Below are 115343 nucleotides of genomic sequence, written 5' to 3' on the forward strand. Positions count from 1 at the left end.
TCGTGTAATCGCGCTGCGTTCTCTTCACCCTCGTATCCATCAATCTCGCCCTTTTAGCGAGTCCGAGGTGTCAACGTGGGGCAGGACGGGTCACGCCCACAAAAAAAGCCGACACAGCGTCGGCTTTTTTTGTTCGGAGCGCGCGAAACGCCAGCGGGGACTGAAGTCCTCAGGCTGCGCGGAAGAGTTCGGGCGAAAACGCGTCGAGATCGTCCAGCACGGGGGCCTGACGATCGGGATGTCGAGACAGCGGATGGCGGGACAGCGACCGCACATTGGCCGCCGCAGGGGCGGACGGGGCCGGGCCCTGCTTGCGCTGGGCGGCCAGAATGCGGTCGCTCAGCTCGGGTTTCTTCAGCACCTCTCGTGCGAAGTCGGCGGCCTGGCGAAGATCTGCATTCGTCAGCTTGTGCGACTGCAGCTGCAGCAAACCGCCCGTGGTACGAACAAATGCCATAAAGCGCTCCGAAAGTGTTCAAAGTTTAGCAGTCAGGGCGCATTCGGCCAATCGCGGGCGGCGGTGGACGTTGAGGTTTCCGGACTTTCGGGCAGATAGTCCACCAGCAGGTGGGCGCACACCCACAGGACCTTGCCGAGGTCCCGCCGGCGGGGGGTGGGGGCATCGCTGCCGTCGGCGAATTCCCCGTTCTCGAGATCGCTTCCAGACTCGAGCGGCTGTCCGGCCTCCTGAACGGCGTCATCGGTCAGGAACCCTTCCGCCAGGGCGCCATCGGCCAGCCACGACATCGGCCCCACCAGCTCCACCAGGCCGCTGTCCAGACGCTCGGACGACAGGGTCAGCACGCCCACCGTGGTGTGGGGGCCCCAGTCCGGTGTCACCCCGGCGGAATAGGACGACAGGGGGAAGGCCAGCACATATTTCCAGCGGGTGGCCGGCAGTGCGGCGCCGAAGTGGCCGGGCGAATCTTCGGAGTAGAGGTAGGCCGCCTCATGCGGGCTGCCGCTGAGCTGCGGATCGACATACATCACCGGCAGGGACCGCTTGAAGGCGGCGCCGATCACCCCCTCGCCCAGCGGCACGACCAGCGGATGCTGCGGAACGACCTCGTCCTTGCCCGGGGCCAGCACGAGGGTCTGAACCAGATCGTGGCGGGACTCGTCGTAGGTGAACATGGCGATCTCGACGTCGTCGAGCTCACGGCCGGCTGAACCGATGCTGTTGAGCACGTCCCGGAACTCGCTTTCCCAGGCGCGCAGCGGGCCCTCGTAGGCGGCCATGGTCTCGCGGCTGAGCAGCGTGCTGCGCATGGCCAGGGTCCGGCCGCGGATGCGGGTGGTGTCCTGCAGCGGCACGGCGGGCCGGAACGGCTCCACCCGCCAGCGCACGTCGTAGCGGTGGCCGACCATGGGATAGCTGACCCGCAGTTCCCACACATCCTCGCCGATCTGCGAGAGATGGCCCGACTCATGGGCGGTCAGTTCGGCGTCGTTGACCCATTCGCCTTCGGTGCCGTGTTCATGGAACTGCAGATGCTCATCCAGCGGCGTGGCGGGATAGGTGCTCCAGCGCATCACCTGCACGAAGGGCTTGAGCGGATATTGGCCCCCGGGCAGTTGCACCCGGAACACGAGTTGGCGCAGGGGCGCACGCACCACATAGGAGGTCACCTCCAGCTCGGCCAGCCGCACCCGAGGCCGACGGGCCTGACCGGCGGGTACCCGGGCCCGCTGCAGGGACTCGCGCTCGCAGGCGGCGATCGTCTCCCAGCGGGTGATGGCGTAGGTGTTGAAGCACTTGTAGCGGTAGCCGTAGTCCAGCGCGGGGCCGGTCAGCCGACGCCCGACATGGATGCCGGCCCGCACCCGCTGCACCGGTCCTTGCGGCCGGTTCACCCACTGATAACCGGCGCTCTTGGAGATCTCGCTGAGTTCAATCGTGTTGTGGGAAATGCGCCCCAGGGACACCGAGCACACCACCGGCACCACCTGCGTGGGCAGCGGCCGCTCGAACCAGTGCTGGCTGACGTCCTGCTGCACCACGGCCACGCCGGTGGCATCGACGCCCACGGCATGGCGGACGGTATCGATCCACTGCCCCTGCCGCTCGGCCGCGCGTCGATGGACACGGGCCTTGTGCATCTCGATGCCGTGGATCTCCTTCTTGCCGCGCGCGATCTCATGAACCGGCGCGCCGCCACCGGCGCCGAAATGGATGGAGCGGAACGACATACGACCGGTTTCCAGGATGTCGATCAGGTTGACTGAATTGCGCCCGGACTCCGAGTGGGTCACGCCGCCACTGCCGGCGGCCAGCACGGCGATCTCGCCTTCGGTGTGGTGGTCGATGGAATAGCCCAGTCGGCCGAAGGCGGCGTAGTGCTTGTGGCCGTGCAGGATCAGGTCCACATCGCATTTGTTCAGTTCCTTCAGCACCAGCCCTGCATTGCGCAGCACCAGGAAGGGTTCGAAGGAGGTCAGCCCTTCGGCGATGGAGGCTTCCGGGATGGGGAGCGGATGGTGATGCAACAGGGCGATGCGCGGCACGAAGGGCCGGGCGCCCTGGGCCTCACGCAGGTTCAGCATCAGGGCCTTGAGCTTGGTCACCTCGCGCGCATTCACATTGCCAGTGGCCAGGCGCATGGAGTCATTGCTGTCCAGATAGACCAGCACCACCTCCTGCGGATCGTCGCTGCGCAGCAGCTCGATGCGATAGCCGCTCTCCTGCCGGGCGAGGAAGCGTTTGGCGGAGGTCCACCACTTGCGGGCGTAGAGCGCAGGCGTCATGCGCAGGCGCGTCAGACAGCGCACCGGCCAGGAGCTGCGCCGATAGGCCATGTACGACGGCATGCCGGCGGGCAGCTCGAACGCGCCGGGCCCGAACACCGCGCCAAAGTTGGTTGAAAACGGACGGAACTTCAGATTGCCCCAGGGGCCGCAATCGTGATTGCCGGGCACGCAGCGCAACTGCACCTGCCGGCTCGACCCCTCGCTGACGTTCAGGGCGGTCAGATGACCAATGAAGGCCTCGAACTCCTGCCGTGCAGCGGCCAGCATGAACAGGCCGCCATGGTCGACCAGGTCTCCGGTGCAGACCACCAGATCCGGCCGCTCCCGACGCGCCAGTTCCCCCACGTAGTTCCACACCGACTCATCGAAGTGGTTGCCGAAGTGGACATCGGACAAATGAAAGATCCGGAACGGACGCGCCGCCGACGAGGACCGGGGCGCCTCGGCATCCGCCGAGTCGTCACCGGGGCCTTGGGCGTCGCCCGGGCGCGGCGCCGCCCAACCGGGGTCAGCCGCGGGCCCGCCTGTAAGCCCGGCGACCCACCGCAGTCCGTCGCTGCCGCCGGCGGTGACCTCCGACGGCCGCGTCCGGGCCTGGACGGGTGCTTGTCCGTCCTGCCGCTCCGTCACGCCTTGATCCTGCGCCATGATGTCTCTTCCCTGATGTTCTTGACGGTGTCCAACCGGTCCACCGGCCTCGCGGTTTTCACTTGACCACTGGACCCCTACGGACCGGTAGTCCCGGTTCTTCTGGGGTGGTTCCCGTGGCAGCGCTAAAAACTGCGGGGTTGAGTCATTGTGCGCGACTGGTGGCTCACTTCGTGATCCAGGTCCCGAACATCGTCCTCTCGAGCACCGCGCCCACGCAGAAAGCAACAAAGGCGCCCGAGGGCGCCTTTGCAGGGGGTCAGACGGATGCTGACCGGGGGAACGCTCAGCCTTGCTGGGCCTTGGCGTAATTGGCAATGCCGTTGGTGATTTCGGCCTTGGCTTCTTCGGGGCCCTTCCAGCCCTTGACCTTGACCCACTTGCCGGCTTCCAGGTCCTTGTAGTGCTCGAAGAAATGCTGGATGGCCTTCAGGCGCATCTGGTTGATGTCTTCGGGCTTGGTCCAGTGCTCGTAGATCGGGAGGATCTTGGTGGTGGGCACGGCCAGGAGCTTGGCGTCGCCGCCGGCTTCGTCGTCCATGTCCAGCATGCCGATGGCGCGGCAGGTCACCACGACGCCGGGGGTCAGCGGGAAGGGCGTGATCACCAGCACGTCGACCGGGTCGCCGTCGTCGGCGAGGGTCTGGGGCACGTAGCCGTAGTTGCACGGGTAGTGCATGGCCGTGGTCATGAAGCGGTCGACGAACAGGGCGCCGCTTTCCTTATCGACCTCGTACTTGATCGGATCGGCGTTCATCGGGATTTCGATGACGACGTTGAACTGTTCGGGGGCCTTGGGGCCCGGGGTGACTTTGTGCAGGCTCATGATGGTTGGACAGCTGACGAATGGGGTAACCCCTGATTCTAGAGGCACTCTCTGACGCCTCCCTGGCTCCTCTCGCCACTGCCCGCGCTCGCCACAGCCACAGCCATGGCCACGGCCTTCCTTCGCACCCAGCGAGCGTGGGAGGCAACGCTGCGGTGGCGGCCTGCCCCGGCCCCTGTCCCCGTAAGTCAAGGAAGGAATGGCCGGCGGAGCCGGACAGGAGGGACTGAGCTGGGACTTAAACAGTCCAGTGGACTGTTTATGCCTAGCGAAGGACAGGGCCACTGGCTCTGGCATGGAGGGGACAGGGGCCGGGGCAGGCCGGCACTGCAGCGTTGCCTGGCTCGGTCCAGGCAAGAACTGGACCGCCCGAGAGCCCCCAATCGCGAGGGGCGCCATGGCAGATGGACAGCGAGCGGTGCCTCGCCTGCGGCAGGCATTGCCGTGCTCGGCCTTCTCAGGGAAGAAGGAGAGAACCGCATTGCCACACACTGCCCCCTGCAAGCCCTGACACCCCCTTGTCCCCTCCACTGGTAAACGCCTACCCCGAACCGCCCCGCCGGATTTAGCATCGATTCACGGCCTGTATGTGTGCTTGCGCGCAGGACCGGCGCTGTGGGCATCAGGGCGTCTCACAACAAGGAGACAACACATGTCGATCAGTATGGCGCTGTACTTTGCGCTGGCCTGCGGCTTGGCCGCGGTGCTTTACGGCTTCATCCAGCGGAGCTGGATCCTGTCCCAGGATGCGGGCAATGCCCGCATGCAGGAGATCGCGCAGGCCATCCAGCAGGGGGCTGCGGCCTACCTGGCCCGGCAATACCGGACCATTGCCATCGCGGGTGTTGTGCTGGCGGTGCTCATCGCCGTTGCGCTCGACCTCATGACCGCGGTCGGCTTTGTCGTCGGCGCGGTCCTCTCCGGCGCCTGTGGATTCATCGGCATGAACGTCTCTGTCCGTGCCAACGTCCGCACGGCGCAGGCGGCCACCCAGGGCATGGCCCCGGCCCTCAATGTTGCCTTCAAAGGGGGCGCCATCACCGGCATGCTGGTGGTCGGCCTGGGCCTGCTGGGCGTTGGCATTTTCTTCCTGTGGGTCAGCCACGACCTCCAGCAGATCGACAGCCAGTCCCTCAAGCCCCTGCTCGGCCTGGCCTTCGGCTCCTCGCTCATCTCCATTTTTGCCCGCCTGGGCGGTGGCATTTTCACCAAGGGCGCAGACGTCGGCGCCGACCTCGTCGGCAAGGTCGAAGCCGGCATCCCCGAGGATGACCCACGCAACCCGGCCGTCATCGCCGACAACGTCGGTGACAACGTCGGCGACTGCGCCGGCATGGCTGCCGACCTCTTCGAAACCTACGCCGTCACCCTCATCGCCACCATCGCCCTGGGCGCCCTCACCTTCGGCGGCATGTCCCCGGCCGCCCTGGTCTACCCCCTGGTGCTCGGCGGCGTCTCCATCGTCGCCTCCATCATCGGCTGCGGCTTCGTCAAGGCCACCCCGGGCATGAAAAACGTCATGCCGGCCCTCTACAAGGGGCTCATCGTCGCCGGCGTCCTCTCTGCCGTGGCCTTCTACTTCATCACCCGCGCCCTCTTCCCGCAGGACATCACCCTGCCCGGCGGCCAGACCATCGGCGCCAACGCCCTGTTCTTCTCCTGCCTCGTCGGCCTGATCCTGACCGCCGCCATGGTCTGGATCACCGAGTACTACACCGGCACCGACTACAAACCGGTCCAGCACGTTGCCCAGGCGTCCACCACCGGCCACGGCACCAACATCATTGCCGGCCTGGGCGTCAGCATGCGCTCCACCGCCTGGCCGGTGCTGTTTGTCTGCGCCGCCATCCTGGCCGCCTTCAAGCTGGCCGGCCTCTACGGCATTGCCATCGCGGCCACCGCCATGCTGAGCATGGCCGGCATCGTCGTGGCGCTGGATGCGTACGGCCCCATCACCGACAACGCCGGTGGCATCGCCGAAATGGCCGACCTGCCCGACAGCGTGCGGGACATCACCGACCCGCTCGATGCCGTCGGCAACACCACCAAGGCGGTCACCAAGGGCTATGCCATCGGCTCGGCGGGCCTCGCGGCTTTGGTCCTCTTTGCGGACTACACCCACGCCCTGGAAAGCCGCGGCCTGTCCGTCAGCTTCGATCTCAGCAACCACATGGTCATCGTCGGCCTCTTCATCGGCGGCCTCATCCCCTACCTCTTCGCGGCCATGGCGATGGAAGCGGTGGGCCGGGCGGCCGGCTCCGTCGTCGAGGAAGTGCGCCGCCAGTTCCGCGACATCAAAGGCATCATGGACGGCTCCGGCAAGCCGGAATACGGGAAGGCCGTGGACATGCTCACGGCCGCGGCCATCAAGGAAATGATCGTGCCGTCGCTGCTGCCGGTCATCGTGCCCATCATCGTGGGGCTGGTGCTGGGACCGGCTGCGCTGGGCGGTCTGCTCATGGGCACCATCGTCACCGGGCTCTTTGTGGCCATCTCCATGTGCACCGGCGGCGGTGCGTGGGACAACGCGAAGAAATACATCGAGGACGGCCACTATGGCGGCAAGGGCAGTGACGCCCACAAGGCCGCGGTCACGGGCGACACCGTGGGCGACCCGTACAAGGACACCGCCGGGCCCGCAGTCAATCCGCTGATCAAGATCATCAACATCGTGGCCCTGCTGATCGTGCCGCTGCTGCCGGCGGTGGGCAGCACCGGACCGGCCGGAGGCAATCCGGCTCACGGCGGCCCCGCCATGACCCCTGCACCGATCAGTGCCCCGGCACCGGAGGCCTCGATGCCAAGCATGCCGGAGGTCGTGGCGAGCGGTCCGATGATGGCGGCCAGCGAGGCGGGCACGGCAGCATCGCAGCCCTGAAAAGTGTCGGCGGTGGGTGGCCCGGTGGTGGCCCATCCGCCACGTCCGCCGCCGCCGGCCCGCGCCACCCGTCTACCGCCACGTTCCGCCGCTGCCTCCCTCGCTTGCACATCCCGGCCAGCGGCCCCATGAACCGCCCATGCGCGACAGAACGCCAAGAAATACCGCCCCCGGACGGCCACTTCGGGCTTTGACCCGAGGGCCTGGCACGGCAGAATCAGGCACACTCCACCAAAGAATCTTCAGGGACGCTTGCCACCATGACCAGCCAGGCCATCACGCCTCGCGAACTCGACGCTCGTCGCGAGGCGCTGGCGGAGCTTCAGCGCCAACTGGCTGACGAGGAACAGGCCTATGCAACCACCCGCCGGTGGCTGCAGGCCTTCATCGACCGGTACGTGGCCGCCCTGGGTCCGCTCTACATGGAGCTGGACTCCCTCGAATCCCAGCTCTACTGCGCCATGCGCTACCTGCATGACGCGCTGAGCCGCAATGGCGTGGACACCCGCCCCCCCGAACCTCCCCGCGCCACCGGCACACCGCTGCTGCCGCAACTGCCCCCGGGCGCTCCGCTGCCGCCGCAGCCGGAGGGCGGGCTGGTGCAGGTGGGCCCTCCGCCGCTCAAGACGCTCTACCGCCGCGCCGCCATGCGCCTGCATCCGGACCTGGCGCCGGATGACCAGGAGCGACGCATCCGCGAGCAGAAGATGGTGGAAGTGAACGAAGCCTATGCCGCGTCCGACCGGCCCCGGCTGGAACAGTTGCTGCTGGCGGCCGGCGAGAGTGCGTTCAAGGTCAAGGGCGGTGATGCGGATGCGGTGCTGTCCTGGCTGCGTCATGCCGAGCGCAGCGTCCAGGGTCGCCTGCGGGTGGTGCAGGCGCATACCGCGCTGCTGGTCAATCACCAGATGCATCAGCTCGGCCAGGCGATCGAGCGCGCCGAGCGAAAAGGCCTGCAGCCGCTGACCATCATGGCCAACCGACTGCGGGCACAGATCACCGAGCGCCGTCAGGAGCTCTACATCGGCCAGCGCCTGCAGCCCGAGTCGGGCATGGCCGAGGCCTTCCTGCGGCAGCGTCAGCAGCGCATGGGGGGCGGGATCGCGGCTTCGTTCTGAAGCCTGCAGTCTCCATTGGACGTCAGGCGCCTGCTCAGGCTTTGCCTGTCGACGGGCTCAGGGACGCCGCCCAAGCCAGCATTTCCACACCCAATCGATCCAGCACCTGCGCCATTGCACGGGCACCGCCCTCTGCATCGCCGCCGGCCGGCGCACTGGCTTCGAACAGTCGCCGCTGGCGGCCCGTCGAGGCGCCCACGCGCAGCGTCACCTCGCTCTGGGTGGGGCTGGAGAACCGCTGCAGGCAGTCCTCCACCTCCACCAGAATCGCAACCGCAGGCAAGGGTTCCGCGCCGGTTGCGAGCACCGCGCGGGCATTGAGCTGCTTGAGCCGGTCGCCCAGCAGGGTGGACAGGGGCGCCGCCCAGCGGCTGTCGCGGTAGCTGCGTCGGGTGAAGGGGTCGGTATCGTCCATGCGGTATGCGATGGCGGTGCCGCGGGCGAGCTCCGACGTCGACACGGCCTGGATGTCCACCCGGCGCGGCAGGATCGTGCCGGCAGGCCAGACGGGTGCCGGCCCCAGGTCCAGTTGACGGACCGGCGCCGGGCGACTGCCACAGGCCGCCAGCAGCGGCGCGGCTGCCCCCAGCACCAGGCCACCGAGGATCACGCGGCGCCGCGGTAAACCCGCGAAGTGAGCGTCGGCCTCCGACCGGGTGGTCTGCGGCCCGGACACTGAATGGAGCATGGAAGCAAGGCGGGATTCAGCCATGGCAGGATGCGTAGCGTTGCGCGGCAGGCGCCGCGGCGTTGGACAAGCGGTTGACCCGACCTCCAGCAGGAGCTCGTGCGGGATACCGTGCATGGATGAGCAAGCTGACGATCGACAAGGCACGCATCGACTCATTTCTCCTTGCGCTCAGGCTGGAAGCCCGCTTCTCCAGGCCCGGCCGGTCCCGGCTGCGGACCGAGCAACAGACTCTGCGGCTGATCCGCCAGCCCTTGCGCGGCACGCTCCAGCGTCCGCGCCGCCCGGGAGAGCTCTTCCAGCAGCGCATGCTCACGCGGCCGCTCACCACTGCCGACCAGCGACAGCTCGATGCGCTTGATCGACGCCTGCAACTGCGCCGCTGCATCGCCGATCTTCTCGATCTCCGCCGCACGTGCCTTGTAGGCGTCCACCATGTCGCCGCCCTTGACGGCCAGTTGGTCCACCTGCCCCAGCGTCTTCTGCCCGGCGACCACCAGGCCATCGGCATTCTTCACCAGCGAAGGCAGCGCCTGCGCCGTCGGATGCATTTCATTCACCAGCTGGTTCAGCCCCGCCGACGCTTCCTTGAGCTGCGCCAGGGTCTGGCTGAACTGCTGCTGATTGGCATCGCTCAGCACCAAGTTGATGCGTTTCATCGTGTCCAGCGCATTGGCCGCCAGCTTGGGGCCGATGTCGGTGAGCTGGTCCAGGATGGACGGCGCCAGCGGAATGCGCCGGGTCTGGATGACGTTCTGCTCCGGTGGCACCGACGGTTCCCCGTCATTGAGGTCAATGAAGGACAGCCCGGTGATGCCCTGGTAGCCCAGCTTCGCGACCGTGCCGGGGGCGATCGGTGCCGTGGCGTCCACCTCGATGTCCACCAGGATCTGCCGCGCCTCGGCCGGGTCGAAGCGGATGCCGCCCACCTTGCCGATCACCACGCCGCGCAGTTTCACCGGTGCCTTCACATTCAGACCCGGCACACCGGAGCGGGACACCACGGTGAAGGCCTGGGTCTCGCCCCGGTCGTCGCGGAACCACAGCACCACCACGATCAGTGCCGCGCTGAGCAGGAGCACGAACAGGCCGGTGGCCAGGGCGTGGGCTTTGTTTTCCATGAGATCGGTCGGGTCCTCTGGGCGTTCGGTGGGAAGGTGGGAAGGGGGTGGTGACGACCCTCCCCTCAGGCGGGTTGCGGGTCGTCCTGATGAGACAGCGCATCGCGGTAGCTGCGCAGGCTTTCCTCCGCGCAGCGCTGCACATGCCCCAGGAAGAAATTGCGAATGAACGGATGCTGCATCTGGACGACCTGCTCCAGCGGCCCATGCGCGATCAGGTGCTGGTCCGCCAGCACGGCGATGCGGTCGACCAGCGCGAACAGCGTGTCCACATCATGGGTGACCATCACCACCGTCAGGTCCATCTCGCGCTTGAGGCTTTCGATCAGCTGCACAAAACGCTTGGAGCTGGCGGGGTCCAGGCCGGCGGTGGGTTCATCGAGAAACAGCAGTTGCGGATCCATGATCAGGGCCCGCGCCAGCGACACCCGCTTGATCATGCCGCCGGACAATTCGGCCGGCATCTTGGCGCCGTCTTCCGGCTTGAGCCCCACCTGCACCAGCTTTTGCATCACCAGCTCGGCAATCAGGTCCTTGGGCAGCGACTTGAGCTCCCGCAGCGGCAGCGCGATGTTGTCGAAGACGGTCAGCGCGGAAAACAGCGCCCCCTGCTGGAACAGCACGCCCCAGCGGTGACGCACCCGGGCCAGGTCAGAGGCCTCACAGTTGCCCAGCCGCTGGCCCAGCACCAGCACTTCGCCTTCGCTGGGGCGCTCCAGGCCCAGCATCAGCCGCAGCAGCGTCGTCTTGCCACTGCCGGAGCCGCCGATGATGCCCAGCACCTCGCCGGCCTTCACATCCAGGCTGATGTCCTTGTGGATGCGAACGCCGCCCAGCACGGTGCCGACATGACGCACCGAGATCACAGGCGCTGGCGCTTCCGAGGCGACAGAGGCAGCGACGGCCGGAGCCGCGCCGCTCCCACGAACGTCTTCACAGGTGCCACTCATACCTTCAGCCCCACGTTGGAGAACATCACGGCAAAGATCGCATCCACCACAATCACCAGCGTGATGGAGGCCACCACTGACTGCGTCGTGCCGGCGGCCAGGCTTTCGCTGTTGGGCCGGATGCGCAGGCCGAAGTGGCAGGCCACAAAGGCGATCAGCACGCCGAACACGGCCGACTTGGACACGCCCAGCCACAGATTGGCAATCGGCACCGAAGCCGGCAAGCCCTGCAGGAACTGCACATAGTCCAGGCCCAGGGTTGCACGGGCAGCCAGCATGCCACCCAGCAGCACCATGCTGCTGGTCCAGACGGTGACCAGCGGCAGGGAGATGGCCAGGGCCACCATCTTCGGGAAGACGAGCCGCACGGTGTGAGAGATGCCCATGACCGACAAGGCATCGAGTTCCTGCGTGACCCGCATGACCCCGATCTGCGCCGTCATGGCCGAGCCGCTGCGCCCGGCCACCAGGATGGCTGCCAGCAGCGGCCCCAGCTCCCGCCAGACACTGATGCCCAGGATGTTGATCACATAGATGTCGGCGCCGAAATTCTGAAGCTGCCGCGCGATCAGATAAGACAGCGTGATGCCCACCAGCACACCCACCAGCGCGGTGATGCCCAGCGCCTGGGCGCCGCTGCGGTAGATGTGGGCAGAGATGTCGGACCAGGCGACCAGGCCGGGATGACGCAGCATGCGGCCGCAGTCGCGAACGACCTGGCCGAACAGCGCCACGGCATCGATCAGGTGCTCGGCCAGTTGAAACAGTCCCTGGCCCAGCTTCCAGGGGTTTTCGCGACGATGCGGCCGGGTGGCCTTGCCCTGCTTGGCACTCAGGCGCGCGAACTGCGCCTGGAACATGGCGGCGGCGGCCGAAGTGGGCCACTGCAATTGCTCCGGCTGCTGGCGGCCCCAGGCCTGCCACAGCAGCAAGGCGCCGGTGGGGTCCATGCGGTGGACGGCGCTGAGGTCCCAGTGCACGCCGGAGCTGGGCAGCGTGCCCAGTTCAGTGCGCAGGGCGTCTACCCGGTCCCGCAGGGCCAGCAGGGTCCAGTCGCCTTCCAGCCGGGCCTGGACCTGCGCGCCGGACTCGGTGCGCAGCAAGCGCGGCGTGGGATCGGTGACAGGAGTGGGTGTCATGACCCGCACAGCATAACGGGCCGGCGCGGTGCTCGTGTGGAAGAGAAACAGAACGCCGCGTAGAGCGAACCGTGTAGAGCGAACCGTGCAGAGCGAACCGTGCAGAGCGAACCGTGTGTGGCGAACCGTGTGTGGCGAACCGCGGATGAGGGAGGCGCTCCCCTGCTGAATCCCCCGCGGTGGAAAGCGGCCCAAAAAAACGGCCGACAAAGCAAAACGCCTGGTACTTTGCAGTACCAGGCGTTCAGTCTTCTTATAAATGGTCGGGGTGGCGGGATTCGAACTCGCGACCCCTTGCACCCCATGCAAGTGCGCTACCAGGCTGCGCTACACCCCGACGAAGACTTAGATTCTATACGCGTTTTTAATGCTCACGCAAGCAAACTCTCTCGAATGGCCAACAATTCTTCTCTCACCTCTTCCAGCGAGAGTTTTTCGAGCGACACCGTTGTGTGCGCTGAACCGTCGGACACCTCCGCTGCACGCGCGCGGTAACTGTCGCGATAGGCCTCACGTGCCACTTCGCGGTAGGACGCCAGGCCCAGCGAGTCTTCAAGTTCCAGATGCGACACCTGCGACGCCTGCTCCGCCGCGGCCTGTGCTTCCGCGCGGAACTCCTGTGCCTGCGTGGCCGGACTGTGGCCGGTGTGCGTGCCGTGGGCCGAATCGCTCAGCTGATTGCGGGCTCCACTGATGGTGAAGCCCTGGTCATAGAGCAGGTCCCGAATGCGGCGGATCAGCAGCACTTCGTGGTGCTGGTAGTAGCGGCGATTGCCGCGCCGCTTCATCGGCTTGAGCTGGGTGAATTCCTGTTCCCAATAGCGCAGCACATACGGCTTCACGCCGCACAACTCACTCACCTCACCGATGGTGAAGTAACGTTTGGCGGGAATGGCGGGAAGCGTGATGTCCATTGGAATCAGGTGCTCCGGCAGCTGGGACGGAGGTCAGACTCTACTCGAAGTCTCCGGCACCGGGCGCGTTCCCTTGCACAGCTTCTTTCAATTTGTGACTGGCGTGGAAGGTCACGACATTGCGTGCCTTGATGGGAATCGACTCCCCCGTGCGCGGATTGCGCCCGGGACGCGGTGCCTTGCGACGAATGTTGAAGTTGCCAAAGCCGGACAGCTTCACCTCGCGACCGCTGGAGAGGCTGTCGTGGATGATGTCGAAGAAGGCCTCGACCATGTCCTTGGACTCGCGCTTGTTCAGGCCGAGCTTGTCGAACAGCAGTTCGGCCAGCTCCGCCTTGGTCAGCGTCGGCGTTTCGAGGCTGCCCAGCAGCACCCGCGCCTGTTCCTTGATGTCGTCGTCGCTCATCGGCTTCCCTCTCCTCTCCCGCGTCCTCGTTCCTCATGCGCCAGGTCGGCGCCCCCTTGACTGCGGGGGTGCCGGACCCGGCGTGCCCGCGGCGCCTCAGCCGCGCAGCCGGGCCCCGAGCTGTTCCGCCAGGCGGCTCACCACCCGGTTCACGGCCTGCTCGATCCGTTCGTCGGTCAATGTGTTGTTGTCGTCCAGCAGTTCCAGGCGCACGGCCAGGCTCCGCTCACCCGCCTTCAGCTCGGCGGTCGGCTGCGCGGGCTTGAAGACGTCGAACAAACGGGCGGAGCGTACCAGGGTCTCGCCGCTGCTGTGGATGGCATTCATCAGCGCCGCATGGGTCACCTGATCACCGACGATGACCGCCAGGTCGCGATGCACCGCCTGCAGGCGTGCCACGCCCTTGCCTTGCGGCACGTGACGGGCCAGCACCGCATCCAGCGACAGCTCGAACAGCACCGGCGCGGTCGGCAGCTCGTAGCTTTGACGCCACTTCGGATGCAGCTCGCCCACGACGCCGATCTCGGTGCCCTCCAGCAGCACGCGGGCGCTGCGGCCCGGATGCAGTGCGGCATGGTCGGCGACTTCAAACTGCAACTGGCGCGGCGCGAACAGTGCTTCCAGGTCGCCCTTCACATCGAAGAAGTCCACTGCGCGGTCGCGCTCGGCCCACTGCTGCTGGTCGGCCGGACCCCAGGCCAGACCGGCCAGGCGCAGCGGCTGGCGCACGCCCGCAATGGTGGTGTCGCTCTCTTCCACCGACGGGTCCCGCAGGAACACGCGGCCGATCTCGAAGACCCGCACCCGTGGTGCCTTGCGGGCCAGGTTGTTGCGCAGCACCTGGATCAGGCTGCCCATCAGGCTGCTGCGCATCACCGCCAGCGGTGCGGCGATCGGGTTGAGCAGCTGGATCGGCTGTTCATTGCCGGCCAGCTCACGTTCCCAGCGGGCTTCCACGAAGCTGAAGTTGATCGTCTCGAAGTAGTCGCGCGCGGCCATCGCGTGGCGCAGGGCATGCACGCTGCGGCGGGTCTCGCTCGGCACCTTGCCGACCACCGGCGCCAGCGGCGGCGTGGCGGGCAGACGGTTGTAGCCCAGCACCCGCACGACTTCCTCGATCAGGTCTTCCTCGATCTGCAGGTCGAAGCGGAAGGTGGGCGGCACCACGGTCAGCACGCCAGGGGCCGTGACGCTGAATTCCAGGCCCAGGCGGGTGAAGACGGTTTCGCAGTCGGCCTGGGTCACCGGCATGCCGATGACCTTGGCGGCGCGGTCCACCCGCAGGGCCACCGGCTTGCGCTCGGGCAGGGCCACCACATGGTCGTCCATCGGGCCGGCCTGGCCCCCGCAGATCTCCAGAATGAGCTGGGTGATGCGCTCGATGTGGTCGGTGGTGCCGGAGGGGTCCACGCCGCGCTCGAAGCGATGACCGGCATCGGTCGAGAAATTGAAGCGCCGCGAACGGCCCATCACCGCCTTGGGCCACCAGAAGGCGGCTTCGACATAGACGTTGGTGGTGTCGTCCGACACCGCCGTGGCGTCGCCGCCCATGATGCCGGCCAGGGACTCGACCTGCTGGCTGTCGGCGATGACGCCCACCGTCTCGTCCAGCTCGATGGTGGTGCCGTTCAGCAGCTTGAGCTGCTCGCCCTTGCGGCCCCAGCGCACCACCAGTTCGTTGTGGATCTTGTCCAGGTCGAAGATATGGGACGGGCGGCCCAACTCGAACATCACGTAGTTGGAAATGTCCACCAGCGGGGACACCGACCGCTGACCGCAGCGGGCCAGGCGGTCCACCATCCAGGCTGGCGTCTGGGCCTTGGTGTTGACGCCGCGCACGATGCGACCGGAGAAGCGGCCGCACAGGTCGGCCGCTTCCACGCGCACTGGCAGCTTGTCGGCATGGGCCACGGCCGCCGGGGTGATCGAGGGCGCCTGCAGCGGGGCGCCGGTCAGCGCCGACACTTCGCGGGCGATGCCGTAGACGCTCAGCGCGTGCGCCAGATTGGGCGTGAGCTTGAGGGTGAACAGCGTGTCGTCGAGATTCAGGTGCTCGCGGATGTTCTGGCCCAGCGGCGCGTCGGCCGCCAGTTCCAGCAGGCCGCCGTGGTCCTCGGAGAGCTTGAGCTCCCGGGCCGAGCACAGCATGCCGAAGCTCTCGACACCGCGCAGCTTGCCCACCTTGATCCTGAACGGCTTGCCGTCTTCACCGGGCGGCAGTTCAGCGCCCACGGTGGCCAGCGGCACACGGATGCCCACGCGCGCATTGGGCGCGCCGCAGACGATCTGCAGCAGCTCCGGACCGCCGGCGTTGACCTTGCACACACGCAGCCGGTCCGCATCCGGATGCTGCACGGCCTCGACGATCTCGGCCACGACGATGCCGTGGAACGGGGGCGCGACCGGACGGAGTTCTTCCACCTCCAGGCCGGACATGGTGAGCAGCTCGGCCAGTTCTTGGGTATTCAGCGCAGGATTGCAAAAGGCCCGCAGCCAGGACTCAGGGAATTGCATGTCGATGTCTTTCGGGCTTTTTTACTTGAATTGCGACAGGAAACGCAGATCGCCATCAAAGAACAGGCGCAGGTCGTTCACCCCATAACGCAGCATCGCCAGACGGTCGATGCCGGAGCCGAAGGCAAAGCCGATGTAGCGCTCCGGGTCCAGGCCCATGTTGCGGATGACCTGCGGATGCACCTGGCCGGAGCCGGACACCTCCAGCCAGCGGCCCTTGAGCGGACCGGAGCCAAACATCATGTCGATTTCGGCGCTGGGTTCGGTGAAGGGGAAATAGCTGGGGCGGAAACGGATCTCCATGTCGGTCGTCTCGAAGAACTGCTGCATGAAGTTCACGTAGACCGACTTCAGATCCTTGAAGCTGATGTTCTCGCCCACCCACAGGCCTTCGACCTGGTGGAACATGGGGGAGTGGGTGGCGTCGCTGTCCACCCGGTAGGTGCGGCCCGGCGCGATGACGCGGATCTCGGGCATGGCCTGACCCGCATCAATCAGATGACGATGCTTCTTCACATGCTGCACCGCATAGCGGATCTGCATCGGGCTGGTGTGGGTGCGAAGCACGAAACCGTTCTCGACATAGAAGGTGTCGTGCATCGAGCGGGCCGGGTGATCGGCCGGCGTGTTCAGCGCGGTGAAGTTGAACCAGTCGTTCTCGATTTCCGGACCGTCGGCCACGTCAAACCCCATCGAGCCGAAGATCGCTTCGATGCGTTCCATGGCTCGGGTGATGGGGTGCAGGCCACCGGTGCCGCGCTGGCGTCCCGGCAGGGTCACGTCCAGGGCTTCGGCCTTGAGCTGCTTCTCGAGCTCGGCATCCGCCAGGGCCTGGCGGCGGGCGTTCAGCGCCGTCTCGATGCCCTGCTTGAGCTGGTTGATCTCTGCGCCGCGCGTTTTCTTCTCTTCGACCGGCAACTTGGCCAGCCCCTTCATCAGCTCGGTCACCTGGCCAGACTTGCCCAGGAAGCGGGCTTTGGCGTTTTCCAGGTCGGCGGGGGTGGCGGCGGCGGCAAATTCGCCGCTGGCCTGTTGCAGCAATTGATCGAGATCGTTCATCGCGGGGCGACTCAATTCGGAACAGACAATAAGAAAAGGCCGAACACCGAGGTGTCGGCCTTTGAAAAGGGCGCCTCGGCGAACCGAGGCTGCCACGGCCACCTGCTTGCGCAGGCAGCGTGCGGCAATTAAGCGAGAGCGGCCTTCACCTTGGCGAAGATGCTGGCAAAACCAGCAGGATCGTTGACGGCGAGATCAGCCAGGACCTTGCGGTCGATGTCGATCTGGGCCTTCTTCAGGCCAGCCACGAACTTGCTGTAGCTCAGACCCAGGCCACGGCTTGCCGCATTGATACGGGCAATCCACAGCTGGCGGAACACGCGCTTCTTGGCACGACGGTCACGGTAGGCGTATTGGCCCGCCTTCATCACCGCCTGTTTGGCGATGCGGAAGACGTTCTTACGACGACCACGGAAGCCCTTGGCCAGAGCCAGGACCTTCTTGTGACGAGCACGTGCGGTAACACCACGTTTGACGCGAGGCATGTTGTATCTCCTTCTCTACAGCTGGATTACAGACCAGCGAAAGGCAACATCGCAGCGATGTGGCCCATGTTGGTCTCATGCACGTTCGCGGCGCCGCGGAGCTGACGCTTGTTCTTCGTGGTCTTCTTGGTCAGGATGTGGCGCTTGAACGCCTGACCGCGCTTGACGGTACCACCCGGACGAACGCGAAAACGCTTCTTCGCGCTGCTCTTGGTCTTCATTTTGGGCATGACTGCTCCTTAGAAATGCGTCCCTCCAGGCGGCCTCGGGGAAACCGCTGCACTTGATGGCCTGAAGGAGACTAATAAGCCCGCCGACGACCAGATCGACGGGCTGAAACTGCGACCGGACGCTCAGCGCTTCTTGGGCGCGAGCACCATGATCATCTGGCGGCCTTCGAGCTTGGGCATGTGTTCCACCACCGCCACATCCGCCAGTTCATCGCGAATGCGCTCGAGCATGCGCATGCCGATGTCCTGGTGGGTGATCTCGCGGCCGCGGTAACGCAGCGTGACCTTGCCCTTGTCGCCGTCTTCAGCAATGAAGCGGCGCAGATTGCGCATCTTGATCTGGTAGTCGCCTTCGTCCGTGCCCGGACGGAACTTGACTTCCTTGACCTCGATGACCTTCTGCTTCGACTTGGCTTCCGCCGCGCGTTTCTGCTCCTGGTACTTGAACTTGCCGTAGTCCATCAGCCGGCAGACCGGCGGATTGGCAGTGGCGGCGATTTCGACCAGATCGACGTCCAGTTCACCAGCCATGCGAAGTGCTTCCTGAATGCTCACGATGCCGATGGGCTCGTTCTCAGGACCATTCAGACGGACTTCAGGGGCGATGATTTCACGGTTCAGCCGATGCTTACGCTCGGGAATCGCACGACGGTCAGCAAAAGTAGCGATGGTGGTTACCTTTCAGCGAGCCTTGGCAGGGCCCGGATGATCAAAAAATAGCAAAGCGCGCCCGACTCAGGCCTTCTCAGCAATGGTGGAAGACAGCTTTGCAGCGAAGTCTTCCAGCGACATCACCCCCAGGTCCTGGTTGCCACGGGCGCGCACTGCAACAGCCCCGTTCGCCTTCTCTTTGTCGCCAACGACGAGGATGAACGGAGTCTTTTGCAGGGAATGCTCACGGATTTTATACGTGATCTTTTCGTTCCGCAAATCGGCCTGGACCCTAACCCCTTGTTTTTGCAGCGTTTTCACAATTTCACTGACGTAATCCGCTTGCGCATCAGTGATATTGGCCACAACCACCTGGGTCGGCGCCAGCCAAACCGGCAGCGCGCCGGCATGCTGTTCGATCAGGATACCAATAAAGCGCTCGAGCGAACCGACGATGGCACGGTGCAGCATCACGGGGGTGTGACGCTCGCCGTCCTCGGCCACGTACTCGGCGCCCAGGCGGCCCGGCATGGAGAAATCGACCTGCATGGTGCCGCATTGCCACTGGCGGCCGATAGCGTCCTTGAGGGTGTATTCGATCTTCGGGCCGTAGAAGGCACCGTCTCCCGGGGCGATGATGAACTCCACGCCAGAGGCGCGCAGCGATTCCATCAGGGCGAACTCGGCCTTGTCCCAGACTTCATCCGAGCCAATGCGGGCCTCGGGACGCGTGGCGACCTTGTAGATGATGTCGGTGAAGCCGAAGTCCTTGTAGACCTTCTGCAGCAGCGCGGTGTAGGCCACGCATTCGGCCAAGATCTGGTCTTCGGTGCAGAAGATGTGGCCATCGTCCTGCGTGAAGCCGCGCACGCGCATGATGCCGTGCAGGCCGCCGGTGGGCTCGTTGCGGTGGCACTGTCCGAATTCACCGAAGCGCAGCGGCAGGTCGCGGTAGCTCTTGATGCCGTGCTTGAAGATCAGGATGTGACCGGGGCAGTTCATCGGCTTGAGCGCGTAGTCGCGCTTTTCCGATTCGGTCGTGAACATGTTGTCGCGGTACTTGTCCCAGTGGCCGGTGGCCTCCCACAGCGACTTGTCCAGCAGCTGCGGGCCCTTGACCTCCTGGTAGCCGTTGTCGCGGTAGACGCGGCGCATGTACTGCTCCACCTCCTGCCAGACCGTCCAGCCCTTGGGATGCCAGAACACCACGCCGGGCGCATGCTCGTCGATATGGAACAGGTCCAGGTCCTTGCCGATCTTGCGGTGGTCGCGCTTCTCGGCCTCTTCCAGCATGCGCAGGTAGGCCTGCAGGTCGTCCTTGGTGGCCCAGGCCGTGCCGTAGATGCGCTGCAGCTGCTCATTGCGGTGGTCGCCGCGCCAGTAGGCGCCGGCCACCTTCATCAGCTTGAAGTGCTTGAGCTTGCCGGTGGAAGGCACGTGCGGGCCGCGGCACAGGTCGGTGAAGCCGCCTTCGGCATACAGCGACACATCTTCATTGGCCGGAATGCTGGCAATGATCTCGGCCTTGTAGGCCTCGCCGATGCCCTTGAAATAGCTCACGGCCTCGTCGCGCGGCAGCACCGAGCGGGTCACCTTCTCGTCCTTCTTCGCCAGCTCGGTCATCTTCGCTTCGATGGCCGCCAGGTCCTCGGGCGTGAACGGACGCTTGTAGGAGAAGTCGTAGTAGAAGCCGTTCTCGATGACCGGGCCGATGGTGACCTGGGCTTCGGGGAACAGTTCCTTGACGGCATAGGCCAGCAGGTGGGCGGTCGAGTGACGGATCACTTCCAGGCCGTCCGGGTCCTTTTCGGTGACGATGGCCAGCGGCATGTCACGGTCGATCAGGTAGCTGGTGTCCACCAGCTTGGCGTCGTCGCCCGAGCCGACACGGCCGGCCAGGGCCGCCTTGGCCAGGCCCGTGCCGATGGAGGCCGCCACGTCGGCCACGGTGACCGGTTGGGGAAACTCACGCTTGGAACCGTCAGGCAGTTGGATGGAAATCATGAAATTGCTCCAGAAAACAAAAAAGCGCGGCCACTTGCCGCGCTTTTTCTGGGGGCTGCCCGAGGGGGCAGCTGGAAAGACGTGAACGAGCCGCGGCCGACTAAACCTTCGAGGTAGAGGTCGTAGTTCGCGGTGTCATAACCAATTCGCCTTTCCCGGTCCTTGTTGATTGGGGCCCCTGAGGGTGGAGCCGCATGGGGCCAATGATAACCGAGCGCGCAGCGAGGCCACAGCCCTGCCCCAGTAAAACCGTGGGTCGCTCAAGGATCCGCCCACACACTCACAACGGCTCGACCTCCAGCCCCGGTCGCCGGCAGGCGGCCGCGAACTCGTCCCGCAGCCGCTGGGCTTCGCTGACGGCGCGCAGCCAGTCCCGCGCCCGGGCGCCCACATCGTCGCCGTAGAACTTGAAGTCGTTGCGGTCCGGCAGCTTCCCGTTGGGCAGTGTCTTCACCCAGTCGGGATGCGGCGTGAGCAGCACCACGTTGTCCAGGAAGGCGCTGGGCCGGTGGCGATGCCGCAGCGCCTTGTCCAGCCATCCCGGGATGACCTGGCGCTGGAAGTGTGGGTAGAGCACCAGCCCGTCGCCCACCATCGCCGAGTAGTTCAGATGCAGGTGGTAGTCGGTGATGCCGCCGTCCCAGTAGGCGCCGGCGGGCGCGCCTGCGATGTCATGCACCGCCAGCAGCCAGAACGGGATGGAGCAGCTCGCCAGCACGCTGGGCAGCAGATTGCGCTCGTCCAGAGCCACCTGCCGGCTGCGGAAGTCGTGCAGCGGCATCGGCAGCGGCGCACGCGGATCGGAAAACACCACTCGCTCCAGCCAGCCGCCCATGGCCCGGCGCGACACGGCATTGGTGGCAAACGCCCCCAGATACCCCAGCGGCGTGCGCCAGCGGCTCTCGCGTCCGAGCAGGTGCCGGCCGCGGGAGGTGAACACATGCAGCCGGTACTGCGGATGGTTGAGCACCAGCGCCTCCCGTCCGCCGAACACTTCCTCGAGCTTGCCCAGGAAGGTCCGCGACACCACGCTGGGCAAGGGCTGGCGCCCCGGCAGCGAGTCGTAGGTCTGGTGCGCATAGTCATGCGCCAGGCGGTCGAACTCGGCCTGGATCTCGGCGCCGCTGCGCGCCACGCAGGCCGTGGCCATGCGCCAGGCCCCGATGGAGGCGCCCAGCAGATGCACCGGCTGACCGCCGGACGGCAGGAACTCACCGAACAGGAACTGGTCCAGCGGATTGAGGATCAGCCCCTTGGGCCCACCCGCGGCCCCGGGCACCACATGGACGTCCGCCGCCTGCAATCCCCTTTCGCGCAGGCGCGCCCGGGCCTTGGGGCCAGCCAGAATCTGCAATGCCTGCATCGGCGGATCATCCTTTCTCGGCGCCCGGCGCAGCGAGGCGGCCGAGGGCGCGGTGGGTCAGAGCTTCATGTCCAGCGTCACGCCCAGCGCAGTGCGCGTGCGACGCTCCACATCCGCATAGTCGCTGCCGATGGTGGTCAGCGCCTGGGTGCGGAGCGGGGCCAGATTATTGGCCGAGACGCGCAGCGATGTCCTGGGGGAGAACGTCCACTGTGCGAAGACATCCAGTTGGCGCGCGCGAGAGGACTCCAGCGTCTGCCGGTCGGTCTGGCGGGTGACATAGCCCGGCGTGAAGCTCAGGCTGGCGCCGGTCAGCAGCGGCAGGCTGCTGAGCCGGTAGTCAAAGCCCAGGCTGCCCATCCACGGCTGCTGCTGGTCCAGACGGTTGTCCGGGCCGTTCACCGCCTTCACTTTGGAGCGATACAGGCTCAGCGCGCTGCGCAGGTTCAGCGCCGTTTTGGGGCTGAACACGGCGGGCAGCAGCTCACCCGCCCGCCCCTTGAGCTCCAGCTCCACGCCCGAGGTCTGGGCACTGGAGAAATTGGTCGGACGCAGCACGTAGCGCGGCACCGGCACCAGCGCCGTGGCCGGGTCCAGCGTGGTCACATTGCGGATCAGGTTGCTGATGTGGCGATGGAAAAAGCCCAGGCTGAACAGCCCGCCGCCGCTGAGGTAATGCTCATAGGCCACATCCAGCCCGGTGGCCAGCTCCGGCTTCAGCGCCGGGTTGCCGACGCGGTCCGGGGACAGCTCATCATTGGTCCCGGTCTCGACCTGGTATTTGCTGTTGAGGGTGTAGCGGCCCATCAGTTGGGTCAGCTCCGGCGCCTTGTAGCTGCGGGTGAGGCTGCCCCGGATCATGTCCTTGCCCTTGGGGTCGATCTTGTAGTTGAGGTGCCACAGCGGCGTGAGCACGCTGCTGACGTTGCGGGCCTGCACCCCCACCCCCTGGCTGGTGGAGACGATGCGCTCCTGGCGCAACCCGAGATAGGTCGACCACTGCGGGCTGATCTCCCAGTCGTCCTGGATGAAAAATGCCTGCCGCTGGATGCGGGCGTTGAAGGCTTCGCCGTTGAGCACCGCCAGTTGCGGCTGACCGTTGACCAGCGTGGTGCGGCTTTCGGTGCGGCGGCGCCACTCCAGGTCCCACCCCACGGTGACCGTGTGATCGTCACCGACCAGTTGGCTGAGCTTGCCGGCCTGGGTGTAGCTGCGGTCCTGGCTGCCGCCCATGGCATCGATGGGCAGCAGCGGGTCTTCGGTGTGGTTGTTGAAGGTGGCGCGGGCGTCCTGGATCCCGGCCTTGAGCTCCATCTTCTGCGTCTCGCTGAAGCGGTTGTTCCACTGCAGGTTGCCGCGCAGCATCTGCCAGGTGCCGTCGTTGTCGGAGTTCTGGTCCAGGCGCGGCGTCTTGTAGACGGCATCCGGCGTGGTGCGGATGTCGGTGGTCCACCAGCCCTTCTGCGCGAAGCCCTGCAGGCTCAGGCTCTGGTCGTCGCTGATGCGCCAGTTCACCCGCGGCGCGCTGTTGAAGCCGTGGCCATGGTTGTACTGATAGCCGTGCTGGCTCGCGACCACCGGCTGGTCGTTCGCGTCGGTGCCCGGGCGGGACGCATCGAGCGTGCTGCGTGCCAGCCACTGGAAGCCCGAGAGCGGCAGCGACAGCGACACCGGCCCGACCTTCTCACCAAAGGTGAAGGTGGCATTGGGCACCGGATGCTCGATGTTGTAGTTCATCCCCACCCGCAGGTCGCGCTGGCTGACGCGCGGCGCTTCCTTGAGGATGATGTTGATGGCCCCGGCCACGGCCTGAGCGCTCTGGTCGGCGGTCGGGCCCTTGGTGACTTCGATCCGCTCGACCTGCGACGGGTCCAACTGGTCCAGCTTGAAGCCGGGGGGCGCCGGATCGCCATTGATCAGGATGAGGGTGTAGCCCGACCCCAGCCCGCGCATGCGCGGCGAGCCGTCGGCCACGCTGACGCCGGGCAGGCGCTTGAGCACATCGGCCACGTTGGTGTCGCCGAACTTGTCCAGTTCGTCGCGGCCATAGATCTGCTTGGCGACGGCCGCACGGCGGCGCAGGTCGGTGTCGCTCTGCGGCCGGCCGGCAATCTCCACGCGGTCCAGGCGACGGGACGGCGCCTCCGCACCGGGCGCGCCGGGAATCTCCTGAGCCTGGACGCGCGGGGCGGCGGTCGTGGCCAGCACCAGCACCCCCAGCGCCGCCAGCAGGGCCGGCGTGCAGAACGCATGGGCGGCAACAGGCCGCATGGCCGCTTGCGCGGCGACGGGCCGCATTGCCGCTTGTGCGGCAACGGGCCGGACGGCCGCTGGCAGACGGGCAGCGGCCAGGAAAGGGCGGACCGGGGCCAGGCCTCGGTCAAACAGGCAGTCGTTCAAGCGGAACTCCGCAATGGGCAAGGGATGGAGGGCGCGTGGCCGGCCTCCTACCCACCCCTCCCCTGCTCAGACTCCGCTCTTGGGGCGGATGCCTGCTCGATCTGGGGGTCCGAGTTCGGACGGCTGCCACGATGAGGACATGATGGCAGGAATGTGTGACCGTGCTGAAGGTCAGTGGCGAGCTTCAGACATCCGGCGCGGAAGGCGTCCACAAGTGTGAGGTTGTGGACGCGGCGCTGGCGGGTTGGGCCCAGCCCGGTTCAGCGCTTGAGCTTGGCGAACGCTGCCGCCATCGCATTGCCCACCGGCGCCGCCTGACGATCTCCGCCGCCCTGGCGTGCACCGCCGCCCTGGCGCTCATGGCGGGCGGCCGGACGGAAGCTGTTGTCCGGCTTGCTGCCACCGCGCGGCGCCTGGGCGTCCAGCTTCATCGTCAGCGAGATGCGCTTGCGGGCCAGATCGACCTCCAGCACCTTCACCTTGACGATGTCGCCGGTCTTGACCACTTCCCGGGCGTCGGTGACGAACTTGTTGGACAGCTGGCTCACATGCACCAGGCCGTCCTGATGCACGCCCAGGTCCACGAAGGCGCCGAACTGGGCCACGTTGGAGACGGTGCCTTCCAGCACCATGCCTTCCTTCAGGTCCTTGAGGTCCTCGACACCGTCGTTGAACCGGGCCACCTTGAAGTCGGGGCGCGGATCGCGGCCGGGCTTTTCCAGTTCGGCCAGGATGTCCTTGACGGTGATGGCGCCAAAGCGCTCGTCGGCGAAGGCTTCAGGCTTGAGCGTGCGGATGACGTCGCTCTTGCCCATCAGGTCCTGGATGGGCCGCTCCACCTTGCCGAGGATGCGCTCCACCACCGGATAGGTCTCGGGGTGGACGCCGCTCATGTCCAGCGGGTTGTCGCCGTCGCGGATGCGCAGGAAACCGGCGGCCTGCTCGAAGGTCTTGGGGCCCAGGCCGGTGACGTCCAGCAGTTGCTGGCGGCTGCGGAAAGCGCCGTTGGCATCCCGCCAGCGCACGATGGCATTGGCGACGCTGGCCGACAGGCCCGACACCCGCGACAGCAGCGGCGCCGAGGCGGTGTTCAGGTCCACACCCACCGAGTTCACGCAGTCTTCCACCACGGCGTCCAGCGTGCGGGCCAGTTCGCTCTGGTTGACGTCGTGCTGGTACTGGCCGACGCCGATCGACTTTGGATCGATCTTGACCAGCTCGGCCAGCGGGTCCTGCAGGCGACGGGCGATGGACACTGCGCCGCGCAGCGACACGTCCAGCTCCGGCAGTTCCTTGGAGGCGAATTCAGACGCGGAATACACCGACGCGCCCGCTTCGCTGACCACCACCTTCTGGATCTCGGCCGCAGGAGCACCCTGCGACTGCGACAGCATCTGCTGGATGCGCTTGATCAGGTCGGCGGCCAGCTTGTCGGTCTCGCGGGAGGCCGTGCCGTTACCGATGGCAATGAGGTTGACCCCGTGCGTGGCGCACAGGCGACCCAGCGTGTGGATGGCGCCTTCCCAGTCGCGCTTGGGTTCATGCGGATAGACGGTGGCGGTGTCCAGCACGCGGCCGGTGTCGCTCACCACGGCCACCTTCACGCCGGTGCGGATGCCGGGGTCCAGGCCCATCACCACGCGCTTGCCGGCCGGAGCGGCCAGCAGCAGGTCGCGCAGGTTCTCGGCGAAGACCTTGGTGGCGACCTTTTCGGCCTCTTCCCGCAGACGGGAAAAGAGGTCGCGCTCCAGGCTCAGCGAGAGCTTGACCTTCCAGGTCCAGGCGATGGTCTTGCGGATGAGTTCATCGCCGGCGCGCTTGGTGTGGGTCCAGCCCAGGTGACGGGCAATGCGGCCTTCGGCCATGGTGGGCTGGCCGGGGACGACTTCTTCGTCCAGCACCAGCTTGGCGTCCAGGAATTCCTGCGTGCGGCCGCGGAAGACGGCCAGCGCCCGGTGGGAGGGGACGGTGCGGATGGGTTCGGCGTAGTCGAAGTAGTCGCGGAACTTGGAGATGTCGGGGTTGTTCTCGTCCTTGCCGTCCATCAGTTTGGACTTGAAGAGGCCCTCTTCCCACAGCCATTCCCGCAGCTTGCCGATCAGCGCGGCGTCTTCGGCCCAGCGTTCGGAGAGCAGGTCGCGCACGCCGTCCAGGACGGCATAGGCATCGGCAAAGCCGGCGTCGGGGTTGAGGAAGTTCGCGGCCTCGGCCATGGGGTCGAGCGACGGGTCGGCGAAGAGCTTGTCGGCCAGCGGCTCCAGGCCGGCTTCACGGGCGATCATGCCCTTGGTGCGGCGCTTTTGCTTGTAGGGCAGGTACAGGTCTTCCAGTTCCTGCTTGGTCGGCGCGGCGGCGATGGCGGCGGCGAGGTCGGGCGTGAGCTTGCCTTGTTCCTCGATGCTCTTGAGCACGGCTTCGCGACGGTCTTCCAGCTCGCGCAGGTAGGACAGGCGGACTTCGAGCTCGCGCAGCTGGGTGTCGTCGAGGCCGTCGGTGGCCTCCTTGCGGTAGCGGGCGATGAAGGGGACGGTGGCGCCACCATCCAGCAATTCCACAGCGGCGTTGACCTGTGCCGGGCGGACGTTCAGCTCGGCGGCAATCTGAAGGAGGATCTTGTCCAAGACAACTACGGCCCTGAGGGCAAATGCACCAAACCCCAAGTATAGGGTGGGCCCTGCCGGCGATGGAGCCGGGCCTTCAAGGCCTGATGGCCTGGAGCGGAGCCGCTGCCTGGGGTCCTGCCGCTGCCATCGTGTCGATGAGGGATCGAACCTCGTCGGGGCCGAATCGTGCAAGGTCCCGGTTGGTCGTTGTTCGACTGAACGCCCAGAGCATCGCTGCGGCCAAGCGATGCGGCAACCTGGCCAGGACCACAACGAACCCTGGCATCCACTGATGTCCGAGCTCGGTGACAAGCGTCAGCCCGGCTTTCAAGGCGGTCGCTAGTTGTCGCGCTTGATGCCACGTGACGCCAGGGCCCTGAGGAGGCGTCATGTGAGCGGCTGCCATCAGGGGGACCACGAAGGCGACGTGACTGCGGAGGTAGCTCTGCATGTCCGCACGCAGTTCTGCAGGCATTCCAGCTGCCTTGAACCGCTCGACCCATTCGACGGAGTCGGTGGCGGTGACCATACCCGGCCCGCCCACCACGTTTCGGAGCTTGCCTGCTTCGAAGAACGAGATCATGTTGGGAAACGCGAATCGCGTCCTGTGGGCGCCCACGACGTCCCTCAGCGAACCCAGTTCACCGAAGGTATTGAACATGAACATCACCGTCGCGGCTCGGCAAGACACCAGAGCCGGCAGGACCGCATCCACCTGATGGGCGAGGACGGTGACGAGCACCAGGTCCCAGGGCGTTGTAGGTTCCAACTGCTCATCGACGTTCACCGATGCTCGGTCGCCAGCGATGCTTTCAATCACACCCCCCTCCCGGCGAAGTTCCTCCAGCCGCCCGCCGCGCGCGACCAGCGTGACGTCATGCCCGCCGCGAGCCAGGTGATATCCAAACGCGCTGCCAATCCGGCCGGCGCCCACAATCGCAACCTTCATCGTTCTCTTCCTTCAACAACCAGGGGGAGGGGAGGTGTCGTTACAGGCCTCACCTCGTAAGGTCCTTGACTCTGTGCCCAAGCGTGCACTTGGGACAAATCCAAGCGCGACATCGCGCATGCCAAAGACGACAGGGCCCCTGCAGCGCAGCATGGGGGAAGGAACGTCAGTACGATGCCCGCATGAACAGAGACGCCGTCATGATTTCAACGTTCGTTCCGGCATTCCTCGCGTCCATCGGGCTTGATTTCGGGCGGCTGGTGTCGCTCGCACGGGCAACGGTGACGAAGGACGCAGAAGGCAGAAGCTGGGTGTCGACACGCGACTACTTTGCCCTCTGGGATGCGGCCAGCGGACTTGGGCTCCCGCCTGACTTTGGCCTTCGACTCGGCAGCATGCAGCGGATCGAAGGTCACTACGACGTGGCGTCGATCGCGGCTCTGCACTCCGAGACCTTCCGGGATGCCATCAACGCGCTTGCTCGGTACAAGCAGATGGTTTGTCCGGGCCGATGGGTCCTTGACGTCGAGAACGGCGTTGCTTCGCTTGAGTTCAAGTGGCTGCTCGCCGGTGACCATCTGGCCCCGGACTTTCTGACCGATGGCGGTTTTGCCTACGTGGCTGAGCTGTATCGCCGCGGGACGGGTCGTGCTTTGAAGCTCAGGCGGATTGAGCTGACAAGGAGGCCGAACCGTGAGGACCTGCTCAGTGACGCCTTCGAATGCGCCATCCGGTTCAACGCACCACGTGACGTGATGGTGTTCGATGCCGCCTCCCTGGAGGATCCGTTCCTGACGCACAACCAGGAACTGGTGCGCCTCATGATTCCAGGGCTCGAAGCCGCGTTTGGACGATTCAGGGCCGGAGGATCGACGGTGACTGACGTTCAACTGGCCATCCACGGGCAGCTCAAGGGCGCTCGCCCGAGTGTCGAGCGTGTGGCCAGCGCCATGGGCATCGGGCCTCGGACGCTGCAGCGCAGGCTCGAAGAGGCGGGGACGACCTATCAAGAGCAGCTTGACAAGGTTCGCCACGTCATGGCGCGCCAGATGCTTGAGCAGACGGACCTGGAGCAAGGCGAGATTGCCTTCTATCTGGGCTTTGAAGAAAGCAACTCCTTCGCGCGCGCGTTCCGGGCTTGGCAAGGCATGTCACCGACGCAGTGGCGGCAAGCGGTACGCAGCGGGCCACCGTCAAGGGCGGTGACGGAGGGCCTGCTCTCGAGCGAAGGGGTGGCTTGATAGGCAGGTGGCTTGACAAGCAGCCTACCAACTAGTAGATTGCGAACCTCATTGAGGATGTTCATGCGTTCGGAGATCTCGCCCAAAGCCGCTGAAGTCCTGGCCGTGACGCGGCAGCTGTTGGTCCGCGGCGGATACAACAGCTTCAGCTACGCCAACGTCGCGGAGCAGGTCAACATCACCAAGGCCAGCATCCACCATCACTTCCCCAGCAAGGAAGAGCTGGTGAAAACCGTGGTCGCCCACTATCGGCAGGATGCAGCCCAGGCGCTGGCAGGCCTGACAGGCCAGCTCAATGATCCAATCGCCGAGCTGCGCGCGTACGTCGATTACTGGGCCAGTTGCATCGCGCGCGGCGAATCAGAGTTCTGCGTCTGCGTCATGCTGGCCACCGAAATGCCCAGCATCCCCAGCGACGTCGCCCAAGAAGTCCGCGCTCATTTCGACAGCATGACCACCTGGCTCGCCGACGTCATCGAACGAGGCGTCGCTCGCCAGCAGTTCCAGCTCGATGAAGCCGGCAACGCCACCAGGGCCGCCCACACCGTGCTCGCCGCCGTCCACGGCGCCATGCTGCTCGCCCGCGTCTCCGCAGACCCCTCGGCCTTTTCCTCAGTGGCCCATGCGGCCCTCCACAGGCTCCAGCGGTCTCACTGATTCCCCGCACCGGGAGGCCACACGCCTCCCATTTTTTGACCCTCACACCCTACCAACTAGTAGAGCGATCATGACTCACCCTCTTTCTGCGCTCGGCGCGGTCCACACCCTCATCAGCCTGATTCCCCTGGTGGCCGGTGTCCATGCGTTCAGTCGCTTCCGTCGCATTGAACCGCGTACACGCTCCGGCCGCGTCTACCTGCTGGGACTGACCGCAGCCGTGCTGACGTCCTTCGGCTTGTCCAGCACCGGCGGCGTGAACCCCGGGCACGTGCTGGGCGTGCTGGCCCTAATCGCCGCCTTCTCAGGCGCCTGGGCAATCCCGCGTCTGCCCTTTCCCGAACGCCTGCGCTTTCACCTCAGCAACTTCGGCCTGTCCTTCAGCTTCTTCCTGCTGATGGTGCCCGGCATCAACGAAACCCTCTCCCGTCTGCCGGCCGGCCATCCCATCGCCCACGGCCCCGACGATCCCATCGTGAAGGGCGCGCTGCTGGCATGGCTGCTGATCTTCCTGGCCGGCTTCGCGCTGCAGGTGGCCCTGCGCCTGGGTCGCCCCTTCCTGCCGGCCTCTCCCCGTTGAGGTTCGGCGCGAAACGGTCACTCCGGGAACGCCCGGGCCAGCAGAGCGTCAGTCTGCGCGGCAGCCAGCTCGCATTGCCCCACGGTCGTGCCCCAGCCTGAGACCGCAGGATCCAGACGTGTGGCGATGAAGGCGTCAGCCACCACCGCCGGCGCGCGTTCGCGAAGCAGCAGGGCCTGCGTCACCAGGATCAGCCGGCTGGCCAGACGGCGGCCCTGCCCTTCCAGTTGCTCCGGAGACATCGTCAGCAGGCGCCGCAGGGGGTCGATCTCGTGGCGCACGGGCGCGTCGTCGTGGGACCGGCGCGCCATGTCCTCCAGCAGCCCGGCGAAGGCCTCCGGCTCGCGGGCCACGGCCCGCAGCACATCCAGGCACATCACGTTGCCCGAGCCCTCCCAGATGCTGTTCACCGGCGCTTCCCGGTAGAGCCGCGCCAGGATGCCGTCATTGATGTAGCCATTGCCGCCCAGCACCTCCATCGCCTCACCGGTCAGCTCGACCGTGCGCTTGCAGACCCAGAACTTGGCGGCCGGCGTCATCAGCCGCATCCACACCCGCTCCGCCGGATCGTCCTGCCGCTCAAAGGCCTGCGCCAGACGCAGGCTCAACTGCAGCGACGCCTCGCTCTCCAGCGCCAGATCCACCAGCACCGCCCGCATCAGCGGATGCTCCACCAGCCGCCGGCCAAACGCGCGCCGGTGCCGCGCATAGTGCAGCGCCTGCACCAGCGCCTGCCGCTGCATCGCGGCGCTGCCCACCACACAGTTGAGCCGCGTATGGCCCGCCATCTCGATGATGGTGGGAATGCCGCGCCCTTCCTCGCCCACCAGAAGGCCGTAGGCGCCCTGGAACTCGACCTCGGAACTGGTGTTGCTGCGGTTGCCCACCTTGTCCTTGAGTCGCTGGATGTGCACCGCATTGAGCGTGCCGTCCGGCCGCCAGCGCGGCACGAAAAAACACCCCGGCGCACCGTCCGGGGTCTTGGCCACCACCAGGTGCGCATCACTCATCGGGGCCGAGAAAAACCACTTGTGCCCCGTCAGACGGTACTCCGCGCCGCGACCGCCCGCGCCCGCTGGCACCGCCTGCGTCGTGTTGGCCCGCACATCGGAGCCGCCCTGCTTCTCCGTCATGCCCATGCCGATGAGCAGACCGCGCTTGTCCGGGATGGGCAGGTCGAGTGGGTCATGCTCCCGGCTCAGCAGACCCGCCTGGAGGGACTCCCACAAGGCCGGCTCGCGACGCAGCACCGGCAGGCTGGCCTGCGTCATCGTCACCGGACACAGACTCCCTGCTTCCACCTGACCGTGCAGATAAAAGCCTGCGGCCCAGGCGGACCAGCGGCCGACCTGCGCATCACGAAAAGGCATCGCGATCAGGTCGGCGCTGCGGTACATCGCCAGCAGCGTGTGCCAGCCAGGGTCGGTGTCCACCCGGTCCACGCGTCGGCCCCGCGCATCGAAGCGCGCCAGCTCGGGCGTCAACCGGTTGACCCGCTCCGCCAGCGCAAAGGTCTCCGCACGGCCCAACTGCCGGGCGTAGTCCGACAACCCCGGCACGAACGCCTGGGCGCCGGCGCGGTCCAAGCCTTCCCGCAGCGCAGCATCGGTGTCGAGCAACGAATAGTCGGTGAGTTCATCGACCTGGTTGCTGACGTCATGCGTCCACCATGATGAGTCCGTCATCTCGATCTCCCGGAGCGAAGCATCGGCCGGCCCTGAGGCCCGCGGCATCGTGTCCATTCTGCGGGATTTGGCTCTGGCCTGGCAGCGCCGTCGTCACGGCCTGGCCAACCGTGCGCGACCGCACGCGGCCGCCCCCAGTCGCCTGCAGGCCAATGCTCTAATCGCCGCCATGCCTGACATCCGCCCTTCCCACCTCGAGACCACCCTTCGTCTTCAGTGCAGCCGCTGGCTGAACGGCCATCGCCCCGCGCGTTCGATGCAGGCCTCGCTGCTCGCGCTGAGCCAGGTGGCGGAAGCGTCATTGCCGCTGGACGTCTATGGCGACGGTATCGCCATGCAGACGCTGGAAGCGGACGTGGCCGCCCTGCTGGGCAAGCCCGCTGCCAGCTTCTTCCACAAGGGCGTTGCCGCCCAGCTCGCCGCCCTTCGCGGCTGGTGTGGGGAGGGCCAGGGCCCCGTCGCTCTGCATCCGCAATGCCACATTGCCGTGGACGAGTCCGATGCCTTCGAGCACCTGATGGGCCTGCGCGGCCTTCAGGTCGGCGCGCCCGACACGCCGTTCACCGTGCAGGCGCTGCAGGCCCTGCCGGAGAAACCGGCGGTGGTGGTGGTGGAACTTCCCCTGCGCCGCGCAGGCTTCCAACTGACGGCATGGGACGATCTGGTGGCCATCAGCGACTGGTGCCGTCGCGAGGGCATTGCGCTGCATCTGGATGGCGCCCGGCTGTGGGAAGCCCAGCCTCATTACGAGCGGCCGCTGGCCGAGATCGCGGCGCTGGCGGATTCCGTGTACGTGTCCTTCTACAAGGGCCTGGGCGGCTTGTCCGGCGCGATGCTGCTGGGCAGCGAGGCCTTCATCGAGGCATTGCGCCCCTGGAAAAGCCGCCTGGCGGGGAATGTCTACACCCTGTACCCCTTCGTGCTGAGCGCGTTCCAGGGGCTGCGGGAACAGTTGCCCCACATGGCGGACTATCGCAACCGGGCGCGGAACCTGGCCGCCCACTTGGCGCGTGTGCCGTCCTGGCACGTCGCGCCGGAGCCGCCCCCCACCAATTCATTCCAGCTGCACCTGCCGGTGGCGCCGGATGCCCTTCGGGAGACCATGCTGGCCGTCGCCCGCGAGCAAGGATTCTGGCTGGGCGCGCGCACCACGCCCTCCCACAAGATCGCCGATGGCGCCATGGTCGAGGTGGTGGTGGGCAACGCCGCCCAGGACTGGACGGACGACGAGGTCGTCACCCTCTGGCAGCAGGTGGTGAGCGCCGCACAGCGCTGATCAACGCTTCGCGTGGCGGAGCCAGGTGGCGGCACCGTCACCCGCCACCACGCCACTGGCCATGGTGGCCGTGAGCAGATAACCGCCGGTGGGCGCTTCCCAGTCCAGCATCTCCCCGGCCACGAAGACGCCGGGACGGCGCTTGACCATCAGGTGCTCATCCAGTGACTCCAGTTGCACGCCGCCGGCGGTGCTGATGACTTCCGCGATGGGCCGGGGCGCCGCCAGATGCAGCGGCAAGGCCTTGATGGTTCGTGCCAGCGTGACGACGTCGCCGTACTGGGACTTGTCCAGCACTTCGTGCAGCAATGCGGCCTTGAGCCCGTCCAGGTTGAGACGGCTCTTGAGGTGGGAGGACATCGAACGCGACCCGCGCGGATACGCCACCTGCTCCGCCACCCAGGCCGTGTCACGTCCTGGCAGCAGATCCAGATGGATCAGCGCCTCGCCCTGCGCCTCGATGACGTCACGGATCAGCGCCGACGCGGCATACACCAGCGAGCCTTCGATGCCGGTGGCGGTGACCACGAACTCGCCCTGCCGCGAGAACTCCCGGCCGTCCGGCGACGACACGCTCAGGGCCACCGGCTTGACAGGCTGGCCGGCGAACTTCTCAACGAAGAACGGTGTCCAGCCGGCCTCGCGGCTGGCAGCACCAGCGGCACCAACGGTGCCAGCCGACTGAGCACCGGTCGCCTGCGCCGTGTCGCCCGCCACGCTAGCATCGGCGCGGCGCCGACCCAGATCAAAGCCGCAGTTGGCCGGCCGCAGCGCACGCACGTCGGCGCCCGCCTCGGTCAGCAGCGGCACCCACCGGCCATCGGACCCGAGCTGCGGCCAGGACGCACCGCCCAGGGCCAGCACGACCGCATCACCCCGCCACACCGATTCGCCGTCCGGACCCTGGAAGCGGCAACCGCCCTCCTCCGTCCAGCCCAGCCAGCGATGCCGCATGTGCAGGCGCACGCCCTGCCCGCGCAAGCGATGCAGCCAGGCGCGCAGCAGCGGGGCTGCCTTGAGGTCCTTGGGAAACACGCGTCCGGAGGTTCCGACAAAGGTCTCCACCCCCAGGTCCGCCGCCCAGCGGCGCAGCGCTTCACCGTCGAAACGGTCCAGCCAGGGGCTCACCGCCGACTGGCGCTCGAAATAGCGCTCCTCGAAACGGGGACGCGCCTCCGAATGGGTGAGATTGAGACCGCCCTTGCCGGCCAGCAGGAACTTGCGGCCCACGGAGGCCATCGCATCAAAGAGATCGACCTGCACACCGGCCAGCGCCAGGCGCTCGGCGGCCATCAGGCCGGCGGGGCCGCCGCCGATGACCAGCACGCGGCCACCGGGGCCGGGCGTGGCATCAGGTTGGGAGGACGAGGGAAAGGGGGAGGAAGCGTTGTGATCGGGCATGTTGAGACCCGGCGCAAAACTCCATCAACATCAGGGCGCCGGGACGGCAGTGTGCCAGACGCGGCGCCCTTTCGGTCCCGGATGGCTTCAGCCTTCCCGCAACGCCTTGCGCAGGCCGGCGCCGATGTCCGGCCGATCCTTGAACGGATCGGTCGGATTGCGCCCCTGCATCACATCCTCCAGCCGCGTCTGCACGCCCTGCAGGGCCTGCGGATGGCTGAAGATGTAGAAGCGCTCCTCGTCCATGGCGTCGAACACCATGCGGGCCACGTCCGCGGCGCTGAGCTTGCCGGAGGACACCGCCTTGTCGGTCTGCGCCTGCGAGATCAGCTGGCTGCGCGTGGGCTTGCTGCCCCGCAAGGCCTCGGGACGGTTCCGATGACTCTGGGTGATGCCGGTGGGCACGAAGAACGGGCACAGCACCGAGCACTTGACCTGGTCAGTCACCAGGGACAGGTCCTGGTAGAGGGTTTCGCTGAGCGACACCACCGCATGCTTGGACACGTTGTAGACGCCCATGTTGGGCGGGTTCAGCATGCCGGCCATGGACGACGTGTTGACGATGTGGCCCTGCCAGGATGGGTCGGCCTGCGCCGCCGCCAGCATCATGGGCGTGAACAGCCGCACCCCATGCACCACGCCCATCAGGTTCACGCCCAGCACCCATTCCCAGTCGCTGAGGCTGTTCTCCCAGATCAGTCCGCCGGAGCCGACGCCCGCATTGTTGAAGACGAAGTGCGGCGCCCCGAAACGTTCCTGCACCGCCGTGGCCAGCGCTTCCATCTCGTCGGCCTTGGCCACGTCCACCCGGCGTGCCAGCACCGGATGGGCGGCGAACTCCTGCGCCGCGCGGTCCAGCGCATCCTGCTGCACATCACACAGCACCAGGTTCATGCCGCGCGATGCGGCAATGCGGGCCACTTCGAGGCCGAAGCCCGAGCCCGCGCCGGTGATGACCGCCGTCTTGCCTTGATAGTCCTTCATGCGCCTGTCTCCTGTTTCTTGAGCATGTAGCCGATGCGCGGGAAGTGCACATGCACCCGGCCCGCCCGTTCGTCGTCCCGCGCCAGGGTGACGCGGCCCGTGTCCAGCCCCACCAGCACCCCGGTCACCGCATCCCGCGCATAGTCAGCCGGGGTGACGCTGACACGCTCACCCGCGGTGAAGCCCAGGCCCGGCTGGACCGAAGCGGCGGCCGGCGTGCCGGCGCGGGCGACGGCAATCGCTTCCTCCCCGTCCAGCTTGCCGGCGCGCTCGCCATGGCCCAGCGCCGCAACGCGCGACATCCAGGTCTTGAGGCCCTCATGCGGCGCCAGGATGTCTGCCATGGCGCCTGCGCGTGAGACGAACCACAGCGGGTGATAGACGCTCAGATCGGCGATGGATGGCTGCGCGCCCAGCAGCCAGGGACGACCGTCCTGGAGCAGGTCCGACAGCCAGGCCAGATAGTGCGTCAGCGCCGCGCTGGCATCGGGGCCGCTGATGCGCGGCGTGCCTTCGGACATGGCCCGCCGGTCCGCCGCGAAGGCCTTGATGACCTCGGGCGGTGCACCGGCAAAGATGGCCTTGATGCCGTCGGGCTGCATGGCGTGGGGCAGTGCCGTCCAGAACAGGTCGGTATCGGCCCACTGGGCCAGCAGACGCGCCTGGCCGCCCACTCCCTCGGGGTAGAGGCTGGGCGCCGGCTGACGCTGTTCGAGGACCTCGGCGATCAGGGCGGTGTCGCAGTAGATGTCCGCGCCCACCTGCAAAAAGGGCGTGCGCCGGTAGCCGCCGGTCAGGGCCACCACATCCGGCTTGGGCAGCATCATCGGCACGGTGACCGATCGCCAGGCCAGGCCCTTGAGGCCCATCATCAGCCGCGTCTTCTCGGCAAACGGCGAACTGCCGTAGTGGTGGAGGATCAGGTCGCTCATCGTTGTCTCCAAAGCGATTTCAAAGCGAATCCAAAACGATTCCGAAGCGGGCCTGCCGGTCTGGTGCCGGTCTGATGTGTGTTGACGGCCCGTGGATGCGGTCGGGGGCCGGCGCGGGGGGTGCGCCCGCCCCCGCTCGCGATCAACCCGACACGGAACGGCGCATGTCGATGTGGGGAATGCCGTCCTCGTCGTAGACGTCGGAAATGGCGGTGAAGCCAAAGCTGGCGTAGAAGTCCTGCAGATGCGCCTGAGCGCCCAGCTCGATGGCCATGCCCGGCCACAGCCGCTCACAGGCGGCCAGCGCCTGCTGCATCAGCTGCCGGCCCAGCCCGGTCCCGCGCGCAGAAGGCGCCGTGATGACCCGCCCGATGCGAGCCGCAGGCTGGCCCGGCCGGCCAGCGGCCGCGCGTGACGGCGTCGGCGCTACTGAGCCCTGCGCATGGCTCGCCGCAGCCTCAGGCGCCAGCAGGCGCGCATACGCCAGCAGCGCCCCGTTCGCGTCCAGCGCCTGCAGATGCCAGGCGCCTTCGTCCAGCCCGTCCGGGTCGAGGTAGATGCATTGCTGCTCCACCACGAACACCTCCGAGCGCAGCTTCAGCATGCGATAGAGCGCCACGGCGCTCATCGACGGCAGCGCCTCGCAGCGCCATTCATGCACGCTCATCAGATCAGCTTGACCAGTTGCTTGCCGAAGTTGCGGCCCTTGAGCAGGCCCAGGAAGGCCTCCGGCGCACTGTCCAGGCCCTGCGCCACGGTCTCGCGGTACTTGAGCTTGCCGGTGGCCACCAGCGTGCCCAGCTCCTTCAGCGCTTCCGGCCACACGTCCATGTGTTCGGAGACGATGAAGCCTTCCACCTTCATGCGGTTGACCAGGATCAGCTGCGGCGCCGTCATCGGAATCGGCTCGCCGTTGTAGCCGGCGATCATGCCGCACATGGCAATGCGGCTGAAAGCATTGGCACGCAGCATCACCGCGTCCAGGATCATGCCGCCGACGTTCTCGAAGTAGCCGTCGATGCCATTCGGGCATTCGGCCTTCAGCGCTGCCGCCAGCGACTTCACATCCTTGTGCTGCTTGTAGTCGATGCAGGCGTCAAAGCCCAGTTCCTCGACCACATAGCGGCACTTCTCGGCCCCACCGGCCAGGCCCACCGCACGCGCGCCGCGCACCTTGGCCAGTTGGCCCACCGCGCCGCCGACCGCGCCGCTGGCCGCGCTGACCACCACCGTCTCGCCGGCCTTGGGGTTGATGATCTTCACCAGGCCATACCAGCCGGTCACGCCCGGCATGCCGACCGCGCCCAGATAGGCGGACAGCGGCACATGGGTGGTGTCCACCTTCTGCAGCACGCCGCGCTGCTGGCCATCCACCACCTGAAACTCCTGCCAGCCGCCCATGCCCACGACCTTGTCGCCAACGGCGAAGTGGCTGTTCTTCGAGGCCACCACCTCGCCCACCGTGCCGCCGATCATCACCTGGTTGAGCGGCTGCGGGTCCGCATAGCTCTTGCTCTCGCTCATGCGGCCGCGCATGTACGGGTCCAGGCTCAGGTAGTGGTTGCGCACCAGCACCTGGCCGTCCGCCAGGTCGGGCACCGGTGTCTCCACCAGCTTGAAGTTGTCGGCGGTGGGTTCACCGGTCGGGCGGGAGGCCAGGTGGATCTGGCGGTTGATCTGGGTCATGGAACGCTCCTCTGAGGGATCAGGCTTCCCAACAAACCGCGCACCTGCGGGCCTGCTGGGAAATAGCAAATTTTGGTCATTGAACCACGTTGATTCGTGGGGCTGAAGTCCCTTGCGTGACAAGCATGCTCTCAAGGGGCACGCCGGTTGAACTCAAATTTGATCAAGCTTTTGACACAGCGCGCGTCACCACAGTTGTCGACTGCGAACCCTGCAGGTTGTCTCGCGACTACGTGGTGCCCACCGTCTGGAGTACGCGCCATGAGCTTGATCCACAGTATCCAATCCCAATTCCATCGTCTTCGGGGCGATACCCCCAAGGCCCACACCGTCCCGCTGAAGGACCCCCAGCTCCAATCCTGGTGCAAGGCCCAGCCGGGCCATTCGTCCAAGGCAGCGATGGCGCTGGCCGGCGACTTGCAGCAGGCGCTGCTCAGCCAGCCCCGCGAGCTGGACCTGTCGCGGCATTCACCGCAACTGGTGTCCACGCTGCCGCGCGACTGCATCCGGGCCTTGCGCCCTGCTCTGGATAATCTGACGCTGCCGTCCGGCTGTGAAGCGGCCACCGTGCTGAACTTTGCCGAGCAGCTGAATCTGCGGGAGCTGACCGCTCACGATGTGCAGCCTCGCGGCGCCGTGCGGGACCGGGACCTGCCGTCGGGGCTGGTGGTCCTTCATTGCGATGAAGGCCTGATGCCCGCCGCTGACCGGGCCTCCACCCTCCGTGTGCTGGACACCGTGGGCGCCCGCACAGCGCCACTGCGCCCGATGCGCCACACCGCATTGAGCGCCCCGGACACGACGCAGAGCCAGCCGAAGACCCCGGTGACGGTCGCGCGCTGGAACGCCGCGGCGACCCAGGCGAACAAGCTGATGGCGGCGCATCAGCCGCAGGCCCGGCTGGCGTCCGTGGATGCCGCGCCCGGGCTGGAGTCGCACGAAGCGGCTGAGCTGCACGACCTGCTGCAGGCCGTGCCGACCGAGCTGCTTCCGGTGCGAGGCCGCCACGCCGCCCGTCTGGCCTGCGAGTGGCTGGCGGAAGGGGGCCGCAGTGAGCTGAGCCCGGAGCAGGCCCGTCACCTGCACACGGCCATCACTCAGGCCCGACTGGCCTTCCTCGTCCCCATGGAAAAGGGCCTGCGTGTGTCGGACGCTGCCGACCAGTTGCGCTTGCACCAACTGCGCGAATGGGAAAACGTCGGGGCCACCACCCACGAACGCCGCACCCGCGAAGCCGGTTTCGAACGCGACCTCCAGCTCTGCCACGACCAGCTCAAGGCGCACTTTCAAAACGGCGTCAAAGGGCTGCAGCCACGCTCCCGTCCGAGCGCTTCGGTCCCCTCGGGCGAACTGGCCCGCGCACGCACCCAGCTCGCGCCGTTCCTGGAATGGATGAAAACCGCCCCCATGCCGCCTGCGCGGATGAACATTTCCCCGCTGCAATTGGCGCCGCTGGAGCCGCTGGTCCGACGGGCGGCATGGAGTCCTGCCCTGGCCACTCCTGATCGGCTCGCGCTGCTCTCCTGTTCCTACGTGATCGAGCGGGTGGCCGCCGGCAAGACCTCCAGCCTGTCCCGCACGGAGGTGGCCACGCTGGCCGATGGTCTGGCCGTGCTGGGCCGTTTGCCGGCAGATGACACCGCGCCCCCGCTGCCGCACCCGCGCCCCGACCGCAACCCCGTCACCGTTTGAGGCCTGCCCGGGCTCAGCCGGTCGTGCGCTGCAGCGCTTTGAGACTGCGGCCGCGCCCCGGCAGCGCCTTGAGGTACTTGAAGGTCCCGGTGGCATGGGCGCAGAGCTTGCCGTCCTCCCCCAGCACCGAGCCTTCGCAGAAGGCCATGGTGGTGGAGCGATGCAGCAGCCGCCCCACCGCCCGCAACTGCCCTTCCCCGGGCCGCATGAAGCTGGTCTTCATTTCCACCGTCACCACGCCGGGGCCGAAGTCCGGCTGGTCCCGATGGATGCTGCGGGCCGCATGGGCCATGGCCACGTCCAGCAGCGTCATCAACACGCCGCCGTGGGCCACTTCCCAGGAGTTCAGGTGCAGCTCGCGCACCGACAGTCTCAGTTCGGCTTCCCCGTCGTCCAGGCGGATCAGCTCGAAACCGAGCTGCTGAACAAACGGGATGTGCACCGGAAAGGCAAGAGAGGTCGTCATGGCCGCGAGGATACCGCTCAGCCGCCATGCACGGCGGAGACGCCTCCGTCCACCGCCAGCACCTGCCCGGTGATGTGCTTGCCGGCCCGGCTGGCAAACAGCAGCGCGGCGCCTTTGAGGTCGTCGTCGTCGCCGATGCGGCGCAGCGGCGCGTGGGCCGCGAGCTTGTCCTGGCCGATGCTGGCCATCAGGCCCTTGGTCATCTTGCTGGGGAAAAAGCCCGGCGCCAGGGCGTTGACGGTGATGCCGTATTCGCCCCACTCCCCGGCCAGCGCGCGGGTGAAGTTCACCGCCGCGCCCTTGCTGGTGTTGTAGGCAATGGTCTTCATCAAACCGCTGTTGCCGCTCAGGCCCGCGATGGACGCCACATTGATGATGCGGCCCTGGCGGCGCGGAATCATGCTCTGACGGGCGGCTTCCTGGCTCATCACGAAGAGGCTGCGGATGTTCAGGTCCATCACCTTGTCCCAGGCCTCCACCGGATGGTCCTCGGCCGGTGCGCCCCAGGTGGCGCCCGCGTTGTTCACCAGGATGTCGATCTGGCCGAGCCGCTGCACCGTCTGGCTGACGATGCTGCGCGCCTGCGCCTCATCGGCGGCATCGGCGGCGATGTATTGCGCATCGATGCCGCGCGCCTTCAAATGGGCCACCGCCTCTTCCAGGTCAGCCGCCTTGCGGGAGCTGATCATGACGCGGGCACCGGCTTCGCCCAGCGCTTCGGCGATCTGCAGGCCCAGCCCGCGCGACCCGCCGGTCACCAGGGCCACCTGGCCTGTGAGGTCAAACAGGTCCAGCACTTTGCTGCTCATCGGTGTCTCCTTGGTTATGGTTCAGAACCAGCGGTCCTGCATCTCACGGACCAGCGGCTCGCGGCGTTCCACCACCGACAGCCAGGCCGCGATGCGGGGCAGCTCGTATGCATAGAAATAGCGCTGCGCGGCCCGTTTGCCCTGCGCGGCATCGTCATCGCGGCCTTCCACGGCCAGGGCCAGCTCCAGCCAGATCCAGGCCATCACGGTGTGGCCAAAGGCCTGCAGATACGGCGTGGCATTGGCCAGCGCCTCTTCCGGCACGCCGGTGGCCCAGGCCTTCTTGGTGGCCGATCCGACCGCTGCCAGCGCGCCGGCCAGCGCGGTCGCCGCCGAGGCCAAGCCTTCCACCTGCCCGGCCCGCTGCACCGTCTCGTTGATGCGGCCAGCCAGCGTCATCAGCGCCTTGCCGCCGTCCATCACCACCTTGCGCCCCAGCAGGTCCAGCGCCTGGATGCCGTGGGTGCCTTCATGGATCATGTTCAGGCGGTTGTCCCGCCAGTACTGCTCCACCGGGAAGTCCCGGGTGTAGCCGTAGCCGCCCAGCACCTGGATGGCCAGCGAATTGGCCTCCAGGCACCATTCGCTGGGCCAGCTCTTGGCAATGGGCGTGAGCACTTCCAGCATCAGTTGCGCCTGGGCGGCGGCTTCGGGCGTGCCGGTGGCCTGCTCATCGACCAGCCGGGCGCAATACAGCGCCAGGGCCAGACCGCCTTCCACATAACTCTTTTGCGCCAGCAGCATGCGCTTGACGTCTGCATGCTCGATGATCAGCCGCTGCGGTGCCGCCGCATCCTTGCCGGCCGCCGTCAACGGCCGTCCTTGCGGTCGCTGGCGGGCATAGGCCAGGCTGGCCTCATAGCCGGCATAACCGAGCATCACCGCGCCCAGGCCGACGCCGATGCGGGCCTCGTTCATCATGTGGAACATGCAGCGCAGGCCGTCGCCCGGCTGCCCGACGCGGTAGCCGACGGCCCCGCCGCGGCCGCCGGGACGGTGGCGCCCTTCCCCGAAATTGAGCAGGCAGTTGGTGGTGCCGCGATAGCCCAGCTTGTGGTTGAGCCCGGCCAGCGACACGTCATTGCGCTCGCCGGTGAGCCGGCCCTGCCCATCCACCAGGTGCTTGGGCACGATGAACAGCGACAGGCCCTTCACGCCAGGCGGCAGCTTGCCGTCCGGACCCGGAATCTTGGCCAGCACCAGATGCACGATGTTCTCGGTGATCTCGTGCTCCCCACCGGAGATCCACATCTTGTGGCCGGTCAGGCGGTAGCGGGGACCCAGCGGGTCAGCCTCGAACGTATCCCCGTCCGGCTCGGCGCGGGTGGCCACGTCGCTGAGGGACGAGCCCGCCTGCGGCTCGGACAGGCACATGGTGCCGAACCAGCGGCCGCTGAATTCATTGGCGGCGAAGACCTCCTGCTGCGTCGGCGTGCCATGGGCCATCAGCAGGTTGGCATTGCCCTGGGTGAGCATGGCGTAGCCGCCCATGGCCACGCTGGCCTTGCTGAAGAAGGCATTGGCGGCCATCTCCACCGTTAGTGGCAGTTGCATGCCGCCGCGCTCATGGTCCTGCGCCGCCGCCAGCATGCCGGACTCGACATAGGCCGCCAGCGCCGCATGGGTGGCCGCCGGCAGATGCACCCGCTCGCCGTCGAAGCGCGGCTCCTCGGTGTCGGCCAGACGGTTGAAGGGCGCGAACTTGTCGCGGGCGATGCGCTCGCAGGTGTCCAGCACCGCGTCGAAGGTCTCGCGGGAGTGGTCGGCAAAGCGGGGGCGGTCCTGCAGACGCTGGACCTGGAGCCAGTCGTACAGCAGGAAATCGAGGGTGTCACGCATGGCAAGGTCTCCGCGCCGGTCGGCGCCGGTCCGGCCGCCCTTCACAGGGGCTGCCGGACCTCGAGGGTTTCAGTCCACCGGGGCGGTCACAGCACTTCAAACACGCCCGCAGCGCCCATGCCGCCGCCGATGCACATCGTGACGCACACCCGCTTGGCGCCGCGGCGCTTGCCTTCGATCAGGGCATGGCCGGTCAAGCGCTGGCCGGAGACACCGTAGGGGTGCCCCAGGGCGATCGCGCCGCCGTTGACGTTGAGGCGGTCCATGGGGATGCCCAGCGTGTCGGCGCAATACAGCACCTGCACGGCAAAGGCCTCGTTGAGTTCCCACAGGTCGATGTCCGCCACCGTCAGGCCCAGGCGCTTGAGCACCTTGGGCACGGCGAAGACCGGACCGATGCCCATTTCATCGGGCTCGCAGCCAGCCACCGCAAAGCCGAGGAAACGGCCCAGCGGCTTCAGGCCCTTGCGCTGCGCATAGGCTTCGCTGACCACGGCGCAGGCGCCGGCGCCGTCGCTGAACTGGCTGGCATTGCCGGCCGTGACCACGCCGCCGGGCACGGCGGTGCGGATGTCCTTGATGCTCTCGTAGGTGGTGCCCACGCGCAGGCCTTCGTCGATGCTGACGGTGGCCTCCTGGGTGATCATGCCGCGCACCTTGTCGGCCACGCCGCGGGTGACGGTGATGGGCACGATCTCGGCATTGAACAGCCCTTCGGCCTGGGCCGCACAGGCTTTCTGCTGGCTGCCGGCGCCGTAGTGGTCCATGCGCTCCTTCGGAATCTTGTAGCGCTGGGCGACGTTCTCGGCAGTCTGCAGCATGGACCAGTAGATCTCGGGCTTGTGCTGCGACAGCCAGCCTTCATGGATCATGTGCCGGTTGGCCTCGTTCTGCACGCAGGAGATGCTCTCCACACCGCCGGCGACAAACACATCGCCCTCGCCGGCGATGATGCGCTGGGCCGCGGTGGCGATGGTCTGCAGGCCGCTGGAGCAGAAGCGGTTGATGGTCATGCCGGACACCGACACCGGCAGACCGGCCCGCAGCGCGATCTGGCGGGCGATGTTGCTGCCGGTGGCGCCTTCGGGCGTGGCGCAGCCCATCAGCACATCTTCCACCTCGCCCGGCTCGATGCCGGCGCGCTCCACCGCGGCGCGCACCACATGGCCGCCGAGCGTGGCGCCATGGGTCATGTTGAAGGAGCCTTTCCAGCTCTTGGCCAGCGGGGTGCGGGCCGTGGACACGATCAGTGCGTTGCTCATTCCTAGCTCCTTGTTCTCAGTCGGTGAAGCCCTTGCCCTGCTCGGCCAGACGGGCCAGCAGCGGTGCGGGTTCCCAGAACTTGCCGTCATCCAGCGGGTTGCGGGCAAAGCGCTTCATCGTCTGGACCACGTTGTACAGGCCCACCGTGTCCGCATAACACATCGGGCCGCCGCGCCACAGCGGGAAGCCGTAGCCGGTGAGGTAGACCATGTCGATGTCGGAGGCGCGCAGCGCGATGCCTTCCTCCAGGATGCGGGCGCCTTCGTTGACCAGGGCGAACACCAGGCGCTGCACGATCTCCTCGTCGCTGATCTTGCGCGGCGTGATGCCCAGGGCCGAGCGATGCATGTCGATCATCTCCAGCACGGTGCGGGAGGGAATCGCATCCCGCTTGCCCGGCTGGTAGTCGTACCAGCCCGCACCGGTCTTCTGGCCGAAGCGACCCATCTCGCACAGCAGGTCGGCGGTCTTGGAATAACGCAGGTCCGGCTTTTCGATGTAGCGCCGCTTGCGGATGTACCAGCCCACGTCGTTGCCGGCCAGGTCGCCCATGCGGAACGGGCCCATGGCGAAGCCGAAACGTTCGACCGCCTTGTCCACCTGCTGCGGCGTGCAGCCTTCCTCCAGCAGGAAACCGGCCTGCCGGCTGTACTGCTCGATCATGCGGTTGCCGATGAAGCCGTCGCAGACGCCGGACACCACGCAGGTCTTGCGGATCTTCTTGCCCAGCGCCATCACCGTGGCGAGCACGTCCTTGGCGGTGGCGGCACCGCGCACCACTTCCAGCAGCTTCATCACGTTGGCCGGACTGAAGAAGTGGGTGCCGATGACGTCCTGCGGACGCTTGGTGAAGCTGGCGATCTTGTTGACGTCCAGCGTCGAGGTGTTGCTGGCCAGGATGGCACCAGGCTTCATCACCTCGTCCAGGCGGCGGAAGACCTGCTCCTTGACGCCGATGTCCTCGAACACGGCCTCGATGACCAGGTCCGCATCGCCGATCTCGGTGTAGCTCAGCGTGCCTTGCAGCAACGCCATGCGCTGCGCGTACTTGTCTTCCTTGAGCTTGCCCTTGCGGATCTGGGCTTCGTAGTTTTTGCGGATGGTCTCGATGCCGCGGTCCAGCGCCTCGATCTTCATCTCCAGCAGCGTGACCGGAATGCCGGCATTGAGGAAGTTCATCGCGATGCCGCCGCCCATGGTGCCGGCACCGATGATGGCGACCTTCTGGATCGGCCGCAGCGGCGTGTCCTCCGGCACATCGGGAATCTTCGCAGCGGCACGCTCGGCGAAGAAGGCATGGCGCAGCGCCTTGGATTCCGGCGTCAGCATCAGCTGGGCGAAGGCATCGCGCTCGGCCTTCATGCCGTCCTCGAAGCGCTGGCTCACCGCCGCGGCCACCGCATCGACGCACTGCAGCGGCGCGGGGAAATGCTTGCTCATCGCCTGCACCGTGTTGCGGGCGAACTGGAAGTAGCCCTGCGGCTCGGGATGCTGCGCCTTGAGGTCCCGCACCCGTGGCAGCGGGCGCTTGTCCGCCACCTCCATGGCAAAGGCCACGGCGCCATCGAGCAGGTCGCCCTCGACGATCTTCTGGAACAGCACCTGGCCCGGCACCTGGGCCAGCAGCTCGCTGTTGACCGGCTCGCCGCTGACGATCATGTTCAGCGCCGGCTCCACGCCCAGCGCACGCGGCAGTCGCTGCGTGCCGCCAGCGCCGGGCAACAGGCCCAGCTTCACTTCCGGCAGGGCCACCTTGGTGCCGGGCGCCGCGACGCGGTAGTGGCAGCCCAGCGCCAGCTCCAGGCCACCGCCCATGCAGACGCTGTGGATGGCGGCCACCACCGGCTTGCTGCAGGACTCCACCCGCGCGATCAGCGACAGCAGGTTGGGCTCGGCCAGCGCCTTGGGGGAGCCGAACTCACGGATGTCGGCACCGCCGGAAAACGCCTTGCCGGCGCCGGCGATCACCACCGCCTTGATGGCCGCGTCGTTCTCGGCCCGCTCGATCCCCTCGGCGGTCGCCTTGCGGGTGGCATGGCCCAGGCCATTCACCGGCGGATTGTTCAGCGTGATCACGGCCACCGAGCCGCGGACTTCGTAGTTGGCACTCATGCGTGTTCCTTGAAAAGAACGGTCGTTCGATTCTAGGCAGAGCGCTCGCCGCTGTGATGTCCCTGCGGCGACAAACCGACGGCACCCGCCCAGACATGGAACCTCTTGGCCCTGTTCGGCGACACATGGCGATTCAACCTGGCTGAGGAGCTTCCATGTGGCGGTGCTGTTTCCCCAAACCCCTTCACAGCGCAGATGCCGGAGCCGGCACCCACGCGTTTGAGGCTGCCACCGATGCAGAGCCCGAGGTGGAGCCCGACCCGTCGCCCGGTACCGAGGGTTGGCGGCCGGCGGACGGCGCGGGCCGTCCCTCCCGGCATGAACGGCCCCGCTCGCTGCAGGAGGCCCCCGAGGGCGAAGCCCCGGACCGGCCGGGCGCCTCGCGGGTCAAGGTGCCACTGCTTCGGGCGCTGAGCCAGCCTTCCGCCCCCACGGCGGAGGCGTTGCAGCGCCGCTCGCGCCGAGGCACGTTGGATGGCAGCAGGACGCTCAGTCTCCGGTCCGAGGGCAGCAACGGCCCGGACAGCGTGTTTTCGTCCGGCAGCGACTCTGGCCTGGGTGGGGGGCCGGTTCCTGCCGTCTCCTCCACCGGTCATCTGGACATGTCCGGCATGAGACGGCGCGACTTCATGGCGCTGTCCCAGGACCAGATGCGAGCCATGGGTCGCGATTGCAAGCGGCTGACCCTGCCCCGCGGCTGCACGGCGGAGGCGGTCCGCGCATGGCTCAGGGCCTGCCCGGACATCGAGGAGATCACTGCGCTGGACATCGTGGAAGACGGCAGGCCGTTATCCGCCGTGCAGGCCCAGCAGCTGCGTTATTTCCGGACGTTCCCGCCTGGGCCCAACCCGCTGTACTTGGGGCTCAAGGCCCGCGCAGTGGTGCCCCAGGATCTGGCTCCGCACCCGGACCCGGGCCTGACCCTGGACCGGTTGCGGGGATGGGCGCAAACGCCAGAGACGCTGCCCCAACTGAGCGATGCGGAGTTCGTCGCCATCAGGGATGTGGTGGAACGCCATGTGCTGGACTCTGCCCATAAATTCCGCGATGGATTCTGGGTCACCCCGAGATTCCAAAGCTGCGCACCCGCCCTGATGCAAGCCGTGCCCGCCGAGTTGCTCAGCGGTGTGGACGCGGCCAACCATGCGCACGTCCTGAAACGCCTCTCCGACCGGCGCAACATGCGTCTGAGCTACACGGAGCTGTTGAACTTCGTGAGGCCCATGCTGAAGGCCTGCTGGGACGTCGTGGCGCGTCAGAACGATTCATTCCGTTATGAACGGCGAGCGCCGGACGAGCTTGCAGCGCTGGCGGCCTTGCAGCTCTGGGTGCTGAGTGCGTCGCCGCAGGAAATCGCGGGGCAGCGCGAGCGGGTGGCCGCCTTTGCGCGAAGGTCCGAGCAATGGGGCGATGAGCAATGGCGGCGCCAGTTGATCGATGCCGCGCTGCAGGGTCACACGCCCGTGCTGGACGGCGATCAGGTCGTGTCACAGCGGCCCTGATCAGCCGCACTGATGGCGCTCAGCGCCCCCGCGGCCGGTCGATCTGCGTGGGCGCAAACCCGCTGTTGTCCTCAAGATCCTCATGCTGGGTCGGCAGGAAAGCGCCGCCGCCCTGCGCCACCCGCGCCTGCATCGGCATGCCCTGCGGGGCCAGGGGCGAGGCCACACGCGGCTCGATCGGCGGCCCCAGCGTGTCCGGCGGGCTGACGGTGTTGGCCGCGCGGCGACGCACCCGCTCGGCGATCAGCCGCAGCTCACCCAGCTCCAGCTGGAGCTGCTCGATCTGCCGCCGCGCCTGGCTGTTCTGCTGGTTGAGCAGATCCCGCGAGGCCTTGAGCTGCTCGATCAGCCCCCGGGCCTTGCCCAGCCGGTTGTGCCACCACAGGCTGGCGCCGACCCCGACGACCACCCCACCACCCACAGCACCCGCCACGATGCTCCAAACCTGCCCGATGTCCATGTTGTTTGGCTCCTTCTGGAACTTCTGAATGTCCGCTGCGACCGGCCGAGGCACCGCTGCGCAGGGGCCGGCGCCCCTGGCGGGCGCCGCTTCAGGCCAATGTAGTGTGCTGTCACGGGCCTGTAACGCCACCCACCCACCCGGAACAGGGGACCCGGGTCGGGGTTTCGCGACGGGCGACACAAGTTTTCACCTTGATGAGCTCACGAGCGTGCGATGGGGCACCGTTTTGCGGCTGCTAGCATCCGAAGATGGTCACCCCTTGAGGAGCAGATGGATGACGCCTTCCCCCCGCTCAGCCGTCCCCGACTGGCGCGCCCGCCGGCTGGATCACCTCCGGTCGCTGATCCGCGCCGCGGCGCCGGAGGCCACCGAAGAAGCCAAGTGGAAAAAACCCACCAACCCGGCTGGGGTGCCCACCTGGTCCGACCACGGCATCCTCTGCACCGGCGAGACCTACAAGGACAAGATCAAGCTGACCTTTGCGCAGGGCGCCCGGCTGCCGGACCCGCATCAGCTCTTCAATGCCAGCCTGGATGGCGGCACCCGGCGCGCCATCGACTTGAAGGAACAGGACCCGCTGGATGAGGACGCCTTCCAGGACCTCATCCGCGCAGCGGTCGCCTACAACCGGGGTGCGTGATCGCCAGGGGCGCCTGCGGCGCCCGATCGCCCGATGGCCCGGTCGGTCCCCGCCGGCCTCAGACCTCCAGCCACTCCTTGCGGATGTAGGCATTGGCCTTGAGATCGGCCGGCGTGCCCTCGAACACGATGCGCCCGTGGCCCATCACATAGCAGCGCTCCGAGATCTCCAGCGCAATGGCGAGTTTCTGCTCCACCAGCAGCACCGACACCCCGCGCCGCTTCAGCTCCTTGAGATAGTCCGCCACCAGTTCCACGATCTTGGGCGCCAGGCCCTCCGTCGGCTCGTCGATCATGATCAGGTCCGGGTCGCCCATCAGCGTGCGGCACAGGGTCAGCATCTGCTGCTCGCCGCCCGACAGCACGCCGGCCTCGGTATGCTGACGCTCCTTCAGGCGGGGGAACATCTGGTACATGTCGTCGAAGCCCCAGCGCGGCTTTTGGGCGCGGCGTCCACTTTTCTGCCCCAGCATCAGGTTCTGATGCACGGTGAGCTTGGGAAAGATGTCCCGGTTCTCCGGCACATAGCCGATGCCTTCATGGGCGATCTCATAGGCCTTGCGGCCCAGCAGCGCCCGGCCGCCCCAGTTCACCGCGCCGGTGCCTTCCACCTGGCCCATGATGGTCTTGACCGTGGTGGACCGGCCAGAGCCGTTGCGCCCGAGCAGGCTGACGATCTCCCCCGGCCGCACCTCCATCGTCACCCCGTGCAGCACATGGCTCTTGCCGTAGAAGGCATGCAGGTTCTCCAGCGTGAGCGTTCGTGTCGCCTGGCTCATGCGTGCGCTCCTTCCGCCTGCGCCTCGGCCAGCACCGAGCCCAGATAGGCCTCCTGCACCCGCGGATTGGCCCGCACCGCTTCCGGCACGTCGAAGGCGATCACCTCCCCATACACCAGCACCGCGATCTTGTCGGCCAGGCCGAAGACCACGCCCATGTCGTGCTCCACCGTCAGCAGCGTGCGGCCCTCGGTGACCTGCCGGATCAGCTGGATGAAGCGCTTGGTCTCGCTCTTGCTCATGCCGGCGGTGGGCTCGTCCAGCAGGATCACCTTGGCCCCGCCGGCAATGGTGATGCCGATCTCCAGCGCCCGCGCCTCGGCATAGGTCAGGTTCATCGCCGGCACGTCGCGTTTCTTGTCCAGATGCAGCATCTCCAGCAGTTCATCGGCGCGGTCATTGAGGTCGTCCAGGCCGGCGAGGAATTTCCAGAAGGCATAGCGGTGGCCCATCGACCACAGCAGCGCGCAGCGGATGTTTTCGAAGACCGACAGGCGGGTGAACAGGTTGGACACCTGGAAACTGCGCGACAGGCCGCGGCGATTGATCTGATGCGGGGCCAGCTGGTCGATGCGCTCGCCAAACAGGTGGATCTCGCCGCTGCTGGGCGCAAACCGGCCACTGATCAGGTTGAACAGCGTGGACTTGCCGGCGCCGTTGGGGCCAATGATGGCCACCCGCTCGCCGGGTTTCACGGCCAGTTCCGCGCCGCGGATGATTTCGCTGCGGCCAAAGCTCTTGCGCAGGCTGCGCAGTTCCAGGGCCCAGGGGGTCGTGTCCGTCGATGTGCTCATGGGGTGCTCCCGGCGTTCACAGGCTTTCCCTGCGCTTGATCTCTTTTTCGATCTCTTCCTGGGCCTCGTTCCAGTGGCGGCGGAACTCCCGCCGCGCCAGCTCGAACAGCCCCAGCCCGGTCACCAGGACAAAGACCGCCCCGAACCAGGCATCCAGGCCCTTGGTGTTGAGCTCCACGCCCAGCACACGCGCCTGCGGCCCCAGGGCTTCATTGAGCTGCAGGTGGTAGAGCATCTCCACCATCACCGAGCCGCCCAGCAACGCCAGCAGCGCGGTGCCGCCCAGGGCCAGGTAGGCCGGCCAGATCGAGCGCAGCCGGCCAAAGGCCGCCAGGCGCAGGTTCATCATGATCAGCGACGCAAAGCCGCCGGGCGCATACATCACCATGAAGAGGAAGACCAGGCCCAGGTACAGCAGCCAGGCCTTGGTCAGCTCCGACAGCAGCACCAGCGCCACCACCATCAGCACCGCGCCGATGATGGGGCCGAAGAAGAAGGTGGCCCCGCCCAGGAAGGTGAACAGCAGGTAGGCGCCGGAGCGGGCCGCGCCCACCACCTCGGCGGTCACGATCTCGAAGTTCAGCGCTGACAGGCCGCCCGACACCCCGGCAAAGAAACCGGCGATCAGGAAGGCCAGGAAGCGGACCCATTGCGTGTCGTACCCGATGAACTGCACCCGCTCGGGGTTGTCCCGCACCGCATTGAGCATGCGCCCCAGCGGCGTGCGGGTGAAAGCGAACATCAGCCCGGTGCAGATGAAGCAGTAGACCGCGATGAGGTAGTACACCTGCACCTGCGGCCCGAAGCTGATGCCCAGCACCGGCGCGCCGACGACGCGGTTGCCGGAGATGCCGCCTTCCCCGCCGAAGAACTCCGGCAGCATCAGCGACATCGACCAGATCAGCTCGGCCAGGCCCAGCGTGATCATCGCGAAGGGCGTGCCCGACTTCTTGGTCGAGACATAACCAAACAGCGCCGCAAAGCCCAGCCCGGCCAGCCCGCCCACGATGGGGATCAGGCTCACTGGCAGCCACTGAAGCTGTCCGCCGGAGACTGCATTGAGGGTGTGGATGGCCAGGTAGGCCCCCAGGCCGCTGTAGACCGCATGCCCGAAGCTCAGCATGCCGCCCTGCCCCAGCAGCAGGTTGTAGGACAGGCAGGCAATGATGGCGATGCCGATCTGCGACAGCATCGTCTGCGCCAGGCTGCTGGTCCACAGCAGGGGCGCGACCAGCAAGGCCAGCGCATACACGCCCCATACCAGCCAGCGGCCGACGTTGTAGGGCTTGAAGTGGTAGCTCTGGCCCCGGGGCACGCGGCCGGGACGCTGGAGCTGCGGCGAGGATCCGGCGCTGATGCCGGTGCTGGAGCCGGCGCTGGAGCCGGAACCGGCGCCGGACGTGGCCGGACCGGCCTGCGCAGAGGGCATGACGACGGACATGGTCAGTCCTCCCGGTTACCGAGCAGGCCCTTGGGCCGGAAGATCAGGATCAGCACCATCAGCAAGTACGGCAGGATGGGCGCCACCTGAGCGAGGGTCAGCTTGAGCAGCGGATAGCCGAAGGTGTCCGGCGTGGCCTTGAAGACGCTGGCCAGCGAGGCATCCACCGTCAGCGGCATCGTCTGCAGCAGGCCGATGAGGATGGAGGCGACGAAAGCGCCGGCCAAGGACCCGACGCCGCCCACCACCACCACCACGAAGATGATGGAGCCGACGATGACCGCCATGGCCGGCTCGGTGACAAAGGTGATGCCGCCGATGACGCCGGCCAGCGCCGCCAGGGCGCAGCCGCTGCCAAACACCAGCATGAAGACCCGCGGCACGTTGTGGCCGAGCGATTCCACCATCTCCGGATGGGTGAGCGCCGCCTGGATCACCAGCCCGATGCGGGTGCGGGTGAGCAGCAGCCACAGCGCCAGCAGCATGCCCAGCGCCACCAGCATCATGAAGGCCCGGGTCATCGGGAATTTGGAACAGGACGCGGCCGCGCACAGGGCGGGCGCCGCCTCGCCCCACACCCATTGCAGACCCTGCCCCGGCGCATGCACCAGGGTGAAAGCGGCACCTTGCAGCGACGGGGGCGGCGAGAACGGCACCGCCGTGCGGCCCCACACCAGCTGCACCAGCTCCAGCACCACATAGGACAGGCCAAAGGTGATCAGGAGCTCGGCCACGTGGCCGAACTTGTGGACCCGCCGCAGTGCCCCGCGCTCGAACAGCGCGCCCAGGGCGCCCACGGCCAGCGGGGCCAGCAACAGCGCCGGCCAGAAACCCAGCCAGCCGGCCATGCTGTAGGCCACGTAAGCGCCCAGCATGTAGAAGCTGGCATGGGCGAAGTTCAGCACGCCCATCATGCTGAAGATCAGCGTGAGGCCGGAGCTGAGCATGAACAGCAGCAGTCCGGAGGACAGCCCGTTCAGCAGATTGATCAGCAGTTGTTCCACAAGAAGCACCCCTCCCCGCGGGCCGACCGGACGGCCCGATGTGCAGGCCGCAGCCTATCCAGAAATTCGCGGTGACGGCGGCTGAGCCGGCCTCGACGGTGCGAGGAGCCTCACCGCCGTCACCGCCATGGGCGGTCTCAGCCCGGACGCTTCATCTGGCAGGAGGTCGGCGTGGACGACACATAGGCGTCGTAGGTCTTCACCGGCGCGAAGTTGAAGCCGGTGTTCTCCACGTTGTAGGGATGCTTGGCATCGACCTTCTGCCACACCGAGATGAACAGCGGCTGCTGCAACTGGTGGTCGGTCTTGCGGATTTCCACATCGCCGTTGAAGGTCTTGAAACGCAGCCCTTCCAGCGCGGCGGCCACCTTCACCGGGTCGGTGCTCTTGGCCTTGGCCATGGCCGTGCCCAGGGCGCTGTAGATGTGGATGATGGAGCCGGTGTAGAAGTCGTCGCCGAACTTGGCCTTGTACTCATTGGCCCACTGGTCCATCTGGCCGCCCATGTTGTTGTGGTTGTAGGCGACCTGGAAGACGCGTCCGGCACCGCTGGCGCCCATGGCGGTGGGCGTGCCGCTCACCCCGGCGTAGTAGGTGAAGAACTTGCCGTTGTAGCCCGCCTCGTTGGCGGCCTTGATCAGCAGCGCCAGGTCCGAGCCCCAGTTGCCGGTGATGACGGTGTCGGCCCCGGCCGCCTTGATCTTGGCCACGTAGGGCGCGAAGTCACGCACCTGGGCCAGCGGATGCAGGTCTTCGCCCACCACCTGCACATCGGGCCGCTTCTTGGCCAGCATCTCCTTGGCGTACTTGGCCACCTGCTGGCCGTGGGCGTAGTTCTGGTTGAGCAGGTAGACCTTCTTCACCTCCGGCTGGTCCTTGAGGAAGGTGGTGATGGCCTCCATCTTCATCGAGGTGTCCGCATCGAAGCGGAAATGCCAGTAGCTGCACTTGCTGTTGGTCAGGTCCGGGTCCACCGCCGAGTGGTTGAGGTAGAGCACCTCCTTGCCGGGGTTGCGCTCGTTGTGCTTGTTGACCGCATCGATGATGGCCAGTGCCGCGCCCGAGCCGTTGCCCTGGGTGACATAGCGCACGCCCTGGTCGATGGCCGACTTCAGCGCATTGAGCGATTCCGCCGGGCTGAGCTTGTTGTCGATGGCGATGATCTCGAACTTCACGCCGGCCGGATTGGTGGCATTGAACTTCTCGGCGAAGAACTGGAAGCTCTTGACCTGGTTCTGGCCCACCGGCGCCATCAGGCCCGAGAGCGGGTCGATCCAGGCGATCTTCACCGTCTCGCCTTTTTGCGCCTGCGCGCTGCCCATGGCCAGGGCCAGGAAGGCGGCCGCGGCCAGGGGTTGGATCAACAGTCGGAGGGAACGCTGGGGGCTGTGCGGGATCATGGGTTTGTCTCCTGATATGGTTGTAGGCACGGCTTGGAACAGCGAAGGGCGCGTCCGTCAGTCGGGTGGGGCCAGGCCCATCGGCCGGGGAGCGCGCAGGGGACTTTTCACGCGGTGGGCAACACGTGGTCGCGGAACTGCTCACGCAGCTTCAGCTTGAGCATCTTGCCGGTGGCGGTGTGGGGAATCTCGTTCACGAAGGCCACGTCGTCGGGCACCTGCCACTTGGCAATCTTGCCCTCATAGAACTTGAGGATGTCGTCGCGGCTGACGGTCGCGCCCGGCTTGGTCACCACCACCAGCAGCGGACGTTCGTCCCATTTCGGATGCGCCACCGCGATCACCGCCGCTTCATGCACCGCCGGATGCGCCATGGCGATGTTCTCCAGTTCGATGGAGCTGATCCACTCACCGCCGGACTTGATCACGTCCTTGCTGCGGTCGGTGATCTGCATGAAGCCGTCTTCATCGATGGTGGCCACGTCGCCGGTGGGAAACCACAGGCCTGCATCGCGCCCGTCGCGCCCGGTCACGGGGATCAAGGGGCTTTCCTCATGACCGAAGTAGCTGGCGATCACCCACGGGCCGCGCACCACCAGGTTGCCGGCGCTGCGACCGTCCCAGGGCAGCTCGCGGCGGGCATCGTCGATCACCGTCATGTCGATGCCGTAGATGGACTTGCCCTGCTTCTCCAGCAGATGACGCTGCTGCTCCGGCGGCAGCGACAGATGCTTGCTGCTCAGGCGGCTGAGCGTGCCCAAGGGCGACAGCTCGGTCATCCCCCAGGCATGGATCACCTCGACGCCGTACACGTCCATCAGCGTGGCCAGCATCGCGGGCGGGCAGGCCGAGCCGCCGATCACGGTGCGCTTGAAGCTGCTGAACTTCAGGCCCTGGCTGCCGACGTAGTTGAGCAGCCCCAGCCACACGGTGGGCACGCCGGCGCTGAAGGTGACCTGCTCCTGCTCGAACAGCTCATACAGCGACTTGCCGTCCAGATGCGGGCCCGGGAAGACCACCTTCGCGCCCACCAGCGCCGTGCTGTAGGGCAGGCCCCAGGCATTGACGTGGAACATCGGCACGACCGGCAGGATGACGTCGCGGCGGGTGCAGGCCATCGCGTCCGGCAGCGCTGCGCCGAAGGCATGCAGCACGCTGCTGCGGTGGCTGTAGACGGCGCCCTTGGGGTGGCCGGTGGTGCCGCTGGTGTAGCAGAGGGTGGAGGCGGTGTCCTCGTCCATCAGCGGCCAGGTGTAGTGGCCGTCTTCGGCGGCCAGCAGGTCCTCGTAGCAGAGCAGGCCGGGCAGCGAGGACTCGGCGGGCATATGGGCCCGGTCGGTCATCAGGATGAAATGGCGCACCGTCTTGAGCTGCGGCGCGATCTTCTCCACCAGCGGCAGGAAGCTCAGGTCCAGGCACAGGGCCTGGTCCTGCGCATCGTTGGCGATCCACGCGATCTGCTCGGGGAACAGGCGCGGATTGATGGTGTGGCAGACCAGGCCGGAGCCCGACGTCCCGTAGTAGATCTCCAGGTGACGATGGCCGTTCCATGCCAGCGTGCCAACGCGCTCGCCAGCGGTCAGGCCCAGCCGCGCCAGTGCCTGCGCAAGCTGGCGGGACCGCAGCTCCACCTCTGCCCAGGTGCTCCGGTGCAAGTCGCCCTCACAGCGCTTGCTCACGATCTCGGTGTCTCCGGCGTGCCGGGCCGCATGCTGGATCAATGAAGAGATCAGCAACGGCATCGACATCATCTGGCCCAACAGTGCCATCCATGTCTCCTTGATCTTGGGGCCGTCAGACCGGTGGGGTCTGCAGTCCTGTGTTTGGATCAGTCTATGTCCGCCCCGGTGCGGGTAACGTCACCCTAGTGACGCTGCGGACCGTACGGCATAAGGATATTTACTTACGCAGCGAGAGCGAGGGGGGTGGGCGGTGCTTGCCCCTACCGCGGTGACGACACCGGTCGATCGGTACACTGGCCCCATGAATGCGCCAGAGATGTTCGCGCCTGACGGGGTGGCGGCTGATTCCTTTGCTCCCCGGTTCTCCAACCGTTTCCTCGATCTGGGCTCCAGGTTCTACACCGAGCTTGCGGCATCGCCCCTGCCGGATCCGCACTGGGTGGCGGTAAGCAGCGCCTGCACCGACCTCCTGGGCTGGCCGCAGGACTGGTGGCAGCGCCCGGGCGCCCTGGCCGCCTTCAGTGGCAACGCGTCCTGGCCGGGCATGCGGCCGCTGGCCAGTGTCTACAGCGGGCACCAGTTTGGGGTGTGGGCCGGTCAGCTTGGCGATGGTCGTGCCTTGTGGCTGGGGGAAGTGGAAGCGCCGGCGGGCCCCCTGGAGCTGCAGCTCAAGGGCGCCGGCCCGACGCCTTACTCGCGTCGCGGCGACGGCCGCGCGGTGCTGCGTTCTTCCATTCGCGAGTTCCTCTGCTCGGAAGCCATGGCGGCCCTGGGCATTCCCACCACCCGTGCGCTGTGCCTGGTGGGCTCGCGCGAGTTGAAGATCCAGCGTGAGACGGTGGAGACCGCTGCGGTCGTGACCCGCGTGGCGCCGAGCTTCCTGCGCTTCGGTCACTTCGAGCATTTCGCCCATCACGGCCAGCATGCCGAGCTGCGGCAGTTGTTTGACTATTTCCTGCAGACCTATGCGCCGGATTGCGCGGACGCGCCCAATCCGGTGGTGGCCGTGCTGGCGCGGGTGGCGGGGCAGACCGCCGATCTGATCGCGCAATGGCAGGCGGTTGGATTCATGCATGGCGTGATGAACACCGACAACATGTCGATGCTGGGCCTGACCATCGACTACGGCCCCTTCGGATTCATGGACGGTTTCAACCCGGGCCATATCTGCAACCACTCGGACCATCAGGGCCGTTATGCCTTTGCCCGCCAGCCGCAGATCGGCCTGTGGAATCTGCATGCGCTGGCCCAGGCGCTGTTCCCGCTGATGCCCACGGCCGAGACCGATGCCGACGCAGCGGCCGAAGCCCTGCAGGAGGCGCTGGAGGTCTACCGCGAACGCTTTGGCCAGTCGCTGCTGGGCGCCATGCGGGCCAAGCTGGGCCTGCTGGATGCGCTGGAGGAGGATGGTCTGCTGATCGACGATTGGCTGCGACTGTTGGCCAAGCACCAGAGCGACTACACCCTGGCCCACCGTCGCCTGTCCGCCTTCGACCCGGAGCAGCCGCCGGAGGCCCCGGTGCATGCGCCGCTGCGCGACCTCTTCCTGGACCGCGAGGCCTTTGATGCCTGGGCGCTGCGTTATGCCCAGCGCTTGAAGAAGGCGGCGGCGGACTCATCTGCATCCCGTGCGGCGCGCATGAATGCCGTCAATCCGGCGGTCGTGCTGCGCAACCATCTGGCGCAAACCGCCATCAAGCAGGCCGAAGCGGGCGATTTCTCGGAAGTGCAGCGGCTGGCACAGGTGCTCAGCCGCCCGTACGACGATCCCCTCAACCCCGCCGACGCCAGTCTTCCGCCCGACTGGGCGCAACATCTGGAGGTCTCCTGTTCATCATGAGCAAGCCTGTGAACCATCAAGAACGCGACCGCGACAGCGACTACGAAGTCAAGAAGACCGATGCCGAGTGGCGGGAGCAACTGGACCCGATCCAATACCAGGTGGCGCGCCAGGCGGCGACCGAACGCGCCTTCACCGGCAAGTACTGGGACCACTGGGAAGCGGGCCGCTACAACTGCGTGGGCTGCGGCACGCCGCTGTTCCAGGCGGACACCAAGTTCGACGCCGGCTGCGGCTGGCCCAGCTATTACGAGCCGATCAACTCGGAAGTGGTGGAGCGGGTGGTGGACGAGAGCCACGGCATGGTGCGGGTGGAAGTGCGGTGCAACAAATGTGGCACCCATCTCGGTCACGTCTTTCCCGATGGCCCGGAACCGACCGGCGAGCGGTTTTGCATCAACTCGGCCGCGATAGACTTCGAACCTCAGCGCTGAGCGCTCCTTCCGGTCCTTCTGCCGGACTGTCCACCGGTCTTTCGAATGAAGTTGCTCCTCGATTTTTTGCCGCTCCTGCTGTTTTTCGCGACCTTCAAGTACGCGGACGCCCAGCCGGAGTGGGCCGCCGGTTTTGCCACCGAGCATCTGGGTTTCCTGGTGTCTGGCGGGCAGGTGCCTGCGGAAGTGGCCCCGGTGCTGCTGGCCACCGTGGTGGTCATGGCGGCCACGGTGGCGCAGGTGCTGTTCCTCAAGCTCACCCGCCGCAAGGTGGACCTGATGCTGTGGATCAGCCTGGTGCTGGTGGTGGTGATGGGCAGCGCCACCATCTACTTCCACAGCGAAATGTTCATCAAGTGGAAGCCTTCGCTGCTGTACTGGGCCTTCTCCCTGACTTTCCTGGTCAGTCACCTGGTGCTGGGCCGCAACCTGCTGCGCAAGATGCTGGGCGGCGAGCTGCAACTGCCCGATGACGTCTGGGCCCGGCTCAACTGGGCCTGGGCGCTGTTCTTCGGCGCCATGGGGTTTGCCAATCTTTACGTCGCTTACGAGTTCAGCAGCTCGGCCTGGGCCAACTTCAAGGCCTTTGGATCGACTGGCCTGATTGTGCTGTTCACCCTGGCCCAGGGGATCTACATGAGCCGCCACCTGCCGGCGCCGGACGAGGCCACGGACGGCGCTGCCGACGCCAAGGAGCAGGGACGATGAGCGGCCCGCAAACCCCGATGGAATCGGGCCTGGCGGGCGCCGGGTCGGTGCCGCTGTCGGCTGAGATCGAAGCGCGTGTCCGGGCCGCGCTGAGCCCCGACCTTTTGAAGCTACGGGATGACAGTGCCTTGCACGCCGGGCATGCGGGGGCCCGCGAAGGGGGGCACTACTACATCGAAATCGTGAGCGCGCGCTTTGCCGGTTTACCCAGGGTGGCGCGGCATCGGCTCGTATATGATGCCCTCGCCGATCTGATGAAGAAGGGCATTCACGCGCTGGCGATTGAGGCGCGAGCGCCCGACGAACAGCAGAACAAGGTCCATGAGCAGCGCCGTTGACGGCGCTTTGTTTTGGAGCGTGATTGGACGCTCACCGGGAGTCTCTGAAAGGCCCTTTATCCATGAAGAAGTTTGTGCTTGCCGCCACTGTGGCGGCCTTCGGCGCCCTGTCCCTGCCGGCTGTGGCGCAGAACATTGCGATCGTGAACGGCAAGCCCGTTCCGAAGGCGCGTGCTGACCAGCTGATCTCGCAGATTGCCAAGAGCGGCCAACCGCGCAGCCCGGAGATGGAAAGCAAGGTCAAGGACGAGGTGGTCCTGCGTGAGATCTTCATGCAGGAAGCCGAGAAGCGTGGCCTGGCGGCTTCGAACGACTACAAGGCTCAGCTGGAGCTGGCCCGTCAGTCGCTGCTGATCCGTGAGCTGTTTGCGGACTATGCCAAGAAGAACCCGGTGACCGATGCGGAAGCCAAGGCCGAATACGACAAGTTCAAGGCCCAGGCTCCGAGCAAGGAATACCACGCCCGTCACATTCTGGTGAAGACGGAAGACGAAGCCAAGGCGCTGATCAAGCAGCTCAATGGCGGCGCCAAGTTTGACGACCTGGCGGGCAAGAACTCGATCGACACCGAGTCGGCCAAGAATGGTGGCGACCTGGGCTGGTCCACGCCGGACACGTATGTGCCCGAATTTGGTCAGGCGCTGAGCCAGCTCAAGGGTGGCGAAATGACGCAGACCCCGGTGAAGACGCAGTTTGGTTTCCACATCATCAAGCTGGAAGAAACGCGTGATGCGCAGTTCCCGGCCTTTGACGATGTGAAGGCCCAGATCGTCCAGCGCATCAGCCAGCAGAAGGTCGCAGCCTTCCAGGAAGAGCTGCGTACCAAGGCCAAGACGGACTACAAGTTCTCGAACTGATTTCCGAACCAAAAGCACTCGACGGCCGCTGCGGTGGCCGTCATGATGCAGGCCCGCGATGCTGATGTTCAGCCGCGGGCTTTTTTTCTGGATGGATGATTTTTCATGACGGCTTCCCGCTTGGCTCGGCGACTGCTTCCTTCGCCTGAGATGCTGTCCCGCACGCGGGGCCTGGGCTGGCTGGGGGCCTATCTGCGGGAGCGGCCGTGGCTGTGGGTGGCGCACCGGCGGCGTGTGGCGCTGGGCGCGGCTGTCGGTCTGGCGGTGGGGGTGATTCCGCTGCCGACGCAGATGCTGCTGGCGGCCTTGGCGGCAATTGTTTTCCGGGCCAATGTGGCGGCAGCGATTGCGGCCACCTGGCTGACCAACCCGCTGACGCTGGTCCCGATCTGGGGTTTGGCGATCTTTCTAGGCCGGCAGGTATTGGGCATTCACGGGCCGATCTCGGCCCCACGTGAACTGGCGCTGAACTGGAGCGAGCCCTCCACCTGGTGGCATGCCATTGCCCAGTGGTTCACAGAGCTCGGCACGCCGCTGCTGGTCGGTTTACCGCTGGCCGGTGTGGTGCTGGGGGCTAGCCTCTACGTCATCGTCTACATCGGCTGGTGGCTCGTCATCCGCACCGAACGCCGTCGGCGCCTGCGGGAGCGGGAGCTGAGACTCCCCTCTTGAAGCTTCCCTCGACTTTCTGACGGCGACCTCTCCGGGGGGCATGCATGCCGGCGTTGCTCATTCATTCTTTGACCTCGCCCGAAGCCGGCAAGTGGGCCCCCTTTTGCTCCATGTCCCCCGGACCCTCCGGGTCCTCCTCCTAATACTTACGCAAAAGGGGGCCCACTTGCCGGCTTCTCGAACGGAGGACTTCCTAGAACTCCGGCCACCAGCCAGCGTGCCACTCCCATCTTTGACCTCCGCCGCCCATGGTCGCCCTCCTGGCGACACCCGCGAGCGGCGCTCATGGGAGTTCGGGCTACCGGGCGGCATGACAAAACTCAGCCCCCGCGAACGGAGTTCGTGGAACTGGCGCAACCGGGCCACGGAGCGTCCCCGGATGACGCCGCCGCAGAGCGCGAGGGGATATCTAGCCGTGGCGCTTCACCAGGTTGGCGAGGGTGATGAGGGGGGTTACCTGAGGCAAGGATGGATGCCGAGGACGTTCTTGGTCCCGGTCAGGCTCGCTCGATGATGGCAGGAGGACTGTGGGAAGTCCTGGGTGCGAGAAGCCGGCAAGCGGGCCCCCTTTTGCGTAAGTATTAGGAGGAGGCCCCGAAGGGGACGGGGGACTGAGCCCGGACACAAACAGTCCTGAGGACTGTTTGTGCCTGGCGAAGGCCAGGGCCTCTGGCCCTGGCATGGAGCAAAAGGGGGCCCGCTTGCCGGCTTCGGGCGTAGTCAAAGAAGCGCCCCGCCCGCCCCCCACGCTCATCAGCAAGAGCGAGCGACACTCACCTGAGGTTCGCGTATGGAGAGCGACCCGACTCAGGCAGGAAGATCCGCCAGCGTGATGTCTTGCAGATGCCCCGCCGCGATCTTCAGCTGCCGATCGCACTGCCTCGCGATGTTCTGATCGTGGGTGACCATCACCAACGTCGTCCCCAGCTCGCGATTCAGATCGAACATCAGCTTCATCACCTGCTCCCCGGTCGCGAAGTCCAGGCTCCCGGTGGGCTCATCGGCCAGCAACAGATCCGGCTGCTGCACAAACGCCCGCGCCAACGCCACCCGCTGCTGCTCGCCCCCCGACAACACCCGTGGGTAGTGGGACAGCCGCTGCCCCAACCCCACCCGGTCCAGCATCTGGCGCGCCAACCCCCGGGCATCCCGTTCGCCCCGCAACTCCAGCGGCAGCATCACGTTTTCCAGCGCGGTCAAATGGCCCAGCAACTGGAAACTCTGGAAGACAAAGCCCAGATGCGCCCCCCGCAGCGCCGCACGGCCGTCCTCGTCCAGGGCAAACATGTCCTGACCCCGCAGACGCACCGTGCCGCTCGTGGGCGTGTCCAGGCCCGCCAGGATGGATAGCAGCGTACTCTTGCCCGAGCCCGATGCGCCCACGATGGCGACCGATTCCCGTGCCTGCAGCTGAAAGGTGATGTCATGCAGAATGGTCAGCACGCCGCTGGCGTCCTGCACCGACTTGTTGACGTGATCGACCTCGAGGATGTTTAGAACCATGAATCAACCGCAGATGCGCCGCCGTGAGTGGATGCTCTACTCTAGCGCCTCTCTCCTCACCGCGAGCTTGGCGGTGTCTCTGGCCGGACCTGCCGCCGCACAAGGAAAGTCCGCCACCGCCGCCAAGGCCGATGCCCCCCGACGCATCCTGGTGCTCGGCGACAGCCTCTCCGCCGAATACGGCCTGGCCCGCGGCACCGGCTGGGTTGCCCTCATGACGCAGCGCCTGAACCAGCAGCAACTGCCCGCCGAGGTCATCAATGCCAGCATCAGCGGCGACACCACCTCCGGCGGCCTCGCCCGCCTCCCCGCCCTGCTCAAGCAGCACCAGCCCACCCTGCTCGTGATCGAGCTCGGCGGCAACGACGCCCTGCGCGGACTGCCCCTGGCCAACACCCGGGACAACCTGCGCGCCATGGTCCGCGCCGGCAAGGCAGCCGGCGCCAAGGTCCTGCTCGTGGGCATGCAGATCCCGCCCAACATGGGCCCCAGCTACACCCGCGAATTCGAAGCCGGTTTCAAAACCGTCGCCCAGGAAGAAAAAGTCCCCCTGGTGCCCTTCCTCCTGGCCGGCGTCGCCGACCGCAGCGACGCCGCCGACTGGTTCCAGCCCGACCGCATCCATCCCCTGGCCAAGGCCCATCCTGTCATGCTGGAGAACGTCTGGAAGCAACTTCGTCCCATGCTGTGACGACGCCGTAGCAGTTCTTCACCGCATTGCATCAAGTTTGACAAGCTCGCTTTACCGCTGAGCCAACACCGTACGGGTGCCGGTGCGGCATGATGACGGGGACCTCATTGATTTGATCGCCGAATGACTCTCGCCCGAGCGCGCCTGCGGCCGCGCTGGCGTCCCGCCTCAGCCCTGGTGCTGAGTCTGGCGCTGGCCGGCTGCGTGAACCTGGCGCCCGACTACCACCGCCCTGCCCCCGCCGTGCCCCACGAAGGCACCGAAGCCCTCCAGGATGCCGCGCGCCTGCCCTGGCGCACCGTCTTCATCGACACGCGCCTGAAGGACACCATCGCGCTGGCGCTGACGCAAAACCGGGACCTGCGCGTCGCCGCGCTGAATGTGGACAAGGCCCGCGCCGCCCTGGTGCAGACCGACGCCCAGCGCTGGCCGACCGTCACCGCCGGCGTCAGTGCCAGCCGTTCCGGCTCAGGCGCCGGCAGCACCGCCACCACCAGCCAGTCCGTCTCGGCCCAACTGGCCCTGACCAGCTTCGAGCTGGACCTGTTCGGCCGCGTCCGCAACCTGAGCGCCTCCGCCCAGGCCTCCGTCTGGGCCCTGGACGACACCCGCCAGAGCGTGCAGATCAGCCTCGTGGCCGAAGTCGCCAGCGCCTGGCTGACCTGGGCGGCCGACCTGCAGCGGCAAGCCCTGGCCCAGCAAACCCTGGCCAGCCAACAGCAGACCCTGTCGCTGACCGAGCGCCGCCATGCCGTCGGCGCCGTCTCCGGACTGGCGCTGGCCCAGGCCCGCACCGCCGTCGAAAGCGCCCGGGCCGACGTGGCCACCTATCCCGCCACGCTGCAGCAAGACCGCCACGCCCTGGAACTGCTGCTGGGCTCCGCCCTGCCCGACGCGCTGCACCCCACGGCCGCCGATGCGCAAACCAACGTCAGCGCGCTCGTGGACCTGCCCAGCGGCGTCCCCTCCAGCGTGCTGCTGCGCCGCCCGGATGTGCGCTCCGCCGAGCAGTCCCTGGTGGCCACCCATGCCGACATCGGCGCCGCCCGCGCCGCCCGCTTCCCCACCATCAGCCTGACCGCCAGCGCCGGCCGCGCCAGCACCGCCTTGTCCGACCTGTTCAAGGCCGGCAATGGCAGTTGGTCCATCGGCCCGTCCGTGTCGCTGCCGGTCTTCGATGCCGGGGCCAGCCGGGCCGCCGTGCGCCAGGCCGAGATCAGCCGGGACATCGCCCTGGCCAGCTACGACAAGACGGTGCAGACCGCCTTCCGCGAAGTGGCCGATGCCCTGTCCGTCCGCGCCACCCTGGCCGACCGACTCGCCGCGCAGCAGACCCTGCTGGCCGCCACCGAGCGGCAGGTCCAGTTGGCCGACGTGCAGTGGCGCGCTGGCAGCAGCACGCAGCTGGACGTGCTGGACGCACAGCGCTCGCTGTATGCGGCGCAGCAGTCGCTGATCACGCTGCGACTGACCGAACAGCTCAACCGCATCACGCTCTACAAGGTGCTGGGTGGCGGCTGGAGCGACGACAACACCCTCCCATCCTGAGGATTTCCGAATGAAGACATGGTTGAGGCCAGGGCGGCTGGTGCTGCTGCTGGTCGTTGTGGCGGTGCTGGGTTTCATCGTCAAGCGGGTCTGGTTCACCGCACCGCCGCCGCCGCAGGTCACCACCGCGGTCGTCGAACGCAGTGACCTGGAAGAGTCGGTGCTGGCCACCGGCACCATCAATGCCTACAAGCTGGTGAGCGTCGGTGCGCGGGCCACCGGCGAGGTCAAGCGCCTGCATGTGGCCCTGGGTGACAAGGTCAAGGAAGGCCAGCTCATCGCCGAGATCGATGCGCTGACGCAGCAAAACGCGCTGCGCGACGCACAGGCCTCGCTGCGCAGCGCGCAGGCCCTGCTCGCGTCGCGACGCGCCACCCTGGCCCAGGCCGAGCTGACGCTCAAGCGCCAGCGCGCGCTGAACGACGCCGATGCCGGCGCCCGCGCCGATCTGGAAACCGCCGAAGCCACCCTCGGCACGGCCCGTGCGGACGTGGAGTCGCAAGAGGCCCTGGTGGCGCAGGCCAAGGTGAACGTGGACACGGCCCAGGTCAACCTCGGCTACGCCCGCGTCACGGCGCCGATGGACGGCACGGTGGTGGCCATCGTCACCGAACAGGGCCAGACGGTGAATGCCACGCAGTCGGCCCCCACCATCATCAAGCTGGCGCGGCTGGACACCATGACCATCAAGGCCAAGATCTCCGAAGCCGACGTGCCGCGGGTCAAGCCCGGCATGCCGGTCTACTTCTCGCTGCTGGGCGAGCCGGACCGTCGCATCCAGGCCCGGCTGCGCGCCATCGAACCGGGCGACACCACGCTGGCGGACACCACCACCACCTCGTCCACCAGTTCGTCCAGCTCCAGCACCACCAGCGCCATCTACTACAACGGCATCTTCGATGTGCCCAACCCGTCCGGCCAGCTGCGCATCAACATGACCGCGCAGAGCACCATCGTGCTGAACCAGGCCAAGGGCGTGCTCACCGTGCCGGCCGCCGCGCTCGGAAAAAAAGATGCCCAGGGCCGCTACACCGTGCGGGTGCAGCAGCCCGACGGTCGCATGGAGCCGCGCACGGTGCGCATCGGGCTGAACAACCGGGTGCGGGTCGAGGTGCTGGAAGGCCTCAAGGAAGGCGAGCGCGTGGTGACCAGTGAAGCCCTGGCCTCGGCGGCTTCCAATGACGGCGGCCGTCGCGGCCCGCCTCCGATGTGATGGCAGCGCTGCTGGAACTGCGCGGCCTGGTCCGCGAATTCCCGGCCGGCGACGGCGTGGTGGCCGTGCTGCGGGATGTGGACCTGCGCATCGAAGCCGGGGAGATGGTGGCCATCATCGGGCCCTCCGGCTCGGGCAAGTCCACGCTGATGAACATCCTGGGCTGCCTGGACCGTCCCACCCGCGGCAGCTATCGCGTGGCCGGTCAGGAGACCGGGGCCATGGGCCCGGACGAGCTGGCGCGGCTGCGCCGTGAGCATTTCGGGTTCATCTTCCAGCGCTACCAGTTGCTGGGGGATCTCAATGCCGTGGGCAATGTCGAGATTCCGGCGATCTATTCGGGCACCCAGGCGGAGCATCGCCATGTCCGCGCACGCGAGCTGCTGACGCGGCTGGGTCTGGCCGAGCGGCTGGAGCATCGGCCCGGGCAGCTGTCGGGCGGTCAGCAGCAGCGGGTGTCGATCGCCCGGGCGCTGATGAACGGCGGCGACGTGATCCTGGCCGACGAACCCACCGGCGCGCTGGATCAGGCCAGCGGCCGGGAGGTGATGAAGATCCTGGAAGAGCTGCATGCCGACGGCCACACCATCATCCTGGTGACGCACGATCCGCAGGTGGCGGCCCACGCGCAGCGGGTGATCGAGATCAGCGACGGGGTCATCGTGGCCGACCGGCGCCGTGAGGACGCCCCCGCCCCGGTGACCAAGGCCGCCGCGCCTGCCGCGCCCACCAGCGCCTCCTGGCAGGCGGTGATCGGCCGGGTGGCGGAAGCCGCCCGCATGGCCCTGCGCGCCATGGTGGCCCACCGGCTGCGCACGCTGCTGACGATGCTGGGCATCATCATCGGCATCGCCTCGGTGGTGTCGGTGGTGGGCCTGGGCCAGGGCACGCGGGAGAAGGTGCTGGCTGACATCAGCGCCATGGGCACCAACACCATCAACATCATGCCGGGCAGCGGTTTTGGGGACCGGCGCGCCGATGCCATCCGCACCTTGCGCACCGGCGACGCCACCGCACTGGGGCAACTGGACTATGTGGACAGCGTGACGCCGTCCGTGGCGGTCAGCGCGGGGCTGCGCTACCGCAACATCGACGTGACCGCCAGCATCACCGGCGTGGGCGAGCAGTTCTTCCGGGTGCAAGGCTACCGCTTCGCCCAGGGCCAGCCCTTCGACCTGCAGGATGTGCGCGGCCAGGCCCAGGTGGCGGTGATCGACGACAACGCCCGCAAGACGCTGTTCCCCAACGGAGAGCCGGCGCTGGGCGAGGTCATCCTGCTGGGCACCGTGCCGGTGCGGATCGTGGGGGTGACCGAGAAGAAGGCCAGCGCCTTTGGCAATGACGACTCGATCAACATCTGGCTGCCTTACACCACCGCGATGAGCCGCATGACCGGGCAGGACTACCTGCGCAGCATCACGGTGCGGGTGAGTGACGCGGTGCCCAATGCCGCGGCCGAGCAAGGCATCCAGGCGCTGCTGACCCAGCGGCATGGGCGCACCGACTTCTTCATGATGAACACCGACAGCATCCGCAAGACGGTGGAGCAGACGACCGCAACGATCACGCTGCTGATCTCGTCGATCGCGCTGATCTCGCTGCTGGTGGGCGGCATCGGGGTGATGAACATCATGCTGGTGTCGGTGACCGAGCGCACCGGGGAGATCGGCGTGCGCATGGCCGTGGGCGCGCGGCAGAGCGACATCCTGCGGCAGTTCCTGATCGAGGCCGTGCTGGTGTGCCTGATCGGCGGGGCGCTGGGGGTGGGGTTGGCGGTGGGCGTGAGCCTGCTGTTCGACTACGCCGCCGGGGCCGCGGGCTTCCGGATGCTGATCTCGACGACTGCCATCCTGGGCGCGTTCGGCGTGTCCAGCCTGATCGGGGTGATCTTCGGATTCCTGCCGGCGCGTAATGCGGCGCGGCTGGATCCGGTGGAGGCGCTGGCCAGGCCCTGATGGGCCGCGCTCAGCGCTCGTTTTGCCGACGCTCTTCGCCGCGCTGGCGCATCGGCTCCGCCTTCTGCTCCGGCACTGCGCGGATCTGCGGCTGGGGGCCCGGACGGCCGCCAACGTCCCGACGGGGCGGCTCGACGCGAGGCGACTGGGGCTGCGGCTGAGGTTGCGGCATCGCCTGCGGCGGGGGCATCACCTGGGGCTGGGGCAGCGGTTGCGCCATCACTGGGCGCGGCGTCTCCACGCGCGGTGCTTCCCGGATCTCCCGGGACGGCTCGCGGATGGGCTGCCAGCGCGGGTCGTAGCGCGGATCTGTTCGGGGTGATTCGACCCGAGGCTGCTCCACGCGAGGGGACTCGAAGCGCGGTTGTTCCACTCGCGGCTGTTCCACCCGAGGCTCCACGCGGGACGGGACGGGGACGGCAAATCGGCCGTCATCGCGGCGACCGCCATCGCGTCGGTCCCCGTCACGGCGCCCGTCCTCATACTGCTCTTCGCGCCAGCCGCGGTTCGGATGGAAGCGGTCGTCACGGGTGTTGTCCGGGGCGCCCGTCACCGGGCGAACGCCGTTGGTGACCGGTGCAGGCTGGATCGGGCGATTGTCGTTGCCATGGCCGGGTTGCACGCCCGGCGGCGGGGTCGTCACCGGGAGGGGACGCAGTTGGCCTGGGGCGGTGCCACCAGGGCGACCATCAGGGCGACCATCCGGGCGGCCATCAGGACGACCGTCCCCGCGTGAGTCCGGTCGGCCGTCAGGCCGGCCCCCCGTCGCCATGCCCGGACGCTCCTGCCCCGAGCGCAGCGGCATGCGCGGCTCCACCACCGGCAGCGGTCGGTTGACCGGCATGGCGGTGAACAGGCGGCCATGTTCGCGCTCAAATCGGAACTGCGGCACCGGATCATTCGGACGCGGCACGCGGCCCGGCTCGATGCGCGGGTTGACGCGGCGCCAGTATTCATTGGAGTAGCGGCCCGGCGGGTAGTAGACCTCGCGCGGGGCCAGGGGCACCCAGGCCCCGTAGCGCGGCGGTGGCGGGCGGCGTCCGCCGCTCCAGATGTTGATGCTCAGTCCGGCACCGCCCACCCAGCCGACCACCGCCGGCGCATAGGCCGGGCGCCGCTCATAGGGGCCCGGCACCCAGCACCAGCGGTTCTGCCAGTAAGCCCAGCGGCCATAGTGGAAAGGCGCAAAGCCCCAGGGCATGTCGTCCACCCAGGTCCAGCCCCAGCGGGCGCTCCAGACCCAGCGGCCGTAGCGGTAGGGGGCCCAGTCTTCGACCACCACGGTGGTGGGGACCCAGACCGTGCCATATTCCGGCGATTGCTGCCAGGCGCCGTAGCGGCTGAGTTCCTCGACGCCAGTCATTTCCGGAGAGACGACGTTGGCCGGCACCGGCAGTTCGATGGCGGCGCGTTCGTCGGTCAGCAAAATCTGGGCGAATGCGTCGCGCTGCAGGGGCTGGCGTTCAGTGCGGGGGCCGTTGTCCCACCAAAATTCGGCTTGTTCGTTGGTGGCGACGAAGACGGGTGGCACGTCCATGGCTCGGGAGTCGAAGCGCAGTTTGCCCTGCCAAGTTTGGGACTGGGTGCCGCGGTCCAGTTGGCTGATGCGGTAGAGGCCCTCGCGTTCGAAGGAGAAGCGGCCTTCGAGGGTTTGGAAGGTCCATTCATCCGCAGCCTGGGGGGAGCGCAGGCGGACGCCGGCGCCGCCGCGAACGATCTGGACGGAGACGCGTTGTTCGGACAGGGCGTTAAATTCGATTTCCGACCGTTCGTCGATCCAGAAGGTGCTGGAACCAATGGTCAGGGTGGCGCCGGCACGTTCGTCAGTGCGGAGGCGGTCGCCCTCGCCAACGCTCTGGTTGCGTTGCAGTTGAAGCCATTCGCGGCCTTCAGGGTCGTAGATCCAGGCCCCACTGCTGACCTCGGCCACGCGGCCGGCGCGGGTGGGGACGTCGCCCTGGATGCCCTGGACACTCTGGCCGCTCTGGCTGCTCTGTCCGGGGGGCTCGGCCATGGCAGTGCAGCCGGTGGACAGCGCCAGCAACGCCGCCAACGCCGACGCCATCGCACCCACGTAGCGGCGCGGCCACAGCGGTTGCGAGACGTCCAGGCGGTCTTGTACGTCGGGGGAACATTGGGGGCCCGGGAGGCGAGTGGAGAACGACAGGAAGATCATGCAATCGGCTCCGCCGGTAGGAATCTCTTTAACGCTTTCGACATGATCTGGTGGACCGGTGCTTACAACTTGACGCGGTGTTGCTGGGGGTGACTGTTAGGGGCGCGGCTGTTGGCGGTGGGGGCGAGCGAGACAGGCATGAGGCGGGGGGTATTGACTCCATGTCCTCCGCCCGCTTCGCGGGCTCCCCCTTGACTTCCGTCAATACCCCCCGCCTCCCGCCTGTCCAGCAACACTCGCTGTTTTCCGCGAAGTCAGGCGCGCAGTCATCAGCGGTGCCATGTCGATGTCGTCATCGACTCACTGGGGGCACGGCGGTGCGTTCATGCTCCCGATCTCATCGGGCGTCTTGGGGGGCGATTCAGTCGTCGCTGCGGGGGTCCATGCCAGGGAACAAGACTTCCGTGAAACCAAACTGGCTGAAATCCTTGATGCGCATGGGGTAGAGCACGCCAATCAGGTGGTCACACTCATGCTGCACCACCCGAGCATGAAAACCATCCACCTCGCGGTCAATCACGCCACCCTTGGCATCAAAACCCTGGTAGCGAATGCGCTGCCAGCGCGGCACCACGCCTCGCAACCCGGGCACCGATAAGCACCCCTCCCATCCATCCACCTGCTCGTCCCCGATCGGCGTCAGCGTCGGATTGATCAGCACCGTCATCGGCACCGGCGGCGCCTCCGGATACCGCTCGTTCCGGTTGAAACCAAACACCACCACCTGCAGGTCCACACCAATCTGCGGCGCCGCCAAACCCGCGCCATTGGCCGCCACCATGGTGTCGAACATGTCCTGCAACAGGTCACGCAGCTCAGGCGTGTCAAAACGCTCCACCGGCTTGGCCTGGCGCAATAGACGGGGATCCCCCATCTTCAGGATCTGTTTCACAGCCATCTTGTCTCCGAGAGGTTGTCTCATCACGAATAGTCCACATCTTGCCGGAAACTCCAGGCCTGTGACGCAGCAAGGGCTCCCCATGATGTATGTCCCCCCATGCCCCCCATCTTCCTTGGCGGGGAGCGATGGGTCATGACCGCGCGTGAATGGCTGTCGCTGGCAGTGCGGCTGGGCGTGGTCGCAGCGCTGGCCGCGGCGCTGGTTCACGGCTGGCGCAGCGGCAATACCCTGGTGGCCGTCGTCGCCGCAGTGAATCTGGTCGGGCTGAGCGCCGTGATGCTGTCGTCGCCCGTGATGCAACTCTGCGAGATGTTGCTCCGCTCCGCCAAGGGAATGGCCCTGCGCCCGGAGGAAGGACGATGGCGGGAATTCCGCAGCGTGCCCGTCGCCGTGCGGCTCATGGATGGCGTCTTCTTCGTGCGGGAGTCGGACGCCCGCAAGATCTGCGGCGACGAATGGCCCCAACAGCCCCCCGCCACCGTTCAGTTCCCCGGTGAAAAAGGAAGCTTCCTGCGCGCCCGCCTGCTGGCCGCAGAACTGGAACGCGGCAAACCCATGCCGTCGATGCGCGTGATGGGCTTTGTGCGGTGGCTCAATACGTTGCAGTGACGCAGCCGCAGCCTGCCGCCACTAGCCAGCGGGGTCCTCGCCCAGCAGGCCCACCAGTTGTCCCGTATGCCGCAAGCCGAGCTTGCGAAGCAGGTTTTCGCGATGCTTGCGGATGGTCAGGTCCGAGGTGCCCAGCACCCGCCCGATCTGCTTGCTGCTCAGCCCCTTGACCAGGTGGCGCGCCACTTCGGCCTCCCGGCGCGTGAGCAGTTGGCGCCAGTCCGGCCCGGCGCTGGACTGGCCCGGGATCAGACCCCGCGCCCGCCCGAGCGTGACGGCTTCGATCGCATTTCTGGCTCCCAATGCATGCAGCACCCGCGAACGGTGCTTCTTCAGCGTCTCCTCGCTGATGCCCAGCCGCGCCGCCGCTTCCTTGCATCTGAGTCCGTCAGCCATGGTGAGCAGCACCTGCAGTTCTCTTGGACTGATCGTGATGTTGTCGCAGTAATGAGGGCTTCATAGCGTCCTGTCTCACGCAGCCACTGCCCGCCTCGGCCGGGAGTATGGGAAGTCCGGCATTCCAGGGCTAGCTGTCAAATGATGCAGGCCGACCTGCCCGTCCCTCACTGCAATCGGCAGGCAACCCCGCCCCGCCGCAATGAGGCGGCGCCCCATGCTGCGGGCCGATGACGCCCGGAAACATCGGTGGAATGGGCATTCCCGCCCGGCGAAGCGGCGCAACTCATTTCTCCATTTGTCTGACGCCACTTTCCGGATCAGCGACAGGGCGTTTGAGCCCCGTTCAATCGGCCTTTGGCGGATATCGCACACGCCGCGCCACGCCGACCATTGGTTCACCTCGCGGCCCCTTCAGCACACGCTGCATCGGCCGCCCTTCTGTCCTCTTCTTTCAACAGGTGAATGCAATGGCGAGTTTTGACAAGTTCCTGCCGCTGCTCCTTCGCTTCGAAGGCGGCTTCGTGAATGACCCGGACGACCCCGGCGGCGCCACGAACAAGGGCATCACGCTCAAGACCTTCCAGCACTTCGGCCCGCGCGCCGGTTTCACCGACACCAGCCTGGCCGCCCTGCTGCGCATCACCGACGAAGAAGCCGGTCGCATCTACAAAGTCCATTACTGGGACCCCTTGCGCGGCGATGAGATTCCCTTGCAGCCGCTGGCCGAACTGCTGGTGGACTTCTATGTGAATGCCGGCACCAACGCCGTCAAGGAACTGCAGCGCCATCTGATGTCGGTCAACCCGCCCGGCGCGCTGAGCGATGACGGCATGTTCGGCGAGAAGACCGCCGCCGCCCTGCTGAGCGCAGATCCGCTGCAGACCTATCGCGCCCTGCGCGAACGGCGCCTGGCCTATTACCACCGGATCTGCGAAACCAATCCCCGCCTGCAGAAGTTCCTGAAGGGATGGACGAACCGGGTCAACGCATTTCCGGTCCTCTGACCCCCTTCAGCAAGGACTTCCATCATGAGCTCCAGAGTGGAATTGAAGGACCTGATCGAGGCGCTCGCAGGAGCGGTCATCGAGGCCCAGGACCGCATCGAGCAGCACCAGATCTCCAACATCGGCAACTACTTCGACGAGGACAACCGGCCGCGCAGCGTGCTGCTGCGCCTGCCCTCCGTCCGCCCGGACGCAGTGCCCGGCAGCGAGGACCTCTACCGCGCAGCACTGCTGCCCCTGGTGGCGATGAACGCGCTGCGGATCAAGGAAGTCGAGATGAGCTTCGACGTGGACCTGGGCTCCATCGCCGACGACGGACTGCCCAACGGCACACCCACCCCCACCGGCAGGTCCTGGGACGCCACCGCCGCGGCCGGCGGACCTCAAAAGTCCGTGCAGGTCCACACCCGCGGCCCGCTGGTGGGCACGCGCAGCAGCGCCCATGTGGTCATGCGCGTGGAGGGCGTGGAGCCCAGCGAAGGCGTGGCCCGCATGGTGCATCAGTTGATCCAGGTCCAGGGCGTCTTCCAGACCCAGGATCCGGAATGAGTGCGGCCCGGGTTCAGGTCGCCCCAGGGCACCGGACCCACGGTCGTCCCGAGTCGGCGTCCGGCAGCGCCGATGGCGGCCCCGCAATCGGGCGGAGCCGCCCCTATGCCGAAACAAGGAGTGATTCATGGCTTCAGAGCTTGTCAACATCGCGGAGCAGTACAAGGGACTGCCCATGGGGGAACTGATCGGTGCGCCCCTTACGGCCGCCTGCGACGCGCAGATCCGCCTGGCGCAGGCCACGGCGAATTTCATCGAGACCATCGGCTTCAAGCAGAACGACGACGGCACCCGCGGCGAGACCCGCTATGCCGACTTCAAGTTCAAGCGGCCCACCACGGGCCCGGATGCCTCGGTCCCCGGTGGGGCGTTCTACGAAGAGGAAGTGGAAATCAGCGTTCCGCTTCTGGCCTTGGTCAAGACTCCCGCACTGAGCATCACCACCGTGGACGTCACCTTCAACATGGAGGTCAAGTCCTCCTTCACCGCCAAGGAGGAAAACGGCCGGTCGGGCACGCTGTCCGCATCCGCCAGCGGCGGCTTCGGCCCCTTCAAGGCCAGCGTGAGCGTCAGCGGCACGATCTCCAGCAAGTCGGAACAGACACGCTCCTCCGACAACTCCGCCAAGTACACCGTGCAGGTGCATGCGGAGGACGCAGGCGTGCCGGAAGGGCTGTCGCGGGTGCTTGACATCCTGCAAAGCTCGATCGCCCCGAAGAAGGTGGATGCGCCGGCACCGGTGGCCTGAGTGAGAGAAGGCGGCGGCCCTGCGTGCCGCCGCCACTCAACGCCGCTGTCTGGGCCTGTGTCAGTCCCACTGTGTGGGCCTCTGTCCGGGCCTCTGACGCTTCCCGTAACTCCTCCCCTACCCCGGTCCCAGCCCTCGTCGATGTCGCGCCAGCGGCATCCCCCCATTCAGCACTTTTCAGGAATTCACCATGCAACGACTGCTCTCGATTCCCGCCTCCTACCGGACTGCGTCGCAGCCTCCCGGCCAAGGCCTGCGTCTCAGCCTTGCGCAGGGAGCGGCCGCGGCGCTCGCAGCGCTGGTGCTGGTCTGGCAGGCGCCGCCTGCAGCGGCGGCCGACAGCGGCGCGTCCGCATCCGCCAGCGCATCTTCGGCCCCTGCATCCGCGTCCGCGTCGGCCGATGCTGCTCCGCAATTCCCTCAGGGGACCTGGAGCGGCATCCGAGAAGGAGACGCTGAAACCACGACGCCGGTGACGCTCACACTCAATGGCAATCAGGAGGGCAAGGTGCGCCTGGAGCGACGCCGCTGCGCGATGGGTCTGAAGCCGCTCCAGTCGCAGGCCAAGCAGATCAGCTACCTGATCGGCCCGCTCAAGAACGGCGCCTCCGGCATGGCCCCCGCCTGTGACCGCTTCTGGGATCACCTCCTGGTCCTCGCACCCGATGGCCAGTCGGGCTTCCACGCGCAGATTCAAGACCCCAAGCGGAAAGCGGTGCTGGAAGTGGACCTGTCCCCCGCCTCATCGCGCTGATCACCCTGGAGCCCTGTCATGGAAACGCCCTCTCCTGCCGGGGCCGCCTGGGTGGCGGCCCTGAAGCGGCAACTGGAAGTGGAAGTCGCCGTCATGCTGCGCCATGCGCTCTCCGCAGGACGCGCGCTGCCCGCCAGTCTGGCGCAGGCCGTGGAGGAACAGCGGGCCGCTCAAGACGCCGAGGCGTCCGGGCAGTCCCTGGCCCTGTTGGCGCAACTGCATGCCGACCTGGCCCAACTGGTGGCACCGGCACGGCCGGGCACGCTGCGGCTGCTGCAGGCAGGGCTGCAGAAGACCGGCCTCAGCGCCATGATGGGGCCCCTGACCAACCTGCGCCGGCTGACGGCTGCGGCCCTGATCTGCGTGCTCTGCTTCGTCGGGCTGTCCATGTCTCCGGACGTGAACGACACCACGCTCGCCGGCAGCATCTATCGGCTGGACGGCATCACACAATTGGTGGTGATGGCCTTTCTGCTCGCGGCCGCCGGCATGGGCAGTACCTTCCAGGCCCTGTTCAAGGCGCAGGCTTACGTCTCCGAAGCGACCTATGACCCCGTCTACGACGCGTCCTACTGGATTCGCATCGGCCTCGGGCTGGTCGCCGGCCTGATGCTGGCGGTGCTGGTGCCGCTGGAGGCGAAGAACGGCGAGTCGATCGCCCGGCCGGTCCTGGCCCTGCTGGGCGGCTTCTCGGTGCAACTGGTCCATCTGGTCCTGCAGCGCCTGGTCGATGCCGTCCGCTTCATGTTCGATGGCCAGCGCAACCCGCCCGACAAGAGCGTGGCGGCGCCGGTCCCGGTCCTCGCAACAGCGCCAGTACCGCCGGCGCCGGTGCCGGTGCCAGGCAGCCTCAGGGATGCGCCAGACCTTCCCGGATCGCAAACCGGGTGAGCGCGGCCACGCCGCGAATGCCCAGCTTGCCCGTGGCATGCTCGCGATGGGTCGCCACCGTCTTGACGCTGAGGTTGAGACGGGCGGCGGCCTCCTTCGTCGACAGCCCTTCCGCCAGCAACTGCACCACCTCGCGCTCCTTGGGCGTGAGCTTGCAGAAGGCGTAGGAGCGATGCGTTTCCGGCGTCGTGGCCATCACCGCCGCTTCCGCCAGTGAGGGACTCAGATAGAGCTGCCGATGACGCACGGCGGACAGCGCCCGCAGCATTTCCTCGGGGCTCGCATCCTTGGCCAGGAAGCCGCGTGCGCCCGCGTCCAGCGCGGTCCGCATCAGCTCATGCGGCTCATCCGCCGCCAGGCACAGCACGCGCGTATGCGGCGAGCCTGCCGCGATCCGCCGGATGACATCCACGCCGTGGAGGCCCTCCAGTTGCAGCTCCATCATGACCAACTCGGGCCTGAGCTCGACGGCCTTCGCGGCCCCTTCCCGCCCATCGCCAAAGCTGCCCATCAATGCAAAGTCGCCCTGCCGGCTCAGCAGTGCCACCAGGCCTTCGCGCACCAGCTGATGCCGGGCCATCACCATGACTCGTGTATGCATGTTTCCCCCTGATTGCTCTTCATGGAGCGTTATTGGTCCGGCAATAGTGATTCAATTCATTACAGAGACCAATACCGCCAATGTCGTAGGACCGGCGCTGACCAAGGCGCGCTTTGCAATGCCTGCCGCATGGTCATTGAATGGAAACAGGTGATGCTGCCAAGGTCAGGAAAGGGCATGCACTCATTCGGGCGGCACCAATGGGAAAGGCCCTCGCTTCCAAAGAAACGAGGGCCTTTGAATGAGCCTTGTGAATCGCGGGCGACTCGCCAAGGCCATTGTCGATTGAGCGATAAGGCTATTGGGCGCCCTGATCCCAGACTTGCATGCCGGCCAGCGTGTAGAGGAAGGGCTGCCGGGAGACGCTCTGATCGTCCACATAGGGACGGTCCATGTACGCGATGAAGAAGAACACCATGCCGGTGGACAATGCCACGAAGGCCATGGCCAGCCGATTGAAGGCATTGGCGGGCAGCACCAGCAGCGGCACCAGGGACAGCACGCCGCCCACCACGATCACAAACCAGAAGGTCACCGGAACGCAGGCCTCCCCGGAGCTGATGCGTTCGCGGCGAAACCGGAGCATTTCATTGGAGCGTTTCCAGATCTCCGCGAGCAGCACCTCCTGCCGCGCGCTGTGCGGCTCGATCCGCTGAAGGGCTCGAAAGATCCGGTCAATGCGCACGCCGTTGTCGTAACGGGTGGGATCCTCCTGCATCTGCGGCCATTCGATGTCGATGATCGACTGCACGTATTCACGGGTGCGCTCGCGGGCCTCCAGCGCTTCCGGGGTGCCGTAGACGGCCAGGTCCCGCCCGAGCTGCGCCAGGCTGATCGCTTCATTGTTGACGGCCGTGTCGGCGGAGCGAAAGCCGTCCCACACCGATACCGCGCAAAAGGCCAGCAGCAGGGAATTGAGCGTGGCCACCAGCGCCAGAAGCGTCATGGCCACTCCGCGTTCGCTGTCGCTGAAGAGCGGTTTCCAGAGACGGTGCACCGCCTCATAGCAGACTTGCGCCGGCACCATCCATCCCGCCAGCATCAAGCCGCAGAATTGCCAGACCGGCAATTGATAGATCGATAACGGCATACGCCTCCCTCCTCATTCCCTGTGGCCCGCCGCTGGCAGTGCATCGGCCCCCGGGCGACTGCTGCGGGCCACCGCCCAGGGACGACTGGACCGATCCCGGAGATCGGCACCAGGGACGGATCAGGCGGTTGCCGAGATCACGGAGTCATCGCCGCCCTGAGTGGCACACGCGGCCCAAAAAACCCGCACCGACTTGCCGGCCTTGGCTGCTTCAGCCGCTTTGCTGGCCAGTGCCGGCAGCTTCACCAGGTCCGCCAGCGTGGTCTCCTGATCCACCAGTACGGGGGTCAGTACATTGCCCGTGAGCAGCCCGGTGCGGATCGGGTCATTCGAGGCGCCCAGCGAATACAGACGCAAGTTGGGCGCGGGCTTGCCGCCCTCATATTTGTGGGGGAAGCCGTTGTCCGGCATCAGCGTGCTGGTCTTGCTACCCGTCGTCAGCGTCAGCGTCTTGATTTCCTTGGCGTCGATCAGCAGCTTCGCCGCCGAGACCAGCAGCACTGCCCCCACAGGCCCCAGGATGTACAGGTCCAGACCCGCGGGCAGCGTGATGTTGTCATATCCGCCTTTGTAGCCACCGTGGCCCAGAAGGATGATGTCGTTCTTGGTTGCTTGGAGCGTCATGAGTCACCTCTACTTTCATGTGCAATGGGATGAAAAGAGCCGGCATCCAGGGCCGACCCGACCGCGACCCGCAGGCTTGATCGCACCCGGGTGCTGACCGCCCCCCCGCGGCAGCTGAGCCGCGTCGTGAAGCAGTAGGGTCAGCATAGGAAGTGCACTTGTTGGCGCCCATGGCTCAACAGCCGGTTCCCGCGGTGGAAAATGCCGAGGCCTTCCAAGGAGACCGCCATGTCCCGCCAGCCGCTGCCGTCCCTTCCGCCCCTTCCGCATTTCACCCAGGCCCTCGGCCACGGCATCTACGCCATCGACACCGCCTTCCAGCGCGATCACTTCGATGCCGCCTATCTGGTCGTGGACGATGGCCGCGCCGCGTTCATCGACACGGGCACCCGCCACGCAGTGCCGCGACTGCTGGACACCCTGCAGGCCGTGGGGCTCTCCACCCAGGCCGTGGACTGGGTCATCCCCACCCACGTGCATCTGGACCATGCCGGAGGCGTCGGACCGCTGATGCAGCAACTGCCATCGGCGCGCCTGCTGGTTCATCCCCGCGGCTTGCGACACATGGTGGATCCGTCCGCGCTGTGGGCCGGCGCGCTGGCGGTGTACGGCGAGGAGGAGATGCAGCGCTCCTATGGCACCCTGGTTGGGGTGCCGGAGTCACGCACCGTCGCCAGCACCGACGAGCAACGCGTGAGGCTGGGCCAGCGCGAGCTTCGCCTGATCGACACCCCGGGCCATGCCCGCCATCACCACTGCGTGTGGGATGAGACCAGCGGCGGCTGGTTCACCGGCGATACCTTCGGCCTGTCCTATCGCGAATTCGATGACGCCCAAGGGCGGGCCTGGATCCTGCCCACCAGCACGCCGGTGCAGTTCGAACCCGAGGCCTTGCTCGCGTCCCTGCAGCGCCTGATGCAGACACAGCCCCGGCGCATGTTCCTCACCCACTACAGCGCCGTCGGGCGCGATGCAGCCGATGTGCGGCGACTGGCTGGCCTGCTGATCGAGCAGATCCAGGAGATGGCCCGCATCGCACGGGCTCTGCAGGACGCGCCGGAACGTCACCTGGCGCTCAAGCGGGAGCTGCTGGCGCTCTACCAGCGCGGCGTGGCGGCGCATCTGGGCGACGCGATGTCGCCGGAGCAGGTGGCTCAGCTGCTGTCGATGGATGTGGAATTGAACGCCCAGGGGCTGGGCGTGTGGCTGGACAAGCAGCGTCCGCGGACCGAGGACGGAGCACGAAGCAACGGGGGCTGAGCCGGAGAGCCGGAGAGCCGAAGGGCCCGAGAGCCTCAGAGCTCTCAGGCATCACCAAGCCACATCAGCAGCCAGCACCCGCACCCGCACCCGGATCCGGATCCGGATCGGCATCAAGCGTCCACGCCGCTCCACCCATCCGCGTCAAGGCGCCCGATCACGCATCCAGGTTGAGTTCCTGGATCTTGCGCGTGATCGTGTTGCGCCCGATGCCGAGCTTCTGCGCGGCTTCAATGCGGCGGCCGCGTGTCAGGTCCAGCGCCGTCAGGATGAGACTGGCCTCGAATCGACGGGTCAGCACATCCCACACGTCCGGCTCTCCCGCGGCCAGCAGGCGGCGCGCTTCACGGGCCATCTCGGCCACCCACGCGTCCGGCGAGGGGTTCACCGGCATGGCGCCGGGCAGTGCCACCGGCAGGGGTTGGCTGCTGGTCAGGCCGCTGCTCACCGGCACCGTCTCGGACAGTGCGCTGCCCACGCCGCCGGCAGGGGCCAGCAGTTCCTGCGGCAGGTCCTTGGCCTCCACCACCAGGCTGGGCGCCATGACGCTCAGCCAGTGGCAGATGTTTTCCAGTTGCCGCACGTTGCCGGGGAAATCGAAATTCACCAGGCGCTGCAGCGCCGCCTCGGACAGACGCTTGGGCTCCACGCCCAGCTCGGCCGCACTGCGCTGCAGGAAATAACGCGCCAGCAGCGGCACGTCTTCACGACGCTCGCGCAGCGGCGGCAGACGCAGCCGGATGACATTGAGCCGATGGAACAGGTCTTCGCGGAAGCGCCCTTCCTTGACCAGCGTCTCCAGGTTCTGATGGGTGGCCGCCACCACCCGCACATTGGCCCGCTGCGGGCTGTGGCCGCCGACGCGATAGAACTGTCCGTCCGACAGCACACGCAGCAGGCGCGTCTGCAGGTCCAGCGGCATGTCGCCGATTTCATCGAGGAAAAGCGTGCCGCCCTCGGCCTGCTCGAAGCGGCCGCGCCGCGTGGCCTGCGCGCCGGTGAAGGCGCCGCGCTCATGACCGAAGAGTTCCGACTCCAGCAGGTCCTTCGGAATGGCCGCGGTGTTGATGGCCACGAAGGGCCCCTCCGCCCGCGGGCTGTGCTTGTGCAGCGCACGCGCCACCAACTCCTTGCCCGAGCCGGACTCGCCAGTGATCAGCACCGTGACATGACTCTGGCTCAGCCGCCCGATGGCACGGAACACATCCTGCATCGCCGGGGCCTGGCCCAGCATTTCCGGCATCTGGACCTGCGTTTCCTCCGCCACCGATTCGCGCTGGCTTTCCTCCTGCGCACGGCGGATCAGCTCCACCGCCCGCGGCAGGTCAAAGGGCTTGGGCAGGTATTCGAAGGCCCCGCCCTGGAAGGCCGAGACGGCACTGTCCAGGTCGGAATACGCCGTCATGATGATCACCGGCAGACCCGGCAGCTGTTTCTTGATGGTGCTGAGCAGCTCCAGCCCCGATCCGCCCGGCATGCGGATGTCCGACACCAGCACCTGCGGTGAATCTTCCTCCAGCGCCGCGAGCACCTCCCGCGCCTGACTGAAGCTGCGCACCGGCAGTCCTTCGCGCGTCAGCGCCTTCTCAAGCACAAAACGAATGGAATGGTCGTCGTCAACAATCCAGATCGACTTCATCTAAGGCTCCCCTTCACCTTATGCGCGCGCTTGTGGCAATGCGTCAGGGTAAAGGCAGGGTGATTCGGAAATCGGTCCGGCCCGGCTGGCTGTCACAGTCGATCATCCCCTGGTGCTGTTGGGCAATCGTCTGTGCCAGCGTCAACCCGAGACCAGAGCCCCCATCCCTGCCCGACACCAGCGGGAAAAAGATGCGGTCCTTGATCTCCTCGGGCACGCCCGGGCCGTTGTCTTCAATATGCAATTCCAATGCCAAGCGCCAGCGCTGCTTGCCAATCGTCACCTGACGGGCAACGCGGGTGCGCAAATGAATGACGGCGTCGCCGGCGGCAATACGCTCGTGCAATGCCTGCGCCGCGTTCTGGACGATGTTGAGCACCGCCTGGATGAGCTGCTCCCGGTCGCCCCGGAAATCAGGCAGCGAGATGTCGTAGTCGCGCTGCAGCCGCAGGCCGCGCGGATATTGGGCCTGGACCAGCGTGCGCACCCGCTCGCAGATCTCGTGGATGTTCACATCGCCCACCACCTGCGCACGGCGGTGCGGCGCGAGCAGGCGGTCCACCAGGGACTGCAGCCGGTCGGCCTCGTGGATGATGACCTCGGTGTATTCCTCCAGCTCCGGCCAGAGCTCGGTGGGCTGCAACTCCAGCGCCAGCAGCTGGGCCGCCCCGCGGATGCCGCCCAATGGATTCTTGATCTCGTGGGCCAGGTTGCGGGTGAGCTCCTTGGTGGAGCGGACCTGGTCGAGGTTGCGCTCCTCCCGATCCTGGCGGCTTTGCTGCTCGTTCTCGATCAGCTCGATCACCAGGCGCTGCGGATCGTCCGTCTGGCTGACGATCACATGCACCGGCAGCACATCGTCATGGGCCCGCGGCCCGCGACGGATCTGCGCATCAAAGCGGCTGCTGGAGAAGTCGTTGCGGGACACGCCTTCCAGCGCTTCCAGCAGACGGCTGGTGTCGGGGAACCAGTCGAGCAGATTGCTGCCCTGCACCGCCCGGCGGGGCAGGTTGAACAGCGTCTCGACGGCGGTGTTGGCAAATTCGCAGGTCCCGTCCGGCCGCACCACCGCCACCAGCGTGGCCAGCAGGTCAAAGGCCTGGAAGGGATGCGCCGCGGTGGGCGGCGGAGTCTTGGGAGTCATCGGAGTCACCGTGCATCACCATCGATGCGCCCGCTCCGAAGGTCCCGCGCCAGCCCGAGGGGCCGGGCCGGCCGCGTCAGGTCAGTTGGGAATCTTGGAGAGCTCGCGCTTGATGGCCTGAATGTCGCTTTCCTGGCGAGCCACGCTGGCCTTGAGCTCCGCCACGCGGTCCAGGTACTTCTGGTAGTTGCGCTCGTTGCCCTGGCGTTCCGGCTCGCCGTTGTTGAATTCCTTCTGGAGCTTGGCCAGCCGCTCTTCGGCTTCACGCAGCTCCTGCTCCAGCACCCGGCGACGTTCGTTGTCGCGGGATCTCTGGTCCTTGGGGTCCACCCGCTCATTGGGCGCTCCGGAGGCCGCCGGCGCGGCGGTGCCGGCCTTGGGCTTGATGGGCGAGAAGACCGTGATGGGCGTGCCGTCGATGCTGCGGCAGCCCTTCTCCTGGGCTTCCTTGGCCGAGAGCGCATCGGTGTAGAGCACCGGCGGTCCCGGGCAGCGGTAGACCACCGCCTGCGCCGACGCCGAACCGGCCAGCCCGATGACCATGGCCACCCCGGCCAGGCTCGCGCCCCTCTGTATTGACCCAACCCGCTTGATTCGCATTGCTCGCATCCAATTGACCGAAGTCGATACTCATTGTGACGCAAGCTGGGGTTTTACGGGATGGAAGCTTTGCAATGCGCTGTTGCGAGGTGTACGGTCCGGGAACTCTCCACGGCCGGCCCCAGAAAAAAAGGGATGGCCGCGCGGGCCATCCCTTGTGTGTGGTGCCTCGCTGCTCTGCCGCCGCCTGGAGAGGCTGCCCCGGAGGGCGCTGCCCGGTCCGGGCGGCTGCCCGGGTTGCGGGCTGGCAGAGTCCCGAGGGACACATGGCGCTCGATCAGAGCGAGTAGTACATGTCGAACTCGACCGGATGCGTGGTCATGCGGAAGCGCTGCACTTCCTGCATCTTCAGGTCGATGTAGGCGTCGATGTACGCGTCGGTGAACACACCGCCCTTGGTCAGGAACGCACGGTCCTTGTCCAGGTATTCCAGGGCCTGGTCCAGGCTGTGGCAGACGGTCGGGATCTTCGCGTCTTCTTCCGGGGGCAGATGGTACAGGTCCTTCGTTGCGGCTTCGCCCGGATGGATCTTGTTTTCCACGCCGTCCAGGCCGGCCATCAGCAGGGCTGCGAAGGCCAGGTAGGGGTTGGCGGAAGGATCGGGGAAACGCGCCTCGATGCGGCGGCCCTTGGGGTTGGCCACATACGGAATGCGGATCGAGGCCGAGCGGTTCTTGGCCGAATAGGCCAGCTTCACCGGGGCTTCGAAGCCAGGGACCAGACGCTTGTAGCTGTTGGTGCCGGGGTTGGTGATGGCGTTCAGGGCACGGGCGTGCTTGATGATGCCGCCGATGTAGTACAGCGCGAAGTCGCTCAGGCCGGCGTAGCCGTCACCAGCGAACAGGTTCTTGCCGTCCTTCCAGACCGACTGGTGCACGTGCATGCCGGAGCCGTTGTCGCCAACGATCGGCTTGGGCATGAAGGTGGCGGTCTTGCCGTAGGCATGGGCCACGTTCTGGATGATGTACTTTTGCAGCTGCAGCCAGTCGGCGCGCTGGACCAGCGAGCTGAACTTGGTGCCGATTTCCATCTGGCCGGCGTTGGCCACTTCGTGGTGATGCACTTCGACCGGAATGCCCATCTGTTCCAGGATCAGGCACATCTCCGAGCGCATGTCCTGGCCGCTGTCGACCGGGGGCACGGGGAAGTAGCCGCCCTTGACGGTGGGACGGTAGCCGCTGTTGCCGTGCTCGTATTCCTTGCCGGTGTTCCAGGCAGCTTCTTCGGATTCGATCTTCACGAAGCAGCCGGACATGTCCACGTTCCAGCGGACGCTGTCGAAGATGAAGAACTCGGGTTCCGGACCGAAGTAGGCGGTGTCGCCCAGGCCGGAGGACTTCAGGTAGGCCTCGGCACGACGGGCCAGCGAACGCGGGTCGCGCTCATAGGCCTTGCCATCGGTCGGGTCGATGACGTCGCAGGTCAGGATCAGGGTGGGTTCTTCGAAGAACGGATCGATGTTGGCCGTGTTGGGGTCCGGCATCAGCAGCATGTCCGAGGCTTCGATGCCCTTCCAGCCGGCGATCGAGGAACCGTCAAAGGCATGACCCGACGCGAACTTGTCTTCGTCGAAGGCGGACACGGGCACGGACACGTGCTGTTCTTTGCCGCGGGTGTCAGTGAAGCGGAAGTCAATGAACTTGACTTCATGCTCCTTCACCATGTTCATCACGTCGGCGACGGTCTTGGTGGCCATCAATCACTCCTAGGGGGACTGGGGATAAGAAGAAAGATTCGGCGGACAGGCCGGCGACTGGTGGGACGCGACCCGGCTAGAACTTGACCACGACCTGCCAAAACACCGGCACCGGAATCGAGCAGCCAATCTCGAGCGCCAACTATTTAGCAGGTTGCATGCCAACAAAGGCACCGCCATGCGCCACGTTCGCACATTCCCTGCACACGCCATGCACAGCGGTTGCGCATGACGGGCCCACCGATGGCACAGCGCTGGCACAGCGCCGCGGGCGGCAGGCGCCACCTCGGTGCATGCCGGAATGGGGCCGCAGGTTCAGCGGCAGGGAATCACGACAGTGAGGCGCTGGGCGGCGACCCGTGGGCAGCCATGTCCAGCGCGGTGCATCATCGCACCATTTCAGTGCTGATGACAGCACCAAATTGGACGACCCCCTCACGCAGGGCCGCGTAGGCGGACTCGAAACGGTCGCTGGACACCTCCGCCCCGGCCGGCTTCACGCCCAGCTCGATATGGCGACCCCATTGCGGATGGTCGACGCTGGGCAGCGAAAACACCTTGATGCCGGGGAAGTCGGCTTCCACCCGCTCCATCAGCGGCGTGAGCGACGCTTCCATCGCGCCCTGCACGATCATCGATCGCTCCCGCGTGCTGACCTGGCGATGCAGGGCCGCGTACTGCTCATCCAGCACCCATTCGATCATCGGATGGGCCATCACCGGAAAGCCGGGGACGAAGTAGACGCTGCCGACCGAGAAGCCGGGAATCTTGTTGTAAGGGTTGGGAATGATGCGGGCGCCCTCGGGGAACACGCCCATTTCCATCCTGCGCTGGGTGTCGGGGTGGTCCCGGTCCGGCGTCGTGCCCTGCTCGGCGGCCATCTGCTGGACGCGTTGCCAGATGAACTCGGCGGCCTGCGGATGCAGGGCCAGCGGACGGTCCAGCGCGGCGGCGGCGGCCTGCCGGGTGTGGTCGTCCGGCGTGGCGCCGATGCCGCCGCAGCTGAACACCAGGTCGCCGCTGGCAAAGGCGCTGCGCAGCTCGCGGGTCAACTGGTCCCGGTCATCGCCCAGGTACTTGGCCCAGGACAGGGACAGGCCTCGCGCGCCCAGCAGCTCGATCACCTTGGCCAGGTGCTTGTCCTGCCGCTTTCCGGAGAGGATCTCGTCGCCGATGATGATGAGGCCGATGTTCATGCGAAGTCCTGAAGGTTGCAAAGCGACCGCATGATGCCGTCGCCAGGACGGTCATGCCGGCGCGGGGATTTGCCGCTGCGCCTCAGGCGCCCGGCAGGCCCGGAACGCCAGGGACGCCCGGCCCCCCCGAACCACCCGAACCACCCTGGGCGCCCGGCACAGCGGACCCTGAAGACGGCGGCAGCCGACGGGGGGCGCCGGCATCCAGCGCGGCAGGCATACCCGGCGAAGCAGGCGGCACGGGCGCATCCGGCGGAAAGTCTTCCACCCGCGGCGGCGGCGTGGCGTAGTTGGCCGGCAGCGCGTCCATCACATCGTCGAGCGGGGTGCCGGGTGCCACGGTGTCCTCACGCCGCATTTCCTGCAGCGCCGCCAGCGCATAGTGGATGAACCACAGGGAGCTGAAGGCGAAGACCAGGGTGAACAGCCACACCGCCAGCGGCAGCAGCACCGGGCTCAGGGCGATGGCAAACAGGCCCAGCGAAAACAGCGCCGCAGGGGCCGCGCCGAGATAACCGGTGCACACGCCCAGCAGCAGCAGGGGGAGCCGATGCTCCCGCAGCAGGCGGCGACGCTCCGGCGCCGAGGCGTGATCGGCCAGTGCATCGAAGGTGAACACGCGGTAGCCCAGCCAGCCGAAGATCAGCGGCGGCAGCACCGCAAACAGCGGCGGGATCAGCCAGAACGGCAGCGACACCAGCAGCAGCACCAGGCACAGCACCGTATGGCCCAGCGACCACATCAGGCTGGACACGAAACCGCCGCCCCGCTTGCGCTCCAGACCCGGGAAGCGACGACGCCCCACCAGGTTCACCAGCGAGGGCATCATCATCATCGCCACCAGCAGCATGCTCAGCGCCGCCAGCACCGGCAGGCTCACCCCCAGCACGATGATCGGCGCCAGCAAGGCACGCAGGCCCTGCCCGCCCATGCTGTCCAGCCACTTGAGCATCGCGTCGATGAGGCTCCAGGACTCCATCGTCGAGCGCACCGCGGCCACTGCGCCTTCCCAGAAGAAGTAGCCCAGCACGCCGGTCAGCAAACCCAGCAGCAGCACCGGCAGCAGCGACAGGCCAATCACCTGCGGATGCAGGCAGTACATGGCTGCACGCCAGAAGGAGTCGGCCACCCGGCCCATCGGTTTGATCATCAGTCGTCCCCTCCTGTGGACTGTGGCTGAGTGTCAGCGGCGCGCAGGCCGGGTGCCGTGATTGTGGGCCCCGCTGTGCGGGCCGTGTCCGTGGTGGGTGTGGGAACGGTGTGGGTTGTGTGACCAGCGCGCCGGCCAAAGAGGCGCCGAAGCCCCAGCCACTGCTGCGCCCAGAAGCCTTGGCCGTAGTCCCGCCCGCCCGATTCCGGCAACTGGTCGCGAACGCCCGTCGGGTCCCAGCGGTCCTCGAAATTGGCGGTGCGAAACAGCACGTCCCAGATCGGGAACAGCACGGCGAAGTTGTGGCCGCCCAGCGTGCCCGCGCCGAAGCCTTCATGGCCGATGCCGATGGAATGATGCAGGCGATGAAAGCGCGGGCTCACCAGCAGCCGCTCGCCGATGCGGCCAAAGCTCAGCCGAAGGTTCGCATGTTGCAGGTTCTCCAGCAATTGCGACAGGGCCACCAGCGCCACGAACTGGCCGGGGCCGACGCCGATCAGCCGCGCCACCAGCACGACGGCGGCGTCGATGATCAGATCGTCCAGCAGATGGTTGCGGCTGTCCGACCACATCGTCATCTGCCGCTGGCTGTGATGCAGCGAATGCAGTGACCACCACCAATGCCACTGGTGCTGCGCCCGGTGCAGCCAGTAGTTCAGCAGGTCGAACGCGATCAGGTAGAGGATGAAGCTGACCCAGGCAATGTCCGTCACGCCGGGCCAGACGGCATCCAGCTGGAAGGTGGGAATGCCCCACAGGCGGAGCTGCCCGGTAACGGCATCGGCCGCCGGTTCCAGGGTGAAGAACATCACCAGCCGGAACAGGCCCAGGCGCTGGATCAGGGTGTAGATCACATCCACCCGGATGGCGCGCCGGTCGGTCACCGGCTCCGCCGGCCGCCAGCGCTGCAGGCTGCCGATCACCACCAGCATCACGGCGATCTGCAGCAAGCCCACCAGCAGCCAGCCGGTGGCATCAAAGGCGTCTTCCAGCAGGTTGCCAAAGCCAAGGCCGAAGACCACGGGCTGCACCACGGCCTCGAAGAGGGCCTGCTGGGCCTGTCCAAAAAGATCGGTGAACCAGTCCATCACGAGAGCGGCCTCCCTGCGGGTCGATCAATTCATCCGGCGCGGCCGGACCATGGCGAGGGATTCCGGCGGTCGCCGCATCCACGCAGCATAGTCGGGATGATCGCGCAGCGGTGCGAAGCACATGCCGCGGTCCTTCAGGCCCTGCATCAGCGGCTCCAGCACGGCCGGCGCCCACGGGTCCTGGCGGGACCAGATGCCCAGGTGGGCCATCAGGATGTCGCCGGGCTTGATGCGGCGCAGCGCCTGTTCCAGCAAGGCATGATTGGGAAAGCGGTCGCTGGGCAATTCATCGCCCAGGAAGCCGGCTGGCTGGGCCCAGCCCACATGCCGGAAGCCGCAGACACGGGCCGCGGCCAGCAGGGCCGCCGAGGTGCGTCCCGCGGGTGCGCGGAAGATCATGGACATCGGCCGGCCGGTCATTTCCGCGAAACGGCGGGCGGGCTGGCGCAGCTCGTCGCAGTAGTCGGCGGCGGACATCTCGACGATCTGCGGCACCTGTTCACCGGCGGCACGGCGGAAGCGGAAACGGCCGTCAGGCAGGTCCGCCACCCACGCATCGTGATACCAGGTGTGCGAGCCGAAATCATGGCCCTGCTCCGCCAGCGCCTTCCACCACGGCGCCCACTTGTCGTCCAGCGTCTGGCCACCGTCCTTGGTCGGCTCCTGCGCCAGGAAGAAGGTGGCCTTGGCATCGAAGCGCTTGAGCGTGTCCACGATCAGCGGGGCCACGCCCATGTGGCCGGTGTCGAAGGTCAGGTAGACCGGTTTGTCGCAAGGCGGGGTGGGTGCGGCGGGCTGGGCATGCAGTCCAGGCGCCAGCAGGGCCGTGCCCAGCAGCGACAGCAGCAGACGACGCGGCAGGCTGCGCAGCCGACCGACCGGCGCGCAGCGCAGGTCGCCGGACGAGCGACCGACCGGCGCGCAGCGCGGGTCGCCGGACGAGCGACCGACCGTGGCGCGGCCCGCCGCATCCATGGCGGCACCCGGCTCGGCCCCTCGAGTCATCACATCGCTCACAGCCACCTCAGTCTCACTGACGCGGCATCTGGTCCAGCGTCCAGACCCCGTGCGGCGACTTGCCCACCTTCACCTGCGTGGTGATCTGCTTGGTCTGCAGGTCCACCACGGTGAGCTTGCGGGCCCAGCGGGAGGTCACCAGCAGCGTGCGGCCATCGGGCAGGATTTCCATGTCGTCCGGGCCGCCCGGCACCTTCAGCACGTCCACCACCGACAGGCTGTCCAGCGCGATCTTGCTGATGGTGTTGGCGGCGCGGTTGCTCACCAGCACATGGCGGCGGTCCCCCAGCGCGCGGAAGGAGTGGGCCCCGTCGCCGGTGTCGATGCGCTTGACCAGGCGCGGCTGCGGCAGGCCTCCCACCTCATACACCTCCACATAGTGGTCGCCGGTCAGGGCCACCAGCAGGTATTTGTCGTCGGGGGTCAGGTAGACGTCGGCCGGCAGCTTGCCCACCGGCACCTTCCAGCGCACCGCCAGGGTGTTCAGGTCGATCGCCATGATCTCGCTGCTGTCCTGCATGCTGGCGTAGACCACGGTGCTTTTGGTGTCGATGGACAGGTGGCTGGGGGTCTTGGGCGCGGAGAAGCGCTTGGTCAGCACCAGCGGCTGCGCCTGGTTCTGGGGCTGCCACTTATAGAGGTCCACATGGTCCAGCCGGTTGCCGGCCAGCACCAGCCACTTCATGTCCGGCGAGAAGCGCAGGTGATAGGGGTCGGAAATGCCGTGGATGGTGCGCTGCACCTCGGCGGTGACCGGGTCCAGGAAGGTCAGCGAATCCCCCAGCGCATTGGCCACGACCATGGTCTTGCGGTCCGGCGTCAGGTAGAGGTGATGCGGCTCCTTGCCGGTGGGAATGCGCTTGACCTCGCGGAAGGTGCGGGGGTCGATGACGCTCACGTCCGCATCCAGCGAGTTCAGCACGAAGATGGGGCTGGTGGCGACCTTGGGCGCGGTCGATGCGCCGCCGTTGGCCGTGGCCGCGCTGGCAGCGGCTGTTGCGGCTGTTGCGGCTGTGGCGGTGGTTGCGGCCGGTGCCGCCGTCGGGGCCGCCGCATGCGCCGCCTGGGCGTGATGCGCGCCATGGGCGGCCTGCGCGGTGCGTCGGGCTTGGGCCGGTTGGGCCGTCAGGAGGCTGCCGGCAAGGGCTGTGGCAGTGAGAACCAGGGCCGCGGCGACGGGCCGCGCGGACAAGAACAGCATCAGGAATCCTCAAGGGAGCTCAAGGAGCTCAACAGAGCCAGGGATCGGCAAAGGTTGCCGCCAAATTTGGACATCAGCCGAACTTGGGCACCCGCCGAACAGCGCACCTTGCGCAACTATCCGCCCCTTGACTGAGGGCGACCTGAAAAAAAGCAAAGGCAGCGCATGCGCTGCCTCAAGTGTAGGCGGGATGACTCACGCCACCGCCGGGAACAGGCCGGTCCACGCCCGCCAGATGCGGGGATGGCGGCATTCGCACAGGCGTGCAGGGCCTGCGGAGACCGCCGCTGGCCACCCCGCGAAGTGCCCGCAAAGTGCCCGCGAAGTGCCCGCGAAGTGTCCGCAAAGTGCCCGCAAAGTGCCTGGAAAGGGCCTGCAATGGGCTTGCGGAGCCCCGGAAGTCCGATGCTGCGGGCTTATTCGTCGTCGCCGCCCAGCAGGCCGCCGAGCAGTCCCCCGGTGGCAAAACCGCCCAGCACCGAGCCCTCTTCCCGCGAGCCGCCGCGCTGCGGAGCAGCCGCGAAAACACGGGACGCCAGGCGCGAGAACGGCAGGCTCTGCAGCCAGACTTCGCCTGGACCGGTGAGCTTGGCCAGGAACAGACCCTCGCCGCCGAACAGGGCGGTCTTGATTTTGCCCACGTACTGAATCTCGAAACTGACGTTGGGGGTGTAGGCCACCACGCAGCCGGTATCCACCAGCAGGGTCTGACCCGGCTGGAGGGAGCGACGAACCACCGTTCCGCCGGCATGCACGAAGGCCAGCCCGTCCCCATCGAGCTTCTGCATGATGAAACCTTCACCACCGAAGAAGCCGGTCGACAGCCGCTGCTGTATTGCGATCCCCAGGGACACCCCGCGGGCCGCGCACAGGAAGGCGTCCTTCTGGCAGATCAGCGTGCCGCCGAGCTGGCGCAGGTCCATGGGCAGGATCTTGCCCGGGTACGGCGCCGCGAAGGCGACCCGCTGTTTGCCCTGAGCCTGATTGGTGTAGATCGTGGTGAACAGCGATTCCCCGGTGACCAGGCGCTTGCCAGCGCCCAGCAGCTTGCCGAAGAAGCCGCCCTGGTTGGCGGACCCGTCCCCAAAGACGGTGTCCATGCTGATCCCGGCGTCCATGAACATCATGGAACCGGCTTCGCCGATGGCTGCTTCGCCGGGGTCGAGCTCGACCTCCACGAATTGCATCTCCGCACCCTTGATTTCGTAGTCCACCACATCCATCGCCATTTGATTCACCTTCTGACTGAAACTGCGTTGATACTGGGTCCGGGCCCCCTGCCCCTGCCGCTGCCCTCCCGCTGCGGCGGAGGCAGACCAGGACATGGGGACCCGATCGGCCGGGATATTAACGTTTCGCCCACCTTTCAATCACCTGGGATATGACGCCTATGCCTAGCGAAGAACTCGATCCCTCGCTCAAGCCCGGGGACAGTTACGTGCAGTCTTTTGCACGCGGCCTGTCCGTCATCCGCGCCTTCGGGGCCGATGCCCCCCGCCAGACCCTGACCGAAGTGGCCAAGCGCTGCGGCCTGACCCGCGCCGGCGCCCGGCGCATCCTGCTCACGCTGCAGACGCTGGGGTATGTCCGCGCCGAGGGACGGCTGTTCGAACTCACGCCCAAGATCCTGGACCTGGGCTTCGCCTACCTCTCGTCGCAGCCGCTGTGGCAGTTCGCCGAGCCGCAGATGCTGCAGCTCACCGGCGAGTTGAAGGAGTCCTGCTCCATCGCCGTGCTGGACGCGCAGGACATCGTTTTTGTGATGCGCACCCCCACCCGCAAGATCTTCAATGAAGCACTGGGCGTGGGCAGCCGGCTGCCCGCCTGGGCCACCGCCATGGGCCGGGTGCTGCTGTCGGCGCTGCCACCGGAAGAGCTGGAAGCGCGCCTGCCCGCAGGACTGCTGGCAGCGGGCCAGACGGCGGCGGCTTCGGCAAACCCGGCGGGAATGGATGGCTTTTCCGCACCGGTTGGGGCGTCAGCTTCCTCGTCAGCGACTGCGTCTACCGCTCCGGGCTCGTTCCCCTCGTCGTTCCCTGCGACACCATCCGGTGCCCTGGACAGCCCGGGGGCTTCTGGCGCCGGCGGGGGCTCCGACTCGGTCCGCAGCCTGGAGGAACTGCGCCGCTCGCTGGAGCAGGTGCGCCAGCAGGGCTGGTGCCTGCTGGACCGGGAGCTCGAGGAAGGGCTGGCCACGCTGGCCGTGCCCATCCACGGCCGCCAGGGCCGGGTGATCGCCGCCATCGCCCTGCATGCGCAGACCAGCCGCACCTCGCCTCAGCTGCTGCTGGAGCAAGGGCTGCCCAAGCTGCAGGAAACCGCGCAAGGGCTGTCGCGGCTCCTGCAGATCAAGGGCTGACGGCCCGTCCTCAGCCCATGGGTCAGCGCATGGGTCAGCCCATGTGCAGGCCACCGTTGCAGCTGAAGTCAGCGCCGGTGGTGAAGCCGGACTGATCGCTGGCCAGCCAGCCAACGATCGAGGCGATCTCCCGCGGTTCCCCCAGTCGCTTGACGGGGATCTGCGCCACGATCTTCTCCAGCACGTCGGGCCGCACGGCCTTGACCATGTCGGTGCCGATGTAGCCGGGGCTGACGGTGTTCACCGTCACGCCCTTGGCTGCCAGCTCCTGCGCCAGCGCCATGGTGAAGCCGTGCATGCCGGCCTTGGCCGCCGAATAGTTGGTCTGGCCGATCTGCCCCTTCTCGCCGTTGACTGACGAGATGTTGATGATGCGGCCCCATCCCTTGTCCACCATGCCCGGCACCACCTGCTTGGTGACGTTGAACATGCTGTTGAGGTTGGTGTCGATCACCGCGTCCCAATCCTCGCGGGTCATCTTGAGGAACATGCGGTCCTTGGTGATGCCGGCGTTGTTGACCAGCACGTCCACCGCGCCGTGTTCGGCGATGGCCTTCTCGAAGGCCATCACGGTGGACTCCCAGTTCGCCACATTGCCGACCGAGGCGTAGAACTTGTAGCCCAGCGCCTCCTGCTCGCCCAGCCATTTGGCGTGGTCGCGGCTGGGCCCGCAGCCCGCAATGACCTTGAAGCCGTCATCGGCCAGCTTCTGGCAGATGGAGGTTCCGATGCCGCCCATGCCCCCTGTCACGTATGCCACTTTCTGACTCATTTGATTGCCTCCTGTTGTGGGCTCCCCGACGCGCGCCTCGGCGGGAAAGCTGACTGATCGCTCATCGACGCGCGAAATACTCTGAATCCCGATGTCCGGCCCTGTGCTGGGCCTTCTTGAATGCTCCGTGGTGGACGCTCTCCAGCGCCCACCCTCAACGGTCAACGGTCAACGGTCAACGCTCGACGCACAGCGCCACGCCCATGCCGCCACCGATGCACAGGCTGGCGATGCCCTTCTTCGCATCGCGCTTGATCATCTCGTGCAGCAGGGTGACCAGGATGCGGGCACCGGAAGCACCGATCGGATGGCCCAGTGCAATGGCGCCCCCATTCACATTGACCTTGCTGGTGTCCCAGCCCATCTGCTGATGCACCGCGCAGGCCTGGGCCGCGAAGGCTTCATTGATCTCCAGCAGGTCCAGGTCCTTGGCCTGCCAGCCGGCGCGGTCCAACGCCTTGCGGGAGGCGGGCACCGGGCCCATGCCCATGGTGGCCGGGTCCACGCCCGCGCTGGCGTAGGAGGCGATGCGGGCCAGCGGCTCCAGGTTCAGTGCACGGGCCTTGGCGGCGCTCATCACCAGCAGGCCGGCGGCGCCGTCGTTCAAGCCGGAGGCATTGCCCGCCGTCACCGAGCCGGCCTTGTCGAAGGCGGGACGCAGCCCGGCCAGCGCTTCGGCATTGGTCTTGCGGTTGATGAATTCGTCGGCGGCAAAGACCACCGGGTCGCCCTTTTTCTGGGGAATGGTCACCGGCACGATCTCGGCCACGAAACGGCCGGCGTCCTGGGCCGCCGCCGCCTTCTGCTGGCTGGCCAGGGCCAGCTCGTCCTGCTGGCTGCGGCTGATGTGATATTCCTTGGCCACGTTCTCGGCCGTGATGCCCATGTGGTACTGGTTGTAGACGTCCCAGAGACCGTCAGTGATCATCGTGTCCACCAGCTTCCAGTCGCCCATGCGCTGGCCGTCGCGGGAGCCGGGCAGCACATGCGGGGACAGGCTCATGCTCTCCTGGCCGCCGGCGATGATGATGTCCGAGTCGCCATCGCGGATGGCCTGCGCGGCCAGCATCACGGCCTTGAGGCCGGAGCCGCAGACCTTGTTGATGGTCATGGCCGGCACCGTCACCGGCAGGCCGGACTTGATGACCGCCTGACGGGCCGGGTTCTGGCCGGTGCCCGCCTGCAGCACCTGGCCCAGGATCACTTCCTGGATCTGATCCGGCTGCAGGCCGCTGCGGCGCAGCAGGTCCTGGATGACCAGCGCGCCCAGCTCGCTGGCCGGGATCTTGGCCAGCGACCCGCCGAATTTGCCGATGGGCGTGCGGGCCGCCGCGACGATGACGATGTCCTGTGCTGTGCTCATGTCTCTCTCCTGGGTTGGAAGGCTGCTGAAGGCTGCGGAAGTCTGGGACGGCTAAAAAGGCCGGTGAAGGCGATGCAGAGGGATCACGCGCGCTCCTTCACATAACGGCCCGGCGCCGGTTCGATCGCCTGATAAGGGCCGCGTCCATAGGACCGGGGTGCGGCCTTGAGGGCCCCGGCCTGCGCCGCCAGCCAGTCGGACCAGTCTGGCCACCAACTGCCGGCATGCTCGGTAGCCGACGCCAGCCACTGCTGCGGCTGGGCCGGCAGCGCGGTGCCCTTGCCGATCCAGTGGCTGCGCTTTTTCTTGGCCGGCGGATTGATCACGCCGGCGATATGCCCGGAAGCGCCCAGCACAAATCGCTTCTTGCCTTTGAAGATCTGCGTGCTGCGATAGGCCGCTTCCCACGGGACGATGTGGTCTTCCCGCGAGCCGTAGATGTAGACGGGCGCACGGATCAGGCCCAGGTCCAGCGCTTCCCCGGCCACCGTCAGCCGGCCCGGCAGCTTGAGCTCGTTTTGCAGGTAGGTGTGGCGCAGGTACCAGCAGTACATCGGGCCCGGCAGGTTGGTGGCGTCGCTGTTCCAGTAGAGCAGGTCGAAGGGCGGCGGCGGCTCGCCCTTGAGGTAGTTGCCCACCACATAGTTCCACACCAGGTCGTTGGGCCGCAGCATGCTGAAGGTGCTGGCCAGTTGCTGGCCGTGCAGCAGCCCCGGTCCGTTGGGCGCCTGCGCGCCGATGGTGAGCTCCCGCATCTGGACCGAGGCCTCATCCACGAAAAGGTCCAGCACGCCGTTGTTCTCGAAGTCGATCAGCGTCGTCAGCAGCGTGACGCTGGCGGCGGGATGCTCGCCGCGTGCGGCCAGCACCGCCAGGGCGGTGGCCAGCAAAGTGCCGCCCACGCAGAAGCCCAGCGTGTTGATCGTCTTGCTGCCGCTGATGGCCTGCACCACCGCAATCGCCTGAATGGTGGCCTGCTCGATGTAGTCGTCCCAGGTCCAGTGCACGCAGCTCGCATCCGGATTGCGCCAGCTCACCACGAAGGTGCGGTGGCCCTGCGAGACCGCATGGCGGATCAGCGAGTTCTCCGGCTGAAGGTCCAGGATGTAGTACTTGTTGATGCAGGGCGGCACCATCAGGAGCGGGCGCTCATACACCTCGGCCGTCAGCGGCTTGTATTCCAGCAGCTGGAAGAACTCGTTCTCGAACACCACCTGCCCTTCGGTGGTGGCCACATTGCGTCCGACCTCGAATGCGCTTTCGTCCGTCTGGGACACGTGGCCGCGCTGCAGGTCGGCCAGCAGTTGCTGCATGCCGCGGGCGATGCTTTCCCCCTGCGTGTTCAGCGCTCGCTGCTGGGCTTCCGGATTGAAGGCAAGGAAGTTGCTCGGCGAGGAGGCCTCGATGAATTGCTGCACCGCAAAACGCAAGCGGGCGCGGGTCTTGTCGTCACCGCCGACCTGCTCGGCCATGCGCTGCAGCATGCGGGCATTGAGCAGATAGAGCTCGGCGCTGAAGTGGGACAGTCGGTTGCTGTTCCAGGACGCGTCGGTGAAGCGCTTGTCCTGCAACGGGGCCAGGTCCTCGGCGCGTCCGTCATGCGGGGCATGCAGGGCACGGTTCCACAGCTCACCGGCCTGGCTGAGGTACTCCTGCTGGAGCTGCTGCCAGGCATCGGTGGGAATCTGCAGGGACTGGATCTGCTGCAGGGTGTCGCCCATCTGGCGGGTCATGCCGCTCACAGCGTCGGCCATCTGGGTGGCCAGATGCTGGAAGCTCGAGAAATCAGGCAGGCCCGGGGTACCGGCAGCATGCGTATCGCTCATACGTCTCCTCGTTCAGAACCGAGCAAGAAGCTTGCCACAGCAAGCGCGCCTCACCACAGGCCAAGCTTCGCATATGCTCAATGGCTTTTTAGCCTATTGAGCTTACCGCTGTGTGATGCTCTTTCACCAGCGCCTGTCCGGCGATCCGGACACCCACATGCTTCTTCTTTGATCTCGCATGGTCCTTGTTGCGCTCGCCTGGATGTATGTCGTACTCATGATGGCTGCGGCCGAAGCGATGAGCCCCCAAGGCACGCTGCTGGGCGCCGCATTCACCTTCATGATGTACGGCGTTTTGCCGCTGTCCATCGTGCTGTATGTGATGGGCACGCCGGCGCGGCGCAAGGCGCGGCGGCGGGCGGAGGAAGCGCAGGCGCTTGCCGATGCGCCGGTGGATGGGTCGGTCGATGCGCCGGTGGACGGCCAAGCTGGTGGCGAAGTGCAGAAGCGGCAACCGCACCAGCCACCGCCGCCCTGAGCGTCTCTTACAGGCGGCGGATCACAGCCGCCATCCGTCCGCCCGCGTGACCCTGGCTTTGCTCCCACCGATAGGAGAAAAAGCGGGAGGGCTCGCTGTACGTGCACCAGTGCCCGCCGTGGATTTCGGTCAGGCCCAGGGCCTGAAGGCGCTGCCGGGCGAGGCCCACCAGGTCGGCGCGCCAGCGCGGCTCGCCGGCCGCATTGGGCTGGAAGCGGAAATGCAGCTGGTCTTCCTGCTTGGGAGTCACCCCGAAGGCCTGCAGCACATCGGCCCCGACCTCGAACACGGACGGCCCGATGCAGGGCCCCATCCAGGCCTGCACGGCGCCGGGCTCGCTGCCGGTGGCCTCGCACAGGGCCAGCACGGTGTTCTCCAGCACGCCGCCGGACAGACCGCGCCAGCCGGCATGCGCCGCCCCCACGCCGCCCGGCGCGGCGAACAGCACCGGCATGCAGTCGGCCGCCATCACCGCACAGGCCAGCGCGGGATCCAGGCTGATGCTGGCATCGGCCTGCTCCGGCTCGATGCCGGGCACCGCATGCGCAGCCGTCAGACGGATCACCCGCGTGCCATGCATCTGCTTGAGAAACACCGGCGTCGCGCCGATCGCTTCGCCCACCCGGCGCCGGTTCTCGGCCACCGCCGCAGGATCGTCTCCCACCGAACGGCCCAGGTTCAGGCTGCTGTAGCCGCCCTGGCTGACGCCACCCTGGCGGGTGGTCATGAAAGCCTGTGTCCCCGTCGCGCTCCACGAAGGGAGCAACCAATCATGAAGTTCCATGCGGCCATGATGCCATGCGTGTCCCGCTACACTGGCCGCATGTTCCAAACCCGGCGCTTCCAGCATTGCCCGGTCTGCGGCGGGCAGATCGAATACCGCATTCCTGCGGACGACAACCGTGAGCGGGCCACCTGTACCGTCTGCGGCACCATCCAGTACGAGAACCCGCTGAATGTGGTGGGGACGCTGCCGGTGTGGGGCGATCAGGTGCTGCTGTGCCGCCGGGCCATCGAGCCGCGGCTGGGCAAATGGACCCTGCCGGCCGGCTTCATGGAACTGGGCGAGACGCTGGCGCAAGGCGCGCAGCGGGAGACCGACGAAGAGGCCGGTGTCCAGATCGAGATGCAGGACCTGTATTGCGTGATGAACGTGGTGCGGGTCGGCCAGGTCCACCTGTTCTACCGGGCCCGCATGCTGGCGCCGGACTGCGACCCGGGGCCGGAGACGCTGGAGGCCCGCCTGTTCCACGAGCATGAGGTGCCGTGGGACGAGCTGGCCTTCCACACCGTGCGGTATGCGCTGGAGCGGTTCTTCGAGGACCGCCGGCGCGGTCAGGGCTTCCCGCTGCACACGGCCGATATCGCCTGAGCGGGCCTCGGCCGGCCTTTCAGGGCCGAAATGCCCAGCGCCCTTTCAGGGCCGAAACGCCCCGCGCCCTTTCAGGGCTTGATGTCCTGCGCCGAAGCCCAGGGCCCGGTGATGCCGTCCAGCTCGCAGTCCCACAGCGCCTGCGCATCCAGGGCATCGGTCACGCCTTCGGCATAGACCTTCAGCGACAGGCTGCGCAGCATCACCACCAGGCTGCGGACGAAGGCGGCCCGGCCCGCGTCGCCGGAGATGCCGGAGACCACCGAGCTGTCCAGCTTCACGTAGTCCAGCCCGGCCTGGAAGAGCTTGTCGATCTGCGCCAGACCCGCGCCCGCATGCTCCAGGCCGAGTTGCACGCCCAGCGGGCGCAACTGGCGGCCCAGCTCCTGCAGCACCTCGAAGTGCTGCACGGCCGCCGGCTCGGCCAGTTCCAGACCAATCGACCGGCGCACCGACGCGGGCGCCGACTGCACCAGTTCGCGGGCCCGCGCAATGAAGCTGCCGTCATTCAGCGAGGACGGCGCCACATTGACGCAGCGGGCGCGCTGGTCCTGCTGGATGGCCGCCAGTGCCAGGGCCAGCGCCTGCAGGTCGGCCTCGGCGCTGAGACGATGGCGCAGCGCCAGCGGCAGCCAGCGGGCGGCCGGCTCGAATTCGCCCAGCGGGTTGAGCTTGAGCTGCAGCGGGCATTCCAGGTGCAGCACCTGGCGCTCGCGGCCGATCAGCGGGAATTCCAGCAGACGGCTGCGCTGATGCACCAGCGCATCGGAGATCAGCGCCCGCCAGGCGCGCTCGCCCTGGGCCACTTCCTCGGAAGGCGGGGCCTGGCGCAGCTCCAGCACCACGCCCTCGCCCTGCTCGGCCTGGGCCAGGGCCGCATCGGCGGCGGCGAACCAGGCGCTCATCGGCTGGTCACGCGGCAGTTCCACCGCACCCAGCGCCACGCCGATGCCGGGATCCACACCTTGCAGGCCCGCCCGCAGTGCATCGGCCAGCGCATTGGCCGTGTCACCCACCACCTTGGGGGCGGGCAGCCACAGCGCAAAGTCCGACCCATTCAGGCGCCCGGCCAGGCAGCCCCGCACCTGCTCCGGATACACCCGCAGGGCCTGCGCCATGGCCAGCAGGGCCTGGTCGGTCCCACCGTGACCCAGACGCTGGTTGAGCCCCTGCAAATCCTTCAGCCGCAGCAGCACCAGGCCGGCGCGCAGCGGACCATCGTCCCGCTCCAGCGCGGAGCTGAGTTCAGCCACGAACTGACGACGGTGCGACAGCCCGGTCAGCTCGTCACACAGCAGCTGATGGTGCAGCGTGCGCAGCTGTTCGGCCTGGGCCTCGAACATCTGGCGGGTGCGCACCACCATCGCATTCATCGCGCGGGTGAGCTTGCGCATTTCCGGCACGCGCGGCTCCATCACGGTCTCGAAGCGACCTTCGGTCACGCCCTCGGCCTGGCGCACGGCGGTGTCCACCGGACGGCGCAGGCGGGCCAGCACCAGGGCCGCCGCCACGCCGGTGACCCCACCCACCAGCAGCAGCCACAGGGTGGAGCGCACCGTGGCCTTCCACAGGGCCTCATGCACATAGCCGGTCTGGCCGCGGACTTCCACTTCGCCCACCGCTCGCCAGCCGTCGGACACCTTGGCCTGGCCCGGCGCCACATTCAGCGGCAGCAAGGCCACGAACCAGGCAGGCGCGCTGGTGGGCCGGGTGTTGTCCTGATGGCGCTCGAAGACGGCCTTGCCCTGGCCATTGCGCCAGCGCACGCTGTCATAGGCGCCGGCATCGAACTGCGCCGAGATCAGCAGCGACATGAGTTCCACGTCGCCCTTCTGCTGGGACAGGGCCAGCGCCAGCGCATTGGCGTTGTCGTTGTTCTTGAGCTGGGCCTGGGTCTGCAGCAGCTCGCGCAGGGACCAGGTGCTCACGGCCACGCCGCCCAGCACGGACGCCAGCACCGCGCCCAGCACCAGGCACCAGATTTGTCGGATCAGGGACATGGGCTGGATTCTCCCCTGTCCAGGACGGCTTTTTTCTGCGGTCTTCCCTGCTGTCTTGTCATCATCAGAACCCCTCCTCCTTGGCCTTGGCCAGCAAATCCCGCCACAACGACAGCCGCACCAGCGGATTGCCCGCGGTGGTGCCGCCCACGCCGGTCCACAGACCCTCGCCGTTGAAACTGAAGACAGGGGTCAGGTCATTGCGCTGGGACGCCGCACGGATCTCCGGATTGATATTGTCCAGAATCAGTGGCTCCGATTCCGGGTCCGGGTAGTACGCCAGCACCATGTGCGCCTGGCTGCGTCCCTGGAATTGAGCCCGGACGTAGACCATGCGCAGTCGCGGCTGCGGCACGCCCGCCGCCAGAAGGCTCATGTATTTGGCGATTGCATAGTCCTCGCAATCCCCCCGGCCCTTGTCCAGCAGCTCCAGCGGCGTGGCCCAGTAGTCGATCACACCCCACACCTCCGTGTCATCCCGAAAGGCGATGCGCTGATTGAAAAAGTTGTTGACGACTGTGAGCCGCTGTCGCTCCTGGGGCAGCGCGCCGGCCCGCTGCACCATCTGGATCATGGCGCGCACCTCGTTCAAGGTGCGCGGTGATCGCGCAGCGGCGGCCGCCTCCAGCTTCTCGCGGTCCCAGCCCGGCGACGGGTCGGCCCGCAGGGGCAAGTCCGCCCAAACGCCCAGAAGCACCGCGCAGCCGAGCACCGCCAGGCCCTTGCGGGCGCGGCGGGACAGCTGACAGGCCAGCAGGCGGGTCGGATTCAACATGCGCTGCAATGTATCTGTATCAGAAGGTATCCCCGGGCGAAGAGCGACGAGGGCGGGAACAAGCGGCAATTTGCCGCAGCGCTTGTGCCGGGGGGCCGGATACCGGACGAGATAATCTGCAACACAAGCATCATGAAGACACAAGCCGTCCACCAGGAACTGGACCGCGCCCGGGCCACCGGTCCGCTGCGCCAGATCCAGATTCCCCCTTGCCCCGAACTGCTGACCCGCCTGCGGGCAGCGATGACGGCCCATCCCCATCCGGACCTGGAGGAAGTGGGCCGCATTGCCGCTGCCGACGTGGCCATGTCCGCCACGCTTTTGCGGGTGGCCAACAGTCCGCTGCATCTGGTGGCAGGCCATGTGCCTTGCACCACCGTCGGGCAGGCCATGTACCGCATCGGCCTGGACGAAAGCGCCCGGCTGATGCAGGCCTTCCTGGTGCGGCACGCGATTCCGGTCAACAGCCCGCATCTGTCGCGCTTCTGGCAGCGGTCCACCAAGCGGGCGGTCGCCATGGCGTTCATCGCCAGGCAGTTGCCCGGCATGCAGGTCGACCTGGCCTATGGCTACGGCCTGTTCTGCCATGTGGGCATGCCGGTGCTGCTGCAGAGCGTGCGCGGCTACGGCGCCACCATGGTGGAAGCCGGCGCCCGGATCGACCGGCCCTACATTGCCACCGAAAACGCCAATCACCGCACCGACCATGCGGTCGTGGGCGCACTGGTGGTGAAGGTGTGGCATCTGGCGCCGGAGCTGATGATGGCCATCCGCCTGCATCACGACTTCGACGCCCTCGGCGACGACAGCGTGGAGCCGGAAGTGCGCAGCCTGATTGCCGCGGGCGTGATTGCCGAGCACCTGATGCGCCAGCATGAAGGGCTGGACGAAGATGCGGACTGGGCGGCCAACCGCGAAGCGGCGCTGGCCTGGCTGCACCTGACGCACGAGGACCTGGAGCACTGGGACGAAACGCTGCGTCCCCTGCTCGACGAAGCCTGACGACGGCGCGCGCCGGGCGTCACCGCGGCGCCGTCATCGCTGATGCACCGCCACGCGGGCGGCGGCCAGATCCCAGCGGGCGCAGCCCACGCTCTTGAAGACGCGGGTGCGGCCGTCCTCCAGCGGCTGCTGTCCCAGCACCAGGTCCTCCAGGGAGGCCTGCGGCTGGAACAGCCCCGCCGCCATCAGGTCCCCGGCTTCGGCCTGGGCACCGACCGGGTCGTCCACCCAGACCTGGGCCTCGCGGACGAGCTCCGGTGGCAGTTCCACCATGTCCTCGCGGAAGGCGCCGACGCCGACCACCAGTGCCCCTTCGCCCACGCCCGGCCGCAGCACCGGCACACGGCTGGTGGTGGCGCAGATGATCAGGTCCCAGTCATGGCGGCTCTGCGATTCGGGCGGCAGCGGCTCCACGCCCAGCGACTCCACGAAGGCAGGCACCTGCTGGTGACCCTGCACATGAATGGTGGCCTGCGGATGCAGGGCCTGCAGCGCCTGCACATGGCTGTGGGCCTGGACCCCGCCGCCCACCACCAGCACCCGCCGCGGCACGCGACGGGCCAGATGCTTGACGGCCAGCATCGTGACGGCGGCCGTCCGGCGGGCCGTGAGCGTGGGCCCGTCCAGCACGGCCAGGCGCTGGCCGGTGCGGCTGTCCAGGGCAACGACCTCTCCGGAAATGGTGGGCAGACCCAGCGCCGCATTGAGCGGATGCACGCTGACCAGCTTGGTGATGGTCAGCGTGTCGCTCATGCAGGGCATGACCAGCAGCACGCCGTCCTGGCGCAGCGGCAGCACCTGTCGCGGCGGGCAGATCAGCCGCCCCTCGTGATGCTCGCGGCAGACCTGCGCCACTTCGTCCATCAGCAGGGCCCAGGGCAAGGCCCGGGCGGTGGCAGGACCATCGAGCATGCGAAGGCCGGGCAACTGCGTGGGGTCGGTGGTCATGGGCACAAGCATATCGAGGAGCAGCGCGTCGGCCTATGGTCACGGCCTGGGGGTTTGCGAGAAGAAAAAAAGCCCGGCCAACAGAGCCGGGCTTTCGGGGCCGTCAGGGCCATGCGCTCAGCGAGCGACCGTCATTTGCGAGCCGGCGGCACGTCGGTGCAGGACCCGTGCGCCACTTCCGCCGCCAGCCCGATGCTTTCGCCCAGGGTCGGATGCGGGTGGATGGTCTTGCCGATGTCCACCGCGTCGGCGCCCATCTCGATGGCCAGCGCGATCTCGCCGATCATGTCGCCGGCATGGGTGCCGACGATGCCGCCACCGATGATGCGATGCGTCTCTTCATCGAACAGCAGCTTGGTGAAGCCTTCATCGCGGTTGTTGGCAATGGCGCGGCCCGATGCATTCCAGGGCAGCAGGCCCTTCTTGTACTTGATGCCTCGAGCCTTGGCCTCGTCTTCGGTGATGCCCACCCAGGCCACTTCCGGATCGGTGTAGGCCACGCTGGGGATGACGCGGGCATCGAAGCGGGACTTGGCCAGGGCCTCGTCGCCGAGCAGCTCGCCGGCGATGACTTCCGCCGCCACGTGGCCTTCATGCACCGCCTTGTGCGCCAGCATCGGCTGGCCGACCAGGTCGCCGATGGCAAACACGTTGGGCACGTTGGTGCGCATCTGCACGTCCACCGGGATGAAGCCGCGGTCGGTCACCACCACACCGGCCTTGTCCGCACCGATCTTCTTGCCGTTGGGGCTGCGGCCCACGGCCTGCAGCACCAGGTCGTACACCTGCGGTTCCTTCGGCGCGCCCTCGCCTTCGAAGGTCACCTTGATGCCTTCGGGCGTGGCCTCGGCCGACACCGTCTTGGTGTTCAGCATGATGTTGTCGAAGCGCGGCGCATTCATCTTCTGCCACACCTTGACCAGGTCGCGGTCCGCGCCGGTCATCAGCGTGGGCAGCATCTCCACCACGTCCAGGCGGGCGCCCAGGGTGGAGTACACCGTGCCCATTTCCAGGCCGATGATGCCGCCGCCCACGATCAGCATGCGCTTGGGCTTGGCCGTCAGCTCAAGCGCGCCGGTCGAGTCGATCACCCGCGGGTCGTTCGGCATGAAGGGCAGGCGCACCGCCTGCGACCCTGCCGCCAGGATGATCTTCTTGAACTTCAGCGTCTGCGTCTTGCCGCTGCGCTCCTGCCCGGTGCCGCTGGTCTCCTCGACCGACAGGTGATGGGCGTCGAGCAACTGGCCGTAGCCCCGCACCACGGTGACCTTGCGCATCTTGGACATCATGTCCAGGCCCTTGGTCAGCTTGCCCACCACCTTCTGCTTGTGGGCCAGCAGCTTGGGCAGCTCCACCGTGGGTTCGGCATAGGCCACGCCCAGGTCGGCGAAATGCTTGACCTCGTCCATGACCGCCGCCACATGCAGCAGGGCCTTGGATGGGATGCAGCCGACGTTCAGGCAAACCCCGCCCAGCGTCGCATAACGCTCGACCAGGGCCACCTTCAGCCCCAGGTCCGCGGCGCGGAAAGCGGCCGAGTAGCCGCCCGGGCCGCTGCCCAGGACGATGAGGTCGAATTCGGCGTCGGCGCTGCCGGTGTAGGTGGCGGCCTGTGGGGCCGGACCTGCAGCGGGAGCAGCGGTCGGCTGGGCCGGCGCTGTGGCGGGGGCCGGTGCTGCAGCAGCCGCTGCGGGTGCGGGTGAGCCTGCGGGTGCGGGTGCGGGTGCCGCAGGCGCCGGTGCGGCAGCTGCATCACTCTCCAGCGTGACCAGCAGGTCGCCCTGGTTGATCTTGTCGCCCAGCTTGACCTTGAGCTCCTTGACCACGCCAGCGGCCGACGACGGAATCTCCATCGATGCCTTGTCGCTTTCCACCGTCACCAGGCTCTGTTCCGCCTTGATGGTGTCGCCCGGCTTGACCAGGACTTCGATGATCGCAACGTCCTTGAAATCGCCAATGTCAGGGACTTTGACTTCTACCAATGCCATAGCTGTCTCTCTTTCAGAGGACGATGCGACGGAAGTCCGCCAGCAGTTGAGCGAAGTAGACGTTGAAGCGGGCCGCGGCCGCGCCGTCGATGACGCGGTGGTCCCAGCTCAGCGACAGCGGCAGGATCAGGCGCGGCACGAACTGCTGGCCGTCCCACACCGGACGGGTCACGCTCTTGCACACCCCCATGATCGCGACTTCCGGCGCATTGATGATGGGCGTGAAGTAGGTGCCGCCGATGCCGCCCAGCGACGAGATGGAGAAGCAGCCGCCGGTCATGTCGGCCGGGGCCAGCTTGCCGTCGCGCGCCTTCTTGGCCAGCTCGGACATTTCCTGGCTGATCTGGAAGATGCCCTTCTTGTCGGCATCGCGGATCACCGGAACCACCAGCCCGTTGGGCGTGTCCGCCGCAAAGCCGATGTGGAAGTAGTTCTTCAGCACCAGTTGGGCGGTGTCGCCCGTGCCGTCCAGCGAGGCATTGAACTCGGGGAACTTCTTCAGCGCCGCGACCGTTGCCTTGATCATGAAGGCCAGCATCGTCACCTTCACGCCGGACTTCTCGTTTTCCTTGTTCAGTTGAACGCGGAAGGCTTCCAGCTCGGTGATGTCCGCATCTTCATGGTTGGTGACATGCGGAATGGTGACCCAGTTGCGGTGCAGGTTGGCGCCGCTGATCTTCTTGATGCGCGAGAGGTCCTTGCGCTCGACCGGGCCAAACTTCTCGAAGTCAACCTTGGGCCAGGGCAGCAGGCCGGGGAAGGCGCCGCCGGTGCCACCCGCGGGAGCGGCGGCCTTCTGGGCGACGGTCTGCACCGAGCCGGCCATGACGGCCTTGACGAAGCCCTGCACGTCCGATTCGGTGATCCGGCCCTTGGGACCGGAGCCCTTGACCTCTTCCAGCGGCACGCCGAGTTCACGCGCCAGCTTGCGGATGCTGGGCGAGGCGTGCGGCAACTGGCCCTTGGGCGCAGTGGGTTCGTGCGGGGGCAGTGCGGCGGTCGGGACCTGGCGGTCGGCCGGCGCTGCCGCCTGTGCAGCAGCTGGAGCGGCCGGGGCCGGTGCGCTGGCGGTGGCTGCTGCGGGAGCAGCCGCTGCGGCGGCGGGCGCCGGAGCCGCTGCACCGCCAGTGGCTTCGATCACCGCGATGGCCGTGCCCTTGGCGACCTTGTCGCCCAGCTTGACCTTGAGCTCCTTGACCACGCCGGCATGCGAGGACGGGATCTCCATCGACGCCTTGTCGCTTTCGACGGTGATCAGGCTCTGCTCGACCTTGACGGTGTCGCCGACCTTGACCAGCACTTCGATCACGGCCACTTCGTCGAAGTCGCCGATGTCGGGGATCACGACGGTGACGGGACCGGCGGATGCGGGGGCGGACGCAGCCGGTGCGGCAGCAGGCGCGGGTGCGGCGGCAGCGGCCGGTGCCGGCGCTGCTGCAGCGGGGGCTGCTGCGGGAGCGGGAGCGGGTGCGGCGGCACCAGCGTCCGCTGCTTCCAGCACCAGGATCACGGCGCCTTCAGCGACCTTGTCGCCGAGCTTGACCTTGAGTTCCTTGACCACGCCGGCATGCGAGGAGGGAATCTCCATCGATGCCTTGTCACTTTCCACCGTGATCAGGCTCTGCTCTGCCTTCACCGTGTCGCCGGGCTTGACCAGCAGTTCGATGATCGCGACTTCAGAGAAGTCGCCGATATCGGGAACCTTGACCTCAACCAATGCCATGGGGATGTCTCCGGGAAATGTCGATTGCTGTGCGGGATGGCCCCTGCGGCCTGTGGGCCGGACGCCCGCCCGTCATGGGAGGGCGCCGACACAGGCCGGCAGGAATGCTCAGGCGTACAGCGGATTGATCTTGTCAGCCTTGATGCCGTACTTGCTGATGGCCTCGGCCACCTTGGCTGCCGGAATCTTGCCGTCGTCGGCCAGGCTCTTGAGGGCGGCCACCACGATGTAGTGGCGGTTGATCTCGAAGTGCTCGCGCAGCTTGGAGCGGAAGTCGCTGCGGCCGAAACCGTCGGTGCCCAGCACCTTGTAGCTGCGGCCGGCCGGGATGTAGGCGCGGATCTGCTCGGCGTAGCTCTTCATGTAGTCGGTCGAGGCAATGACCGGGCCCTGCACCTTGCTCAGCTGCTGCGTCACATACGGCACGCAGGCCAGCTCGGTCGGGTGCAGCAGGTTCCAGCGCTCGGCGTTCTGGCCGTCGCGGGCCAGTTCGTTGAAGCTGGGGCAGCTCCACACATTGGCGCCCACGCCCCAGTCCGCTTCCAGCAGCTTCTTGGCCGCCTGGCTTTCGCGCAGGATGGTGCCCGAGCCCAGCAGGTTGACGGTCAGCGGCTGCGCCGCGGCCTCTTCCAGCAGGTACATGCCCTTGAGGATCTGCTCCTCGGTGCCGGCCTTCAGGCCCGGCATGGCGTAGTTCTCGTTGAGCAGCGTGATGTAGAAGAACACGTTCTCCTGGTTCTCCACCATGCGCTTGAGACCGGCATGCAGGATCACCGCCACTTCATGGGCGAAGGTCGGGTCGTAGCTGATGCAGTTCGGGATGGTGCCGGCCAGGATGTGGCTGTGGCCGTCCTCGTGCTGCAGGCCTTCGCCGTTCAGCGTGGTCCGGCCGGACGTGCCGCCCAGCAGGAAGCCGCGGGCCTGCATGTCGCCGGCCGCCCAGGCCAGGTCGCCGATGCGCTGGAAGCCGAACATCGAGTAGTAGACGTAGAACGGGATCATCACCCGGTTGTTCGTCGAATACGAGGTGGCGGCGGCAATCCAGCTGGCCATGCCGCCGGCTTCGTTGATGCCTTCCTGCAGGATCTGGCCGGCCACGTCCTCGCGGTAGTACATCACCTGGTCCTTGTCGACCGGGGTGTAGAGCTGACCCTTGGGGTTGTAGATGCCGATCTGGCGGAACAGGCCTTCCATGCCGAAGGTACGGGCTTCGTCCACCAGGATGGGCACGGTGCGCGGGCCCAGTTCCTTGTCACGCAGCAGCGTGGTGAGGAAGCGCACATAAGCCTGGGTGGTGGAGATCTCGCGGCCTTCTGCCGTCGGGTCCAGCACGGCCTGGAAGGTGGCCAGGTCCGGCACCTTCAGGGCTTCCTCGGCCTGCGGGCGGCGCTTGGGCAGGTAGCCGCCCAGGGCCTTGCGACGCTCCTGCAGGTACTGCATCTCGGGCGTGTCGTCGGCCGGCTTGTAGAACGGGATCTTGGCCAGTTCGGAATCGGGGATGGGGATGTTGAAGCGGTCGCGGAAGGCCTTGATGTCCTCGTCCTGCAGCTTCTTGGTCTGGTGAGCGGTGTTCTTGCCTTCACCGATCTTGCCCATGCCGTAGCCCTTGACCGTCTTGATCAGCATGACGGTCGGCTGGCCGACGGTGTTCACCGCGCGGTGGTAGGCCGCATAGACCTTCTGCGGATCATGGCCGCCGCGGTTCAGGCGCCAGATGTCCTCGTCGCTCATGTTCTCCACCATCTTCAGCAGCTCGGGATGCTTGCCGAAGAAGTGCTTGCGAACGAAGGCGCCGTCGTTGGCCTTGTAGGCCTGGTAGTCGCCGTCCAGCGTCTCCATCATGACCTTGCGCAGCAGCTCCTGCTTGTCGCGGGCCAGCAGCGGGTCCCAGTAGGAGCCCCAGATCAGCTTGATGACGTTCCAGCCGGCGCCGCGGAATTCGCCTTCCAGTTCCTGGATGATCTTGCCGTTGCCGCGCACCGGGCCGTCCAGGCGCTGCAGGTTGCAGTTCACCACGAAGATCAGGTTGTCCAGCTTCTCGCGGGCGGCCAGGCCGATGGCGCCCAGGGATTCCGGCTCGTCCATTTCACCGTCGCCCAGGAACACCCAGACCTTGCGCTTGGACGTGTCGGCAATGCCGCGGGCATGCAGGTACTTGAGGAAACGCGCCTGGTAGATGGCCATCAGCGGGCCCAGGCCCATCGACACCGTCGGGAACTGCCAGAACTCGGGCATCAGCTTCGGATGCGGGTAGCTGGACAGGCCCTTGCCGTCCACTTCCTGGCGGAAGTTGTTCAGCTGTTCCTCGGTGATGCGGCCTTCCAGGAAGGCGCGGGCATAGATGCCGGGCGCGCTGTGACCCTGGATGTAGAGCAGGTCGCCGCCGTGCACGCCGTCGTCGCCATGCCAGAAATGATTGAAGCCGCAGCCCAGCATGGTCGCCAGCGAGGCAAAGCTGGAGATGTGGCCGCCCAGGTCACCGCCGTCTTCCGGATGCAGGCGGTTGGCACGCACCACCATGGCCATGGCATTCCAGCGCATGTAGGCGCGCAGGCGCTCTTCCATCTCGATGTTGCCGGGGAAGCGCTCTTCCTGGTCCGGCGGGATGGTGTTGACGTAGGCGGTGGTGGCGGAGAACGGAACGTCGATGCCGGCCTGGCGGGCATGGTCGATCAGCGTCTCCAGCAGGAAGTGGGCACGGTCGCCGCCTTCGGTGCCAATGACGGCGGACAGCGCGTCCAGCCATTCCTTGGTCTCGAGAGCGTCGGTGTCATTGGCGGCTGCGCCGAGGAACGACTGGGGCTGCGCGGACATGGTCTTGTCTCCTGTTTTCACGGCCCGGCACCCCGGACCACACGACTAGCTTAGGCAAATGCCAGGGGCAAGGCACCTGCCAGAAGATGGAGGCCCCTGGGGCCCACGGCGGCGGAGTTTCGCATAAGCCTGGCATTTTCCAAATAGTGCCATGTCATTTCACTTTATGAAATGTGGAGGCCATTCGCTGCGGCGGCCGATCCCACCGACCGGGGTCCCTGGGCGATCAGGGAATGCCCCGAGACCGGACTCCGGGGTGGGCCTGCGGCGCCCGGGATAATCGCCGGCATGTTGTCCCGCCTCGCTGTCCAAGGCTTTTTGCGCCGCGCCCTGACCCCTGCCAAACGCCTCGTGTCCACCTGGTGGCGGCGGCAGTCGCCGTCGCGTCAGGACCGGTTTGCCACCCTGGGGCCGCTGCTGTCGGTGCTGCTGTTCCTGGCAGCCATCGTGTCGGCCTTCTGGTACCTGCGGAACGAGGAAATCGAACGCGAGGCCGAAGCGGTCAAGCGGGACACCGAGATGGCGCAGCAGTTGATCCGCTCCCGGCTGATCGACAACGAAGACCAGCTCATCCTGCTGCAGCGGGACATCACCACCCGGGCCATGGACCCGCTGGAGTTCAGCCAGCGCGCGATGACCATCGCCCGCAACCGCCCCGAGATCACCCACATTTCCTGGATCAACCAGCGCCGGGAACGCCGCGCCAGCGTGGCGGCCATCGGCGACCAGGCCGATACCCTGATGACGCTGGAGGGCGGCGATCCGTCCATGCCCAATGGCCACGCCAGCAGCGAACCGGAAAAGGCCTTCCAGTCCGCCCGGGACCGCCGCCTGCGGGTCTACTCCGGCCCCTTCCCCGATGCGAACAACACCATCGTCTTCCAGTTGCAACTGCCGCTGAGCGACCGCAACGGCTTTGGCGGCGTGCTGGTGGCGGAATATGCGGTCGAGGCGCTGGTGCGGTATTCGGTGCCGTCGGAAGTGACCAACCGGCATGCGATGGCGGTGCTGGACCCGCGCGAGCAGGTGGTGGCCAGCACGGTCACGCCCATGCCGGGCCGGCGCCTGACCCGCGCGCCCATCTATTACGAGGTGCCGATGGCGCCGGCGCCGGGCCTGGTGCTGCGGGGCCAGGGCTATCGCACGTCCATCGGCCTGATCTCCAACACGCTGTTCTGGATGGTGATGGCGCTGTCGGTGCTCACGGTCTGGATGCTGCTGGGCACCTGGAAGCACATGCGGCGCCGGGCCCATGTGCAGAACGCGCTGGCGGCCGAAACCAACTTCCGCCGGGCGATGGAAAACTCCATGCTGACCGGCATGCGGGCGATGGACCTGGAAACCCGCATCAGTTATGTGAACCCGGCCTTCTGCGCGATGACCGGCTTCTCGGAGACCGAGCTGATCGGCCGCAAGCCGCCCTTCCCCTACTGGCCGCCCGACCGCTACGAGGAGAACGTGCGGCTGCTGCAGCAGGAAATGCAGGGGCGCAGCCCGGCGGGCGGGTCCGAGGTGAAGGTGATGCGCAAGGACGGCAGCATCTTCGACGCCCGCATGTATGTCTCGCCGCTGATCGACCCCAAGGGCAAGCAGAACGGCTGGATGACCTCGATGACCAACATCACCGAGGCCAAGCGGGTGCGCGACCAGTTGTCCGCGTCGCATGAGCGCTTCACCACGGTGCTGGAAGGGCTGGATGCGGCCGTGTCGGTGCTGTCGGTCCAGCAGGGCGAGCTGCTGTTCGCCAATCGCAGCTACCGGCTGTGGTTCGGCGCCGACCCCAAGGGCCATGCGATGCTGGCCGGCTCGCAGCTGGGACTGGCTGCCCCCAAGGAGCCGGCGGAGGACACGGAAGAGGATGTCGAAGACCTGGACGGCATGCCCGCGCCGCATCTGACCGAGATCGGCGCGGACTCGCGGGAGGTGTTCATCGCCCAGCTGGACATGTGGTTCGACGTGCGCGCGCGTTATCTGCAGTGGACCGACGGTCGCCTGGCGCAGATGCTGATCGCCACCGACATCACCGCCCGCCGCCATGCCGAAGCGCAGCAGCAGCAGCAGGCGGAGAAGGCCCAGGTGACCAGCCGCCTGATCACCATGGGCGAGATGGCCTCCAGCGTGGCCCATGAACTCAACCAGCCGCTGACCGCCATCAGCAACTACTGCAACGGCATGCTGTCGCGCGTTCGCAGCGACAACATCCGCAAGGAAGACCTGATGGCCGCGCTGGAGAAGACGGCCAAGCAGGCGCAGCGGGCCGGGCAGATCATCCATCGCATCCGCGCCTTCGTGAAGAAGAGCGAGCCGCAGCGACAGCCGGCCTTTGCCGCATCGATCGTGGAAGACTCGGTGGAACTGGCCGGCATCGAGCTGCGCCGGCGCAATGTGCAGATCCACACCTATGTGGCGCAGCGGCTGCCGGTGATGCGGGTGGACCCCATCCTGATCGAGCAGGTGCTGCTGAACCTGCTGAAGAATGCCGCCGAGGCGATCGACAACGCCGCGCTGCCGCCGTCACGCCGCCACATCGAGCTGCGGGTGGTGCCCAAGCACACCGCCGAGCTGGGCGCCAACATCGAGTTTTCGGTGACGGACATGGGGCCGGGCCTGCCGGAAGAAGTGATCGAGCGGATGTACGAGGCGTTTTTCTCGACCAAGGCGGATGGACTCGGGATTGGACTAGGGTTATGCCGGTCCATCATCGAGTCGCATCAGGGCAGGATACGCGCCGAGAACTTATACAATGGGGCAGCCGTCGTCGGGTGCCGTTTTGCATTCACGATCCCCGTGGATATTCCGCGACCCGAGCCCTCCTTGCCTGACAAGATCCCTGAAAAGATCCATGACAAGGACGAAGGGACTGCTCACAACACCGCCGCAACACCATGAGCCTGATTCCGAAGAAGGGTACTGTCTACGTTGTCGATGATGATGAGGCCGTGCGAGATTCCCTGCAGTGGTTGCTGGAAGGCAAGGATTACCGGGTCAAGTGCTATGACTCGGCCGAATCCTTCCTCAGCCGCTATGACCCTCGCGAAGTGGCCTGCCTGATCGCCGACATCCGTATGGAAGGCATGAGTGGCCTGGACCTGCAGGACAAGCTGCTGGAACGCAAGAGCCCGCTGCCCATCGTGTTCATCACTGGTCACGGCGACGTGCCCATGGCGGTGCAGACGATGAAAAAAGGCGCGGTGGACTTCATCGAGAAACCGTTCAAGGAAGAGGAACTGCTGAGCCTGGTGGAGCGTATGCTGGACCAGGCCCGTGGCGCCTTCGCCACCCAGCAGGAAGCCGCCAGCCGCGACGCCCTGCTGTCCCGCCTGACCACGCGTGAAGCCCAGGTGCTGGAGCGCATCGTGGCCGGCCGCCTGAACAAGCAGATCGCCGACGACCTGGGCATCAGCATCAAGACGGTGGAGGCGCACCGCGCCAACATCATGGAAAAGCTCAATGCCAACACGGTGGCCGACCTGCTGAAGATCGCGCTGGGCGCGACCGCCAAGGCAGGCTGACCGCCCCCGATCATTCCCGAGGCCGCTGCATCAGCGGCCTCTTTTGCTTTCTGGAGTTCCTGGAGTTTTCGCATGACCGCACAACTGATCGACGGCAATGCCCTGTCCAAGAAGCTGCGTGGCGAGGTGGCCGCCCGCGCCGCCGCCCTGACGGCCAAAGGCCTGAAGCCCGGCCTGGCCGTGGTGCTGGTGGGCGACAACCCCGCCAGCCAGGTGTATGTGCGCAACAAGGTCAAGGCCTGTGAAGAGGCGGGCCTGCATTCGGTGCTGGAGAAGTACGACGCCAGCCTGACCGAGGCGGAGTTGCTGGCGCGGGTGGAAGCCCTGAACCAGGACCCCAGCATCCACGGCATCCTGGTGCAGTTGCCGCTGCCGGCGCACATCGATGCGCACAAGGTGATCGAGGCCATCGCGCCTGAGAAGGACGTGGATGGCTTCCATGTGGCCAGCGCCGGCGCACTGATGGTGGGCCAGGAAGGCTTCAAGCCCTGCACGCCGTATGGCTGCATGAAAATGCTGGAGTTCATCGGTTACGACACCCGCGGCAAGCATGCGGTGGTGATCGGGCGCAGCAACATCGTCGGCAAGCCGATGGCGATGCTGCTGTTGCAGGCCAATGCGACGGTGACGGTCTGCCACAGTGCCACGCCCGATCTGGCGCATTTCACGCGGCAGGCGGACATCGTGGTGGCGGCGGTGGGCAAGCGCAATGTGCTGACGGCCGACATGGTCAAGCCCGGTGCGGTGGTGCTGGACGTGGGCATGAACCGCACCGAAGACGGCAAGCTGTGCGGTGACGTGGACTTCGCCGGCGTGAGCCAGGTGGCGGGCTGGATCACCCCGGTGCCGGGCGGCGTGGGGCCGATGACGATCACCATGCTGCTGGTGAACACGATGGAATCGGCCGAGCGGGCCGCTGCGGCGCGCGGGTAAGTCGGCCGGTCGGGCCGGTCGGGCCGGTCGGGCCTGATGGTCATTCGACATGGATCGGCACAAGGGGCGCGTGAAGCGCCCTTTTTTTCGGCCATATGGCCGAGACCACGGCCGAGGCAATGGCCGAGGCAATCACCGGGAACGGGGCCTGGGCTCCGAAGCGAACATTCCGCCCTGGACGTTGCACTGAGCAACGACCCCGATTCAGGGGGGGCGGGCACGCAGCTTGAAGCGCCGGCCATCGCCCTCAGGTGAGACAGTCAGGGTCCATAGCCTCCTTCAACGGACGCGATAGAAACCCCATGGTTCAGGTGTGCTGAAACACTGAGACACTTGAACCTCTCGCCTGCCATCAGTTTCCAGAGGATTGCATGGACGCCAATGCTGCTTCCCCCGCCGCCGTGACCGCCACGGTGCCCAACCCCTTGCTCTCCACCGCATCGCTGCCCGATTTCGCCGCGATTGAACCGGGGCATATTCAGCCCGCCATTTCCGAGCTGTTGAATCAGGCACGTCAGGCGCTTGCTGAAGTGACCGACCCGCAGGCGCCGGCGGATTACGAGTCGCTGTCGCGTGTACTGAATGTGGCCACCGAGCGGCTGGGCACGGCCTGGGGCGCTGTGGGCCATTTGAATGCAGTGGCCAATACGCCGGCCCTGCGTGAAGCGTACAACGCGGTGCTGCCAGCCGTGACCGAGTTCTACACCGGGCTCGGGTCGAATGAGGCGCTGTATGCCAAGTACAAGGCCATTGCTGGCAGTGCCGACTTGACGCCGGAGCGTCGGCAATTGCTCAAGCATGCGATTCGGGATTTCGTGTTGTCCGGTGCAGAATTGTCCGGGGAAGCGAAGGAGCGTTTCGCCAAAATCCAGGAGCGCAGTGCGGAGTTGGCGCAGGCCTTCTCGGAACATGTGATGGATGCGACGGATGGCTGGAGCCTGTTCGCCACTGCGCAGGAAATGCAGGGCGTGCCGCCGGATGTGCAGGCCAATGCCCGTGCAGCTGCGGAGAAGGACGGTCGTGAGGGCTTCAAGCTGACGCTGCATTTCCCGGTCTACATGCCGGTGATGCAATACGCGGAAGACCGCTCGCTGCGGGAGCGTCTGTATCGGGCCTACGTGACCCGCGCCAGTGAATTGGCGGACAAGCCTGAATTCGACAATTCACCGCTGATGCAGGAGTTGCTGGCGCTGCGCCAGGAAGAGGCCAGGCTGCTGGGCTTCAACAATTTCGCGGAGGCGTCGCTGGTGCCCAAAATGGCCAGCTCGCCGGCTCAGGTGATGGACTTCCTGCGAGACCTGGCCGCACGAGCCAAGCCGTATGCCCAGCGGGATCTGGACGAGCTGAAGGACTTCGCC

General features: G+C 66.8%; 98 protein-coding genes and 1 tRNA gene (1 of these 99 running past the window's edge). 34 read left to right on the plus strand and 65 right to left on the minus strand.

Annotated elements, in window-relative coordinates; all coding sequences use genetic code 11:
- Positions 1-169: 169 nt before the first annotated feature.
- From DES44_RS20655 to ppa, 3 genes are all read right to left on the minus strand, one after another.
- Positions 170-457, minus strand: a complete 288-nt coding sequence (locus DES44_RS20655; protein ID WP_116001828.1) for a hypothetical protein — start codon at positions 455-457, stop codon at positions 170-172.
- A 32-nt stretch (positions 458-489) separates the two neighbouring features.
- Positions 490-3396, minus strand: coding sequence for a metallophosphoesterase family protein (locus DES44_RS20660; protein ID WP_058934288.1), 2907 nt, complete (start codon positions 3394-3396; stop codon positions 490-492).
- A 286-nt stretch (positions 3397-3682) separates the two neighbouring features.
- The gene (ppa, locus tag DES44_RS20665; RefSeq protein ID WP_058934287.1) at positions 3683-4222 is read right to left on the minus strand and encodes an inorganic diphosphatase; all 540 of its coding nucleotides are present in this window, start codon (positions 4220-4222) and stop codon (positions 3683-3685) included.
- A 652-nt stretch (positions 4223-4874) separates the two neighbouring features.
- Between ppa and DES44_RS20670 the strand changes: the two genes are divergently transcribed.
- Together DES44_RS20670 and DES44_RS20675 are read left to right on the plus strand one after the other, a co-directional pair.
- Complete coding sequence (locus DES44_RS20670; protein ID WP_058934286.1) at positions 4875-7100, plus strand: sodium-translocating pyrophosphatase; 2226 nt, start codon at positions 4875-4877, stop codon at positions 7098-7100.
- 260 nt (positions 7101-7360) lie between these two features.
- Positions 7361-8218: a J domain-containing protein gene (locus DES44_RS20675; protein ID WP_058934285.1), complete on the plus strand. Its 858-nt coding sequence runs from the start codon at positions 7361-7363 to the stop codon at positions 8216-8218.
- A 34-nt stretch (positions 8219-8252) separates the two neighbouring features.
- On the opposite strand, the gene DES44_RS20680 is transcribed toward DES44_RS20675, so the two are convergent.
- From DES44_RS20680 to DES44_RS20760, 17 genes are all read right to left on the minus strand, one after another.
- Positions 8253-8930: an ABC-type transport auxiliary lipoprotein family protein gene (locus tag DES44_RS20680; protein ID WP_058934284.1), complete on the minus strand. Its 678-nt coding sequence runs from the start codon at positions 8928-8930 to the stop codon at positions 8253-8255.
- A 131-nt stretch (positions 8931-9061) separates the two neighbouring features.
- Positions 9062-10027: an MlaD family protein gene (locus tag DES44_RS20685; RefSeq protein WP_058934283.1), complete on the minus strand. Its 966-nt coding sequence runs from the start codon at positions 10025-10027 to the stop codon at positions 9062-9064.
- 65 nt (positions 10028-10092) lie between these two features.
- Positions 10093-10977, minus strand: a complete 885-nt coding sequence (locus DES44_RS20690) for an ABC transporter ATP-binding protein (protein WP_083525414.1) — start codon at positions 10975-10977, stop codon at positions 10093-10095.
- On the minus strand, positions 10974-12116 hold the full coding sequence (locus DES44_RS20695; protein ID WP_058934281.1) for an MlaE family ABC transporter permease: 1143 nt from the start codon (positions 12114-12116) through the stop codon (positions 10974-10976). The genes DES44_RS20690 and DES44_RS20695 overlap by 4 nt, the downstream gene beginning before the upstream one ends.
- A gap of 260 nt (positions 12117-12376) precedes the next feature.
- Positions 12377-12453, minus strand: a tRNA-Pro gene (locus DES44_RS20700).
- 34 nt (positions 12454-12487) lie between these two features.
- Positions 12488-13030 carry a MerR family transcriptional regulator gene (locus DES44_RS20705; protein WP_083525413.1) on the minus strand — a complete coding sequence of 181 codons (543 nt, stop codon included), beginning with the start codon at positions 13028-13030 and terminating at the stop codon, positions 12488-12490.
- Positions 13031-13070: 40 nt separating this feature from the next.
- On the minus strand, positions 13071-13436 hold the full coding sequence (locus DES44_RS20710) for an integration host factor subunit alpha (protein ID WP_058934280.1): 366 nt from the start codon (positions 13434-13436) through the stop codon (positions 13071-13073).
- A gap of 96 nt (positions 13437-13532) precedes the next feature.
- Complete coding sequence (gene pheT, locus DES44_RS20715; RefSeq protein WP_058934279.1) at positions 13533-15950, minus strand: phenylalanine--tRNA ligase subunit beta; 2418 nt, start codon at positions 15948-15950, stop codon at positions 13533-13535.
- A 21-nt stretch (positions 15951-15971) separates the two neighbouring features.
- Positions 15972-17009, minus strand: coding sequence for a phenylalanine--tRNA ligase subunit alpha (gene pheS / locus DES44_RS20720; RefSeq protein WP_058934278.1), 1038 nt, complete (start codon positions 17007-17009; stop codon positions 15972-15974).
- A gap of 128 nt (positions 17010-17137) precedes the next feature.
- A complete protein-coding gene (gene rplT / locus DES44_RS20725) occupies positions 17138-17494 on the minus strand; it encodes a 50S ribosomal protein L20 (RefSeq protein ID WP_058934277.1) in 357 nt (118 codons plus the stop codon).
- Positions 17495-17520: 26 nt separating this feature from the next.
- A complete protein-coding gene (gene rpmI, locus DES44_RS20730; RefSeq protein ID WP_029001830.1) occupies positions 17521-17724 on the minus strand; it encodes a 50S ribosomal protein L35 in 204 nt (67 codons plus the stop codon).
- Between the two features lie 123 nt (positions 17725-17847).
- Entirely contained in the window at positions 17848-18345 is a 498-nt protein-coding gene (gene infC / locus DES44_RS20735; RefSeq protein ID WP_232310018.1) for a translation initiation factor IF-3, read from the minus strand.
- Between the two features lie 114 nt (positions 18346-18459).
- On the minus strand, positions 18460-20379 hold the full coding sequence (gene thrS / locus DES44_RS20740; RefSeq protein ID WP_058934275.1) for a threonine--tRNA ligase: 1920 nt from the start codon (positions 20377-20379) through the stop codon (positions 18460-18462).
- A 280-nt stretch (positions 20380-20659) separates the two neighbouring features.
- Positions 20660-21742: a patatin-like phospholipase family protein gene (locus DES44_RS20745; RefSeq protein ID WP_058934274.1), complete on the minus strand. Its 1083-nt coding sequence runs from the start codon at positions 21740-21742 to the stop codon at positions 20660-20662.
- A 57-nt stretch (positions 21743-21799) separates the two neighbouring features.
- The gene (locus tag DES44_RS20750; RefSeq protein WP_157592936.1) at positions 21800-24142 is read right to left on the minus strand and encodes a TonB-dependent receptor plug domain-containing protein; all 2343 of its coding nucleotides are present in this window, start codon (positions 24140-24142) and stop codon (positions 21800-21802) included.
- 260 nt (positions 24143-24402) lie between these two features.
- The gene (locus tag DES44_RS20755) at positions 24403-26763 is read right to left on the minus strand and encodes a Tex family protein (RefSeq protein ID WP_058934272.1); all 2361 of its coding nucleotides are present in this window, start codon (positions 26761-26763) and stop codon (positions 24403-24405) included.
- A gap of 76 nt (positions 26764-26839) precedes the next feature.
- Entirely contained in the window at positions 26840-27694 is an 855-nt protein-coding gene (locus DES44_RS20760) for a ketopantoate reductase family protein (RefSeq protein ID WP_058934271.1), read from the minus strand.
- A 182-nt stretch (positions 27695-27876) separates the two neighbouring features.
- Between DES44_RS20760 and DES44_RS20765 the strand changes: the two genes are divergently transcribed.
- From DES44_RS20765 to DES44_RS20775, 3 genes are all read left to right on the plus strand, one after another.
- Positions 27877-28935 (plus strand): AraC family transcriptional regulator, encoded by a 1059-nt coding sequence (locus DES44_RS20765; RefSeq protein WP_058934270.1) that lies wholly within the window; start codon positions 27877-27879, stop codon positions 28933-28935.
- A 105-nt stretch (positions 28936-29040) separates the two neighbouring features.
- On the plus strand, positions 29041-29592 hold the full coding sequence (locus DES44_RS20770; RefSeq protein ID WP_232309953.1) for a TetR/AcrR family transcriptional regulator: 552 nt from the start codon (positions 29041-29043) through the stop codon (positions 29590-29592).
- Positions 29593-29662: 70 nt separating this feature from the next.
- On the plus strand, positions 29663-30172 hold the full coding sequence (locus tag DES44_RS20775; protein WP_058934269.1) for a hypothetical protein: 510 nt from the start codon (positions 29663-29665) through the stop codon (positions 30170-30172).
- Positions 30173-30189: 17 nt separating this feature from the next.
- Here the strand turns inward: DES44_RS20775 and DES44_RS20780 are convergent, their stop codons facing one another.
- Positions 30190-31857 (minus strand): acyl-CoA dehydrogenase family protein, encoded by a 1668-nt coding sequence (locus DES44_RS20780; protein WP_058937265.1) that lies wholly within the window; start codon positions 31855-31857, stop codon positions 30190-30192.
- Between the two features lie 169 nt (positions 31858-32026).
- Between DES44_RS20780 and DES44_RS20785 the strand changes: the two genes are divergently transcribed.
- Positions 32027-33133, plus strand: coding sequence for a threonine aldolase family protein (locus DES44_RS20785; protein WP_147307162.1), 1107 nt, complete (start codon positions 32027-32029; stop codon positions 33131-33133).
- Here DES44_RS20785 and DES44_RS20790 read toward each other — a convergent pair whose 3' ends face one another.
- The 5 genes from DES44_RS20790 to DES44_RS20810 form a co-directional block, all read right to left on the minus strand.
- The gene (locus DES44_RS20790) at positions 33134-34534 is read right to left on the minus strand and encodes a BaiN/RdsA family NAD(P)/FAD-dependent oxidoreductase (protein WP_083525411.1); all 1401 of its coding nucleotides are present in this window, start codon (positions 34532-34534) and stop codon (positions 33134-33136) included. It abuts the gene before it with no gap.
- 87 nt (positions 34535-34621) lie between these two features.
- Complete coding sequence (locus tag DES44_RS20795; RefSeq protein WP_058934266.1) at positions 34622-35518, minus strand: SDR family oxidoreductase; 897 nt, start codon at positions 35516-35518, stop codon at positions 34622-34624.
- A complete protein-coding gene (locus DES44_RS20800; protein ID WP_058934265.1) occupies positions 35515-36450 on the minus strand; it encodes a glutathione S-transferase family protein in 936 nt (311 codons plus the stop codon). Before DES44_RS20800 ends, DES44_RS20795 begins: the two co-directional genes overlap by 4 nt.
- A 142-nt stretch (positions 36451-36592) precedes the next feature.
- Positions 36593-37117 carry a GNAT family N-acetyltransferase gene (locus DES44_RS20805; RefSeq protein WP_083525410.1) on the minus strand — a complete coding sequence of 175 codons (525 nt, stop codon included), beginning with the start codon at positions 37115-37117 and terminating at the stop codon, positions 36593-36595.
- Entirely contained in the window at positions 37117-38136 is a 1020-nt protein-coding gene (locus tag DES44_RS20810) for an NADP-dependent oxidoreductase (RefSeq protein ID WP_058934264.1), read from the minus strand. The genes DES44_RS20805 and DES44_RS20810 overlap by 1 nt, the downstream gene beginning before the upstream one ends.
- A 261-nt stretch (positions 38137-38397) precedes the next feature.
- On the opposite strand from DES44_RS20810, the gene DES44_RS20815 reads away from it, so the two are divergent.
- A complete protein-coding gene (locus tag DES44_RS20815; RefSeq protein ID WP_058934263.1) occupies positions 38398-39828 on the plus strand; it encodes a hypothetical protein in 1431 nt (476 codons plus the stop codon).
- Positions 39829-39841: 13 nt separating this feature from the next.
- On the opposite strand, the gene DES44_RS20820 is transcribed toward DES44_RS20815, so the two are convergent.
- The 5 genes from DES44_RS20820 to DES44_RS20840 all read right to left on the minus strand — a co-directional run bounded on the left by DES44_RS20820 (position 39842) and on the right by DES44_RS20840 (position 46317).
- A complete protein-coding gene (locus DES44_RS20820) occupies positions 39842-40294 on the minus strand; it encodes a PaaI family thioesterase (RefSeq protein WP_058934262.1) in 453 nt (150 codons plus the stop codon).
- Positions 40295-40311: 17 nt separating this feature from the next.
- Positions 40312-41103, minus strand: coding sequence for an SDR family oxidoreductase (locus tag DES44_RS20825; protein WP_058934261.1), 792 nt, complete (start codon positions 41101-41103; stop codon positions 40312-40314).
- Between the two features lie 21 nt (positions 41104-41124).
- Entirely contained in the window at positions 41125-42942 is a 1818-nt protein-coding gene (locus DES44_RS20830; RefSeq protein ID WP_058937263.1) for an acyl-CoA dehydrogenase, read from the minus strand.
- An 86-nt stretch (positions 42943-43028) separates the two neighbouring features.
- Entirely contained in the window at positions 43029-44204 is a 1176-nt protein-coding gene (locus DES44_RS20835; protein WP_058934260.1) for an acetyl-CoA C-acyltransferase, read from the minus strand.
- Positions 44205-44220: 16 nt separating this feature from the next.
- Positions 44221-46317 carry a 3-hydroxyacyl-CoA dehydrogenase NAD-binding domain-containing protein gene (locus tag DES44_RS20840; protein WP_058934259.1) on the minus strand — a complete coding sequence of 699 codons (2097 nt, stop codon included), beginning with the start codon at positions 46315-46317 and terminating at the stop codon, positions 44221-44223.
- A 155-nt stretch (positions 46318-46472) separates the two neighbouring features.
- Between DES44_RS20840 and DES44_RS20845 the strand changes: the two genes are divergently transcribed.
- Positions 46473-47819, plus strand: coding sequence for a hypothetical protein (locus tag DES44_RS20845; RefSeq protein WP_058934258.1), 1347 nt, complete (start codon positions 46473-46475; stop codon positions 47817-47819).
- Positions 47820-47838: 19 nt separating this feature from the next.
- Here the strand turns inward: DES44_RS20845 and DES44_RS20850 are convergent, their stop codons facing one another.
- Entirely contained in the window at positions 47839-48279 is a 441-nt protein-coding gene (locus tag DES44_RS20850; RefSeq protein WP_058934257.1) for a hypothetical protein, read from the minus strand.
- Positions 48280-48556: 277 nt separating this feature from the next.
- Between DES44_RS20850 and DES44_RS20855 the strand changes: the two genes are divergently transcribed.
- Complete coding sequence (locus tag DES44_RS20855) at positions 48557-48922, plus strand: DUF1801 domain-containing protein (protein WP_058934256.1); 366 nt, start codon at positions 48557-48559, stop codon at positions 48920-48922.
- A 58-nt stretch (positions 48923-48980) separates the two neighbouring features.
- On the opposite strand, the gene DES44_RS20860 is transcribed toward DES44_RS20855, so the two are convergent.
- The 6 genes from DES44_RS20860 to DES44_RS20885 all read right to left on the minus strand — a co-directional run bounded on the left by DES44_RS20860 (position 48981) and on the right by DES44_RS20885 (position 56108).
- A complete protein-coding gene (locus DES44_RS20860; protein ID WP_058934255.1) occupies positions 48981-49700 on the minus strand; it encodes an ABC transporter ATP-binding protein in 720 nt (239 codons plus the stop codon).
- Positions 49697-50494, minus strand: coding sequence for an ABC transporter ATP-binding protein (locus tag DES44_RS20865; protein ID WP_058934254.1), 798 nt, complete (start codon positions 50492-50494; stop codon positions 49697-49699). Before DES44_RS20865 ends, DES44_RS20860 begins: the two co-directional genes overlap by 4 nt.
- A 16-nt stretch (positions 50495-50510) precedes the next feature.
- Complete coding sequence (locus DES44_RS20870) at positions 50511-51935, minus strand: branched-chain amino acid ABC transporter permease (protein ID WP_232309952.1); 1425 nt, start codon at positions 51933-51935, stop codon at positions 50511-50513.
- A gap of 2 nt (positions 51936-51937) precedes the next feature.
- Positions 51938-52882 (minus strand): branched-chain amino acid ABC transporter permease, encoded by a 945-nt coding sequence (locus tag DES44_RS20875; RefSeq protein ID WP_375137563.1) that lies wholly within the window; start codon positions 52880-52882, stop codon positions 51938-51940.
- Positions 52883-53076: 194 nt separating this feature from the next.
- Positions 53077-54339, minus strand: a complete 1263-nt coding sequence (locus tag DES44_RS20880; protein WP_058934253.1) for a branched-chain amino acid ABC transporter substrate-binding protein — start codon at positions 54337-54339, stop codon at positions 53077-53079.
- Positions 54340-54446: 107 nt separating this feature from the next.
- A complete protein-coding gene (locus DES44_RS20885; RefSeq protein WP_058934252.1) occupies positions 54447-56108 on the minus strand; it encodes a 3-(methylthio)propionyl-CoA ligase in 1662 nt (553 codons plus the stop codon).
- A gap of 229 nt (positions 56109-56337) precedes the next feature.
- Here DES44_RS20885 and DES44_RS20890 point away from each other — a divergent pair, with 229 nt between their 5' ends.
- From DES44_RS20890 to DES44_RS20915, 6 genes are all read left to right on the plus strand, one after another.
- Positions 56338-57861 carry a protein adenylyltransferase SelO gene (locus tag DES44_RS20890; protein ID WP_233441661.1) on the plus strand — a complete coding sequence of 508 codons (1524 nt, stop codon included), beginning with the start codon at positions 56338-56340 and terminating at the stop codon, positions 57859-57861.
- Between the two features lie 8 nt (positions 57862-57869).
- Positions 57870-58295: a peptide-methionine (R)-S-oxide reductase MsrB gene (msrB, locus tag DES44_RS20895; RefSeq protein ID WP_233441662.1), complete on the plus strand. Its 426-nt coding sequence runs from the start codon at positions 57870-57872 to the stop codon at positions 58293-58295.
- A gap of 45 nt (positions 58296-58340) precedes the next feature.
- Positions 58341-59003: a septation protein A gene (locus DES44_RS20900; RefSeq protein WP_058934249.1), complete on the plus strand. Its 663-nt coding sequence runs from the start codon at positions 58341-58343 to the stop codon at positions 59001-59003.
- A gap of 17 nt (positions 59004-59020) precedes the next feature.
- Entirely contained in the window at positions 59021-59341 is a 321-nt protein-coding gene (locus DES44_RS20905; protein WP_058937260.1) for a BolA family protein, read from the plus strand.
- A gap of 62 nt (positions 59342-59403) precedes the next feature.
- Positions 59404-60198, plus strand: coding sequence for a peptidylprolyl isomerase (locus DES44_RS20910; protein WP_058934248.1), 795 nt, complete (start codon positions 59404-59406; stop codon positions 60196-60198).
- 105 nt (positions 60199-60303) lie between these two features.
- Positions 60304-60870: a DUF2062 domain-containing protein gene (locus tag DES44_RS20915; protein WP_083525409.1), complete on the plus strand. Its 567-nt coding sequence runs from the start codon at positions 60304-60306 to the stop codon at positions 60868-60870.
- 807 nt (positions 60871-61677) lie between these two features.
- Here DES44_RS20915 and DES44_RS20920 read toward each other — a convergent pair.
- Positions 61678-62373: an ABC transporter ATP-binding protein gene (locus DES44_RS20920; RefSeq protein WP_058934246.1), complete on the minus strand. Its 696-nt coding sequence runs from the start codon at positions 62371-62373 to the stop codon at positions 61678-61680.
- Between DES44_RS20920 and DES44_RS20925 the strand changes: the two genes are divergently transcribed.
- The 4 genes from DES44_RS20925 to DES44_RS20940 all read left to right on the plus strand — a co-directional run bounded on the left by DES44_RS20925 (position 62372) and on the right by DES44_RS20940 (position 67780).
- A complete protein-coding gene (locus tag DES44_RS20925; protein ID WP_232309951.1) occupies positions 62372-63064 on the plus strand; it encodes an arylesterase in 693 nt (230 codons plus the stop codon). The two genes, DES44_RS20920 and DES44_RS20925, sit on opposite strands and share 2 nt — an antisense overlap.
- A gap of 123 nt (positions 63065-63187) precedes the next feature.
- Entirely contained in the window at positions 63188-64612 is a 1425-nt protein-coding gene (locus DES44_RS20930; protein WP_058934244.1) for an efflux transporter outer membrane subunit, read from the plus strand.
- Positions 64613-64622: 10 nt separating this feature from the next.
- Positions 64623-65825: an efflux RND transporter periplasmic adaptor subunit gene (locus DES44_RS20935; protein WP_058934243.1), complete on the plus strand. Its 1203-nt coding sequence runs from the start codon at positions 64623-64625 to the stop codon at positions 65823-65825.
- Positions 65822-67780, plus strand: a complete 1959-nt coding sequence (locus DES44_RS20940; protein ID WP_116001832.1) for a MacB family efflux pump subunit — start codon at positions 65822-65824, stop codon at positions 67778-67780. Before DES44_RS20935 ends, DES44_RS20940 begins: the two co-directional genes overlap by 4 nt.
- Positions 67781-67790: 10 nt before the next feature.
- On the opposite strand, the gene DES44_RS20945 is transcribed toward DES44_RS20940, so the two are convergent.
- Both DES44_RS20945 and def read right to left on the minus strand, forming a co-directional pair.
- Complete coding sequence (locus tag DES44_RS20945) at positions 67791-69956, minus strand: DUF6600 domain-containing protein (RefSeq protein WP_058934241.1); 2166 nt, start codon at positions 69954-69956, stop codon at positions 67791-67793.
- Between the two features lie 361 nt (positions 69957-70317).
- Positions 70318-70854, minus strand: coding sequence for a peptide deformylase (def, locus tag DES44_RS20950; protein ID WP_058934240.1), 537 nt, complete (start codon positions 70852-70854; stop codon positions 70318-70320).
- A 135-nt stretch (positions 70855-70989) separates the two neighbouring features.
- Between def and DES44_RS20955 the strand changes: the two genes are divergently transcribed.
- Entirely contained in the window at positions 70990-71466 is a 477-nt protein-coding gene (locus tag DES44_RS20955) for a hypothetical protein (RefSeq protein ID WP_147307163.1), read from the plus strand.
- A 21-nt stretch (positions 71467-71487) separates the two neighbouring features.
- Here the strand turns inward: DES44_RS20955 and DES44_RS20960 are convergent, their stop codons facing one another.
- Positions 71488-71901: a response regulator transcription factor gene (locus tag DES44_RS20960; protein ID WP_310732380.1), complete on the minus strand. Its 414-nt coding sequence runs from the start codon at positions 71899-71901 to the stop codon at positions 71488-71490.
- A gap of 431 nt (positions 71902-72332) precedes the next feature.
- Here DES44_RS20960 and DES44_RS20965 point away from each other — a divergent pair, with 431 nt between their 5' ends.
- The 5 genes from DES44_RS20965 (at position 72333) to DES44_RS20985 (ending at position 75811) form a co-directional block, all read left to right on the plus strand.
- On the plus strand, positions 72333-72869 hold the full coding sequence (locus DES44_RS20965) for a glycoside hydrolase family 108 protein (protein ID WP_058934238.1): 537 nt from the start codon (positions 72333-72335) through the stop codon (positions 72867-72869).
- Positions 72870-72893: 24 nt separating this feature from the next.
- On the plus strand, positions 72894-73418 hold the full coding sequence (locus tag DES44_RS20970) for a DUF2589 domain-containing protein (protein ID WP_058934237.1): 525 nt from the start codon (positions 72894-72896) through the stop codon (positions 73416-73418).
- 127 nt (positions 73419-73545) lie between these two features.
- A complete protein-coding gene (locus DES44_RS20975; protein WP_058934236.1) occupies positions 73546-74166 on the plus strand; it encodes a DUF2589 domain-containing protein in 621 nt (206 codons plus the stop codon).
- Positions 74167-74356: 190 nt separating this feature from the next.
- Positions 74357-74920, plus strand: coding sequence for a hypothetical protein (locus DES44_RS20980; protein WP_058934235.1), 564 nt, complete (start codon positions 74357-74359; stop codon positions 74918-74920).
- Between the two features lie 18 nt (positions 74921-74938).
- Positions 74939-75811, plus strand: a complete 873-nt coding sequence (locus DES44_RS20985) for a hypothetical protein (RefSeq protein ID WP_058934234.1) — start codon at positions 74939-74941, stop codon at positions 75809-75811.
- On the opposite strand, the gene DES44_RS20990 is transcribed toward DES44_RS20985, so the two are convergent.
- The 3 genes from DES44_RS20990 to DES44_RS21000 all read right to left on the minus strand — a co-directional run bounded on the left by DES44_RS20990 (position 75771) and on the right by DES44_RS21000 (position 78126).
- Complete coding sequence (locus DES44_RS20990; RefSeq protein WP_083525408.1) at positions 75771-76412, minus strand: response regulator; 642 nt, start codon at positions 76410-76412, stop codon at positions 75771-75773. The two genes, DES44_RS20985 and DES44_RS20990, sit on opposite strands and share 41 nt — an antisense overlap.
- A 298-nt stretch (positions 76413-76710) precedes the next feature.
- Positions 76711-77502, minus strand: coding sequence for a bestrophin-like domain (locus DES44_RS20995; RefSeq protein WP_058934233.1), 792 nt, complete (start codon positions 77500-77502; stop codon positions 76711-76713).
- Between the two features lie 120 nt (positions 77503-77622).
- A complete protein-coding gene (locus DES44_RS21000) occupies positions 77623-78126 on the minus strand; it encodes a putative adhesin (protein ID WP_058934232.1) in 504 nt (167 codons plus the stop codon).
- 228 nt (positions 78127-78354) lie between these two features.
- Between DES44_RS21000 and DES44_RS21005 the strand changes: the two genes are divergently transcribed.
- Complete coding sequence (locus tag DES44_RS21005) at positions 78355-79386, plus strand: MBL fold metallo-hydrolase (RefSeq protein WP_083525407.1); 1032 nt, start codon at positions 78355-78357, stop codon at positions 79384-79386.
- Between the two features lie 157 nt (positions 79387-79543).
- On the opposite strand, the gene ntrC is transcribed toward DES44_RS21005, so the two are convergent.
- The 10 genes from ntrC to DES44_RS21055 form a co-directional block, all read right to left on the minus strand.
- Positions 79544-81025 carry a nitrogen regulation protein NR(I) gene (ntrC, locus tag DES44_RS21010; RefSeq protein WP_058934231.1) on the minus strand — a complete coding sequence of 494 codons (1482 nt, stop codon included), beginning with the start codon at positions 81023-81025 and terminating at the stop codon, positions 79544-79546.
- A 43-nt stretch (positions 81026-81068) separates the two neighbouring features.
- Positions 81069-82169, minus strand: coding sequence for a nitrogen regulation protein NR(II) (gene glnL, locus DES44_RS21015; protein ID WP_058934230.1), 1101 nt, complete (start codon positions 82167-82169; stop codon positions 81069-81071).
- An 81-nt stretch (positions 82170-82250) separates the two neighbouring features.
- On the minus strand, positions 82251-82712 hold the full coding sequence (locus tag DES44_RS21020; RefSeq protein WP_198164982.1) for a hypothetical protein: 462 nt from the start codon (positions 82710-82712) through the stop codon (positions 82251-82253).
- 334 nt (positions 82713-83046) lie between these two features.
- The gene (gene glnA, locus DES44_RS21025; RefSeq protein WP_058934228.1) at positions 83047-84465 is read right to left on the minus strand and encodes a type I glutamate--ammonia ligase; all 1419 of its coding nucleotides are present in this window, start codon (positions 84463-84465) and stop codon (positions 83047-83049) included.
- A gap of 386 nt (positions 84466-84851) precedes the next feature.
- Positions 84852-85661: a competence/damage-inducible protein A gene (locus DES44_RS21030; RefSeq protein ID WP_058934227.1), complete on the minus strand. Its 810-nt coding sequence runs from the start codon at positions 85659-85661 to the stop codon at positions 84852-84854.
- Positions 85662-85743: 82 nt separating this feature from the next.
- Entirely contained in the window at positions 85744-86811 is a 1068-nt protein-coding gene (locus DES44_RS21035) for an EI24 domain-containing protein (RefSeq protein WP_116001836.1), read from the minus strand.
- Entirely contained in the window at positions 86811-87899 is a 1089-nt protein-coding gene (locus DES44_RS21040) for a sterol desaturase family protein (protein WP_083525406.1), read from the minus strand. Before DES44_RS21040 ends, DES44_RS21035 begins: the two co-directional genes overlap by 1 nt.
- 27 nt (positions 87900-87926) lie before the next feature.
- Positions 87927-88907 (minus strand): polysaccharide deacetylase family protein, encoded by a 981-nt coding sequence (locus DES44_RS21045; protein WP_310732378.1) that lies wholly within the window; start codon positions 88905-88907, stop codon positions 87927-87929.
- Positions 88908-88932: 25 nt separating this feature from the next.
- On the minus strand, positions 88933-90120 hold the full coding sequence (locus DES44_RS21050; RefSeq protein WP_116001838.1) for a YncE family protein: 1188 nt from the start codon (positions 90118-90120) through the stop codon (positions 88933-88935).
- A 416-nt stretch (positions 90121-90536) separates the two neighbouring features.
- On the minus strand, positions 90537-91349 hold the full coding sequence (locus DES44_RS21055; protein WP_058934226.1) for a TIGR00266 family protein: 813 nt from the start codon (positions 91347-91349) through the stop codon (positions 90537-90539).
- A 161-nt stretch (positions 91350-91510) separates the two neighbouring features.
- On the opposite strand from DES44_RS21055, the gene DES44_RS25170 reads away from it, so the two are divergent.
- A complete protein-coding gene (locus DES44_RS25170; protein WP_083525404.1) occupies positions 91511-92479 on the plus strand; it encodes an IclR family transcriptional regulator domain-containing protein in 969 nt (322 codons plus the stop codon).
- A 34-nt stretch (positions 92480-92513) separates the two neighbouring features.
- Here DES44_RS25170 and phbB read toward each other — a convergent pair whose 3' ends face one another.
- From phbB to phaC, 3 genes are all read right to left on the minus strand, one after another.
- Positions 92514-93251: an acetoacetyl-CoA reductase gene (gene phbB / locus DES44_RS21065; protein WP_058934224.1), complete on the minus strand. Its 738-nt coding sequence runs from the start codon at positions 93249-93251 to the stop codon at positions 92514-92516.
- A gap of 175 nt (positions 93252-93426) precedes the next feature.
- Positions 93427-94614 (minus strand): acetyl-CoA C-acetyltransferase, encoded by a 1188-nt coding sequence (locus DES44_RS21070; protein ID WP_058934223.1) that lies wholly within the window; start codon positions 94612-94614, stop codon positions 93427-93429.
- 83 nt (positions 94615-94697) lie between these two features.
- Entirely contained in the window at positions 94698-96335 is a 1638-nt protein-coding gene (gene phaC / locus DES44_RS21075; protein WP_058937255.1) for a class I poly(R)-hydroxyalkanoic acid synthase, read from the minus strand.
- 283 nt (positions 96336-96618) lie between these two features.
- On the opposite strand from phaC, the gene DES44_RS21080 reads away from it, so the two are divergent.
- Complete coding sequence (locus DES44_RS21080; protein ID WP_058934222.1) at positions 96619-96918, plus strand: hypothetical protein; 300 nt, start codon at positions 96619-96621, stop codon at positions 96916-96918.
- A 7-nt stretch (positions 96919-96925) separates the two neighbouring features.
- Here the strand turns inward: DES44_RS21080 and pgeF are convergent, their stop codons facing one another.
- The gene (gene pgeF, locus DES44_RS21085; protein ID WP_058934221.1) at positions 96926-97645 is read right to left on the minus strand and encodes a peptidoglycan editing factor PgeF; all 720 of its coding nucleotides are present in this window, start codon (positions 97643-97645) and stop codon (positions 96926-96928) included.
- 96 nt (positions 97646-97741) lie between these two features.
- On the opposite strand from pgeF, the gene DES44_RS21090 reads away from it, so the two are divergent.
- Positions 97742-98290 carry an NUDIX hydrolase gene (locus DES44_RS21090; protein ID WP_058937254.1) on the plus strand — a complete coding sequence of 183 codons (549 nt, stop codon included), beginning with the start codon at positions 97742-97744 and terminating at the stop codon, positions 98288-98290.
- Positions 98291-98361: 71 nt separating this feature from the next.
- On the opposite strand, the gene DES44_RS21095 is transcribed toward DES44_RS21090, so the two are convergent.
- Entirely contained in the window at positions 98362-100290 is a 1929-nt protein-coding gene (locus DES44_RS21095; RefSeq protein WP_058934220.1) for a bifunctional diguanylate cyclase/phosphodiesterase, read from the minus strand.
- A 64-nt stretch (positions 100291-100354) separates the two neighbouring features.
- Entirely contained in the window at positions 100355-101065 is a 711-nt protein-coding gene (locus DES44_RS21100) for a transglutaminase-like cysteine peptidase (protein WP_083525402.1), read from the minus strand.
- A 132-nt stretch (positions 101066-101197) separates the two neighbouring features.
- On the opposite strand from DES44_RS21100, the gene DES44_RS21105 reads away from it, so the two are divergent.
- Positions 101198-102067 (plus strand): HDOD domain-containing protein, encoded by an 870-nt coding sequence (locus DES44_RS21105; protein ID WP_058934219.1) that lies wholly within the window; start codon positions 101198-101200, stop codon positions 102065-102067.
- Between the two features lie 33 nt (positions 102068-102100).
- Here DES44_RS21105 and DES44_RS21110 read toward each other — a convergent pair whose 3' ends face one another.
- From DES44_RS21110 to aceE, 4 genes are all read right to left on the minus strand, one after another.
- Positions 102101-103015 (minus strand): delta(1)-pyrroline-2-carboxylate reductase family protein, encoded by a 915-nt coding sequence (locus DES44_RS21110; RefSeq protein WP_170156718.1) that lies wholly within the window; start codon positions 103013-103015, stop codon positions 102101-102103.
- A gap of 131 nt (positions 103016-103146) precedes the next feature.
- The gene (gene lpdA, locus DES44_RS21115) at positions 103147-105003 is read right to left on the minus strand and encodes a dihydrolipoyl dehydrogenase (protein WP_058934218.1); all 1857 of its coding nucleotides are present in this window, start codon (positions 105001-105003) and stop codon (positions 103147-103149) included.
- Between the two features lie 13 nt (positions 105004-105016).
- The gene (aceF, locus tag DES44_RS21120; RefSeq protein ID WP_058934217.1) at positions 105017-106726 is read right to left on the minus strand and encodes a dihydrolipoyllysine-residue acetyltransferase; all 1710 of its coding nucleotides are present in this window, start codon (positions 106724-106726) and stop codon (positions 105017-105019) included.
- 108 nt (positions 106727-106834) lie between these two features.
- Positions 106835-109540 (minus strand): pyruvate dehydrogenase (acetyl-transferring), homodimeric type, encoded by a 2706-nt coding sequence (gene aceE / locus DES44_RS21125; RefSeq protein ID WP_058934216.1) that lies wholly within the window; start codon positions 109538-109540, stop codon positions 106835-106837.
- Positions 109541-109828: 288 nt separating this feature from the next.
- Here aceE and DES44_RS21130 point away from each other — a divergent pair, with 288 nt between their 5' ends.
- From DES44_RS21130 to DES44_RS21145, 4 genes are all read left to right on the plus strand, one after another.
- Positions 109829-112429, plus strand: coding sequence for a PAS domain-containing sensor histidine kinase (locus DES44_RS21130; protein ID WP_083525400.1), 2601 nt, complete (start codon positions 109829-109831; stop codon positions 112427-112429).
- On the plus strand, positions 112426-113052 hold the full coding sequence (locus DES44_RS21135; protein ID WP_058934215.1) for a response regulator transcription factor: 627 nt from the start codon (positions 112426-112428) through the stop codon (positions 113050-113052). The genes DES44_RS21130 and DES44_RS21135 overlap by 4 nt, the downstream gene beginning before the upstream one ends.
- A 72-nt stretch (positions 113053-113124) precedes the next feature.
- Positions 113125-113985 carry a bifunctional methylenetetrahydrofolate dehydrogenase/methenyltetrahydrofolate cyclohydrolase FolD gene (gene folD, locus DES44_RS21140; RefSeq protein ID WP_058934214.1) on the plus strand — a complete coding sequence of 287 codons (861 nt, stop codon included), beginning with the start codon at positions 113125-113127 and terminating at the stop codon, positions 113983-113985.
- 371 nt (positions 113986-114356) lie between these two features.
- Positions 114357-115343 carry the 5' end (the start) of a M3 family metallopeptidase gene (locus tag DES44_RS21145; RefSeq protein ID WP_232309950.1) on the plus strand. The gene runs 1080 nt beyond the window's last position, so only the first 987 of its 2067 coding nucleotides appear in the window; it begins with the start codon at positions 114357-114359; its stop codon lies off the right edge, out of view.

This window comes from Roseateles depolymerans (assembly GCF_003387155.1).
Lineage (GTDB): Bacteria > Pseudomonadota > Gammaproteobacteria > Burkholderiales > Burkholderiaceae_C > Roseateles > Roseateles depolymerans.

What these genes read in the sequence shown, in the direction of transcription:
- DES44_RS20675 (WP_058934285.1), top strand. Translation starts at nt 7,361, where the DNA reads ATGACCAGCCAGGCCATCACGCCTCGCGAACTCGACGCTCGTCGCGAG.
- DES44_RS20965 (WP_058934238.1), top strand. Translation starts at nt 72,333, where the DNA reads ATGGCGAGTTTTGACAAGTTCCTGCCGCTGCTCCTTCGCTTCGAAGGC.
- DES44_RS20985 (WP_058934234.1), top strand. Translation starts at nt 74,939, where the DNA reads ATGGAAACGCCCTCTCCTGCCGGGGCCGCCTGGGTGGCGGCCCTGAAG.
- DES44_RS20775 (WP_058934269.1), top strand. Translation starts at nt 29,663, where the DNA reads ATGACTCACCCTCTTTCTGCGCTCGGCGCGGTCCACACCCTCATCAGC.
- thrS (WP_058934275.1), bottom strand. Translation starts at nt 20,379, where the DNA reads ATGATTTCCATCCAACTGCCTGACGGTTCCAAGCGTGAGTTTCCCCAA.
- DES44_RS21035 (WP_116001836.1), bottom strand. Translation starts at nt 86,811, where the DNA reads ATGATCAAACCGATGGGCCGGGTGGCCGACTCCTTCTGGCGTGCAGCC.
- DES44_RS20835 (WP_058934260.1), bottom strand. Translation starts at nt 44,204, where the DNA reads ATGAGCAACGCACTGATCGTGTCCACGGCCCGCACCCCGCTGGCCAAG.
- ntrC (WP_058934231.1), bottom strand. Translation starts at nt 81,025, where the DNA reads ATGAAGTCGATCTGGATTGTTGACGACGACCATTCCATTCGTTTTGTG.
- DES44_RS20790 (WP_083525411.1), bottom strand. Translation starts at nt 34,534, where the DNA reads ATGCCCGATCACAACGCTTCCTCCCCCTTTCCCTCGTCCTCCCAACCT.
- DES44_RS20845 (WP_058934258.1), top strand. Translation starts at nt 46,473, where the DNA reads ATGTGGCGGTGCTGTTTCCCCAAACCCCTTCACAGCGCAGATGCCGGA.
- DES44_RS20685 (WP_058934283.1), bottom strand. Translation starts at nt 10,027, where the DNA reads ATGGAAAACAAAGCCCACGCCCTGGCCACCGGCCTGTTCGTGCTCCTG.
- folD (WP_058934214.1), top strand. Translation starts at nt 113,125, where the DNA reads ATGACCGCACAACTGATCGACGGCAATGCCCTGTCCAAGAAGCTGCGT.
- DES44_RS21080 (WP_058934222.1), top strand. Translation starts at nt 96,619, where the DNA reads ATGGTCCTTGTTGCGCTCGCCTGGATGTATGTCGTACTCATGATGGCT.
- DES44_RS21050 (WP_116001838.1), bottom strand. Translation starts at nt 90,120, where the DNA reads ATGCTGTTCTTGTCCGCGCGGCCCGTCGCCGCGGCCCTGGTTCTCACT.
- DES44_RS21045 (WP_310732378.1), bottom strand. Translation starts at nt 88,907, where the DNA reads ATGACTCGAGGGGCCGAGCCGGGTGCCGCCATGGATGCGGCGGGCCGC.
- pheT (WP_058934279.1), bottom strand. Translation starts at nt 15,950, where the DNA reads ATGCAATTCCCTGAGTCCTGGCTGCGGGCCTTTTGCAATCCTGCGCTG.
- phaC (WP_058937255.1), bottom strand. Translation starts at nt 96,335, where the DNA reads ATGGGCGACACCCTGCAGCAGATCCAGTCCCTGCAGATTCCCACCGAT.
- DES44_RS20930 (WP_058934244.1), top strand. Translation starts at nt 63,188, where the DNA reads ATGACTCTCGCCCGAGCGCGCCTGCGGCCGCGCTGGCGTCCCGCCTCA.
- DES44_RS20690 (WP_083525414.1), bottom strand. Translation starts at nt 10,977, where the DNA reads ATGAGTGGCACCTGTGAAGACGTTCGTGGGAGCGGCGCGGCTCCGGCC.
- DES44_RS21070 (WP_058934223.1), bottom strand. Translation starts at nt 94,614, where the DNA reads ATGAGCACAGCACAGGACATCGTCATCGTCGCGGCGGCCCGCACGCCC.
- DES44_RS20990 (WP_083525408.1), bottom strand. Translation starts at nt 76,412, where the DNA reads ATGCATACACGAGTCATGGTGATGGCCCGGCATCAGCTGGTGCGCGAA.
- DES44_RS20995 (WP_058934233.1), bottom strand. Translation starts at nt 77,502, where the DNA reads ATGCCGTTATCGATCTATCAATTGCCGGTCTGGCAATTCTGCGGCTTG.
- DES44_RS20820 (WP_058934262.1), bottom strand. Translation starts at nt 40,294, where the DNA reads ATGACGACCTCTCTTGCCTTTCCGGTGCACATCCCGTTTGTTCAGCAG.
- DES44_RS20980 (WP_058934235.1), top strand. Translation starts at nt 74,357, where the DNA reads ATGCAACGACTGCTCTCGATTCCCGCCTCCTACCGGACTGCGTCGCAG.
- lpdA (WP_058934218.1), bottom strand. Translation starts at nt 105,003, where the DNA reads ATGGCATTGGTAGAAGTCAAAGTCCCTGACATTGGCGATTTCAAGGAC.
- DES44_RS21090 (WP_058937254.1), top strand. Translation starts at nt 97,742, where the DNA reads ATGTTCCAAACCCGGCGCTTCCAGCATTGCCCGGTCTGCGGCGGGCAG.
- DES44_RS20765 (WP_058934270.1), top strand. Translation starts at nt 27,877, where the DNA reads ATGAACAGAGACGCCGTCATGATTTCAACGTTCGTTCCGGCATTCCTC.
- DES44_RS20710 (WP_058934280.1), bottom strand. Translation starts at nt 13,436, where the DNA reads ATGAGCGACGACGACATCAAGGAACAGGCGCGGGTGCTGCTGGGCAGC.
- DES44_RS21135 (WP_058934215.1), top strand. Translation starts at nt 112,426, where the DNA reads ATGAGCCTGATTCCGAAGAAGGGTACTGTCTACGTTGTCGATGATGAT.
- DES44_RS20970 (WP_058934237.1), top strand. Translation starts at nt 72,894, where the DNA reads ATGAGCTCCAGAGTGGAATTGAAGGACCTGATCGAGGCGCTCGCAGGA.
- DES44_RS20955 (WP_147307163.1), top strand. Translation starts at nt 70,990, where the DNA reads ATGACCGCGCGTGAATGGCTGTCGCTGGCAGTGCGGCTGGGCGTGGTC.
- DES44_RS20910 (WP_058934248.1), top strand. Translation starts at nt 59,404, where the DNA reads ATGAAGAAGTTTGTGCTTGCCGCCACTGTGGCGGCCTTCGGCGCCCTG.
- DES44_RS21020 (WP_198164982.1), bottom strand. Translation starts at nt 82,712, where the DNA reads ATGGTCATCGGGCTGGCCGGTTCGGCGTCGGCGCAGGCGGTGGTCTAC.
- DES44_RS21030 (WP_058934227.1), bottom strand. Translation starts at nt 85,661, where the DNA reads ATGAACATCGGCCTCATCATCATCGGCGACGAGATCCTCTCCGGAAAG.
- DES44_RS21005 (WP_083525407.1), top strand. Translation starts at nt 78,355, where the DNA reads ATGTCCCGCCAGCCGCTGCCGTCCCTTCCGCCCCTTCCGCATTTCACC.
- DES44_RS20885 (WP_058934252.1), bottom strand. Translation starts at nt 56,108, where the DNA reads ATGGCACTGTTGGGCCAGATGATGTCGATGCCGTTGCTGATCTCTTCA.
- aceE (WP_058934216.1), bottom strand. Translation starts at nt 109,540, where the DNA reads ATGTCCGCGCAGCCCCAGTCGTTCCTCGGCGCAGCCGCCAATGACACC.
- DES44_RS20825 (WP_058934261.1), bottom strand. Translation starts at nt 41,103, where the DNA reads ATGAGCAGCAAAGTGCTGGACCTGTTTGACCTCACAGGCCAGGTGGCC.
- DES44_RS20660 (WP_058934288.1), bottom strand. Translation starts at nt 3,396, where the DNA reads ATGGCGCAGGATCAAGGCGTGACGGAGCGGCAGGACGGACAAGCACCC.
- def (WP_058934240.1), bottom strand. Translation starts at nt 70,854, where the DNA reads ATGGCTGTGAAACAGATCCTGAAGATGGGGGATCCCCGTCTATTGCGC.
- glnA (WP_058934228.1), bottom strand. Translation starts at nt 84,465, where the DNA reads ATGGCCACCAAGACCGTCGCCGACGTGATGAACATGGTGAAGGAGCAT.
- DES44_RS20805 (WP_083525410.1), bottom strand. Translation starts at nt 37,117, where the DNA reads ATGAGCGTGCATGAATGGCGCTGCGAGGCGCTGCCGTCGATGAGCGCC.
- ppa (WP_058934287.1), bottom strand. Translation starts at nt 4,222, where the DNA reads ATGAGCCTGCACAAAGTCACCCCGGGCCCCAAGGCCCCCGAACAGTTC.
- DES44_RS20905 (WP_058937260.1), top strand. Translation starts at nt 59,021, where the DNA reads ATGGAATCGGGCCTGGCGGGCGCCGGGTCGGTGCCGCTGTCGGCTGAG.
- DES44_RS20975 (WP_058934236.1), top strand. Translation starts at nt 73,546, where the DNA reads ATGGCTTCAGAGCTTGTCAACATCGCGGAGCAGTACAAGGGACTGCCC.
- DES44_RS20780 (WP_058937265.1), bottom strand. Translation starts at nt 31,857, where the DNA reads ATGACGGACTCATCATGGTGGACGCATGACGTCAGCAACCAGGTCGAT.
- DES44_RS20785 (WP_147307162.1), top strand. Translation starts at nt 32,027, where the DNA reads ATGCCTGACATCCGCCCTTCCCACCTCGAGACCACCCTTCGTCTTCAG.
- DES44_RS20860 (WP_058934255.1), bottom strand. Translation starts at nt 49,700, where the DNA reads ATGAGCCAGGCGACACGAACGCTCACGCTGGAGAACCTGCATGCCTTC.
- DES44_RS20695 (WP_058934281.1), bottom strand. Translation starts at nt 12,116, where the DNA reads ATGACACCCACTCCTGTCACCGATCCCACGCCGCGCTTGCTGCGCACC.
- DES44_RS21095 (WP_058934220.1), bottom strand. Translation starts at nt 100,290, where the DNA reads ATGTCCCTGATCCGACAAATCTGGTGCCTGGTGCTGGGCGCGGTGCTG.
- pgeF (WP_058934221.1), bottom strand. Translation starts at nt 97,645, where the DNA reads ATGACCACCCGCCAGGGTGGCGTCAGCCAGGGCGGCTACAGCAGCCTG.
- DES44_RS21055 (WP_058934226.1), bottom strand. Translation starts at nt 91,349, where the DNA reads ATGGCGATGGATGTGGTGGACTACGAAATCAAGGGTGCGGAGATGCAA.
- DES44_RS20795 (WP_058934266.1), bottom strand. Translation starts at nt 35,518, where the DNA reads ATGAAGGACTATCAAGGCAAGACGGCGGTCATCACCGGCGCGGGCTCG.
- rpmI (WP_029001830.1), bottom strand. Translation starts at nt 17,724, where the DNA reads ATGCCCAAAATGAAGACCAAGAGCAGCGCGAAGAAGCGTTTTCGCGTT.
- DES44_RS21105 (WP_058934219.1), top strand. Translation starts at nt 101,198, where the DNA reads ATGAAGACACAAGCCGTCCACCAGGAACTGGACCGCGCCCGGGCCACC.
- DES44_RS20830 (WP_058937263.1), bottom strand. Translation starts at nt 42,942, where the DNA reads ATGCGTGACACCCTCGATTTCCTGCTGTACGACTGGCTCCAGGTCCAG.
- DES44_RS20925 (WP_232309951.1), top strand. Translation starts at nt 62,372, where the DNA reads ATGAATCAACCGCAGATGCGCCGCCGTGAGTGGATGCTCTACTCTAGC.
- DES44_RS20705 (WP_083525413.1), bottom strand. Translation starts at nt 13,030, where the DNA reads ATGGACATCACGCTTCCCGCCATTCCCGCCAAACGTTACTTCACCATC.
- DES44_RS21100 (WP_083525402.1), bottom strand. Translation starts at nt 101,065, where the DNA reads ATGTTGAATCCGACCCGCCTGCTGGCCTGTCAGCTGTCCCGCCGCGCC.
- DES44_RS20875 (WP_375137563.1), bottom strand. Translation starts at nt 52,882, where the DNA reads ATGCTCAGCTCCGGCCTCACGCTGATCTTCAGCATGATGGGCGTGCTG.
- DES44_RS20800 (WP_058934265.1), bottom strand. Translation starts at nt 36,450, where the DNA reads ATGAGCGACCTGATCCTCCACCACTACGGCAGTTCGCCGTTTGCCGAG.
- DES44_RS20870 (WP_232309952.1), bottom strand. Translation starts at nt 51,935, where the DNA reads ATGTCCGTCGTCATGCCCTCTGCGCAGGCCGGTCCGGCCACGTCCGGC.
- DES44_RS20920 (WP_058934246.1), bottom strand. Translation starts at nt 62,373, where the DNA reads ATGGTTCTAAACATCCTCGAGGTCGATCACGTCAACAAGTCGGTGCAG.
- DES44_RS20815 (WP_058934263.1), top strand. Translation starts at nt 38,398, where the DNA reads ATGAGCTTGATCCACAGTATCCAATCCCAATTCCATCGTCTTCGGGGC.
- DES44_RS20935 (WP_058934243.1), top strand. Translation starts at nt 64,623, where the DNA reads ATGAAGACATGGTTGAGGCCAGGGCGGCTGGTGCTGCTGCTGGTCGTT.
- DES44_RS20850 (WP_058934257.1), bottom strand. Translation starts at nt 48,279, where the DNA reads ATGGACATCGGGCAGGTTTGGAGCATCGTGGCGGGTGCTGTGGGTGGT.
- DES44_RS20745 (WP_058934274.1), bottom strand. Translation starts at nt 21,742, where the DNA reads ATGCAGGCATTGCAGATTCTGGCTGGCCCCAAGGCCCGGGCGCGCCTG.
- DES44_RS21000 (WP_058934232.1), bottom strand. Translation starts at nt 78,126, where the DNA reads ATGACGCTCCAAGCAACCAAGAACGACATCATCCTTCTGGGCCACGGT.
- DES44_RS20840 (WP_058934259.1), bottom strand. Translation starts at nt 46,317, where the DNA reads ATGAGTGCCAACTACGAAGTCCGCGGCTCGGTGGCCGTGATCACGCTG.
- glnL (WP_058934230.1), bottom strand. Translation starts at nt 82,169, where the DNA reads ATGACTCCCAAGACTCCGCCGCCCACCGCGGCGCATCCCTTCCAGGCC.
- DES44_RS20655 (WP_116001828.1), bottom strand. Translation starts at nt 457, where the DNA reads ATGGCATTTGTTCGTACCACGGGCGGTTTGCTGCAGCTGCAGTCGCAC.
- DES44_RS20670 (WP_058934286.1), top strand. Translation starts at nt 4,875, where the DNA reads ATGTCGATCAGTATGGCGCTGTACTTTGCGCTGGCCTGCGGCTTGGCC.
- DES44_RS20945 (WP_058934241.1), bottom strand. Translation starts at nt 69,956, where the DNA reads ATGATCTTCCTGTCGTTCTCCACTCGCCTCCCGGGCCCCCAATGTTCC.
- DES44_RS20900 (WP_058934249.1), top strand. Translation starts at nt 58,341, where the DNA reads ATGAAGTTGCTCCTCGATTTTTTGCCGCTCCTGCTGTTTTTCGCGACC.
- DES44_RS20915 (WP_083525409.1), top strand. Translation starts at nt 60,304, where the DNA reads ATGACGGCTTCCCGCTTGGCTCGGCGACTGCTTCCTTCGCCTGAGATG.
- DES44_RS20880 (WP_058934253.1), bottom strand. Translation starts at nt 54,339, where the DNA reads ATGATCCCGCACAGCCCCCAGCGTTCCCTCCGACTGTTGATCCAACCC.
- DES44_RS20760 (WP_058934271.1), bottom strand. Translation starts at nt 27,694, where the DNA reads ATGAAGGTTGCGATTGTGGGCGCCGGCCGGATTGGCAGCGCGTTTGGA.
- rplT (WP_058934277.1), bottom strand. Translation starts at nt 17,494, where the DNA reads ATGCCTCGCGTCAAACGTGGTGTTACCGCACGTGCTCGTCACAAGAAG.
- DES44_RS20855 (WP_058934256.1), top strand. Translation starts at nt 48,557, where the DNA reads ATGACGCCTTCCCCCCGCTCAGCCGTCCCCGACTGGCGCGCCCGCCGG.
- DES44_RS21110 (WP_170156718.1), bottom strand. Translation starts at nt 103,015, where the DNA reads ATGACCACCGACCCCACGCAGTTGCCCGGCCTTCGCATGCTCGATGGT.
- DES44_RS20890 (WP_233441661.1), top strand. Translation starts at nt 56,338, where the DNA reads ATGTTCGCGCCTGACGGGGTGGCGGCTGATTCCTTTGCTCCCCGGTTC.
- DES44_RS21040 (WP_083525406.1), bottom strand. Translation starts at nt 87,899, where the DNA reads ATGGACTGGTTCACCGATCTTTTTGGACAGGCCCAGCAGGCCCTCTTC.
- aceF (WP_058934217.1), bottom strand. Translation starts at nt 106,726, where the DNA reads ATGGCATTGGTTGAGGTCAAGGTTCCCGATATCGGCGACTTCTCTGAA.
- DES44_RS20810 (WP_058934264.1), bottom strand. Translation starts at nt 38,136, where the DNA reads ATGACCCAGATCAACCGCCAGATCCACCTGGCCTCCCGCCCGACCGGT.
- DES44_RS20865 (WP_058934254.1), bottom strand. Translation starts at nt 50,494, where the DNA reads ATGAGCACATCGACGGACACGACCCCCTGGGCCCTGGAACTGCGCAGC.
- pheS (WP_058934278.1), bottom strand. Translation starts at nt 17,009, where the DNA reads ATGAACGATCTCGATCAATTGCTGCAACAGGCCAGCGGCGAATTTGCC.
- DES44_RS20680 (WP_058934284.1), bottom strand. Translation starts at nt 8,930, where the DNA reads ATGGCTGAATCCCGCCTTGCTTCCATGCTCCATTCAGTGTCCGGGCCG.
- phbB (WP_058934224.1), bottom strand. Translation starts at nt 93,251, where the DNA reads ATGAGTCAGAAAGTGGCATACGTGACAGGGGGCATGGGCGGCATCGGA.
- DES44_RS25170 (WP_083525404.1), top strand. Translation starts at nt 91,511, where the DNA reads ATGCCTAGCGAAGAACTCGATCCCTCGCTCAAGCCCGGGGACAGTTAC.
- DES44_RS21130 (WP_083525400.1), top strand. Translation starts at nt 109,829, where the DNA reads ATGTTGTCCCGCCTCGCTGTCCAAGGCTTTTTGCGCCGCGCCCTGACC.